This window comes from Centipeda artemidis DSM 19719 (assembly GCF_000426665.1).
Lineage (GTDB): Bacteria > Bacillota > Negativicutes > Selenomonadales > Selenomonadaceae > Centipeda > Centipeda artemidis.
This window is the reverse complement of the sequence record NZ_AUFU01000001.1, coordinates 461373-576715: the sequence shown is the minus strand read 5'-3', so window position 1 is coordinate 576715 and position 115343 is coordinate 461373. Positions and strand designations below refer to the sequence as shown.

Sequence of the window (115343 nt, the reverse complement as noted above, 5' to 3'; positions counted from 1 at the left end):
GGAGCACAAAAATCGGCAGCCATCAAGAATACAGGAAAAAAACTCAATATTACAGCAGATGCGCTTCGATTGTTCACGAACAAACATGAAGTGAGTGATGCTATATTTTCTTGGGGTATTCTGAATGAGAGCGGAACAACCAATATTTCAGGGCTGACAGAAATAGACACAACCGGATATAATTCGAGCCGTGCTGTGGAAGCAACTGAAGGAACGGTAACACTCGAGGGTCTGAAAGCAAAGGTGGCAGCCTACGATGATGCGGCGGCACTTTTCACCGGCTCAACGGGACAGATCCATGTCAACGCAAAAGATGGCAGCGCAGGCAACAAGACGGTGAAGATTGACGGCAACGTGGGTGCTATGGGTGAAGCGAGCCGCATTGATGTCGCTATGGTAAACAAAGATTCTGGAGTGAATGGTCTTGCCTTTGGTAAGGGGAAGATTAACTTCTGGCTGCAAAACGGTGCTGTTTGGAACAATGAGCAATATGGCGGGACAGTGCCTGACAAAGAGGATAACCAGCTTGGGTACGATTATGATTATACCTTCGCCGGCAGCCGACTTTCCTCTTTACGGGGCGGCAACGATGCCAACAATGCGGGCGTGATCTTCCAGAAAAACAACAAGGATATCACGATCGATAATTACAGTGGCCATACACGTGTATTCTATGAGCATGATTCCGCAACGCCAACGACAATCAAGGGCGGCGACTTCCGTATCAAGAACGCAGCAGTGGGCAGTGGCATTACACTGACGACAGACAGCAGCGGTCTCAATACGGAGTCAACGAAAGCCACAGACAAGAATCTCGTGAGCGCAACGCTCAATGCCCTTGCAAACAAACTCTGGTACACAGCATACACAACGAATGAGCGCAACCTCACAGGAAAGGTTGAGATCGCGGAAGGTCTGACCTCTTCGTCTGCGAGTAAGCGGCTCGAAAACATCACATTTGATGCGGCGAGCGGGCAAGGCCGCTATGTCTATACGCCGCAGTCGGAGGCGACGACCGACCCGATTAAGGAATCGGAGACTCTGTCCTATGATCGTCAGGCACTTGCGACAGCGCCAAATACCAAGGGCGGTCGTATTGTCTCCGGCCTCTATACGGATAACACGGCGTACGATAAGCAGCACCCGATGGTCGTCGATATGAACGGGCATAGTCTGCACATTGAGGCAAACAGTAAGAACCAAATTGCCAGTGCGATTCACGGCGGCAACAACAAGTACATTCGAATTGTGAACAGCGGTGAGAAGAAGTCACTGACCATCAAGGCATCGAATACGGATACACGTGCAGCGAACGGCATCCAGACGGAGGCGAATGGCCATATCCATATCCAGGGGCCTGTCGTCATTGAGGACGTTCATACCAAAGGATACAATGCGGCGGCGATCCAGACGAATGGAACCATCGGCTCCCCGAGTGATGTCACGATCGACGGCGATCTCACCGTGCAGTCCGTGCGGGCCGATCGTGTGGATACGAAAAACAAGGGCGCAGACGATGGGCGCAATCTGGCTGCGCTCAAAACGACAGCGGATGAGTCCAAGATCACGGTCAAGGGCAATGTCGATATTCAGAATATCAAGGGAAGCGTACTCCAGACGATTGGTGCGGACAGCGTGATAGATGTTGGCGGCGGTACGATTTCGGCTGCCGAGGATGCCGATCACACGAAGCAGTACCGTGCCGTCCGTGCCGAAAAGGGCACGGTCAATATCAACACGCCCGAAGGTGTCAGCGGGAGCAGAAAGACGAACATCACGGGCGATATGTATATCACGCGTGAGTACGGAAAGAAGGTCGCCGAATACAGCGGCGGTCAGCTTGTGGATTTTGACAGGAAGGGCGTGCTGAACGTCTCGTTGACGACGGCAGATTCCTCATGGACGGGTGCGGCGACGTATGATGTCAATCGGGCAGACTTCGGGACGGGCGGCTTCACAGCGCACGATGTGGGGCAGTTCAACTTGACTCTGCAGAATGGCGCACACTGGACAAATGAACAGAGATCCGGTGTTACGGACAAATGGCTGGGCAGCCGACTTTCCTCTTTACGGGGCGGCAACGATGCCAACAATGCGGGCGTGATCTTCCAGAAAAACAACAAGGACATCACGATTGATAATTACAGCGGCCATACACATGTATTCTACGAGCATGATGCCGCAACGCCAACGACGATCAAGGGCGGCGACTTCCGCATCAAGAATGCAGCGGCGGGCAGTGCCATCACGCTGACGACGGACAGCACGGGACTCAATACGGAGTCGACAGAGGCGGCGGACAAGAACCTTGTCAGTGCAACGCTCAACGCTCTTGCGAATAAGCTCTGGTACACGGCATATACAACGAACGAGCGGAATCTCACGGGCAAGGCGGAGATCGCCGAGGGTCTGACGACCTCGTCCGCGAGCAAGCGCGTTGAGAATATCACGTTCAACGAGTCGACGGGGCAGGGCAGCTATGTCTATACGCCGCAGGCGGAAGGACAGACGAAGACGGAGTTCACCAAGCGGCTCTTTGGCACGACTTCGGATCAGGAATATATTGACGCCCATGTCCGTCAGGCAGACGGCACATACCGCTTCACGAAAGATTCGACCATCACATATCAAAACGGATCGAATATGAATCGCGGCGCGATCAAGCCGAACGCAGATGTGCAGATTGATGCTGCAGATCGCGTGCTGACGGTCAAGAGCGGCGGCAAATCCGCGAGTGTCAAGGAATCCGCCGCCATCTCAAACGATGGGAAGGATCTTGACATCGCGGCCAAAACGCTGAAACTGCTGGTGAACGACACGACCTCGGCGGCACCGCTGCAATCCGCTTGGGGCATCCGTACAACGGGCGGTACGACCGAGGTGACCGGCACGACGGAGATTGATGTCGCCGGCACAAAGGAGAGCAAGGCGGTACACGCATCCGGCGGCACGGTGACACTGGGCAGCCTCCATGCGACGACGAATGCTGCCGCAGAGGAAGCGGCGGCGCTGTATGCACAGAACAACGGCCGCATCAATGTCAACATGAATCACAACAACGGCGGCACGGGTACGGTAACGCTCGACGGTCATATCGTGGCAAAAGATGCGGCAAGCCGCGTGGATGCGGCAATCTATGGAACGTCGTCCCATCTGAAGGGCTTCGTCTATGGCGAAGGCAAGACCAATCTGTGGCTGCAGAACGGCGGCGTTTGGGAGAATGAAAAACGTGGGGCGAATGTACCGACCGGGTTTACCGGCAGTCATGTCAGCCAGCTGACCGGCGGCGGCAATGCGTCGAGGGCAGGGTTGATCTTCCAGCGGGATGAGAGAAAGATCACCATCGACAAATATTTGGGTCATACGAAGGTGTTCTTTGCCCATGATGCCGCGACACCGACAAACATCAAGGGCGGCGACATCGACATCAAGAGTGCCGTCGGCGGCAGCAGTATCACGCTGGTCACGGATCAGAGCGGTCTCAATACGAGCACGACGGCGGGGATCACAGAGAAAAATCTCGTCAGCGCGACGCTCAACGCGCTTGCCAACAAGCTCTGGTACACAGGCTATGCAACAAACGAGCGCAATCTCCTGGGAAAAGTGCAGATTGCCGAGGGTCTGACTGCCTCGTCCGCAAGCAAGCGGCTTGAGAATATCACGTTCGATACGGCGACGGGACAGGGCAGCTATGTGTATACGCCGCTGATTAATCCGCCGGCATCACAGACGCAGAGCGACTTCACGACCGCCATCACGGGCGATGAGGTGCATGATACTCCGTACACGAATGCCGGTGTCCGCAAGCCGGACGGGCAGTACATTTTCACGAAGGATTCCACCATTACCACCGGCAAGGATTTGATTGCGGCGGGCGCGTGGATGAGCAATATCAGTGCAGCTGTATCGAACGCCAGTACAGGAAAAACCCTCGACATCAATCTAAATGGCAAAAACCTCGCGATCAAGACTGTGACGGATGTCAGCACGACGGGAATCACGGCAATCGGCAAGGATTCCAAAGTCAACATCAAGAATGCCGGTGCCATCTCCATCGATGCGGAGAGCACAGGCGGCGGGCAGACGGCAACGCTCTTCGTGAACGGCGGCGGCGCGATCCACATCCAGAACGGCGGCGGCAATCTTGAGGACAAGGTGCTGAAGGTACGCGCAAACGGAAACCATAAGACGAACGTCGCCGTGATCAAGTCGATGAACGGGGTGACGGGGGTCGAGTCAAACATCACGATCGACGGGCTTGTCGATGTGTTGGCAGACGGAAATGATGCGGCAAACGGCAAGGGGGCAAACGAGGGTGTCAGTGCGGTCGCCTCGACGATTGATATTGGCGGCGGCACGATCCGTGCAATCAATGGTGCATGGGCGGCGATCCGCGCCTACGGCGAATTTGTCTCGGACAACTATGGCACGGTCAACTTTAACGTCACGAAGGGGGCGGACGGTCTTGCCAACGGTGCCGATACAAATCGCGCTGTCATCGAGGGCGATATCGTCACAAACGGCGGCATGGGCACGAAAGGGCGCGTCTCCGTCGGTCTCTCCACAGCAAACTCACACTGGATCGGCAACTATGCCGATACGCGCGGCTACGGCGTGACGCCAGGGGCACTCGGTGCAGTCAACCTCTTTATGAAGAACGGCTCCTACTGGAAGGGCTTCTCCAACGGCACGATGAAGGTGGAGATGAGCGGTGCGGACACGAGCTGGACGGGCTTCAATCTTGGCGACAATATGCAACTCAAGCTTTCCGACGGCGCGATCTGGCACAATGCCATCACACAGGAGCAGAAGAATCAGGACGGCAAAGCCGCAATCAGCAAAGTCAAGTATTTCACGGGCGAGGGCGGCTTTATCGACATGACGGGAACGAACCGCTTCCTCGCGTCGAGCAACAGCCTCAGCGGCGCTCCCGTACAGACAGGTTCTTCCTCCATTGAGGAAAAGGGGCTTGGTGAAACGGGCGATCTCACGATTGATGAGTTCAGCGGTTCGACGACGATGCTCTACCGCCATGACGTGACAACACCGACAACGATCTACGGCGGTAAGTTGACAATCGGCAAAGCAGCGGCGGGAAGTCTCGTCAGGATGCTAACAGACAACACGGGACTCAATACAGAGTCGGCAAAGTCAGCGGACAAGAACCTTGTCAGTGCGACGCTCAACGCCCTTGCAAACAAGCTCTGGTACACCGCCTATACGACGGGAGAGCGGAATCTCACGGGCAAGGCGGAGATCGCCGAGGGTCTGACGACATCGTCTGCAAGCAAGCGCGTTGAGAATATCACGTTCAACGAATCGACCGGACAGGGCGGCTATGCCTATACGCCTGCGGTTGATCCGCCGAAACCGCCGCAGCCGGGACAGGATGAGCAGACGACAACGGAGTTCACGAAACCGCTCATCGGTACGGATTCGGATCAGGAGTATATTGACGCACATGTTCGTCAGGCAGATGGCACGTATCGTTTCACGAAGGACTCGACCATCACATATCAAAATAACGTGAGTGGGGCTCGTGGGGCAATCATGCCGAGTGCGGATGTCCACATCAATGCCGCAGATCGCGTCCTGACGATCAAGAGCGGAAGCGGGATCGCGAGCGTCACACAAGGTGCTGCCATCGCCAATTATGGAAAGGGGCTTGATATCAAGGCAAAGACGCTGAAGCTCCTCGTGAACGGCACGACCTCAGCCGCTCCGCTGCAGACCGCCTGGGGCATTTTGTCTACGGGCGGTACGACGAATATCTCCGGTATGACGGAAATCGATGTCGCCGGCACGGAGCGCAGCAAGGCGGTGCAGGCTTATGACGGCACGGTGACACTGGAAGGCCTCCGTGCCAAGGCGAATGCTGCTTCCAAGGATGCGGTGACGCTTGATGTACAGGGCACGGGACGCATCAACGTCAATGTCAAGGATGGCACGGTTGGCAGCAGCGAAGTCATGCTCGACGGCAATATTACCGCCAGGGAGTCCGGCAGCCGTGTGGATGCAGCGCTTACAACCGGAACGTCATACCTCAAAGGGCTTGTCTCCGGTGTTGGGACGCTCAATCTCTGGCTTCAGAATGGTGCTGTTTGGCATAATGAGGAGTACACGACGCAGCCGACAGGATTTAGCAGCCGTCTGTCGAACTTCACGGGCGGCAGCGACGCTTCCCGTGCAGGCGTGATCTTCCAGAAGAACAACAATGACATCTCAATCGACAACTACAGCGGCTATGCGCGTGTATTCTACAAGCATGATGCCGGAACACCGACAACGATAATCGGCGGCGACCTGCGCATCAAGAACGCGGCGGCAGGCAGCAACATTACGCTGGCAACGGATAATGCAGGGCTCAATACGGAGTCGACGAAAGCAGCAGACAAAAACCTTGTCAGTGCGACGCTCAACGCCCTTGCAAACAAGCTCTGGTACACCGCCTATACGACGGGAGAGCGGAATCTCACGGGCAAGGCGGAGATCGCCGAGGGGCTGACGACATCGTCTGCAAGCAAGCGCGTTGAGAATATCACATTCAACGAATCGACCGGACAGGGCGGCTATGCCTATACGCCCGCCGTTGATCCGCCGAAGCCGCCGCAGCCGGGACAGGATGAGCAGACGACGACGGAGTTCACAACCCCCATCACCGGTGACGCAGCTTCCGATGCGGACTATGTTGCGGGTCATGTGCTCAAGAATGATACGTACACATTCACCAAGAACTCGAAAATTACGGCGGCCACGGGCATTCAGGCGGTACAGAACAAGCCAATCAAGGTGCAGGCCGCAGGTGCGGAACTCAAGATTCAGGCAGCGGATTATGGTGTGGATGCCGGCGCAAACAGCAAGGTTGCGATTACAGGAAAGCAGCTCACGATTGATGCGGGCAGCCGCAGCATTCGCGCAGCAGCAGGTTCTGATGTTTCCGTTGCCGCAGGGTTTGACCTCAAAGGGGCAATCGAGAATAACGGCGGGCGCATCTCTCTCAAAGATATGGGACGAAAGAGCTCGTTGGTCGGTGATATCACACAGACAGCAGGCAGCTTTAACCTCAGAATGCAGGGTGTGGACTCGAATCTCAAAGGAAATATCATCGCGAGCGGCGGAGTTCTGGATCTCTCCATGGAAGGTGCGGGCGCGACCTTTACGGGCAGTATCCGCGGTGCGGGAAGTGCACGGGAAGCGGGCACAGGTGACCGCAGACTGACGCTTGAGAACCGCACGGTCTGGAATGTTACGTCACCGTCCAACCTTACCCGGCTGAACGCAAAGCAGGGCAGTGTCATCAACTACCTCTTCAGCCATAATGAGGGTGTCAATGTCGAAAATTTCAAGGGCTCGGCGACGGTTCATTACAATGGCACGGCAACGTCCGACGGAACGCTGACCCTCGCCAATACCGGCAAGTTCCGCATTCGGAATGTTGACGGTACCGGCAATGCACTCACGATCGCGACGGATGCACACGGCGGCAGCGATACGGCAGATGAGCGAGTTGCAAAGACGCTGGCAAGGCAGTTTGAATATGTCAGCAGCAGCAGCAACATTCAGAATCAAAGGATCCGGGGGCTTTCTCTGAGTGCGCTCATTGCAGATGGCCTTGTTTCCTCCTCAAAGAGATATAATATCCTCATGGAGGCGGACGGAACATCTGGCGATGTAAAGCCTTTTGTGTCGAACATCGAGTACGGCGACTACGAGACGAAGCTCATGAAAGGTGTCAAGTCGGCGATGACCGCCTCCACGATGGCATGGCGCGCCGAGGCGAACGACCTCATGAAGCGTATGGGCGACCTGCGTCTATCGCCCAACGATACCGGGATCTGGGCGCGTGTCTATCGCGGCAAATCGACGAGCAACAAGGACAATACCGATTTCCGTATGAACTACTCCACCATTCAGGTCGGCTGCGACAAGAAGGTAGGCAGGGATTGGCGCGTCGGCGTTGCAGGCAGCTACATGAGCGGCTCATCGGCCTATGCTGCAGGCAACGGCAAGAACAAAGAGGGCAACCTCGGTGTTTACGGCACGTGGACGGGCAAATCGGGACAATACGTCGATCTCATTGCGAAGATCGGCAGACTCCAGAACGAGTACACCGTCTACAATGACTTTGGACACTATGTCAAGGGCGACTACAGCATGTGGGGCGGCTCCCTCTCGGCAGAGTACGGCAAGCGCATTTCCATGAAGGACGGCAGCTTCGTTGAGCCGCAAATTGAGCTCATCTACAGCCACATGCAGGGTACGAACTACGTCGGCAGCACAGACTATAGTGGCATGAGCATGTATGTGCACCAGAAGCCGTTCGACAGCTTCATCGGACGCATCGGCTTCGGATTCGGCAAGGAGACGGAGCGCAGCACATACTATGCGAGGGCATCGCTCTATCATGAGTTTGCAGGCGATATGCACACGGATTACTCCGACGGCTTCACGCCGAAGAGCACCATGCAGCGCGGCAAGGATACGTGGGTCGGCGTTCAGCTCGGCGGAACGCTCAAGCTCAGTGACAAGACGAATCTTTACGGCAACTTCGAGAAAACCTTCGGCGGTGACGTCAAAACCGACTGGCGCATGGACGCCGGCGTCCGTTGGAGCTTCTAACCGAATACTGCAGCGGCATGGAACATGCCGTATAAAAGAGACGGGACTGCCGCACAGAGCGTGCGGCAGTCCCGTTTTGTCTGTATGAAACGGCTTGGCAAGGTTGCGCGGAATTTGCTTTCAATGGTATAATAAATAGAGAAATTTTTGAATGTATGGGAGTGGCATTGGATGGATGAGTTTGCTTGGCGGGTGCGTTTGGCACGGCGGCGCAAGCAGAGCCGGCAAAAGTTCCGCTTTGCGGCGGGATTGATCGTGCTGACCGTCGCGGCGCTGGGGTGGTATCTCGGCTACTACATCCAGCGTCCCGCCTATGCGCTTGCACAGACGGCGGCGGCGCTCGAAGCGCATGATGCGGACGCGTTCCTCCGCCGCGTGAATGTACAGGCGCTTGCGGACGCGGGCTATGACGATCTCACCTATGTGCTGTTTTCCCGCGATACGAACCTCAAGGAAAAGGAGCGCACCGCCTCGGGCAAGTTCTACGAGAATGTGAAGGAATCCGTCGCGGCGGGGCTTGCGCGCTCCATTGAGGGGGGCGTGCGCACGGGAACGTGGGAGGATCCGACGGGCGTCGATGCGCTCAAGGGGCGCTCGCTTGGTATCGACTACGAGTATCTCATGGAGTGCAGTCACCTGCGCGATACGACGCTGCTGAATATCGGCGAGATCACGCGTGACGGGAGCGCGGCGACGGCGCACATTACGGTGCGCGACGAGGGCACGGGACTGGAGTTCCCGCTCGAGCTGCGCATGGAGCACGGGAGCGGCGGCTGGCAGATCGTGCGCGTGACGAATTACCGCGCGTATCTCGAGGCGGTGCAGAGCGCGGCGAGCGTGGATCTCTCGCGCTATATCGAGGCAACGCGCCCCATCGTCGACCGCTACAACGGTGTGTTCCGCTCGATGCAGGGCGAGTTCCGGCACCTGACGGAGAATGCGCACGGCACCTATACGACCGAGCATCGCAAGGCGCTGATGCGGCTTTTGCAGGAGGATATGATCCCACTGCTGAAAAAATATCGCCGGGAGCTCGACGCCGTGGATGTGCCGCGCGGTGCCGCGTATCTCGCCGCACAGCGGCAGGCGGCGACGGATGCGTCCATCGCGGCGTACGAGAGCTTTGTGAAAGGTCTTGATACGGGACTGCCGGAGGACTTCGCTCGCGCGGAGAGTCTGCACAAGACGGCACTCACCTATGACCTGCGCGTCGGGGATATGATTCGCCGCGGCGCAGTGAGCAAGGAGACGCCCGCGACGCCGTAACGATGCGTTTTCCTATCGATGAAAGCATGATAAAACCGCCCCATACGCAGGAAACATGCGTGCGGGGCGGTTGTTGTGTGACTAGCTTTTCATCGGAACAAAGTAAAGATCACTTTACACCGCTTCCATCCTTCGCATCCTGCGCTTCCATCCCCAATAGAGGAGGGCGATCATGACGAGGAAGCTGGTATTGTAGGCGTTGTAGACGACGAGCATGGAGTGGATGCCGGCGAGATCCCACGCGCAGCACCATGCGACGCGAAAGAGGCTGTACGCGGCGAGCGAGGTGAGCATCGGATAGAAGGTGTCGCCCAGCCCGCGGATCGCGCCGATGTAGACCTGATTGATTCCGTAGAGCCAGTAGAACGGCATTGTCCAGTAGACGGCCTCAAGACTGTTGCAGACCGTTGCGGGATCGTCGGTAAAGAGGGCGATGAGCTCAGGGGCAAAAAAGGAAGCGAACGCCGCCATGACGAGCGATCCGCCGACCGTGAGCCGCAGGCTTGCCCGCACGCCCGCGCGGACGCGATCCGGCTGCTTTGCCCCCACATTTTGCCCGATGAAGCTCGTCAGCGCAATGCCGAATGCGAACAGCGGATAGTAGAGAAAGCCCTCGACGCGGGCGTAGACCGTCATGCCTGCCATTGCGGCGTAGCCGAACGAGTTGATATACCCCTGGATGACGAGCGAGGAGATGCTCATAAAGACTGCCTGCATCCCCGCGGGGATACTCGTGTGAACGATCGGTGCGAGATAACCCGCGTGAAAGAGCGGACGGCGCAGGCGGAACTGCCATACGCCATGCAGGTGGAAAAATTTTTGCACGACGAGCGCGGCGGCGACGTACTGCGAGACGACAGTCGCGATCGCCGCACCCATGATGCCGAGCGGGAAAACGATGAGGAGGAGCACGTCGAGCGCGATGTTGAGGATCACCGCGACGAAGAGGTAGCGGAGCGCACTCGTCGTGTTGCCGAGCGCGCGCAGGACGGCGGTCGCCGTGTTGTAGACAAGCTGCGCGAGCATCCCGAGGAAGGAGACCTCGAGGTACGCGGCGGCGAGCGGTATGATGTCCTCCGGCGTGTTGAGCCCTGCGAGCATCGCCGGGATGAGCGCGAGCCCGCCGAGCGTAAAGACAACGGAGAAGAGCAGCACGACGACGAAAATCGTCTGCACGAGCGTGCCCAGCTTTTCATAGGACTGCTCGCCGTAGAGGTGTGAGACGAGCACACTCAGCCCCGCCGAACCGCCGATGAAAAAATTGACGATGACCGAGAGAATGAGGCTTGCCGTCCCAACCGCGGCAAGTGCCTCTGCGCCGAGGGTTTGACCGACGATGGCGGTGTCGGCGATGGTGTAGAACTGCTGGAGGAGCTGAGAGAGCAAAATCGGCAGCATGAATACGAGCAGCTGCCGTACGATCGGCCCGCGCGTGAAGTCTTGCTGATCCGCACTGTGAAAGAGCAGGACGTGCAGGTGGTGCAGATTGTGATGCAGAAAGTCATAGGTGAGCGGATTGTGGATGCCGTAGATGCGTTCTTGACATTTGATCGCACAGAGACGACACTTGATGCTGCTGATGTTCATAATGAGATATTTTATCACAGGATCGAGGAGGCTGCACGAACATTATGGGGGATAGGCATTTTTCTCGCCAAACAAAAAGACTGCCGTATCTATGTGCGGCAGTCTTTCTGACTGTGGGGCGCTTCCTCAGAATGCGGGAAGGATGGCGCCTTTGTACTTGTCGTTAATGAAGTTCTTGACGGTGTCGGAGTGAAGCGCCTTGAGCAGCGCCTTGATCTCGGGACGCTCCTCGTCACCCTGACGGATGGCGATGATGTTGACGTACGGCGAGGTCTTATCCTCCATGAAGAGGGCGTCGCGCGTCGGCACGAGATCCGCCTGCATTGCCCAGTTCGTATTGATGACGGCGATGTCCACGTCGTCGAGCGTGCGCGGGAGCTGTGGTGCTTCGATTTCCTTGAAGATCAGCTTCTTCGGGTTCTCTGCAATGTCGCTGAGGGTTGCCGTCTCGCCGGCGCCGTCCTTCAGTTTGATGAGGCCTGCGCGCTGGAGCAGGAGGAGCGAACGTCCGCCGTTGGTGGGATCGCTCGGGATAGAGACCTGAGCGCCTTCCTTGAGCTCGTCGAGCTTTTTGATCTTGTGCGAGTAGATCCCCATCGGTTCGATGTGGACGCCGAGGACGTTCACGAGCTTGACCTCGGGATGCTCCTGCATGAAGTTCTTCAGATACGGCTCATGCTGGAAGAAGTTCGCGTCGATTTCCTTGTCGTTCGTCGCGAGGTTTGGCTGCACATAGTCGTTGAACTCGACGATCTCGAGCTTCACACCGTCCTTTTCGAGCTCGGGCTTGATCGCCTCGAGGATCTCGGCATGGGGGACGGGGGAGGCGCCGACCTTGACGACCTTCTCCGATTTGGCGTTATTGTCTCCGCCGCAGCCAACCATAGCGAGTGCTGCAATTGCGAGGACGAGGGTGAGCAGTTTTTTCATAGAGTACCTCCTTGTGGATAGAGATTACCTTTTATTCAGACGTGCGGCGAGGGCATTGCCCGCAAGCTGCACGAGCTGGACGAGGATGATGAGGATGACGACGGTCGCGATCATGATATCGGGACGGAACCGCTGATAACCGTAGCGGATCGCGAGGTCGCCAAGCCCGCCGCCGCCGATCGCGCCCGCCATGGCGGACTCGCCGACGAGAGCGATGACGACGGTCGTGAGCTGACTGACGATGCCCGGCATGGACTCGGGGAGCAGCACACGCGTGACGATCTGCATCGGAGTGGCGCCCATGGCGAGCGCGGCTTCGATGAGACCGTGCGGCACCTCGCGCAGAGACGTCTCGACCTGCCGTCCGATGAAGGGGACGGAGGCGATGACGAGCGGCACCATGGCTGCGGTTGTGCCGATGGCGGAGCCGACGATGAGACGTGTGAGCGGGATGATGGCGACCATGAGGATGATAAAGGGGACGGAACGCACAGCGTTGACGACGGCGCCGACGGTGCGGTTCACGCCCGGGGCGTCGAGGATCTCTCCCTTTGCCGTGACGTGCAGGAGCACGCCGAGCGGGATGCCGACGGCGCTCGCGATGATCATGCTGACGAGCACCATGTAGACGGTTTCGCCCAGCGCCTTAGTCAGCAGGGGCATCATTTCGGCGGACATAGCCGATCACCTCCTGTTTCAAATGCTGTGCGGACAGATACGAGATCGCCGCGTCGATCTCCGCGGTTTCGCCGCGCAGACCGATGATCATGCGTCCAAATGGCTGATCCTTCATCTGGTCGAGCGTGCCGAAGAGCATCGTGACCTCGATGTCGGGGAACAGGCGGATCATATCGGCGAGTACGGGATCATCCGCGTTCTCGCCGAGGAAGGTGAGCCGCAGGAGCATGTAGCTGCCCGGCGTCGGCGCCGCCTCGATCGGGTTGCCGCGGAACGCCGTCGGCAGGTCGTTCGAGAGCAGAACGCTGATAAATTCCTTCGTAATCGCTTGCTGCGGTTCGGTAAAGACATCTACAACGTCGCCCTCCTCTGCGATGACACCACCGTCGAGCACGGCGACGCGGTCGCAGATGTCCTTGATGACCTGCATCTCGTGCGTGATGACGACGACCGTCAGACCGAGCCGCCGGTTGATGTCGCGGATGAGCGCGAGGATGGACTTCGTTGTCTGTGGGTCGAGCGCGGAGGTCGCCTCGTCGCACAGCAGCACCTTTGGATCGCCCGCGAGCGCGCGCGCGATGCCGACGCGCTGTTTCTGCCCGCCCGAGAGATGGCTCGGATACGCGTCCGCCTTGTCCGCGAGACCGACGAGCGCGAGGAGCTCCGTGACCTTTGGGCGGATCTCCTCGGCGGAGCGCCCTGCGAGCCGCAGCGGAAAGGCAACATTGTCGTAGACGGTCGCCGACGAGAGCAGGTTAAAATGCTGGAAGATCATGCCGATGTGGCGACGCTCTTCGCGCAGTTCGCTCTCGCTCATCGCAGTCAGATCGTGTCCGTCAATGATTACCTCACCGCTTGTCGGGCGCTCGAGCAGATTGATGCATCGGATGAGCGTGGATTTGCCCGCACCCGAGAGTCCGACGATGCCGTAGATCGTGCCGCGCTCGATGCGCAAATTGATGCCGCGTAGGGCGTGGACGTCGTCCGCGTATGTTTTAATGATATTTTTGAGTTCAATCATATACAGCCCTCCTTTGGGCAAGGTTAGAAACAAACGTAGCACAGACGAGAACTTTTGTCAATGTTTTCGGACGAATGCGAGAGGCTTTGAGGGACTTTTTTCGGCATCCTCATGACCTCCCACTTCCCCGATCACGCACTCTATCTCGGCGCCGAGACACTCGTCATGAAGGATAAAAAGCTCTGGAAGCACGGCGCTGCCGCAGATGTCATCGACGAAGAAAGCATGACGGCACTCTACGGACTCCCCGTCTACATCGGCAGCATTGGCACACGCAGCGTCTGCGTCGGCGGAGAAATCGGGGCGCGATAAAAGTATTTCTATTTGATGGAAGATCGTGTACAATAGCAGTATCGAAAGCATGTTATGGATCGTGGAGGAAGCAAATGCCGGATAAAAAGAGCAATGAAATACCTGTGGAGGAAATACCGGACATATATGATCGCCGCACGTTGAATCAAATGTATCGGGAGATCCCACTGAAGGATACGACCTCCCGCCTTTTGCGGAAATATTTCGCTGCGATGGCAAATCTCTACGGCATTATCCCTCTGCCCGAGGCGTATAAGATCGCAAAACATTTCAGCCCGCGCAGCTTTTCCGAGGAGGAGTTCTTTTCCTTCGCCGAAATAGCCCGGCATGAGGACGGCAATTATGGAGTCCTTGGAGCAGAGAATCTTTATACCGACGGTCGACCGAGTGCACCGCATGATCGCGAGATCGTCAATCTCGATTTGATGGAGCCGGTTCGGACGGATAAAATCGCCTATTACGACACCAAAGAATTTCAGTATGGGAAGACATATTATATTCCGTCTACGAAAGAAGACTTACTTGCTTATGTGGATGAGTACTATGTTGAGGTGACGCCGGAATATACCGCGTTTGACCGGTTTTTACGCGCACATTACGTCCCAAAAAAGAAAATCATCGGTGTAGATCTCGCCGTCAAGGCACTATTTATTGCGATTCGTATCGATGTGGACATGAATACGCTGATGGATGACTTTGCGTTGTATGGGTTTATACTGCGTGACGATGACGACTTCGCTAGATTCGCGGAACTCTATCAAAATCATGTCAATCATGCGCGGCTTTTTAGCAATTGCGGCTATACACCGAATGAGATCCGAGCGATGCAGCCGACGGAATACGATAAAAACGCGACGATCAGCATCGGGAAAAATATGCGGGCAATGCTCGAAAACGGCGAACTTGATATCTATGACCTGCGCCGCAGTATTATGGAGCAGGAGTTCCCGAACGAATGGATGCGGGACAGCCTCTTGGAGCAGATTGACGAAATCCTGGCAGGAAGATCACCGTCTGCTAAGAGCAAAAAGATCGGCCGCAACGAGCCGTGTCCCTGCGGCAGTGGGAAAAAGTACAAGAAATGCTGTGGACACTAGAGTATACATCCAATTTTGAAAAACGAAAAAACTTCGCCGTAACCCTTGACATGAAAATTAGTATGTAGTAAGATATGATGACCTATTGACGTAAGTATGGGGTTCGTGCGCCTTTTTTGGCTTTTTAGAAAGGATTTGGGGACTGCCCTTCGGGCATTTCCACGGGAGCAAGGTATTCGAACGGTTGCCTTGTTCTTTTTGTGTCTTTTTGCATAAGCCGCGGCGCGCGTTCTCATCAATATAATCCAGCGAAAGGGTGACAGCGTTCATGTTCAATCCTGTGTCGGTCGGTCGTCGCACCCGGTATAGCTATGCGCGCATCAAGGAAGTTATGGAGATGCCGCATCTGCTCGATATTCAGCGGACGAGCTATCGGTGGTTCTTGGATGTGGGACTCGGAGAGATTTTCCGCGATATTTCCCCCATTCAGGATTTCTCGGGGAATCTCATCCTTTCCTTTGAATCGTTTGCGCTCGGCGCACCGAAATACGATCTCGACGAGTGCAAGGAACGCGACGTGACCTACGCCGCGCCGCTTCGCGTGAATGTACGTCTCGTCAACCGCGAGACGGGCGAGATCAAGGAGCAGGAAGTGTTTATGGGCGATTTCCCGCTCATGACGGACACGGGGACGTTCATCATCAACGGTGCGGAGCGCGTCATCGTCAGTCAGCTCGTGCGCTCTCCCGGCGCGTATTATGGCGTGGAGATCGACACAACGGGCAAGGAGCTCTACAACACAACGGTCATTCCGAACCGCGGCGCGTGGATCGAGCTCGAAACGGACGCAAACGATGTCGTGTCCGTGCGCATCGACCGCACGCGCAAAATGCCTGTGACCTACCTTATCCGTGCGCTCGGCTACGAGACGGACAGCGATATTCGTGCGCTCTTCGGCGACGATCCGCGCATCCTCGCGACGATTGAACGCGATACGGATGAGGTCAAGACGCGCGGCAAGGCGGTCATTGAGATCTACCGCCGCCTGCGCCCGGGCGAGCCGGCGAATGAGGACAATGCGCGCCAGCTCCTGGAGGTGCTGTTCTTTGATCCGCGTCGTTATGATCTGGCGACAGTCGGTCGCTATAAACTAACGAAAAAACTCGGCTGGCGGCGCCGTCTGCTCGGGAAGGTACTTGCCGAGCCGGTCATCGATAAGGAAACGGACGAAGTCGTATTCCCCAAGGGCGAGGCGATTACGCAGGACATGGTGGACGCCGTGAGTGAAGAGCGTGAGAAAATGCTCTTCGGCGATGGCGAGCTCGTCGCGCTCAGCGTACAGAAGGCGGACGGCGAGGTCTACCGGATGCTCTGCGCGCCGACGCGCGACTATCAGTACCGTACGATCACACGCGAGGATGTCATGGCGTCGATCAGCTATCTGCTCGGTCTTATGGACGGCTTCGGCAATACGGATGACATCGATCACCTCGGCAATCGCCGCGTGCGCGCGGTCGGAGAACTCCTGCAGAACCAGTTTCGCATCGGTCTGTCTCGTATGGAGCGTGTCGTGCGCGAGCGCATGACGATCCAGGAGACGGACAGTATCACGCCGCAGGGGCTCATCAATATCCGCCCCGTAGTGGCGGCGGTGAAGGAGTTCTTCGGCTCCTCGCAGCTCTCACAGTTCATGGATCAGCACAATCCGCTCTCGGAGCTGACGCATAAGCGCCGTCTCTCGGCGCTCGGCCCGGGCGGCCTCTCGCGTGAACGCGCAGGATTCGAGGTGCGTGACGTCCATAACTCGCATTATGGGCGTATGTGCCCGGTCGAGTCGCCGGAAGGTCCGAACATTGGACTCATCGGCTCACTCGCGAATTATGCGCGCGTCAACCGGTTCGGATTCATGGAGACCCCGTACCGCCGCGTGGACAAGGAGCATCACCGCGTTACGGACGATGTGCGCTACCTTACGGCGGACGAGGAGGACGAGCTCATCATCGCGCAGGCGAACGAGCCGCTCGATGAGAACGAGTACTTTATAAATGAGCGTGTCACGGCGCGGTTCCATGAGGAAACGGGGCTGCATCACCGCGACCGCGTGGACTATATGGACGTGTCGCCGCGTCAGGTCTTTTCAATCGCGACGGCGATGATCCCGTTCCTCGAGAACGACGATGCGAACCGCGCGCTCATGGGTGCGAATATGCAGCGCCAGGCCGTACCACTCCTGAAGACACAGGCGCCGCTTGTCGGCACCGGCATGGAGTACAAGGCTGCCTGTGACTCAGGCGTCATGGTACTTGCACGCCGCGGCGGCGTCGTTACGGATGTCGCTGCGAATGCTGTTACCATCAAGACGGATGAGGGTACGTTCGATAACTATAAACTCCAAAAATTTGTCCGGTCGAACCAAGCGACCTGCATCAATCAGCGTCCGCTCGTCTATGAAGGGGAGCGCGTTGTGGAAGGTCAGCCCATCGCGGACGGACCTTCGACGGACAACGGCGAGCTCGCGCTCGGCTACAATATCATCGTGGCGTATATGCCATGGGAAGGCTACAATTACGAGGACGCGATTCTCCTCAGCGAGAACCTCGTGAAGCGCGACCTCTATACCTCGATTCACATTGAGGAGTATGAGTGCGACGCGCGCGATACGAAGCTCGGCCCCGAGGAGATCACGCGCGACATCCCGAATGTTGCGGAGGAGGCACTCAAGGATCTTGACGAGGAGGGCATTGTCTCCATCGGCGCCGATGTGCGCCCCGGCGACATCCTCGTCGGCAAGGTTACGCCCAAAGGCGAGACGGAGCTGACGGCGGAGGAACGCCTCCTGCGCGCAATCTTCGGCGAGAAGGCGCGCGAGGTGCGCGATACGTCGCTGCGCGTGCCGCACGGCGAGGGCGGAAAGATCATCGACGTGAAGATCTTTACGCGTGAAAACAACGATGAACTGCCGCCCGGCGTCAACCGTCTCGTGCGCGTCTACATCGCGCAGAAGCGCAAGATCTCGGTCGGCGACAAGATGTCCGGGCGTCACGGGAACAAGGGCGTCGTCTCGCGCATCATGCGCCAGGAGGATATGCCGTTCCTGCCGGACGGTACCCCCGTCGACATCGTACTGAACCCGCTCGGCGTGCCGTCGCGCATGAACATCGGGCAGGTGCTCGAGACGCATCTCGGCATGGCGTGCCGTGTGCTCGGACAGCGCATCAAGGATGGCGATCCAACGGTGGAGGGCGACCTCCGCGCGGCTGGATACAATTTTGACGTGAACGGAATGCCGAAACCGGATGAGGCGGGCATTCATATCGCAACGCCGGTTTTTGACGGCGCGGGCGACGACGATGTGTTCGGCACGATCCGCGCGGCAGGACTGCCTGCCGACGGCAAGACGGTGCTCTATGACGGGCGCACGGGCGAGCCGTTCGAGAACCGCGTTACGGTCGGCTGCGTTTACATGCTGAAACTGCATCATCTGGTCGACGATAAGATTCATGCGCGTTCCACGGGACCGTACTCCCTCGTCACGCAGCAGCCGCTGGGCGGAAAGGCACAGTTCGGCGGACAGCGGTTCGGCGAGATGGAGGTCTGGGCGCTCGAAGCATATGGCGCCGCATACACGCTCCAAGAGATCCTGACGGTGAAGTCCGACGATGTGGTCGGGCGCGTGAAAGCATACGAATCGATCGTTAAGGGAGATAATATCCCCGAACCGGGCGTCCCCGAGTCCTTTAAGGTGCTCATCAAGGAGCTGCAGGCGATCGGACTTGATATCAAGGTGCTCAACGAGGATGCGAAGGAAATCGCGATCCGCGACGAAGAGGACGAGGATATCGGCGAGAAGGCGCGTTCTCTCGATCTCGATGTGGAAGGCGTTGACGAAAACGGCGCACCGCCGCCGCCCCCCGTATATGACGAGGGGGATGATGCGGAGCAGGGCGAGGATATTCCCGATGAGGACATCATCGCGCATATCGGCGGCGCGGACGAAGAACTGTCAGATGATATGGATACGATCCTGCACGGCGGGCTTGACGATATCGACGTGCCGAATGAGGACGATTCGGAGTTCTGATTTTAGGAAGGGAGTGACATCTGTTGCTGGATGTAAACAATTTTGACTCAATGCGGATTGGACTCGCTTCCCCCGATAAAATTCGTGAGTGGTCGCACGGCGAGGTCAAAAAGCCGGAGACCATCAATTACCGTACGCTCAAACCCGAGCGTGACGGCCTCTTCTGCGAGCGCATCTTCGGCCCGACACGCGACTGGGAATGCCACTGCGGCAAGTATAAGCGCATCCGCTACAAGGGCGTCGTCTGCGACCGCTGCGGCGTCGAGGTCACGCGTGCTAAGGTGCGCCGCGAGCGCATGGGGCATATCGAGCTCGCCGCGCCCGTCTCGCATATTTGGTATTTCAAGGGGATCCCGAGCCGCATGGGGCTGATCCTCGACGTATCGCCCCGTTCGCTCGAAAAAGTTCTCTATTTCGCCTATTACATCGTCGTCGATCCGGGCGAAACGGATCTCAAGAAGAAAGACCTTCTTTCCGAGCGCGAGTATCACGAAGCGCTGGAGAAATACGGCAATACCTTCCGCGTCGGTATGGGCGCGGAGGCAGTGAAGGAGCTGCTCGAAGAACTCGATCTCGAGGCGATGAGCGAGCAGCTTAGGAACGATGTGCGCACAACTTCCGGTCAGAAGAAAGTGCGTGCGATCCGCCGCCTTGAGGTGGTCGAGGCGTTCCGCAAATCCGGCAACCGTCCGTCGTGGATGATCATGGACGTCGTTCCGGTCATTCCGCCCGACCTGCGCCCGATGGTGCAGCTTGACGGCGGCCGCTTTGCGACGTCTGATCTCAACGACCTCTACCGCCGCGTCATCAACCGCAACAACCGCCTGCGCCGTCTGCTCGACCTCGGCGCGCCCGACATTATCGTGCGCAACGAGAAGCGGATGCTCCAGGAAGCGGTCGACGCACTCATCGACAACGGCCGCCGCGGGCGCCCTGTCACAGGACCCGGCAATCGTGCGCTCAAATCCCTCTCGGATATGCTCAAGGGAAAGCAGGGGCGGTTCCGTCAGAACCTCCTCGGCAAGCGCGTGGACTACTCCGGGCGTTCCGTTATCGTCGTCGGCCCCGAGCTGAAACTTCATCAGTGCGGTCTGCCGAAGGAGATGGCACTCGAGCTCTTCAAACCCTTTGTCATGAAAAAACTTCAGGCGGACGGTGCGGCGCACAATATCAAATCTGCGAAGCGCATGGTTGAGCGCGCGCGTCCCGAGGTTTGGGACGTACTCGAGGGTGTCATCAAGGAGCATCCCGTGCTCCTCAATCGTGCTCCGACGCTCCACCGTCTCGGCATTCAGGCATTTGAACCGGTGCTCACCGAGGGACGTGCGCTGAAGCTCCATCCGCTTGCATGTACGGCGTACAACGCCGACTTTGACGGCGACCAGATGGCGATTCATCTGCCGCTTTCGGCAGAGGCGCAGACCGAGGCGCGTGTCCTCATGCTGGCAGCGAATCACATTCTCGCCCCCAAAGACGGCAAGCCCATCATCGTTCCTTCGCAGGACATGGTGCTCGGCTCCTATTACTTGACCAAGCTCAAGCCGGGAGCGAAGGGGGAGGGCAAGGTCTTTACGGGGACGTCGGAAGCTCTGCTCGCTTATCAGCAGAAGAGCCTTGATTTGCAGGCGGAGATCCGTGTGCGTGTCGAGGGCTACGGGCTTGTCCGCAGCTCGCTCGGACGCCTTATTTTCAGCGAGATTCTGCCCGAGGAACTGCGCCACTATCGTCAAGATCCCGAGACGGGCGAGTGGAGCCTCGGCGTTCTGATGAACAAGAAAGAGCTCGGCAAACTCGTCGCAAACTGTTATGACCACTTCGGTGCAACCAAGACAGCCGAGGTCATTGATCATGTGAAAAATCTCGGCTACCACTATGCCTGCATTGCGGGCATGACGGTCGCCGTGTCCGACGTCATTGTACCGCCGAAGAAAAAGGAAATCATCGCCGATACACAGGCGCGCGTCAACAAGGTGGAGCGCCAGTTCGGGCGCGGCCTCATCACCGAGGACGAGCGCTATAAGAAGGTCGTTCAGCTGTGGACGCAGGCGACGGACGACGTGGCGGACGCCATGATGGAAAACATGGATCCGTTCAATCCTATCTTCATGATGGCGGACTCCGGCGCGCGCGGCAATAAGCAGCAGATGCGTCAGCTAGCGGGAATGCGCGGTCTGATGGCCGATCCTTCCGGTAAAATCATCGACCTGCCGATTACGGCGAACTTCCGCGAGGGACTTTCCGTTTCCGATTACTTCATCTCCTCGCACGGCGCGCGCAAAGGTCTTGCCGACACGGCGCTGCGCACGGCGGACTCGGGCTATCTCACCCGTCGTCTCGTCGATGTCGCGCAGGATGTCATCGTCCGTGAAGAGGACTGCGACGTCTCCGCGATCAACCTCATGCAGGTGCGTGCGCGGCTCGCAGAGTCCACATTTGACGCGCTTGAGCTCCTCGTAGAGAGCCTCATGGGACGTCTTCTTGCCGCAGCGGTTTACGATCCCAAGACCAAGGAAGTCCTTTACTCGCGTGATACCGTTCTCACCGACGAGGTACTCGAGGCGATCGGCGAACACAATATCCGTGAAATCATGGTGCGCGGCTCCTCCGTCAATGTCGAGGGCGCAGTCAGCAACGCCATGATCACCGAGAACATCGCGCTTGGCGAACCTGATGCGAAAAAGCGCAAAAAGGATCGCGCGGCGGTCATTCGTGAACTCCGCGGTAAGGAAGTCGTGCGCGACGCTGCCGATGGTGACGGCACTGTGCTCGCAGCAGAGGGGACAGCACTTACGGATAAACTCGTCGAGGCAATCCTCGACTCCGAGGTGCATGAACTCCATATCCGCAACAATAACGTCCGCGGCATCGAGGTCGAGGCGATCACGGAAGGCTCCGGCGTCATCGAATCGCTTGCCGACCGCATCGTCGGGCGCGTGCTCGCCGAGGATATCATCGACGAAGCGACAGGAGAGAAGATCGCCTCCATCAACGACCCCGTCGACGAGGCACTTGCAAAACGTATCGAAGGTGTCCGGAAGCGTGTCTCCATCCGCAGCGTGCTGACCTGCAAATCGCAGTTCGGCGTCTGCATGAAGTGCTACGGACGCGACCTTGCCAATCAGGCGGAGGTCGAGATCGGCGAGGCGGTCGGCATCATTGCCGCACAGTCCATCGGCGAACCCGGCACACAGCTCACGATGCGTACGTTCCACTCGGGCGGCGTCGCGGGCGACGATATCACGCAAGGTCTGCCGCGCGTTGAGGAGCTTTTCGAGGCGCGTAAGCCCAAGCACAACGCGATCATCGCGGAGAACGAGGGCGTCGTCGCCATTGAGGATACCGGCAAGGGAATGCGCACGGTCACGATCACCTCGCACGAGGGCGTGCCGCGCGAATACAGCGTACCGTTTGGCGCGCGCATGGCGGTGCGCGACGGTGCGGAGCTGAAACCCGGCGACAAGATCACCGAGGGTTCTATCAATCCCCACGACATCCTGCGCGTCTGCGGACTGCAGGCGACCCAGCGCTACCTCGTCTACGAGGTGCAGAAGGTCTACAAGTCGCAGGGCGTTGAGATCAACGACAAGCACATCGAGGTCATGGTGCGGCAGATGCTGCACAAGGTCAAAATCGAAGAGGCGGGAACAACCGACTTCCTGCCCGGCGAATACATCGAGATCAACGCGTTCGAGGCGGCGAATACCAAGGCGATCGAGGAGGACGGCGAGCCTGCCGTTGCAAAACCCATCCTGCTCGGCATCACAAAGGCATCGCTCGCAACGGATTCCTTCCTCTCGGCGGCATCGTTCCAGGAGACGACCCGCGTCCTCACGGATGCGGCAATCAAGGGGAAGATCGATCCGCTCGTCGGTCTCAAGGAGAACGTCATCATCGGCAAGCTCATCCCTGCGGGGACGGGCATGACCCGTTACCGCAATCTCGACATCATCGACCACGCGCCGCAGCCTGTGGCAGAGGAGATCGAAGAAGAGGAAGAGGTATACGAGGAAGTCGATTTGTCGCGCCTTGAGCATCTCAATAATTAAAAAGGTGACGCGGGATTTTTGCGCCTAGTGTCGTCATTTTCGACGAACGCTTCGTCGACGTAGGCTTCATCATCTACGCCTTCCTTGCGTTCGTCTTAATTCCTAGCTATGCATCGAAACTTCCGCGTCATTGAAGTTACGGCGATGTGCGCGGGATTTTGGCGCATAGCTGTGTCACCGTGAAAAACCTACGGGTTCAGAATACAAAGAGGCCGTCAACACGGATATAAAAACCGGTTGACGTCCTCTTTTTTTGTGTGTAAAATAGCGAAAGAATTTATAGATAGGAAGTGTAATTTTTATGTCACAATACGACGACAAATTCTTTTCGATTCGCAATACCACACGGATGGCGCTGTGCATCGCGCTCATCTGCGTCAGCGCCTACATCGCGATCCCCGTACCGTTCATGGCGCCGCTCACGATGCAGACCTTTGCACTGTGTCTTACGGCTCTCGTATTAACACCCGCGCAGACTGCCGTCGTTCTCGTCGGCTATACGCTGCTCGGTGCGGTTGGACTGCCGGTCTTTGCGGGCGGCGTCGGCGGGCTTGCAATTATTTTTAGTCCGCGCGGCGGTTTCTTCCTCGGGTTCCTCATCGCTTACACACTGATGAGCTTCCTCAAGGGGGATCGCCCGTCGTTTGCGCGCTATGCAGTCGTCGCCGTCCTCGTCAGCGTCCCCGTGACCTATATTTTTGCGACGCTGTGGCTCGTCGTTCTCTTCGGGGACAAATTCGCCGGCATCGCCGCCGCGTTCGGTGCGCTTGTCCAGTATGTGCCGGGTGATATGATCAAGGCGGCGGCTGCGGCAGGGTTGGGGGTGTCGCTGAATCGCCGCCTTAAATATCTGTGACGCGCGATCTTGGCGCCTAGCGTCGTTATTCGTCGAATCCTGCGCTCGACGTAGGTCTTAACTACGCCTTCGCTTGGATTCTCCTCATGCCTAGCTATGCATCCAAGCTTGCGCGTCACTTGGGTTACAGTAGTGTGACGCGGGATTTTGGCGCATAACTGTGTCACTGCAAAAAACTCAGTTGCTGCCCGGAAGACCGGACTGCCGATACGGCATCAAAAATCCCGGTATACGCTGCCGTCGTATGCCGGGATTTTTCTATGCCAATTTTTATTTACAAATACGGTCGATCCATGCAAACAATTCGTCCAGATCGTAATCGCCGGCATGGCCGTACCCCCATGGAACGGCAAAGTCCACATCAATTCCTGCGTTCATAAGGCGCAGGGCGAGAACAGCAGGTATGGGGAGCGCTGTATCACGATCTTTGGCACCGTGCCGAATGCGGAAGTGTGGTGCGGTTCGTACGCCGTTTGTGCCGATATAGTTCAGCGGGTTCAACATACGGATGTTCGCAGCGGGAGCGAGTGCGCCGTGCGTCGTATCATATTTCCGGGAAAACTTGGTGAAGTGGCGGGGAACGTTTGTCTCCGTGCCGAACTCATCATTTTCGCCGGAACTAAGATCGAATTTATCAAAGGCGGGGGTCGCTTTCAGACGTGTCGCCCAGCGCGCATATGCGGCAAGATCGACGTCTGTAACGCGGCCGTTTTGTACGGTAAACCAATCGGCGTCGTCCAGGGCTGCGTTATTGTCAACTGCATACTGTGCAGAAGTGCGGTAGAGCCCTTTGATGTATTCCGCAAAGGTGCCCGTGCCGCCGGAGCGGAGCTGCAGCACGCTGCCCGCAGCGTCTTTCAGTCTGAGACTGTTGAGGTAGCGGGGGAAGTCCTTTTTTAAGCGTGCAGAGGCTGTGATTTGCTCTGCGGTCATCGGGACTGCAGATGAGGTTTCCGTGGGGGCATTTGCAGGGCGGTTCGTTACCGTGGCGCCCTCTTGATTTTCCGTGTGCAGAGCAGGGGCGGGAGCTCCCTGATGATAATCGTTGATGCCCGAAAAGATCCATTCGTATGCCATGTCGGCATGCTCGAGATTGGTAATAGGGCAGTAGCAGCTGGCGGCAAAAATATCGTCGCGCGCACCCGCTGCACCGATCTCGGCAAGAGCTGCCGTATAGTCCGGGCTGTTGCCGGTTGCGCCAAGAAGCGCCGACAAGGCGCCGCCTGCGCTTGTTCCGTTTGAAATGATCCGCTCCGTATTTCCCGCGGGCAGACGTGCGGCGTTGTAGCGCAGATAGCGGACAGCGGCTTTATAGTCCACGATGAGCGCGGGCGCTTTGCCGACATACACCCCCTGTGCGTCGGTGTTCGTACGCCCCCGTATCGCCGGAGCGGCGACAACCAGTCCGCGGGAGAGTGCGGTAAGCGCTGCGTTTGGGGCGCCCGACATACGTGATTTTTCCTGAGGCTCTTCGATCTCTCCGGGCATATAGCCGCCGACTCCGTTCGGCATGAAGATAGGAGCGGTCGCTGCCGTATAGCCGTTTACCGTGCCGCCTGTCAGATACGCGGCAGGGATAAAGATGTTCATACTTTGATGTGCGGCATCTTTGGGGCTCGACACATAGGGAATGTTGCGGTACGCACGGAATGCAACGGACGTGCCGTTGAGCGACAGTACTTCGTCTGTATAATTTGTGCGGTCAAAGATAAGTGACGTCACGCTCGGCTCGGCGGCCGCTGCGGCGCCTGTCCCTGCGGTGCCGCTCATCGGAGCCGCCGACGTATTTCCCATGCAGGTGCAGCTCAATAAAGCGCTGAGGATACCGACACGGATGAGCTGTAGATTGTTCACGGCAATCACCTTTCTATACAGGGGAGAAAGTAATAAGGGGGGATACGGTGCTGCCCGTATCCCCCTTATTATACCATATGATTTAGTTTTTTGGCGTCATATCCTCCGCCGTCAGTGTGCCCGCCTTAGCGCGGTCGGCAAATTCCGCCGTTGCGGTGAAGAGGACGTCGGTGGAGCTGTTGAGCGCGGTTTCGCACGAATCCTGAAGGACGCCGATGATGAAGCCGACGCCGACGACCTGCATGGCGATGTCGTTGCTGATGCCGAACGAGGAGCAGGCGACGGGGATGAGGAGGAGCGAGCCGCCCGCAACGCCCGATGCGCCGCACGCGCCGACGGTGGCGATGAGGCAGAGGAGGAGCGCGGTCGGCAGATCCACATGGATGCCGAGCGTATAGGCCGCGGCGAGCGAGAGGATCGCGATCGTGATCGCCGCGCCGCTCATGTTGATGGTCGCGCCGAGCGGGATGGAGATGGAGTAGATTTCTTCGTTGAGGCCAAGGCGTTTGCATAGCTCCATGTTGACGGGGATATTTGCCGCCGAGCTGCGCGTGAAGAATGCGTAGATGCCGCTCTCGCGCAGCGTCGTGAGGACGAGCGGGAACGGGTTGCGGCGGATATGCAGCCAGACGATGATCGGGTTCATGATGAGCGCGACGGAGAAAAACGCGCCGAGCAGGACGGCGAGAAGCTGCAGATAGCTGATGAGGGCGTCCACGCCGCTCGTTCCAACTGCATCCGCAACGAGACCCATGATGCCGAAGGGGGCGAACCGTATGACCCACAGGACGATCTGCGTCATGACGACGGCGAAATCGTGCACAGTGTTCTTTGTGGTCGGATTCGCTTTTTGCAGTGCCAGACCTGCGAGAATGCTCCACGCGAGGATGCCGATGTAGTTGGCATTTGCAATCGCGTGCAGAGGATTGTCCACGACATTGAGGATGAGGTTGTGCACGACCTCGACGATGCCGCTCGGCGGTGCGACTGCAGTGTCGGCGACGACGAGATGCAGCTGCGTCGGGAAGAGGAAGGAGAACGCGACGGCGACTACGGACGCGAGGAATGTCGCGATGAGGTAGAGCCGTACGATCGGTTTGAGCGCGGCGCCCGCGCCGACCGTGCGCTGCGCCATGGCGTTCATGACGAGGACAAAGACGAGGATCGGCGCGACGCCCTTGAGCGCGCGGACGAAGATGTCGCCGAGCACGGAGACGGCGGGAATCATCGCGGGCGCGTAGAGCGCGATGAGAATGCCGATGATGAGACCGATAGCGATCAGCTTGATGAGTGCCGTCTCGCGGTACTTGCGGCTGATGTTCCTAAACAAAGAAACTCCCCCTTTATGATTGAGAAAAATATTCCTCATTATAGCAGACTTTGAAATCCTTGTCACTACAACGCGGCTGTATACCTGATTTCACGGCAAAGAAGGGAAATGGGGGGGCGCGTATTTTCTTAGTTTGTAAAATTTTCTTGACAGAACGGGCGCTTTCTTGTTAGAATGATATCCGTTGATTGACCGATGTTTTCGTTGCATTCTGCGGAAGTAGCTCAGTGGTAGAGCACCACCTTGCCAAGGTGGGGGTCGCGAGTTCGAGCCTCGTTTTCCGCTCCATTGTTTACCTGACCTGCGCAATGCGCAGGTTTTTTTGAAAAGCGGAGAACGTGCTGTTCCTCGCTGCATAGGGGCCTATAGCTCAGTTGGTTAGAGCAACCGGCTCATAACCGGTCGGTCCTTGGTTCAAGTCCAAGTGGGCCCACCATAGAGTGGAAGAGCATCGCGCAGGTGATGCTTTTTTTTATTTTCTTGAAAGGAGGGGAGGATATGACGGAATCTCTGTTTGTGGAGGCGGTGCGGTCTGCGGGCGCACGCGTTTTTCGCGTGGGCGGCTGCGTGCGGGATGCCTTTCGCGGGGCGGCGGCACACGATATGGACTATGTGCTGACGGGGATGAAGGAGACGCGCTTTTGCGCGCTTTTTCCGCGTGCGGAGAAGATCGGAAAGGCGTTCCCGGTCTACCATGTCTATATTGACGGGCGGCGCACGGAGGTGTCCTTTGCGCGCAAAGAGGTTAAGACGGGCGCGGGCTATCGCGGGTTTGACGTCACGTTCGACCCTGCGGTGACGATTGAGGAGGATCTTTACCGGCGCGACACGACGATGAACGCGATGGCGCAGGAGCTGCCGGAGGAGCGGCTCGTCGATCCCTACGGGGGGCGCTCAGATATTGCGGCGGGCATCATTCGCGCTGTGTCGGCGCATTTTACCGAGGATCCCGTGCGGGCGCTGCGCGCGGCGCGGCAGGCGGCGGCGTTCGGCTTTATGGTCGAGGCGGGGACACTTGCCTATATGCGTTCCTGCGTGGAGGAACTGCAAAAAGAGCCGAGTGAGCGTACGATGGGAGAGCTGCGCCGTGCGCTCGAGGTGTCGCGTCCCTCCATGTTTTTCCGCGTACTTGATGCGGCCGGCTTGCTTGACGTGACCTTCCCTGAGATCGCGGCGCTCAGAGGAAAGACGCAGCCGACGGAGTTTCATCCCGAGGGAGATGCGTTTGAACATACGATGTCCATTGTCGATGCGGTAGCGGCGGCGACAGACGACGTGATAACGCGGTTCACAGGGCTTGTGCACGACATCGGCAAGGGGGAGACGCCCGCGGAGATGCTGCCGCACCACTACGGGCATGAGAAGGTCGGTCTCGATGTGCTCGCCGCGTGGAACAGGCGCATGACGCTGCCGCACACATGGATGAAGGCGGCGTCGTTCGTGATCCGTGAGCATATGCGCGCGCCGCGCCTCACGCATGTCGGCAAGATTGCCGATCTCCTGCTCGGCGTCGGGCGGTCGGGGCTCTCCATGGAGCAGTTCACCGCCGTCATCCGCGCGGATCACGGGACGCTGCCGGATTACCTGACGCACGGGGCGGAGTACCTTGCCGCCATGCTGCGCGTAACGGGCAGGGATGCGCCCGCGCATCTCGTCGGTGCACAGATCGGTGCATGGCTGCGCGAGGAGAGAATCCGCACGCTGCGGAAAATTTTGGCGGAGCGCCGCGCGGATCCTTTTTATTCGGCAGAAAATATGGCGGTGCTCTCCCGCAGAATCGCCGATATAAAAGCAGGGAGAAACGTTTCCGAACATGATCCGGTCGAGGTGAAGAGCGGGGCGGACGTCCCTCAAAACGAGAAATAAAATATGATGAAAATATGCCTCCGTCATGCTATAATAGGAACGTCAGAGGAACATGATGAGGAGGCGCGTATTGATGGACAAGGTCATTCTGCCCTACAGGGGAAAGAGCCCTGCGATCGACCCGACGGCGTTTATCGCACCGTCCGCGGCGGTGATCGGCGACGTGACGATCGGCGCACATTCGAGCGTTTGGTTCGGCGCTGTCGTGCGCGGCGACTTTCAGCCGATTCGGATCGGCAGCAACACGAACATCCAGGAGAACGCGACAATTCACGTCATGCGTGACGTGCCGGTAGAGATCGGGGATCATGTGCTCATCGGGCACAACGCGGTCGTGCACTGCAGCAAGATCGGCAGCAATACGCTCATCGGCATGGGCTCGATCGTGATGGGGTACTCCGAGATCGGCGAGAACGTGGTCATCGGGGCGGGGACGTTCCTGCCGCAGCACAAGAAGATCCCTTCGAACTCGCTCGTGTTCGGTTCCCCTGCACAGATCGTGCGCGCGCTGCGCGACGACGAAATCGAGGCGCTGCAAAATGCAGCGGAAAACTACGCCGACCTCGCGGCAGAGTATCAAAAGATCATTGAGGAGTTGAAGTAATGGAACAGACACTGGTTCTCATTAAGCCGGACGCCGTTAAGGCACATCACATCGGCGACATCACGAAGGCATACGAGGATGCGGGGCTCACAATCCGCGCGATGAAGATGATGCAGATGACGGATCGCATCGCGCGCATTCATTACGAAGAGCATCTGACGAAGCCGTTCTACGGCGAGCTCTCCGCGTTCATGACCTCCGCGCCGCTCGTTGCGATAGTGCTCGCCGGGGAGAACGCGATTGCGCGCGTGCGCGAGCTGCACGGCGCGACGAACCCTGCGAACGCGGCTGAGGGAACCATTCGCAAGCGTTTTGCAAAGGATGGAAGCGAGAACGCGGTGCATGCCTCCGACAGTCCCGAGAGCGCAGCGCGCGAGATTCACATCTTCTTCAGCGAGACGGAGATTTTCTAAAAAATATAGCGGAAGCGATCGCCCGACCGTGCCTTTGCGCGGCCGGGCACATGCATCTATATAAGGAGGAAACTGTAATGGGCGTCACAACGAAAACAGGCGATAAAGGGCAGACGAGCCTCTTCACCGGCGAGCGCGTGGATAAGGATCACCGCCGCGTCGAGGTCTACGGCAACGTGGACATGCTCGCGTCCGCGCTCGGCATGGCGCGGGCGTTCGTTGAGAACGAGAGCGTCAGGGAGCGCGTTCTGAATCTCCAAAAGAAGCTCGGTATGCTCATGGCGGATTTTGCAAGTATCGGAAAAGAGCCAATGATTACTGCCGAGATGCTGGCGGAGCTCGAGGCGGATGAAGAAGCCATCGAAAAGAGCCTGCCGCCTCTGCGCGTGTTCCTCATCCCGGGCGAGACGAAGGGCGGCGCGATGCTCGATTTTGCGCGCACGACGGCGCGCACGGCGGAGCGGCGCGCGTGGTCGCTGCGCCGCGAAGAGGATGTTCATGAGATCGACATCCGCTTCCTCAACCGCATGTCGGATTATATTTTCCTCCTCATGCGCCTCGAAGAACAGGATGTGCGGGACAAGTGACGGAAAAATTTGCAGTCATCGACGGGAGCAGTCTCTTTTTCCGTGCGTTCTACGCGCTGCAGCTCCCGCCGAACGCCCACGGCGTCCATACGAACGCGATTCACGGCTTTGCGATGATGCTCGTGAAACTCCTGAAGGAGCACGCGCCCTCGCAGATCGTCATCGCGTTCGACAAGAGCCGCACGACGTTCCGCACGGCGCTGTACCCCGACTACAAGGGCACGCGGGACAAGACGCCCGAGGAGCTGATCGCGCAGATTCCCCTGCTGAAGGAGCTCGCGGCGTGCCTCGGCATTCCCTTCGTCGAGCTCGACGACTACGAGGCGGACGACATCATCGGCACGCTCGGGACGCAGGCGGCGGCAGCGGGGGCGGCGGCGATCGTCGTGACGGGCGACCGCGACGCGCTCCAGCTCATCCGCCCGGGACTCGACGTGCTGCTGACGAAAAAGGGCATCAGCGACACACGCCGCTACGATACGGCGGCGTTCGAGGAGGAGTACGGCTTCGCGCCGCTCCGCCTGATCGACCTGAAGGGGCTCATGGGGGACAGCTCGGACAATATTCCGGGCGTTCCGGGCATCGGGCCAAAGACCGCGACGAAGCTCCTGCTCTCCTACGGGACGATCGAATCTGTGCTCGACCATGCGGGAGAGGTCGCGGGGAAGAAACTGAGCGCGTCACTCATAGAGTATCGCGATCAGGCGCTCCTCTCGAAGGAGCTTGCGACGATCAAATGCGATGTGCCGGAACTCCGCTATACGGCGGAGGGCTTTCGTATGCAGCCCGACCGCGCGGCGCTCGAGACGTTTTGCAGGACGTACGAGCTGCGCTCCGTGTGGCGCAGTCTCTCGGAGTTCCTTGCGCCCGCGGCGCAGGAGATGCATGTGGAGCAGTCGCTCTTTGTGGCGGCAGAGGACGAAGAGACGGAGATTGACCTCACGCCGCTCGAGCTTGACGCGTCGCTCGATCCGGCGTCGCTGCGCTCTGCGGAGCGGATCACTGTGGCGGGCGTGTTTGAGGGAACGGCGCCGTTCCTGAATCTCGCGGCGCTGGTGCTTTCCTATGGGGATGTGCGCGGCGTGCTGCACGCATCGTCCGCGCATTTTGCGGAGGTGCTGTCGATTCTTTCGGAGCGTCCCGTCGTGCTTTGGGATGCGAAGCGTTATGTGCAGGCGGGGATGACGTTCGGAGCGGAGGTTTTTGACCTCGCACTCGTAGACTATTTGCTGTGTCCCGAGGAGCGGCAGAGGTCACTTGATCGTGCGGCGTCCGCCTATTTGGACGAGCTTTCCGCGCCGCAGACGGCGGAGGATCGCACGCTCTCTGCGGCGTATTCGCACCTCGCAAACGGCGCGCCGCTGCATAACGAGCAGATTTCCGTCTATGAGGTGATTCTTGCGGCGCGGCTCTATGCGCCGATGTCGGCGGCGCTCGCCGATGCGAAGCTGACCAAGCTATATGAAGAAATAGAGCTTCCTCTCGTCCCCATCCTCGCGGCGATGGAGCGGACGGGCGTCGCGGTGAACCGTGCGGCGCTCGGGCGCGCGCTTGCGGCGGCGAACGCGCGCATCGCGGAGATCGAGCAGGACATCTATGCGCTCGCAGGGACGGAGTTCAACATCAGCTCACCCAAGCAGCTCGGCGAAGTCCTCTTTGACCGGCTCGGGCTGACATCTCCGAAGATGAAAAAGACCAAGACGGGCTACTCGACGAACGCCGAGGTGCTAGAGGAGATGCGCGCGGCGCATCCCGTTGTGGATCGGGTGCTGACGTACCGCATGTGGAGCAAGATTCGCTCGACCTACCTTGAGGGCATCGGTGCGCTCATTCGTCCCGATACGGGGCGTGTGCACACGAGTTTCAACCAGACGGTGACGGCGACGGGGCGGCTCTCAAGCTCCGATCCGAACCTCCAGAACATCCCCGTGCGGACAGAGGAGGGGCGCGCCGTGCGTGCGCTCTTCGAACCGGGCGAGGGCTATGATGCACTGCTCTCGGCGGACTACTCGCAGATCGAGCTGCGCATTCTCGCGCATATGTCGGGGGACGAGACGCTCATCGACGCGTTTCTGCAGGGGCAGGACATTCACGCGCGCACGGCGTCGGAGGTGTTCGGCATGCCGCTCGCCGAGGTGACGAGCGCACAGCGGCGCAGCGCAAAGGCGGTCAATTTCGGCATCGTCTACGGGCTCAGCGACTACGGGCTCTCGCAGGATCTCGGCATCCCGCGCAAGGAGGCGGCAGGCTACATTGAACGCTACTTCGAGCGCTATCACGGCGTGCGCGCGTTCCTCGACCGCGTCGTCGCGGACGCGCACACGAACGGATTTGTCACGACGCTCTACGGGCGGCGGCGCGCGCTCCCGGCGATCAACAGCCGCAACTTCATGCAGCGGTCGAACGCGGAGCGCATGGCGATGAACACGCCGATTCAGGGGACGGCGGCAGATTTGATTAAAATCGCGATGATTCGTGCGGACGCGGCGCTCCGTGCTGCGGGGGTAAAGAGTCATATCCTCCTGCAGGTGCACGACGAGCTCGTGCTCGAGGTCGTAAATGACGAAATCGCACAGGTGACGGAGCTGCTGACGGCGGCGATGAGCGGGGCGGCACAGCTCGCCGTGCCGCTCGCCGTCGATGTGCATACGGGGAAGAATTGGGCGGAGGCAAAGTAATGTATGTCATTGGGCTGACGGGCGGCATCGCCTGCGGCAAATCCACCGTGAGCGAAGCGCTGCGCAGGGAAGGGGCGGCGATCGTGGACGCGGACGCCATCGCGCACGAACTCTCGCGCCCGGGCGGGGCGGTCTACGACTTCTATGTGCGGGAGTTTGGCGGAGATATTCTCGCTGCGGACGGCACGCTCGACCGCGGCGAGATTGCGCGGCGCGTCTTTGCCGATCCGCATGTGCGGGATCGGGTGAACGCGCGCGTGCATCCCTTGATTCGCACTGCGGCGACGGATAAAATCGCGGATCTGAGAGCGGAGGGGCACGCGGCGGTCGTGCTCGACGTGCCGCTCCTCTTTGAGGCGGGCTGGCATCGGATGACCGACGAGTCGTGGGTCGTCTCCGTGCCGGAGGACGTGCAGCTCGCGCGCTTGATGGCGCGCGATACGGCGATGAGCGAGGCGGAAGCGCGCGCGCGGATCGCCGCGCAGATGCCGCTCGCGGAAAAATGTGCGCTGGCAGACGTCGTGATCGACAACGGCGGCGCGCGCATGGATACCGAGCGGCGCGCCGCAGAGCTTTGGAGGCAGCGTCTTGCGTCCCTTTCGTAATACGCGCCGGGGTCTGTGGCTGCTCCTGCGCGCGGCGGTCGTCGTGGCAGTCGCCTTTGCCCTCGTGGGCGGCTGGTCCTTTGTCGAGCGCAGCTATATCTACCCCTACGACTACCGCAGCTACATCGAGACGAGCGCGGCGCAGCAGCGGCTCGACCCCTTCCTCGTTGCCGCGGTGATTAAAAACGAGAGCAAATTCCGCAGCGATGCCGCCTCCGACGGCGGCGCGGTCGGGCTGATGCAGCTCATGCCGCAGACCGCCGCGTGGATTGCGGGACGGCTGGGCGAGCCGTTTACCGAGGACTACCTTTACGACCCTGCGTTGAACATTCGCTATGGCGCGTGGTATCTGGCGGAGCTCCTGCAGGAGTTCCGCGGCAACGAAATTCTTGCGCTCGCGGCATACAATGCGGGGCGCGGCAACGTGCGCGACTGGATGGAGCGCTATCGGTGGACGGATGCGTTCGATGAGATCGACGCAATCCCCTACCCGGAGACGCGGCTCTATGTGCGGGCGGTGCTCGAGGACAGAGCGCAGTATAAGAGGCTGTACGAAGAATGAACAAGACCTACCGGATTCTCCCCAGCGCCGAGGATATGCTCCTCCGGCTCATACGCGGACTCTCCCTCTCCGATGCGGAGCGGGAGCTTTTGTGTGCAAGCACACTGCGCCACGTCGAGGTTTCCGCAGAATCGAACGAGTGGGAGCTGGTTGTCGGCACATCCGCCGTCCTTTCGGAGGAGCTGATTGCGCGCATCTGCGTGCAGATCGCGGAGAACTACGGTCTTGCCGAGGTCTTTTTGCAGCAGAACGTCGTCGCACTCGAGCGCGCCGTTGCGCCCGTCTGGGAGCGCGCCGTCAATCAGGCGGCGGCGGGCGATGCCGTCCTCTTTCACACGCTGCGCCAGTCGCGCTATGCCGTCGACGGCAACGTTCTTCGGCTCGAAGCGCCGGGGCGGTTCGGCGCGGAGCTGCTCGGCACGCGTACGGTGACGCGGCGGCTCGAAGAAGCGATCCGTAGGAATGTAGGATGTGCGTGCCGCGTTGTGTGCGCGGAATGCGCCATCGCCGAGGACGCGGCGCAGCCGGCATGGACGCCGCCTCCCATGCCCGCGCTCGCGAAAAAAAACTCATCCGCCGCACAGCCCGCCTCGTCCCGTGCATCACGCGGCGCAAAAAAAGGCGCGCCGCGCCCCGAAAACGTCATCATCGGGCGTGCCGTGCAGGGCGAAGCGCGCGAACTCGGCGTCGTGGAGGACGAAATCAAAAACATCGTCCTTGAGGGCGAAATCTTCGCGCCGCAGGCGAATAAGCTCAAATCCGGCGCGTACATCCTCCTGCTCAAATTTGCCGACAAGACGAACGGCATCGCCTGCAAGAAATTTTTCGGCATCCGCGGGAAAGCTACGCAGGAGGAGATCGACGCCGAGGTCGAGCGCATCCTCAAGGCAATTGGCAAGGGCTGCGCCGTTCGCATTCAAGGGAAGATCGAATACGACAAATTCGTCAGCGATTATGTCCTTTTCATCGACAGCATCGAGAAGCGGAAAGTGCCGCAGCGTGAGGATAACGCCGCGGAAAAGCGTGTCGAACTGCACGCGCACACGAAGATGAGCGCGCTCGACGCCGTTGTGCCGCCGAAGACGCTCGTCGAGACGGCGGCGCGCTGGGGATGGCCCGCGGTCGCCATCACCGACCATGGCGTCGTGCAGGCGTTCCCCGAGGCGATGAACACCGCGCGCGCGCTGAAGAAAAAGGGCGTCGATATCAAGATCATCTACGGCATGGAGGGCTACCTCATCGACGACCCCGCACAGCAGCGGTCGAACCACATCATCTTTTTGGCGAAGAATAAAACGGGGCTCTACAACCTCTACAAGCTCGTCTCCATCTCGCACATCCGCTTTTTCCGCGGGTCGAAAAAGCGCGGCCGCCCCTGCGTGCCGCGCGCCATCCTCGAAGAATACCGCGATGGGCTGATCGTCGGCTCCGCGTGCGAAGCGGGCGAGCTGATCCGCGCCATCGTGCGCGGGGAGAGCGACGAGGAGCTTGAGCGCATCGCCGCGTTCTATGACTTCCTCGAAATACAGCCGATCCACAACAACGACTTCCTCAAGATCGACGACCGTTTCCCGATTCGCGACGACGAGGACTTGCGCAATATCAACCGCAAGGTCTCGGAACTCGCGGATAAACTCGAAAAGCCGCTCATTGCGACCTGCGACGTCCATTTTCTCAATCCCGAGGACGCCGTCTACCGCGCCATGCTGCAAAAGGCAAACGGCTATCGCGACGCCGACCGCCAGCCGCCGCTCTATCTGCGCACGACGGACGAAATGCTCGCCGAGTTCGACTACCTCGGCGCCGAACGCGCCTACGAGTGCGTCGTCACGAATCCGCGCCGCATCGCGGACGAGGTCGAAGAGTTCCTGCCTATCCCCGACGAGCTCTACGCGCCGATGGTACCGGGCGCGGATCGCGAGATCGAAGAGATGTCGTATCGGAAGGCGCGGCGGCTCTACGGCGAAAATTTGCCGAAGATCGTCTCCGACCGCCTCGATCTTGAGCTCAAACCCATCCTAAAGCACGGTTTTTCCGCGCTCTACATCATCGCGCAGCGTCTCGTCAAGAAATCCAACGACGACGGCTACCTCGTCGGTTCGCGCGGATCGGTCGGCTCGTCCTTCGTCGCGACCATGATCGGCGTCACCGAGGTCAACCCGCTGCCGCCGCATTACCGCTGCAAACACTGTCAATACAATAAATTCATCACGGACGGCTCCGTCGGGAGCGGATTTGATCTGCCCTCCATGGACTGCCCCGTCTGCGGCACGCCGCTCATCAAGGACGGACACAACATCCCGTTCGCGGTGTTCCTCGGATTTGACGGCGACAAAGTCCCCGATATCGATCTCAACTTCTCGGGCGACTATCAGCCCGTCGCGCATAAATACACCGAAGTCCTCTTCGGCAAGATGAACGTGTTCCGTGCAGGCACGATCGCGGGACTGCAGGACAAGAACGCCTACGGCTACGCCATGCACTACTACGAGGACATGGGCGTGCAGAAGGGACGCCCTTACATTGAGCACATGATGCGCGGCTGCATGGGCGTCAAGGCGACCACGGGACAGCACGCGGGCGGCATCATGGTCGTGCCGCGCGACATGGACGTGCACTATTTCACGCCGATCCAGCGCCCAGCGAACAATATGGAATCCGACACACTCACGACGCATTTTGATTACCATTCCATCAGCGAACGTCTCGTCAAGCTCGACATTCTCGGACACGATGATCCGACCGTCATCAAGATGCTCGAAGAGCTGACCCACCGCGACCCGGAGACCATCCCGTTCGACGATCCCGCCACCATGTCCATCTTCACCTCGACCGACGCCCTCGGCATCACGCCCGAGGAGCTTGGCGCGAACATGGGCACATACGGCATCCCCGAGTTCCGCACGTCTTTTACACAGAAGATGATCGACGACTCGAACCCCGACTGTTTCGCCGACCTCGTGCGCATCTCCGGATTTTCCCACGGCACGAACGTCTGGCTCGGCAACGCGCAGGATCTCATCAAGGCGGGGACGAGCACGCTGAAGGACGCCATCTCCGCGCGCGACGACATCATGAACTATCTTATGCAGAACGGCATCGATCCGCTCCTCTCGTTCAAGACCATGGAGAACGTGCGCAAGGGCAAGGGAATCGCGCCCGATGTCGTAGAGAAGCTATATGCGGGCGGCATTCCCGAATGGTACGTCGAGTCCTGCCAAAAGATCAAGTACCTCTTCCCGCGCGCGCACGCGACCGCCTACGTTATGATGGGCTACCGCATCGCGTTCTGCAAAGTGCATTACCCGCTCGCGTACTACGCCGCGTACTTCTCCATCCGCGCCGACGAATTCGACGCGAACATCATCGCAAAGGGGCGGGACGCGATCAAGGCGGCGATCGACGCACTGAACGCCGAGGCGCGCGAGCACAGAGGGAAGCTCGACAACAAGAAGCAGGACACACTCATCGTGCTCCAGCTTGCATGGGAAATGTATCTGCGCGGATTCGCCTGCGAACCCGTCGATATCTACACCTCCAACGCGGAGACCTTCATCCTGCACGAAAAATCCCTCCTGCCCCCGCTCACAGCGCTCCCCGGCATGGGGCAAAAGGCGGCGCAGGCAATCGTCGAGGCGCGCAAAGACGGCGTATTCATCTCCATCGAGGACCTCGCCACGCGCGCCCACGTCCCCGCCCCCTCCATCGAAGTCCTCCGTGCACACGGATGTCTCGCAGGTATGACCGAGAGCAACCAGGTGGAGCTGTTTGCATAGAAAAATAAAAACCACATCCGAGTTAATCAATGATTCGGATGTGGTTTTACATTTTGGAATCCAATTCTGATATACGCGGAGGAAAATTCTTGATGAACAACGTATTCTGAGGGACAATATGATGAATGCGGTATTTCTGAAAAATATGCAAAGGATTATATTTCGATCGCAGTATAACCTTTCCGAATATACCGCCCCCAAACGAATATGGAAAGCGTCAGCAAGATTGCGCCCGCCGTCGGGAATAGGAAGTGCATGCCAAGATAGGTAGCGACGATGCCGCCGAGGAGCGGTCCCGTAAAGCCGCCGACCTGCTGCGCGGCGAAGAGCATACCGAACACGCTGCCCTTGAGGTGTGCGGGGGTGTGCTGCGCGATGACGGCATTGAGCGAGGGCTGCACGCCTGCGCCGCATAGTCCGATGACGAACTGCATGGCGGCAAAGGGGATAAGGGCCTCGGGGATCCCCTGCAGGGTTAGGACGATGCCCGCGAGCGTCATCGCCAGACACATGGAGACGAAATAGCTGCGCCGCGCGCCGAAGATGCCCCAGAGCGGCGCGGCGATCGCACCCGCGATGCCGCTGAGCGAGAAGACGACACCCGCGGCGAAGACGATGTTTTCGATCGTATCGCCCGCGAGATATTTGACATAGGTTGTGAGGACGGGCTGGAGGATAAAGACGACCATCTGTGCGAGCGTGCTGACAACCATCATCGTGCGCAGGATAGGAATGCGCCACAGATGCCACGGATTCGCGTCTTCCTCCGTCTGAGGCGTTTCATCCGCAGGGGAGGGCGGCTCCTTGATGAGGAATGTGAATGCGAGGAAGTTGACAAAGAGTGCCGCGGCGCCGATGTAAAAGCTCGTGCGCATACCGAATGTTTCCGCGAGCACGCCGCCGAGGAGGGGACCGATGACGCCGCCCGCAGTCAGTGTGCCCTGCATGATGCCGAGGCATAACCCGAGACGTTCGCGCGGCGCGTAGAGGGTCATGATGGCAAGATCCATCGGCCAGAGCCCCGCGGCAAATCCCTGAAAGATCCGCACGAGGACGAGCTGTTCGGGCGTCTGCACGATGCCGCCGAGGAAATAGCTGACAGCGATGAGGAAACTTGCGCGCATCGCCATGAGCCTCTTGCCCTTGCGGTCGGCAATGCGCCCCCAAATCGGCGCCATCACTGCCGAGACGAGGAAGGTAACTGAGAACGTAATGCCTGCCCACATGTTGACCGACGCCTCGTCCACGCCGAGCTCAAGCGTCAGGTACATGGGGAGAAACGGAATGAGCATCGTATAGCTGGCGGACATAAAGAGGACGTTGCAGGTCAGCAGTGCGAGCGCGGCTTTCCAATTCATGATGCGGTACACCCTTTCAGAAAATATATCTGCTTCTATTCTAACACTTTTTTCGGAAAAAGAAATAAGTGAGGCAGGACGTTTTTCCTATTTCTTGATTTTCAGCGCCCATTGTGCTATGATAACGAAAACGTAACAATTCCGTCCTAAAAAGTTAAAATACATTAACTTTTTGGGTTTATGAAAAGCGCTCCCGGTAAAGCGCCAAAGAACACTGCAACATTGTCTGCCGCGCGTCATTTACGGCAGATTTTTTCGAAGGTAAGGAATGCGTATGAAACACATTGTCGTCGATTTGGAGATGAATCCTATTGGCAAGGAATACAAAGAAATACGACGGAAATTAAACGGCGAGATTATTGAGATTGGCGCAGTGCGTCTCAGCGACAAATTTGTGCAGGAGGATAAATTTCAGTGTTATGTCTGCCCTGAGTACGGGCTGGTGAAGAAGCATATTACGGAGCTCACGGGCATCACGCAGGAGCAGGTCAGCGGGCAGCGCGTTTTTGCCGAGAGCTTCAAAAATTTTGTGGACTGGATTGGTGCTTCGGAGACGAAAATCTACTCGTGGAGCATGTCGGACATCAAACAACTCCGTAAGGAGTGCCGCCTCAAGGTGCCGGACTTTGATGTGAACTGGCTCGATATGCGCTGGGTGGATCTCCAGCAGGCGTTTGACGATCGGCTCGGGCTGCACAACAGTCTCGCACTCAAACACGCGCTCGGTGCGATGGGGCGGCGGTTCGAGGGGACGCAGCACTCTGCGCTCGCCGACGCGATCAATACGAGCGCTGTGCTTACGCTCATGCAGGATGATGAGAAGTTCCGCGAGACGATGCGTCCCGTGCTTGAGATCCTCGAGCCGAGCGAGGGGCTTTCGGACGCGATCGGGGATCTCTTTCCGGATCTTGAGAAACTAAAGAATAATTTGTAGTCAAATCCCGCCAATATGCAGCAGAGCTGTTGCACAAGTATATGCAACAGCTCTGTTTTTACATGTGTTTGATTTTTCTATGTGGTAGTGCCTGATGCAAAAATCGCGTCGACACACGCTCAATCGTACCGCATCAGCGACTCGATGGTGATCGTGCCGGGCGATGCAGAGGGGGGATCTGCAGGGGATGTTGCCGGGGCGTCAAATGATTCTGCGGGCGCTGCTTCACCGGGTACCGTTTCCTCCGCTGCAGGCAGTTCTTCCGCCGGCTCCTGCATCTCTTCTTTTGTATGCGGGCGTACCGTGGGGAGGGGGACTGCCGGTGCGTCGGGGAGTCCCGCGTGTGCGGCAATGGTGCCGAGGATCATGCTTGCGGCAGGGGCATCCGTATCGACGGACGATGCGGATGTGCCCGGTGAAACGATTGGCGTTAGGATGACCTCGAGTGTGTCGCCGTTCCGGATGGGGCTTGTAAAGTCCGCCTTGACCCCGTTGACGAGAATGGCAAAAGTCACGCGGGTGGTCGCAGGCGGGGGAGTGAATCCTACGGCGAGCAGCGCTTCGCTGACATTGGCGCTGCCCGTGCCCTTTTGATATGAAATCACCGCGCCGTCCGTGAGGACGGTCTCGGGGGCGGCATCCGCACCGTTGACTGTCAGGCTGAAGCCGGAGGCGGGGACATCGTGTTCTTTCCCCTCATAGGTAATCGTTGCATACGAGGCAGAGGAGAGATCAATGACGGACGCGATGGTTGGAATGCTTGTCTCTTCGTATTCGATGACGTCTCCCGCGCGCAGAACGGTCGAGAGTGCGGCGGGCGCGTCGTTCAGTGTGATCTTTGGCTGCGCGGTAAAGCGGCGGGGCTCTCCGTTCAGCGTATAGGCGATGTGTCGTCCTGCCGGCGGCAGATCCTCGGCGCGCAGCAGCTCGCCGAGCGTACGCTCCCGCCGTGAGGTAATGACGTCGCCGTCGCATAGGAGCGGGTCGCCCTCAGGGGCTGCTTCGTTGACGAGGACATTTGCAGCGACGCGCACTTCCGCGCCGTTCAGCAGCACCGTATAGTCGTTTGCCGCCCCTGTGACATCGCTGAGATGCACCTCGGGCTGCGTGCCGTTCTCTCCTGCCACGAGCTTGATGCGGCAGTCGTCGTGAATGGGGGAGTCGAGCCCCGCGCTTTTGCCGTCGATGGTGATCTGTGCAAGCGTTCCCATCGTACCGGGGAAACTGCGCCGCTCGCCGTTCACCGTGACCATGAGTCCCATGCCGGGACGCCCGTTGTATTTGCGCAGGCTGATGCCTGCGGCGAGCAGCGCGTCGGAGACGTTCAGCTCACGGAAATTGAACAGGCTGTACTCGATATCGTTGATCCACACGGCAAGGAAGTGCAGTGTGTTGATCGAGGCGATCTTGAGGATGCCGAGCGGCGTTACCGCATCCGGCGTGTGCAGCTCGGGCGGCAGATCCTCGACGCCGTCGACGACGTCAGGCTGGCGGACGGCAACACGTCCCGCGGGGATGCCGAGCGCATCCGCGACCAGTTCCGGCATCATCGGGGTGAGTGAACCGCCGCCGACGAGCATGACCGCCTGCGGCGGCTCGCTGTTGAGGTCTAAAATCTGCTTTGCGATCGCACTCGCGAGATTTTCGACGCTCGGACGAATGGCGGCGACGACCTGATCTGCGGTGAGGGAGAGCCGCATCCCGAGAATATCGGTGAAGGAGACGTCCTCGCCGGCAGAAGCTTTGCGCTTGATATCCTCCGCGATATTAAAGTCGAGTAGGTATTCGCGCGAGATCGCCTCCGTGATCTCATCGCCTGCCATCGGCACCATGCCGTACGCGATGACCGATCCGCCGCGTGTGATGGCGACGTCGGACGTGCCCGCACCGATGTCCACGAGAACGAGGTTCAGGTGGCGCATCGTGGGGGGGATCAGGACGTTGATGCCCGCGATCGGCTCGAGTGTGAGCGCGCGCATTTCCAGATGCGTCTCGCGCAGAGCGGACTGCATGGAGTCGACGACCTGGCGCGGGAGGAAAGTCGCGATGACCGTTGCCTGCGCGCGCCGACCGCGCTGTCCGACGAGCGTCTTGAGGTCGTTGCCGTCGAGTGTGTAGCGGATCGTGCTGTAGCCGACGCAGTAGTAGCGCGTCGGATCGTCTACGGTATGCGACTGGGCGAGCTTCTTCTGTGCTGCCTGTACACCGGCAAAGTCGAGGTCGCGTTGCTGTGCGGGCGTGATCGTCCCCGTGACATCCTGCGACGCCTCGGCGGTCATCGTGTAGAGCGCGCGCCCCGCTGCGGCGACGGCGGCACTGTGGAGCGCACCCGTGCGCTCGGTGAGCCGCCGCTTGACCTCGCGGATGATCGACGCAACCTGCGGCACATCGTGAATCTGTCCGTCGAGCATGGCGCGCGTCTTGTGCTCCATGCGCTCCGTCGCAAGGATGTGGAGGGCGCCCTCACGCTGCTCGGCAACGATGCCGATGACACTGCGCGTGCCGATGTCGAGTGCAAAGACAAGCTCTGTCTGCCGCTCGCGGCGCGGTGTGCCGAGCGCAGGTGCGCTTTCGTCCTTTTTCGGGCGGCCGCGGCGCTTTGCCGGCTGCTCTTCCGGCTCCTCTTGTATGCGCTTTTTGGGGCGGCCGCGCCGTTTTGCGGACTGCTCCGGGGCGGGAACTTCTTCGTTGATATTCTCCAAATCCGGCATTTCTGTCTCCCCTGACCAATCAATGTAAACTAAAGTATACTATTTGATTTAATTCGTGTTCTTTTGCAAAAATCCTGCTGTGTACTCCGTATCTCCGCACACAAAAAGGTCAGAACGCAGCTGCCGCGCGGGCAGATCCGTCCTGACCGGAAGAGAGGGGTCTGAAATGCCGTATGCCTTATATGTCTAGACCTGCGTAAAGCAGGTGGGTACCCTAAGTCCGGCTTCCGCCTGTGCGGAGCACTTCGCGTTCACCGAAATCAAGTCGGGTTCCCTAAAAGATCTGTAGGTTAGACATTGCTAAGACATACGCACATCGAAGGCGTCCGCTCTTTTATATTATGATAGCATAAAAAAAAATGACCCGCAAGACTTGACAAATAAAGAATCAAAATTTGTAACAACAATATGAAACCCGACTTTGCACAAAAACTCGCCGGAAATTGCGAGCCCCCCTTTTCCTGTGCGGGTTCCCGTGCTATAATATGAGCGGTAATATGGAAAATTCTCAATTTCATGAGAAAGATGGTGTGACGGAGATGGCAAATGTTCGTGATGCGGTAAATGCGGTCGTCGCTGCGGTTATGGCGCAGAAGGACTACCTCACGGCGGTGGATGCGAAAACCGGGGACGGTGATCACGGGCTGAACATGGCGCGCGGTTTTACAGAGGCACAGGATCGGCTGGCGGAGCTGCCGCCGGATGCGCCGCTCGGAGACGTCCTCCGGCAGATCGGGCGCGCGTTCATCGAGAATGTCGGCGGTGCGGCGGGGCCTCTGTACGGCATCGCGTTCGTACGTGCAGGCGAGGCGGTGAACGCCGAGACACGGCTTGACGTGCGGAGTTTCGAAAAGTTGTTTACCTGCGGCATTGAGGCGATTGAGCGGCGCGGGCGTGCACAGCGCGGCGATAAGACCATGCTCGATACGCTGATCCCGATCCGCGATGCCTTCCTGCCCGCGCAGGCAGAGGGCAAGAGCTTGCGCGAGTGCCTCGAGGAGGCTCTTGACGCGGGGCGCGCGGGTGCAGAGTATACGAAGACGATTGTCGCGCGGCGCGGGCGTGCCGCGCTCATCGGCGAGCGCAGCATCGGCATTGAGGATCCGGGCGCGATGAGCTCGCTCATAATGTTCCGTGCACTGTGCAGCTATCTGCGCGGCTGAACACGAGAGATTGTATTTTGGGAGGAAATATTTGATGAACACTGCGATTCGCACCCGTTTTGCACCGAGCCCCACAGGCTACATGCACATCGGAAATCTGCGCACGGCGCTCTATGCGTACCTATTTGCGCGCGCGAACGACGGGACGTTCATCCTGCGCATCGAGGACACCGACCGCAGCCGCTACGTCGCAGACGCCGTCGACTTCATCCGCCGCACGCTCGACGCTGCGGGCATCGTTCCCGACGAGGGGCCTGACGATATTGGCGGCGACTACGGTCCCTATGTTCAGAGCGAGCGGACGGAGATCTACAAAAAATACGCCGAGCAGCTCGTCGAAACGGGACATGCCTATCGCTGTTTCTGCAATCATGCCGAGGAACAGCCCGCCGCAGAGGGAGAAAAGACCTTCGGCGGCTATCCGCGCACCTGCCGTGATCTCCCGCCTGAAGAGATAGAGGCGCGTCTCGCACGGGGCGAGGCGTACGTCATCCGGCAAAAGATGCCGCTCACGGGCGAGACGACATTTTATGATGTGCTGCACGGCAACGTTACGATCCCAAACACGGAGCTCGAGGATCAGGTGCTCTTAAAGAGCGACGGTATGCCGACCTATAACTTTGCCAATGTCATCGACGACCGTCTCATGAAGGTCTCGCACATCATCCGCGGCACGGAGTTCATCACCTCGACGCCGAAACATGTCCTGCTTTACGAAGCGTTCGGCTGGGAGCCGCCCGTGTTCGTTCATCTCGCACCCGTCATGGGGCGCGATGAGGAGACGGGCAAGACGAGCAAACTCTCGAAACGCCACGGCGCGACGAGCTTCAACGACCTCGTAGAGGCAGGGTACCCCGCCGCCGCTATCGTCAATTATGTGGCGCTGCTCGGCTGGAGCCCGAAGACGACGAATCAGGAAGTCTTTTCGATGGACGAGCTGATCGAATGCTTCTCGCTCGAGGGGCTCTCGAAATCGCCCGCCGTCTTTGACTATGAGAAGCTCGGCTGGATGAGCGGCGAATATTTCAAGGCGATGACGGACGAGGAGTTCGCGGAAGCCGCGCGCCCCTTTGCAGGAGAGCTGCCCGCCGGTCTTGAGGAGCGGTGGGGGCAGATCGCAAAGCTGCTCAAAACCCGCGTTGCAAAACTCGGCGACGTGCGCCCCGCGATTGCCTTCCTTATCGAAGCGCCTGCCTTTGACCCTAGCCTTTATGAGAATAAGCGAAACAAGGTCACACCCGCGGCGGCGGCGGAGCTGCTGCCCATGCTCATCGAGATCCTCGCGGCACTCCCCGCGGAGCACTGGGAGAACGACCTCCTCTATGCCCTCCTCGAAGAGTGTATTGAGCGTGAGGGATGGCGCAAGGGGACGGTCATGTGGGTGCTGCGCATTGCGGCGGCGGGACAGGCGGTCACACCGGGCGGCGCAACGGAGATTCTGTCGATTCTTGGACGCGAGACAGGGCTTGCACGACTGCACGCGGCACTTGATCGTCTGAACGAATTGCACTGAGCTCCTGCGGGGGAGGAACGAAGAAAAAACGCTTGATTTTTGCCAATCTCTATGCTATAGTATCTCCTGTTGACATATGTGGCGCCTTCGTCAAGTGGTTAAGACACCGCCCTCTCACGGCGGGTTCATGGGTTCGAATCCCATAGGCGTCACCAAAAATCGGCGCCTTCGTCAAGTGGTTAAGACACCGCCCTCTCACGGCGGGTTCATGGGTTCGAATCCCATAGGCGTCACCATTCGTCTATTCGGGAGCTGCTCTGCAGCTCCTTTTGTGTATGTAGGGGGATATGTATGCTTTTCCTGTCCATGCTCGTTCTTGGCGGCATCATCGGTTTTGTCGGTGCGGGCGGGGGCGGCGTTGTCATCACCCTGCTCGTTGTGGGATTTGGCGTGCCGATCCATCAGGCGCTCGCCGTTGCCCTCGGTTCGATGGCGTTCACGACGCTTTCGGGTGCGGTCAGCCACTACCGTGAGGGCGAAGTCGTTCCGCGCACGGGATTTGTGATCGGTGCAGGCGGACTCGTCGGCGCACTCATCGGCGCAGTGATTTCAAATCATATCGAATCAGGAAACCTCAGCCTCTTCACGGGGCTGATGCTCGAGTCGAGTGCATTTTTGCTCTACCTGCGCATCTATCAATCCTCGTGGCTCGAACAGCACATCCATGTGCGTGCCGAACTCCTCACCGGACGCCCGCTTTATATCTACGGCAGTCTCACCGGACTCGTCTGCGGCATCCTTGCGGGCGCGTTCGGCATCGGCTCGGCGGCGTACATTCAGATCGCGCTCATGGTTGTGTTCGGCGTGCCGCTCCTGCAGGCGATCGGGACGACCATGATGATCATCGTCCCGATCTCCATCAGCGGAGGCATCGGTTACCTCCTCTATGGACAGTTCGAGCCTGTGATCTTTTTGCAGACGCTCGTCGCGCTCTCCGTCGGCTCATATTTTGGGGCAAAGCTGACACACCTTGCTCCGCGTGCCGTCCTGAGGTTCTTTATCGTTGCGCTCCCCGCGGTGGGCGGCTTGATTATGGTTTTGTTTCGGTAGACTGCGGCAGGTTGTGCCGCGTAATTTATACAAAGGAGAATTTACATGAAAAAATTTGTTGCGGCAGTTCTGCTCGCAGCGGCGGCGGTCACAGCATTTGGGTGCGGACAAAGCTCCGCCGCCACAGGCAGCGACGGCGGGCAGACTGCATTTCGCCGCGTCACGGGGGACGAGGCACAGAAAATGATGGAGAGCGAGACGGGCTATCTGATCGTGGATGTAAGAACCCCGCAGGAATACGCCGAAGGGCATATCCCGCACGCGATCAATGTTCCCCTCGATACCATCGGGACGAATCCCCCCGCCGAGCTCCCCGACAAAGCGCAGATGATTTTCGTCTACTGCCGCAGCGGCGCGCGCAGCATGACCGCGTCGAATAAGCTCGCGCAGATGGGGTATACGAATATCGTTGAGATGGGGGGGATTAAGGACTGGCATGGAGAGGTCGTAAAGTAAGACGTGACGCGGGATTTTGGCGCATAACTGTGTCACTGCGAAAAATACTGCGCTCGACGTAGCTCTTTAACTACGCCTTCGCTTGTATTTTTCTTGTTCCTTGTTCTGCATCCAAACTTCCGCGTCACTTAGTGTTGCCTATAGAAGGGGCGTGACGCGGGATTTTGACGCACGGTATTCTAATTGTAAAATCAAACACGGAGATGTTGTCATGTACAACATCTCCGTGTTTGATTTAGGCTTGCAATACAGGAATATGTTCCTGCCGTGAGGCGGTTAGTGTGTTGTTTCTGCGTCGAGTTTGGGCTTCCACAGGAAGAGGATCAGGACGATAATGCCGGCACCCAGCAGCATATCCAGCACATACCAAAGCTTTCCGTCCACGACACCCGTAATGGCGACAATACCTCCGAATGCGACGATGGACGTTATGCCGTGCATCATGCCGACGGCGCCGGCAATGGAGGTTCCGACTGCACAGGCGATCCATGTCCGTCGAAAATCCTTTCCGGCGAAGGGGATCGCTCCTTCCGTAATGCCGGCAGAGGAAAGAAAGAGCGCGGATATGCCGAGCTGCCTGTCGGCGGCATCGAAGCGGCTGCGCAGTAGGAACGAAGCGAGTCCCATACCGAGCGGGGGAATCGCGCAGCACATACGGAAGACACCGTTCGGCCCGAGGATTCCTTCCGCCATGAGCGCCAGTGTAAAGGCTGTGGCTGCCTTGCTGCACGCACCGCCAAAGTCGGCCGCTGCGAGCAGACCGATGCCAAGCCCTAGTGCCATCGCACTCGTTCCGTTCAGCTGATACATGCACTGAATCATGAACTGGACGAATGCATTCAGCGGAATGGTTAGGATATAGATGTAAAACAGACCGAGGATCAGCGTCGTAAAGAGCGGCACGAGGAATGTCGGCATCATCGGCTGCAGAAGTGCCGGTACGGGCAGCTTTTTCGTCCATCGGACGAGATAACCGACAAGGAACCCCAGGATCAGGGCGCCGAGAAAGCCGGTCGCAATGTGAGACTCACCCATTGGCGTATTGGCAGCATGGCCGAGAATAAAGCCCGGGGCAATGGCTGCTTTGCTGCCAATGGCATAGGCGATATATGCGCACAGCACGGGAACCATCATGGAAAAGCCGGCCATCCCAAGGTCATATACGTTTTGCCAGAACGGGCTGCTGGGAACAATGCGCCCGTCTTCGACATGTCCCGTAATCAGTGTGAAGGAGAACAGCATACCGCCCGCAATAATGACGGGGAGGAAATAGGAAATACCCGTGTTGAAATAGCGAAAGAGTTCCGCACCAAGGTTCGTGTGCTGCTTTTCTGCCGTCGCTATATTTTCGGCGCGATCGATGAGCCCCGCCGTATTTTTGATCGCTTCCGAAGGGCTGACGTCCAGAATCTTCCCCGCATCGCGCTTCGCGTCGAAGCGCTCGCTCATCTCGACGCTGACTGCCACGGCAAGGATGACGACGTCCGCCGCGTCGATTTCTGCCTGTGTGAGTTCGTTGCCGATGCCCATGCCGCCCTGCGTTTCGACCTTGCAGTCGATCCCGCGCTTTTTGCATTCCTGTTCGATGGCCTCCTGTGCCATATAGGTATGGGCAATGCCGGCCGTGCAGGCGGATACCGCTACGATTTTCATTTTAGTTCCTCCTCAATTTCCTGCAGAATTTGATAGAGTTCTTTCGTCGAAGATGCTTCTTCCAGCCGATGCCGAAATGATGCGTGCATCAGCTTTTTGCTGAGTGCCGCCAGGATCTTCAAATGAAGATTGGTGTCGGTGCCTCCGGCAGCCTCCGGAACACCGATGAGGAAGACCATCCGAGCGTCTTCGCCGGGTTCCGTCCCCCAAGGGATAGGAGCTTTCAAGCGCGCAAAGGAAACAAACGGCGTCTCTACGGCGCTTGATTTGGCGTGCGGTATGGCTACGCCGTCGATCGTGTAGGTGGTAAACGACACCTCTCTGTTGCTGACAGCCTGCTCGTAGAGATCCGCATCCAGCACGCAGTCGTTCTCCATGTGCGTTAAATGTCGGATGACCTCCTCTTTTGTCGCAAGCGGCTCTGTGAGCAAAATAATTCGTTTCTCGTCAAACAAAGCATATCACTCCTTTCCTGACTACATTCCGGTATCCTGCCGCCGGATCTTATAGAAATCAGTATACCATTGAATGCGGAAACATCCAGTCTCTAAACTGCGGCATATTATGCCGCAGACGAGATCGCTGCGTATGTGGCGGAGGAATGGCGGAAGGGTCTACGGGTTTACAGCGGCGGATTTTCGGCTATAATGAGGTGGGGGAGGGACGCGTCTGCGCGGCGCGGCAGCTATGACAAGACAGGAGGATACGCTTATGGATCGATGGCTGCAGCTCATCCTTCTCATGCCCGAGAATGAGCGCATCACTTACAAGGAACTCGCCGAGGCTCTTGGTGTCTCCACGCGGACGATCTACGATGACATTCTGCAGCTGAACCGGATGATGCTCCCGCATGGCGCACAGCTTGAGGCGAGACCTTATCACGGGGTGAAACTGGCGGTGACGGATCGCACCCGGTTCCTCAGTTTTTTGGATGCGCTGGAAGCGGATGGCACACTTCGAGGTGAGACCGCAGAGTCCCGTATCAACAAGATCATCCGGGTACTTCTTCAGAACGATGCGGGTGTCAAAAGTGATGATCTTTGCGATATGCTGCACGTCAGCCGCTCGACACTCAAGAAAGATCTCCGTATGATCCGCCCGATCCTGAGCCATTATGATCTGCAGCTCTTGCATCAACCGTATGCGGGGCTGCATATCGCCGGAACGGAAAAGAATATCCGCCGGTGTATGGCGAAGCTTGGTCGGAATATGATTGCAAACGACGGGGAATTTTTGAGCGAGAATATTCAAAAGCTGGCGATATTGCTGCAGGATATTTTCCGCCGGCATGCATATCGCATGGCGGCGTATTCGTTCCAGAGCTTTGTTCTGCATATGTACGTTTCAATTTGCAGGATCCGACTCGGACGGGAGGTCGCGCGGGAACTCCTGCGCCATGAACCTGCCGACCCACAGGTATGCGGACTTGCAAAGGATGTGAGCTCCGTATTGGCGGAGGCATACGGTATACGGTTTACCCGGAGCGAATATCAGTACATCCTGCTGCATTTGGAATGCAAGAAGATCATTTCATGGAAGCAGGTCTCGCTCGCTGCGTCCGAAAGCTACGAGCTGGTCAGGCAGATGCTGCAGTCCGTGGAAAATGTATTCTGCTATAATTTTTCTCATGACTTTGAGCTGATCGCCGGTCTCTACACGCATTTGATCCCTATGCGTACGCGTCTTCTCTACGATATGCCGCTCGACAACCCTATGATGCAGGAGATCCGTGAAACCGAACCGCTCGCATACGAGATGGCAAACGTCGCCTGCGGCGTACTGCAAAGAAAGTACGAGAAGGAGATACCGGCTGACGAGACGGGGTACATTGCGCTCTATTTCCATGTGGCGTTGGAACGCAGCAGGGCGCAGCGCAGAAAAAATGTCCTGATCGTCTGCGGAACAGGAAAAAGTGCGGCGGCATTGTTGGCCTATAAAATCAAAGATGCCTACGGAAAACACCTCAATGTGGTCGGCATGTACGAGTCGGCAGATTTCATCGATAGAGATCTGGAGACTGCCGATTATATTCTCTCTACAACCCCCATCAAAAAAGAGCTTCCCATCCCTGTCATTGAGCTGGGGCACGGCTTCCCGTGGAATAAGGATCAGGATATCCGGGAACACCTGAAGCGGGAGCAGCAAAAAACGCTTCTGGGCTATTTTTCTCAAGCGCTGTTTCTGCCCCACATGTCAGCCGGTGGAAAAGAGGATGCGCTGCGGCAGATGTGCCGAAAGGCTGCCGCACACGAAACCATTCCCGAAGACTTCTATGAGCATGTGCTGCAAAGAGAGCGCATCGGTGGAACTGCACTCGGCAACGGCGTGGCAACCCCGCATCCGGATCGGCCGCTTGGAGAGCGGAGCCTGGTGGTTATCGGCATATTGGATACACCTATTCCATGGGATCAAGAGGATGTGCAGATCATTTTCCTGCTCTCTATGAAGGTCGGAGGTGATCGTAATCTGCCGCTTTTTTATAAGATGATCAGCCGGTTTTTGACCAACAAGACAATCGTGCGTCGTCTGATCAAACAGCAGACGTTTGAGAATATGATTGCCATTTTCTCCGCACTCTCGGATGACGCATGTGTGCTGGACTGAACGTCTTATGTATTTCTGCACAAGAAAAGAGCCCCCACGGCGATGCATTTGCATCGCCGTGGGGGCTCTGTCGTATGACGATCAGAACGACGCGACGGGATCGAGCGCCTTCACTTCGCCTGAGGCTTCCATGGTGATGGACTGTCCTTCGCCGAGTCCCGTGAAGATGACGAGACACGCGTCGGATTTGGCGTTCTCTTTGATGTAATCGATGTCGAACGTCATGAGCTTATCTCCCTTTTTCACCTGCTGTCCGGATTCGACAAAGACTTCGAATCCCTTGCCGCCGAGCGCGACGGTATCGACGCCGATGTGGAGCAGGTATTCCGTGCCGTCCGCGCTCTTCATACCGATGGCGTGCTTCGTGTCAAAGACAAAGACGACTTCGCCGTCCGCAGGGGCGACGACCTCGCCGACGCTCGGATAGATGAAGTAGCCGTCGCCCATCATCTTGCCCGCGAAGGCTTCGTCGGGGGCTTCGGTGATGGGATGCACCGTCCCCGTGACGGGCGCGCAGAGCGTATGCCTGCCCGCATTTGCCGCGGGGGCGGCGGTTTTTTCTGCTGCGGGCGTCGCGCTCTCTACAGGCGCGGGCGCGGCATCCGGTTCCGGCTCGACCTCCGGGGCGGTCATCAGATAGGTCTCGAGGTTCGACTTGATGACGGCGACCTGCGGCCCGTAGATGACCTGTACGCCCGTGCCCTTGACGATGACGCCGACGGCGCCCGTCGCCTTGAGCAGTTTTTCATTGACGAGTGAGGCGTCGGCGACTGAGCAGCGCAGGCGCGTCGCACAGCAGTCGACGGAGGTGATGTTGTGCTTGCTGCCGAGCCCGCGCGCAATCGCCGCACTCTTTTCGTCCGCCGTGGGCGCGTCGCCCGATGCCGCACTGCCGCCCTCGCGTGCCTTGTAGTCCGCCTTCGTGAAGAGCCTTGTCTCCTCGTCGTCGTCCTCACGTCCGGGGGTCTTGAAGTTGAAATGCGTGATCATCCAACGGAAGATGAAATAGTAGAGGAAGAAGTAGACGATGCCGACGGGGATGACGTACATCCAGCTCGTTTTGTCCTCGCCCTGCAATATGCCGAAGATGAAAAAGTCGAGCAGCCCGCCGGAGAATGTGAGTCCGACCGCGATGTTCAGCATGTGCGCGATCATGTACGCAGCGCCTGCGAGCGCGACCTGCACGGCAAAGAGGGCGGGTGCGACGAAGAGGAAGGAGAACTCGATCGGCTCGGTGATGCCCGTGAGCATACAGGTGAGTGCTGCCGAGAGCAGGAGACCGCCCGCGACTTTTTTCTTTTCGGGGCGCGCCGTATGGTACATGGCGAGCGCCGCGCCCGGCAGACCGAAGATCATGAAGATGAACTCGCCCGAGAAGTAGCGCGTCGCATCGGCGCTGAAATGAACGACATTCGGGGAGGCGAGCTGCGCGAAGAAGATGTTCTGACCACCCTGGATGAGTTGTCCGTCGATCATCATGGAGCCGCCGACACCCGTCTGCCAGAAGGGGAGGTAGAAGACGTGGTGAAGACCGAACGGAATGAGCGCGCGCTTGATGATGCCGAAGATGAGCGTACCGATGTAGCCCGTCCCCGTAACGAGACCGCCGAGGGCGAAGATGCCCTGCTGGGCGAGCGGCCAGATGAAGTACATGGCGATACCGACAAAGAGAAAGACCACCGTCGAGATGATCGGGACGAAGCGCGATCCGCCGAAGAAGGAGAGCGCATTCGGCAGGACGATCTTGTGGTACTTATTGTGCAGCCACGCGACGCCGATACCGACGATGATGCCGCCGAAGACGCCCATCTGGAACGACATGATGCCGCAGGACGCCGCGATCGTGCCTTCGAGCACATGCGGCGCGATGCTCCCGTCCGGCAGAATCTGCCCGCCAAGCTTCAGCATAGCGTTGCACGCGGAGTGCATGACGAAGAACGCGATCATCGCGGAGAGCGCGGCGACCTCCTTTTCCGCCTTTGCCATGCCGATGGCGACGCCGACGGCGAAGATGATCGGCAGATTGCCGAAGATGGTGCTGCCCGCGCTCGCCATGATGGTGAGCAGGGAGTGCAGCGCCGTACCGCTTCCGAGGATGCCGCCGAGACCGTACGTCTCTATCGTCGTGGGGTTGGTGAACGACGCGCCGATGCCGAGCAGGATGCCTGCGATCGGCAGAATAGCGACGGGCAGCATGAAGCTGCGGCCAACCCGCTGGAGCACACTGAAAATCTCATCTTTCATATTTGTGACCCCTTTCCACCGCGCCGCAGTCTGCACGTTCCCCCAAAGACACTGTGAAAAAAGGCAGCCGCAAAGAGTACCGATACGATGCTCTCCTCTCTGCGCTGCCTTTTCATCTGCGGACACGGAAAATCCTATTGAACTGTTGCGTCTTGATTATAGCCGAGAGAGGACGGATGTGTAAAGGAGAAAATCACATTCGCCCCGCAATCCTATGCCTGTGCGTCTTGTTTTAGTTCCGCGAGGAAACGTGCAACGGCATCCTGCCACGGCGGGAGGCGCCGGAACTCTGCGGCGTCGAGACTCTTTTTCGAGAGCCGCGAGTTCTTCGGGCGCGCCGCCTTGGTCGGGTAGGCGCGGCTCGGCACGGAGGTGACGGCGACGTCTTTGCCGGCGGCGCGGAAGATCTCGCGCGCAAACTCCGCCCACGAGCAAAATCCTTCGTTCGTCGCATGGTAGACGCCGTACCGGTCGGAGACAATCATGTCGGCGAGCAGCGGCGCGAGATCACGCGTGTAGGTCGGCGAACCAATTTGATCGCTGACGATGGAGAGGATTTTGTGCGTATCCGCGAGGGAGAGCATTGTTTTGACAAAATTCTTGCCATGCGTGCCGAACACCCACGAGATGCGGACGATAAAATAGTCCGTGAGATGTGCGGCGACCGCCTCCTCACCCGCGAGTTTCGACGCGCCGTAGACATTTTTTGGCCCCTTCGGATCGTCCGTCTCATAGGGCGTATCCCCCGTGCCGGGAAACACATAGTCCGTGCTGATGTAGAGCAGCCTGCATCCGTATTCCGCCGCAAGTTTCGCGACGATCTCTGTTCCCGCCGCATTGACGAGGCGGCAGAGATCAGGTTCGTCCTCCGCCGCGTCGACCGCCGTGTATGCTGCCGCGTGGAGGATGGAGTCCGGCTCGAACTCCTCGAGGACGGCGCGCATCGCCCGCTCGTCCGAGAGTGGGAACATGTGCGAGGAGACACCGTAGACTTCGTGACCACGCGCCTTGAACTCTGTTGCGCAGTCGCTTCCGAGCTGTCCCGTTGCTCCGGTGATGAGGATTTTCATAGCGTACCGCCTTTCTTGTCATTGCTTTGATTTCCCTCTGCGCAAAGATGCACGTCGTTAGCTTGCAGACGAAATACTATTGATAGAACAAATACGTAAAAAGTTGTCGACGCGTTCAAATGTAATGTTCAAATCCTGCGGAAAATGCGCGATGAGCGTTTGATCGCTCCATTCATATTCCGTATTGTTCCATGTCAGAAATCCCTCTGTAAAAATCTTATGGTCGATGTGGAATTGTTGAATACATCGCGTTGTGATGGATACGAAATTTTGAACGTCGACGGGAGCGAATATGCGATCGGAAACTCCTGAAAATGCGACGAAAATTGCTCCGCCGTCATGTGATCCCCTGTAATAACAATAGTTGCCGGCGATGCCGCAAGTGACGATCGATAGGTTATGTCCGCTGAACGTATCGTTCAATCTAAATTCTGCGGTTGTCAGAGGCTCTAATCTCCAGCGTTCGCCGACTTCTTTTGTGTGATCGGCAAGCCGGAGAATTTCTTCGGAAAAGCCGTTGATATTCTCCCAGCCCCATAGCCATGTGTTGCTTTTCGTGGACTCACTTCCAATAAATTGAAGTGGATATTTTTGGGTGCCGAAGCGGATGCTGCCCTCCTCAAAATCGACGTTCCAGTCTTGTTCCTTGACCACCTGATCGCGGCAGGCTGTCTGCACCGCCATCATTTTGCCTAAGCAGGCCGAGAAAACATGAAACCAATTTCCCGTATCGACGGCGAGGTGTTCGATCCAAAGGTTCCGGCTGCCGGCATCGCTTAAAAATCCCATTGGTATGTCCTCCACGTCTGTGCAATTAAAAAATACATTCGGCTATAGTTGGTATTTCATCTTCCAATCGGAAGCGAGGTGCAGCTTTAAGTCCTCCTCGTAATTTAAATCCCTGTTCAGCCCGAAGGCCTCGAACACGGCTTTTTTATCGGTATGGTGTCGGGGATCGTTGAGATCATGTGCTCTTCCCTCGTAGAAAGGCAAATTACTCCCCGTTGCTATACAGGCTTCGAATTGATAGAGATCCGGTGAAAAGCTGACCTCTTCCGCTCTATATTGATCCAATGCGCCCGACCACGGTTGATCAAAAAGTGCTTGATATTTCGCTAACGGCATTTCCCGATAGATCCATCCGTATTGCAGGTAGGCGATATCAGGATCGTCAGCGCTGATGCTTGGGGATGTTGAAATCATTGCATCCACAAAATCCGAACCAATCGTCTTCAATCGGGTTGAGCCCCAAATGCGTCCGATCTTCATTTGTTAATATGAACGCTCTGCTGTCGTGCACGATTTTCTCCTTTTACAGGCGTGCTGATTTGATAATATCTGTTATTTTATATTATACCATTTTTGAACCGGTTTTCATATGGAAACAATCGTTGGAATGTACGCGCAAAAAACGGACAGCAGCCTTTTCGGCGACTGTCCGCTGTTGTTATTGCGCTTCGGGTGTGATGGTCGGAATCCGAAGGATGATCGTCGTGCCTTGATCGACTACACTTTTCAGCGCAATTGCGATGCCGTGCTGATCGGCGATCCAGCGCGCGATCGAAAGTCCCAGCCCCGAGCCGCCCGTCTCCTTCGTACGCGAGGAATCGACGCGATAGAACCGATCGAAGATGTGCGGCTGATGTTCGGGGGCGATGCCGATACCGTCGTCGGAGAGCTGCACGGTGACGCTTTTGCCGTCCTCCGAGCGTATCGATTCCGCGCTGATGTGACCGCCGGGAGGGGTATATTTGACGCTGTTCTCGAGGAAGATGCGCAGGAGCTGACGCAGGAGAACGGGGTCTGCCCGGACGATTGCAGGATCGTTCCTGCCAAGCGAGACCTCGTGCGTGGTCGTGACCGTGTGCATCTTCTCCATGGTGTCCGCGAGCAGCTCTTCCAGATCCACGTCCTCCATATTGACGGCAAGACGCCGTTGATCGGCGCGCGCGAGGAAGAGCAGTTTCTCGATGAGCTGCTGCATATTATCCGCCTCGGAGCGGATGGAGGTCAGGCTCTCCTCGAGGATCGCCTTGTCCTCACGCCCCCAACGGGAGAGGATGTCCGAGTAGCCGAGGATGACCGTCAGCGGCGTGCGCAGTTCGTGCGAGGCGTCCGAGACGAAACGCTGCTGCTGCGTGAATCCTTCCTGCAGGCGGTCGAGCATGCGGTTGAACGTGCGCGCGAGTTCGGAGAGCTCGTCGCGTGCGCGCGGTTCGTCGAGACGCCTGCCGAGACGTTCCACCTCAATGCTGCGCGCCGTCCATGTAATCTCTCGTATGGGTTTTAGGATACGATTGCTGAGGAAGTGCCCTGCGATCAGTGCCAGCACAAAACAGATAGCGACCGTGTAGAAAATCAGCCGCTGCAGGGAGTAAAAAAAGTCCTTTTCCGTCGTGATGGTGCGGAAAAAGTGAATCCGATAGGGAACCCCCGCATAGGTCACGTCGCGCATCGCGTGGTAGACCGTACCGTTGCGAAACGAGGAGACCTCCATCTCAGGATTTGCCCAAAACGGCGCTGCGATGCGCCCCGCCTCAATCGTCTCAATCGAGGGGAAATGTGCGTCCGTATCGAGCACAACGCGGCCGTCTGCGTCTGTGATGCGGACAATGACACCGGGGATGACGGGGCCCTCGAACCAGAATTTCACATCGGAGGCATGACCGTTCTCAATGTTGTCCATCACATGGCGGATACTGCGGTCAAGATCCACCTCTGCCTGCCGGTAAAAATAGACGTACGCGCCAACCCCCAATATCGCCGTTGAGAGAATGAGGACGAAAAAGAGGATTGCCGCGTACAGCAGAGTGATCTTCGTTGAGATGCGTATGTAGAAGTAGCGGTCGATCCAGCGGGCAAGTTTTGCCTTAGTCGCGTACCACATAGCCGACGCCCCGCACCGTGTAGATATACTTCTGGTGGAAGCGGTCGTCCAGCTTTGCACGGAGATAGCGAATGTAGACGTCGACCACATTCGTCTCACCCGTGTAATCGAATCCCCAGACCTCCTGCAGGATCTGATCGCGCGTCAGCACTGTGCGCTTGTTGCGCAGGAGATACTCGAGAAGATCGTATTCGCGTTTTGTGAGGGCGACAATCTCGCCGTCCACCTGCACCTCGTAGCGCGAGAGGAACATGACGAGGTTCTTCACCGTCAGGCGGTCGCTCGGATCGCCCTCGGCAAGATCGCGGCGGCGCAGCGCGTTGTTCAAACGTGCGATGAGCTCGGGCACCGCGAACGGCTTCGTCATGTAATCGTCCGCACCGATGTCGAGGCCCTCGACGCGATCCTCCACGGCATCGCGCGCCGTCAGCATGATGATAGGAACGTTCGAGATTTCACGCACGCGGCGGCAGATCTCGATGCCGTCCATGCCGGGCAGCATCACATCGAGCAGAACGATGTCGAATTTTTCCTGAATGATGCGCTCGTAGGCACGAGTGCCGTTGCTCTCCGTCTCTGCTTCGAAGCCTTCATGCTCCAGCTCCATCTGCAGGAAACGTGCAATGCGAGCCTCGTCCTCAACGATGAGGACACGGGTCTTTTCATCCATTGGTGCACCACCTAATCTGTTTTTTTATGATTTGATGCCCCTACTATAAGGGAAGAAAGTAAAAATTAAAAGATGAAAACGGGGGATTTAATTGAAAAATAATATCCATTTCTATATCTTACCTAGGTCTAAGAGGTTTTGACGCCTCTTTTGTAGAGGTTAAAGAAAACAGATAATATTGATAAAATTAGCAGAGAAAAATTTACGTGGTATCGAATGATTATGAATAAGTTTAATTTTTACTTAGTTAGAACGTCGGGCACAGAACTCAGGCTGAAGTAAATAGATTCGGAACCCCTTTTGCAGATGTCCGCTCTCGCTGGAAGCTGCCTTTTATTTGGCGCTTGCACGGCGCCGGCAGGCGCATAACAACTGCCGGGAGCCGTAGTTTCCGCTTGACAAGGGGCGGCGCGTCAGCTATAACACAGAGGAGACTATAGAGAATCGAGGGATCTATGTGGCAGAAACGGGAACGCTCTACCTTTGCGCGACGCCCATCGGCAACCTCGGCGATATGACGTACCGTGCGGTGGAGACGCTGCGCGCGGCAGATCTCGTCGCGGCAGAGGACACACGGCATACGCGCACGCTGCTCGCGCACTACGACATTCATGTGAGGGTGACGAGTTATCACGAGCACAACAAGGCGGAAAAAGGGACGCTCCTCATCGAGGCGCTGAAGGCGGGCAAAAACATCGTTTGCGTCAGCGATGCGGGACTGCCCGGCATCGCCGACCCCGGTGCCGATCTCGCGCGGCGTGCCATCGCGGAGGGGATCGCGGTGACCCCGCTGCCGGGGGCGAACGCCGCGCTCTCGGCGCTCATCTGCGCGGGACTTCCGCTCGAGGGCTTCACCTTTGTCGGATTCCTCCCGCGCAGGGCAAAGCATCGCAAGGAACTCCTTGCGCGCGTACGCACCTATCCGGAGACGCTCGTCTTTTACGAGGCGCCGCACCGCCTGCGCGAGACACTCGCACTGCTCGCAGCGGAGCTCGGGGCGGCGCGCAGGGTATGCGCCGCGCGCGAACTCACGAAGAAGTTTGAGGAGTTCCGCCGCATGACGCTTGGAGAACTTGAGCTATATTATAAGGAAAACGAACCGCGCGGGGAATTCGTCATCGTCGTCGCGGGAGCGGATGCGAGGGCGGCGGAAGAAAACGGCACGGACATACCCGATCTGCACGCACGCTATGCGGCGCATTTGGCGGCGGGGCTTGATAAAAAGGAAGCGATGCGCCGCACGGCGCAGGAGCTAGGCATTGCGCGGCGTGACGTTTACAAGACGCTCTTAGAGAAAAAAATAGGGACGCATACGACGGATCAGATCGGTGCGGTTGGTTCGTTTGGAGAGAAAGAGGAGGATGGTTGATGATGAACACAGGGGCATTACGAATTGCTGCGCTCTTTGTCGCACTCGTATTTACGCCGACGGCGGCATTCGCCAATGGTTCCGCTGCAGAGGCGGTCGCGCCCGGTATTGAAGAAGCGAGCGCGGCTCCCGCGGCGGACAAGAATGCCGAGAAGTCTTTCCGTGTGGTGGAGGATCACCGCGTTCTTAGTCTGCGGTCAGCGATTCCTTTTCCGCCGCTTCGGAAACACACGATATCCGACGGGAAAGATATGCCGAAAACGATCGGCTATACGACGGAGATCCCCGGAAGCGTCGAGTTCGGCGTGTTCCATATCTCATTTGGTGAGAAATTCTATGCGCAGCATGTACGCGGCAATGAGATGCGCTTCATCCGAGCGTACTACGTCTTCCGTATGCGCTCCATAGAGGACGATCCAAAATCGGGGGCGACGCTGCGCGCGTTCAGCCCAGTCCCGGTCGGCCAGGCACAGGTCGGCGACGGGGCGCTCCTCTTTGAATATGATGTGACGGATCATAAAAAGAAAGTCGACGATCATAACTATATTTTCTTTATCGCACAAGATCCTGTCCTGTGGGTTGTCGAGGCGTCCTGCCCCGTCGGCACATCGGCGGAGGATCTTGCGCGCGTGCGCGATATATTTACGACGGTGCGTGTTGGAGACGCCTCGGACGGCAAACTCTAACGAAGGGGAAGACAATGTACGACATACGACATATTTTATCCGCCGCGGCGGCGTTTTATCTTGTGTGCGCGCCTCCCACGGCGAACGCGGCGCGCCCGCCGTGGCTGGAAAACGTCCCTCATCTTGACGCTTACGTTGCGGCACAGGCGACGGAAAGGGATGTGCCGTCCCCTGCGGCGGCAGGGGAGGGACATGGCGCCTCCTCAGCGCCGGTCGGCGCCGGCGAGCAACTTCCCGTCGAACCTGCGGGGACGTCTCTGCGCATCGTATCGGAGCGGCACGTGCTGCGATTCGTGCCGAAGATTGCGCTCACGAAGCCTTACCGGCTCGATCTCTCCTCAAAGGAGTTCGCTGCGCGGGGGAATGGGGAAAAACTCGACGTTTATATATCGTTCAATCAAGATGCTCCTCTCGTTTTCTGCGTCGCCTGTATGCATATGGATGAGGATTTCTACGCGGCGCATATACGCGGAAACGAGGAATCTATCGTCCAATCAGCGTACGGGTTCGCCATGATGCTTGCCGACGCGGCGCGTCAGAAACGGGAGGGCGTCGGCGGCGGGTTTAGCATGGAGACGAAGAACCGCACGGATCTTGGCAATTTTGCACGGGAATTTGACAGCACCGTCCGGACGAAGGACGGCGATGTGCGCGAGATTGCCCTTGTCGTGATGCGGGAGCCCGTCATGTGGATGGTGACCGCCTATTATCCGGCATCGGCGGAGAACATGGACGCACTCATAGAGGAGACTCTCAGCAGTGTGACGGTGGAAAACCTGACGGGGGCGGGTGCAAAACAGATATGAACATGGCGGTCGGGGCTCACTTGCGGGACAATGTCTGCTGTGGTACTATTATAAAGAAAACAGAGCGAAACGAGGAATTATAATGAGTGAAAAGACGCCGTTTTATATCACCACCCCCATTTACTACCCGAGCGCAAAGCTCCACATCGGTCACGCGTACTGCACGACCGTCGCGGATACGATCGCGCGGTTCAAGCGGCTCGCGGGCTATGATGTGTTCTTCCTGACCGGCTCTGATGAGCACGGGCAGAAGATTCAGCAGGCGGCGGAGAAGGAGGGCGTCACGCCGCAGGCGTATGTCGACCGCATCGTCGCAGGCTTTCAAGAACTGTGGCAGCTGCTCGGCATCTCTTACGACGATTTCATCCGCACGTCGGAGGAGCGCCATCATGAGCTTGTGCAGAATATTTTCCAACAGATATACGATCAGGGAGATATTTACAAGGGGGAGTACAAGGGGCTCTACTGCACGCCATGCGAGAGCTACTGGACGGAGCTGCAGCTCGACGAGAACGGCAACTGCCCCGACTGCCACCGCCCCGTGCAGGAAGTCTCCGAGGAGGCGTACTTCTTCCGCATGAGCAAGTACGCGGATCGCGTGCTTGCGTATATCAAGGAGCACCCCGATTTTATCCAACCCGTCTCGCGGCGCAACGAGATGATCAGCTTCATCGAGCAGGGACTCGAGGATCTGTGCGTCTCGCGCACGTCGTTCGACTGGGGGATTCCCGTGCCGTTTGATCCGAAGCACGTTGTCTATGTGTGGTTTGACGCGCTTACGAACTATCTGACACCGATCGGCTATATGCACGATAAAGAAACATTCCGGAAATACTGGCCGTGCGACGTGCATCTCGTCGGCAAGGAGATCGTACGATTCCATACGATCATCTGGGGATGTATGCTCATGGCGCTCGGGCTGGATTTGCCGAAAAAGGTCTACGGGCACGGATGGCTCATCGTCGACGGTGCGAAGATGTCAAAATCCGTCGGCAACGTCGTCGACCCGATCGCACTCATCGAGGAATTCGGCGCGGATGCGATCCGGTACTTCCTCCTGCGTGAAATCACACTCGGGCAGGACGGCAATATCTCGCGCGACGCGCTCATCAACCGTATCAACTCCGATCTGGCGAACGACCTGGGCAATTTGCTCCATCGAACGCTCTCCATGGCGAAAAAATATCGCGGCGGCGTGATTGTGAAAGGTACGGGAGAGACGGCGTTCGACGCGTCGCTGGAGGAGATGGCGGCGGAGACGGTCAAAATGTATACCGCGCAGATGGAAGCGATGGAGCTGTCCCCGGCGATTCGCACCGTGTGGGCGTTTATCGCACGTACGAACAAATACATCGACGAGACCGCGCCGTGGACGCTCGCCAAGGACGAAGCGAAGGCGGGGCAGCTCGACTCCGTGCTTTATCATCTCGTCGAAGCGCTGCACATCACGAGTATCCTCATTGCACCGTTCATGCCCGTGACCGCGCGGCGCATCCATGCGCAGCTCGGCTTTGCCGATGATTTTGACGCGGTGCAGCTCGCGGACATCGCGCATTGGGGGCGCGTTGCGGACGGTCACACGGTCGGCACGGCGGAGCAGCTCTTCCCGCGGATCGAAATCGTATGAGCGCCGCATTCATCGACACGCATGCGCATCTCTATGATGAGAAGTTCGCGGATGATCTGTCGGAGACAATCGTCCGCGCGGCGGCGGCGGGCGTGACGCGCATCGTCAGCATGGGGGACTCCATGGAAGCGTCCGCGCAGGTCGTGGCGGATGCCGAGACACATCCCGCACTCTACGCCGCTGTCGGCATTCACCCCGAGAACGCCGCTCCGCTGACGGATGAGATGCGCGACCGTCTCCTCGCGTGGGCGCGGCGCCCGAAGGTCGTCGCCATCGGCGAGATCGGTCTCGACTACTATTGGGAAAAGGACGCCGACCGGCGTCTCACCCAGCGCGAACTCTTCGCCGCGCAGCTGCATCTCGCGCGTGAGGCGCAGCTCCCCGTCTGCATCCATGACCGCGAGGCACACGGTGATACGCTGCGGATTCTAGAGGAGGAGGGGCAAGGGCTGACGGGCGTCCTGCACTGTTACTCCGGCAGTCTCGAGATGGCGCGGGAACTCTGGAAGATGGGCTTTTACATCGGCATTGACGGCCCGCTCACCTATAAGAACGCGGCAAAGCTGCCCGACATCGTGCGCGAAGCACCGCGCGACCGCCTCCTCATCGAGACGGACAGCCCTTACCTCGCACCCGTTCCACTGCGCGGCAAGCGCAACGAGCCCGCCTACGTCGTTCATGTGGCGGCAAAGATCGCAGAAGTGCGCGGCGAGAGTATCGAGGAGGTCGCGCGTTACACGACGGAAAACGCCCTGCGGCTTTATCCGAAACTGAACAACTAAATATTGTTTTATCCGATTTATAAGTCCTGCGTCGCTGCAAAAACGGTGGTGTGGGGCTTTTGTATTGGGAAGAAAATCCTAGATTGTGGAGAGTAAGAACAGAAAATTGCTATCAATTCGCATCCGCATCCCATTCTTCATGAAAAATTCAGCTTAAAGTGGGAAAATGCTTTCAAACAAAGGGGGCATTCTATGCGTTTGAAATCAGTAGGGAATTTCATTCAAACTAAGAAAAACACGATGCTCTGTGCCATGCTCGGCGGCATGATGCTGCTCTCGAGTGGATTCACGATGAACGGCTTTCCGAAGAACATGCACCGCGTCAGCGTGCATGTTGACGGGCAGACCCTCACCGATATGACGGTACAGACGAAACCCAAGGATATTTTTGCCAAACTCGGCGTAAAACTCGGTGAGAAGGACACCTACGAGGTGTTTCGAAGCGAGGACCGGCGCCGCACCGAAATCGAAGTGCGCCGTGCGGTGCCTGTGACAATTTCGTTTTGGGGTGATACGCAGGAGGTCATGACGAGCAGCCGCACGGTCGGCGACGTCATGGCGGAGTACGGCTATAATATGAACGAGATCGACGCGGCACCGGGTGTGGATGCCCCTGTCACGGAACATCTTGCGATTATGCTGACGGAAAAGCCGGAGGCAGCCGAAGCCCGCCGCGCACGTGAACGCGAGGCAGAGCGTGTCAGCCGCGGCATCCCGCGCTACCGTGCGGCATATACCATGCATGCCTCGGCATACCTGCCGAGCGACGGCGGCGGCAGCGGCATCACGGCCAGCGGCATCCCGGCGCGGCGCGGTGTCGTCGCGGTCGATCCGAACGTGATCCCGCTCGGATCGCGCCTCTACATCCCGGGCTACGGCGAGGCGATCGCCGCGGATACGGGCGGCGCCATCGTCGGACAAAAAATTGATCTCTGCATGGAGAGCTACGACGAAGCAATCCAATTTGGACGGCGCAACGTCGAGGTCTACGTACTCGAATAATAAAATTTTCGCGCGACACAAAAATCGCGCGATTTTTTATTGACAAGAGCGTTCATCAGTGCTACTATACTATCGTACGATAAAAACTTCATATGGATTGGATCAGGTGTAGGGAGATGCGTCGCATATATGCGGACATCAACCGAACTTAATAGGGAATCCGGTATAAGCCGGAGCGGTCACGCCACTGTAACAGCGAGTGAACCTGCAAGGTAGATGGGACACATCTACAGTCACTGGGGATAACATCCTTGGGAAGGCGCAGGCGAGCGATGAACTGAAGCCAGGAGAACTGCCTGATTGACAATCACCGTTTGACCTACGAGTGATGGGGATGGGGATTACGAATCGTTCGCTTCAAAACGAAAATCCGGCGCAGCCAAGAGATCGGATTAGATGAGAACTGAGTGACGATATCGGAAGCCCGTCCTGCACAACGTGTGGGGCGGGCTTTTCGCTTGCCATACGGTGCGTGAGCATGTCCCGAGGAGATCGGTGTGCATGGGAAGATGAGCTTCCGTGCATAGCGATTTCCCCGGGATGAAGGGGCGGTATACACCCCTTGGGGAAACATTGCTCATCTTTTCAGTTCTCATTTATCTCCGTTATGGAGGTCACTCCGAGGGTGGAAGCTCGGGGTGTTTTTTTTATAAAAAACTGCCTCACCGCAGTTTTTAAGAGAAGTTTGAGTTCATCAGCTTCCCTTATCATACAAAGGAGGACGTACTATGCCGGAAGAAAAAGAGCGCTCAAGCGACGAAGAACTTCAGCAGCTTCTGAAGAAATCGGCTGAGGTCGAGGATTTCCCCGACGTTCCGCTCGATGAATTCACTCCGCCGACCGACGAGGAGTGGAAAGCTGCGTGCGAAGCTCTGCTCAAGGGAGCTCCGTTCGAAAAGGTGATGTTCACGAAAACCTACGAGGGCATCACATTCGAGCCTATGTACACGAAGAAGCACACGGAGGAAATCCTGCCCAAGAGCGTTATGCCGGGGATGGGCGATTTCCTGCGCGGTGTGGACGCAGCGGGGTACATCGGAAAGCCTTGGGGAATCGCGCAGGGTTGCGATGAGACGCTGCCCAAGGAGAACAACGAGCTGCTCCGCCATGAGAATGACAAGGGCTCGACCATCTACCACATCGTCCTCGACAGTGCGTCACGCAAAGGCGTCGACGCGCGCGAGGCGGAACATGTCGGTGACCTCGGCACGAGCGTGACGACAGTCGACGATATGCACACGCTGCTCGAGGGGCTCGATCTCGGGAAGTTTCCGCTCTATGTCTATGCAGGCGCGGCGGTGCTCCCGATCCTCTCGCTCATCGCGGCGGCACGCCGTGCGGCAGGGGAGGATATGTCGGGCGTGCGCGGCGTCATCGGCGCCGACCCCATCGGCGAGCTCGCCGCACGCGGCAAGATCGGCGCGTCGCTCAGCGCACAGTATGATGCAATGGCGGCGGCGGCAAAATGGGCGGTGGAGAACGCGCCGCATGTCAAAACCGTATTTGTACGCAGCGATGTTTACAGCAACGGCGGTGCGAACGACGTGCAGGAGATTGCCTCCTCGCTCGCAACGGCGACGGCGTATCTGCGTGCGCTCTGTGAGCGCGGGCTCACGGTTGACGACGCGGCGTCGCAGATCATGTTCGGGTTCTCCATGGGCGCGAACTTCTTCCTCCAGATTGCGAAACTGCGCGCGGTGCGTCCGATTTGGGCGCAGATCGTCAAGGCGTTCGGCGGGAACGCGGAATCGCAGAAGATGCGCATTCACGCGCGCCCCGCGCTCTTCTTCAAGACCGTTTACGACCCGTACGTCAACATGCTCCGCAATACGACGGAGATCTTCTCGGGCGTTGTCGGCGGCATCGATTCCTTCGAGAGCGCACCGTTTGACGAACCGATCCGTAAGGGTGACGAATTCTCCCGGCGCATTGCGCGCAACATCCAGATCATGCTCCAGGAGGAGTTCGGGATGCTCCAGCCGATCGATCCCGCAGGCGGATCGTGGGCGGTCGAATCGCTGACGCGCCAGATGAAAGAACGCATCTGGGCGGAGTTCCAGACCATCGAGGGCAAAGGCGGGATCGTCGAGGCCTTAAAGAGCGGCTATGTGCAGGAAGAGATCGCGAAGATCCTTGCCGACCGCTTCAAGAAGGCGGATGTGCGCAAGGATCGCATCGTCGGCAACAACATGTATCCGAACATGACGGAGACCCTGCTCGACCGCCGCGAAGAGGATACGGTGGCGCTGAAACAGCAGCGTGCCGCCGATATCGACGCATATCTCGCCGACATTGATGTGAAGCACTGCAAAGACGCGCTGACAGCGCTCAGGAGCGCGCCTACCGTCGAGAACGGCGTCGAGGCGGCATTTGCCGGCGCGACCATCGCGGAACTCATGGCTGCGGTCATCGAGGGCAAACCGGCGTCCGAAGAGGTCGACGCTATCGCGCCGCACCGCTGGAGCGAGCGCTTCGAGGCGCTGCGCCGCCGCACTGAGGACTACAAGGCGGAGAAGAACGACAACGTCAAGATCTTCCTCGCGAACATGGGACCCATCCCGCAGCACAAGGCGCGTGCAGACTTCACCACGGGCTTCCTGCAGGTCGGCGCATTCGAAGTGCTCGGCAACGACGGCTTTAAGACGGTCGAAGAGGCGGCGGAAGCTGCAGGCAAGAGCGGCGCGGACGCGGTCGTCATCTGCTCGACGGATGCGACCTATCCCGAGATCGTTCCCGCACTCGCACCGAAGCTCCACGAAGTACTCCCGAACGCGCGCGTGTTCCTTGCGGGCGCTGCGCCGAAGGATCTCCTCGAGACCTACAACAACGCGGGCATCGACGAGTACATCTCCGTGAAGGCAAACTGCTATGAGACGCTTGAGCGCCTCCAGAAGAAGAAAGGGATGATTGCCTAATGGCCGGATTTACGAATCCCGATTTTACAGGCATGAGCCTCGGCGAAAGCCCCTCCGCAGATTCCAAGGAGTGGCGCGCCCTCTTTGAGGGATCGACCGGACGCAGCTTCGACGCGCTCACGCACAAGACGATGGAGCGCGTGCCTGTAAAACCGTATTACGATCACGATGAATACGCGCATATGAGTCACCTCGACTTCGCGAGCGGCATTCCGCCGTGCCTGCGCGGACCTTACTCCACGATGTATGTGTTCCGTCCGTGGACGGTGCGTCAGTACGCAGGTTTCTCCACGGCGGAGGAATCCAATGCATTCTATCGCCGCAACCTCGCCGCAGGTCAGAAAGGTCTTTCCATCGCGTTTGACCTCCCGACCCACCGCGGCTATGACGCGGACAACCCGCGCGTTGTCGGCGACGTCGGCAAGGCGGGCGTTTCGGTCTGCTCCATGCTGGATATGAACATCCTGTTCTCGGGCATCCCGCTCGACCAGATGTCCGTCTCCATGACGATGAACGGCGCGGTTCTGCCCGTTCTCGCATTCTTCATCGTCTCGGGTGAAGAGCAGGGCGTTGACAAGAAGATCATGGCGGGAACGATTCAGAACGACATTCTGAAAGAGTTCATGGTTCGCAACACCTACATCTACCCGCCGGATATGTCGATGCGCATCATCGGCGACATCTTCGAGTACACGACGAAGTACATGCCGAAGTTCAACAGCATCTCCATCTCCGGCTACCATATGCAGGAAGCCGGCGCGCCTGCGGACATCGAGCTCGGCTACACGCTCGCCGACGGTCTCGAGTACATCCGTACGGGCATCAAGGCAGGGCTTGCCGTTGACGACTTTGCAAAACGTCTCTCGTTCTTCTGGGCGATCGGCAAGAACTACTTCATGGAGATTGCAAAGATGCGCGCGGCGCGCGTGCTCTGGGCGAAGATCGTCAAGTCCTTCGACGCCAAGAACGACAAGTCCATGGCGCTGCGTACACACAGCCAGACATCCGGCTGGTCGCTCACAGCGCAGGATCCGTTCAACAACATCGCCCGCACGGCGATGGAGGCGATGGGCGCGGCGCTCGGACATACCCAGTCACTGCACACGAACGCACTCGACGAGGCGATCGCGCTGCCGACCGACTTCTCCGCGCGTATTGCACGCAACACGCAGCTCTACATCCAGGACGAGACGAGCGTCTGCAAGATCATCGACCCGTGGGGCGGTTCCTACTACGTTGAGGCTCTTACAAACGAGATCATCCGCCGTGCATGGGCGCATATCCAGGAAGTCGAAGCACTCGGCGGCATGGCAAAGGCGATCTCGACAGGGCTGCCGAAGATGCGTATCGAAGAGGCATCCGCACGCCGCCAGGCGCAGATCGACTCCGGTATCGAGAGCATCGTCGGCGTGAACAAGTACCGTCTCGAGAAGGAAGACCCGCTGCAGATCCTCGCGATCGACAACACGGCGGTGCGTCAGGCACAGATCGAGCGTCTCGAAAAACTGCGCCGCGAGCGCAACGAGGACGATGTGCGCCGCACTCTCGAGGGTATCACAAAGGCGGCGGAATCCCGCGACAACGGCAACCTGCTTGAAGCGGCTGTCGACGCGGCACGCGTCCGCGCATCGCTCGGTGAGATCTCCGATGCTGTCGAGAAGGTCTCCGGGCGATTCCAGGCGGTCATTCACACCATCTCGGGTGTCTATTCCTCCGAGTTCACCGACAAGAGCGAGCTCGAGCGCGCCCGCGAGATGGCGGACGAGTTCGAAGAGCTCACCGGTCGCCGTCCGCGTATCTTCGTCGCGAAGATGGGACAGGACGGACACGACCGCGGACAGAAGGTCATCGCCTCGTCCTTCGCCGACATGGGCTGGGACGTCGACGTGGGGCCGCTCTTCCAGACGCCGGAGGAGACTGCACAGGACGCGGTCGACAACGACGTTCACATGGTCGGGTTCAGCTCGCTCGCTGCAGGCCACAACACACTCCTGCCGCAGCTGGTTGACGAACTCCACAAACTTGGACGCGACGATATCATGGTCTGCATCGGCGGCGTTATTCCGGTGCAGGATTATGACAACCTTTACGAACACGGCGCCGTCGCGATCTTCGCGCCGGGCACTAATATTCCGGAAGCAGGGATTAAACTTCTGACGCTCCTCATCGATCGGGCGAAGGAAGAAGCTGCGGGCTGACCGCAGCGGAAGGGGGCTGTTGCACGAGGTGATATCGTGCAATAGCCTTTTTCGCATTCGACCGGGGCGGGATCTTTGCGCCTCGCTTTGTCATTTCGTCAAACGCTTCGTCGACGTAGGCTTTTGACTACGCCTTCCTCGCGTTTTCCTCATTTCGCGCGATGCATCAAAGATTCCGCCCCGGATCAAGCGACGGCGGCAGGGGTGCGAAGGGGGATCATACCAAAAGAATCATGAGAAGCACATACCATATATCTCGTATAGAGATATGAAGGCGGGGCGAAAGATCGCGTCCCGCCCAAAGAAAGGAGGAATTATGAGCGACGAACATCACGGCTATACTACCGAACGTCCCGACTGGGTACCCGAGGGCGCCGATGAGAAGTTCACGACCACGGTCATGGGCGGCATCGAGGGCATCAAGGATCTCACGGTCGGCAATATCAACCCGAAGCTCATGAGCGGAGAGGCGCGACCGCGCCGCCGTCTCGTCATGACCGAGGACGACTATGTTGCAGGCGTCGAGAAGGGCGACCGCATGACGCTCTCGCGCGCCATCACCCTCATCGAAAGCAACAGCAGCAAGCATTTTAAGCTCGCTCAGCGCGTGCTCCAGCGGCTTCTGCCGCGCACAGGAAAGGCACTGCGCGTCGGCTTCACCGGTGTGCCGGGCGCGGGCAAATCGACCATGATCGAGGCATTCGGCAACATGCTCTGCGACGCGGGGCATCGTGTTGCCGTCCTCACGGTCGACCCGACCAGCTCCGTGACCAAAGGCTCTATCCTCGGCGACAAGACGCGCATGGGAACGCTCTCACGGCGTCCCGAGGCGTTCATTCGCCCCTCGCCTGCGGGCGGCACCCTCGGCGGTGTCGCGCGCAAGAGCCGCGAGACCATGCTGCTCTGCGAGGCGGCGGGCTACGACGTCATCATCATCGAGACGGTCGGCGTCGGACAGTCCGAGACAACCGTGCGCTCCATGGTTGACTTCTTCCTGCTCGTCGTGCTGACGGGCGCGGGCGACGAGCTCCAAGGCATCAAAAAGGGCATCATGGAGCTTGCGGATGCCATCGTCATCAACAAGGCGGACGGCGACAACCTCCTCAAGGCGCGTGTTGCGCGCGGGCAGTATGAGCGCATGATCGAGTTCATCCGTCCCGCGACCCCGGGCTGGGAGACGCACGCCTACCTCGCCTCGGCGATCGAAAAGACGGGGCTCGCCGAACTCTGGACGGTCATTCGTGCCTTCCGCGAGCGCACCGAAAAGAGCGGCGTATGGAAAAAACGACGCGAGGGGCAGCTCCTCGACTGGATGAACAGCATGATCGACGAGCATCTGCACAATCTCTTCTTCGAGGATGCCGTGGTGCGCGGCCGTATGCCCGAAATCAAGGATGCTGTCATCTCCGGGGAGATTTCGCCGACACAGGCGGTCGCCGAACTCCTCGGCGTCTTTGACGTTCACCGCGCGGCATCGCGGCAGGTCGATCTGTTTACGAACTAAAAGGAGGTGAACACCGTGACCAAACGCATCTGTCTTTCCGGCGCGGATATGTACGAGCTGGAGGAAGTATTCGCCGGGCGGCGCGGCATCATCTCCGTCCGCACGGGCTATATCAATGCGGCGGAGAATGCGCGTCACGAGGACGTCGCGACCGGCGCGGCAGGGGGGCGCATGGGCATCGAGATCGCGTTCGATCCAAAGAAGATCGACATCTCGCAGATCCTCGACCTCCTCTTTGCCGTCGTCACCCCGTACAGCATTGACGGACAGGGCTATGTGCGCGGCGCCGCGTACCGTGCCGGCGTGTTCTACGAGAGCGCCGAGGATGAACCGCTGGTCGCGCTCCATATGACTTTTCTCGCGGGGCGCGGACGCTGCCCCGACACGGGCGAAGCGCTTGTGCTCAACGATCCGAACCACAACGCCGACGCGCGGCGCGTCATGCACGCGACAATGGAGCGCCTGACCTCCTTTCAGCCGGCGGACGACTCTCACCAAGGGTATTTGAAGAAGCATCCGGAGACGGAGACCTACATCGATTTCGGACGTTTGCGGGAACTCGTTTCACTCTAAATTATAATGTAATACGACGGTCATAGAAGATATGCGCTTCTATGACCGTTTTTCTATATGATATGCGCGCAATTATTATAAAATAGCATCACAATACATACTTTTTATGCTATAATGCAGTTCATAGAGAAAGTCATTGAATCAGAATGATTTTGGGGGAAGTAAAATATGATGATACGAAGTAAGCTTCGGGCGACGCTTGTTATCTTATTTGCACTCATTGTAGGACTCGTGGGGCTTAATTTTTTCGTATTAGAGCAGTTAAAATCGGATTCGCCCTCGGTGAATAACGCGGGCGTCCTCCGTATGCGCGTCTATCGGCTTGCGTGGCTCTCATCGCGTCTTGTTCATGCCGACGTTATAGAGGCGGCGGGGATTCGGGGCGAGATGCTTCGGTATATTGGCGAGTGTGACCGTACACTTGAGGGGCTGGAGCATGGCGATGAGGAGCTGCGCCTCCGTCCCGCCGCCGATGCCGATGTACAGAGGGAGCTCGCGCATGTCAAGTCGATTTGGACATCCTACCGCGCCGATGTGCTCGCCGTGGCGGATGCCGCAGCACCCGAAGCGCGCGCGGCGGCGGAGATGAAGGTTGCCGTTGAGGTCAACGGATATGCAGAACAGGTGAACGAGCTGGTGCGCGCCTATGATGAGGCAAACCGCACGAAGATCGTACTGGCGGAGAATATTGGACTCGGTATACTCGTCGCGGCACTTATCATCTTTGCCGGAGCTTCTTATCTCATTATCACGCAGATGCTCCGCCCGCTCGCGGCGCTTACGCTTTCCTTTGCGAGGGTTGCGGGACGCGAGGGCGATCTGCGGCAGAAGCTCCACGCGGATCGGGAGGATGAAATTGGACGTATCGTCAGCTGCTTTAACAATTTCGTTGCCGATTTGCGCCGCATCGTGAAGGAGGCGCAGGAATGCTCTGCGGAGGTCTCTGCGCTTGCTGAAAATCTCTGGAAGGCAAGCATCGAAAACAGCAGCGCCGTGGAATATGCGGCTGCAGCGGTCACGGATATGGCGGACAGCACGCAGAAACAGAACGACGACATTCGAACGCTCGCATCGAGCGTATCGGGGATTGCCGCGCAGGTCAAACTGATGCAGGAGCAGATCGGCGGTATCGAAGCAGCCGCACGGAGCGGCGCTCTTATCACCGCCGCCGAGCTGACGCGTGCGTGCGCAGACAGCGCGTCGGCCGCAACGAACGATATCGCTGAGGCGGCACAGCATATTGCCTCCTGCACCGAAGAGGGGGCGGCAGCCATTGAAGAGCAGAGCGCTTCACTGCAGGCGTTTGCCGCCGCTGCAGAGCATCTATCGGGACTTTCTGCAAAGCTTGACGGGCTGGTTGGGAAATTTAAGGTATAGCAATAAAAATATCGGCAGGAACAATGTTCCTGCCGATATTTTTCATCTGTGCCCGCCGGCGAATGCCGGCGTTTCACACACGAGAGCTATCCTCAGCGCTGTGCGTTCAGCACATCCTCATAATGCTGTATCTTTTTATTGAGCCGTTCAATCGTCGCATCCAGCTCATCCCGTTGGGTATGGAGCCGGGTGCGCTGCTCTTTTAGAATGTTGAGCCGCTCGAGCTCCGTTCCCTCGACAAAAGACAGCGCCACATACTGCGTGAGCGATGCGATCTGCACGCCGCAGTCACGCATGCACTTGATGAACGCAATCCATTCGCACGCCTCTTCATCAAAATTGCGGATGCCGCTTTCCGTTCGTTTGATGCGCGGCAAAAGTCCAATGCGTTCATAGTATCGCAGCGTATCCGTTGAGATGCCGTACTTCTTACTGACTTCTTTTATTGTCATGAAACCAATCCTTTCCGCGCAAAAAATTCCTTTATTATGGGGATTATAAGCGATGGAGCAAACTATAAGTCAAGTACCTAAAAGGCAGTTTCGGCATAATGAGTTGAAAATAATTCGGTTCGGACTGACATAGAAAGGTTTTTTCTGTGAAAGCCTTTACTTTTTGTGCCTCCTTTCGTAGAATAGGAGCAGGAATCATCGGCTCTGCGTGCGCAGGGCAGTTTGGATATGGGACGGGGGATGTTTTATGCTGAAAAAGGCCATTGCGGTCGTCACCTCAGGCGGCGACAGCCCGGGGATGAATGCGGCGGCGCGTGCTGTGGTGCGCACTGCCGTCTATGAGGGTGTCGAGGTCTACGGAGTGCACAACGGCTACAGCGGCATGGTGCACGACGATATTGAGCAGCTCACGACGCGCAGCGTCAGTGATCTCATCCAGCGCGGCGGGACGTTTCTCGGAACGGCACGCAGCAAGTCATTTATGACGCCCGAGGGGCGCAAAACAGCGTTTGAAAATCTGCGCAAACGCGGCATCGAGGGGCTCGTTATCATTGGCGGCGACGGCTCGCTCACGGGCGGCTCGATGATGAGCCGTGAAACAGGGATGCCCATCGTGGGGCTCCCGGGAACAATCGACAACGATGTCTGGGGCATGGATTATACCATCGGCTGCGATACGGCGTGCAACACCATCGTGGATGCCATCAACAAGTTGCGCGATACAGCATCCGCGCATCGCCGCATCATTCTCGTCGAGGTTATGGGGCGGCATTCGGGCTGGCTTGCCATGATGTCCGGCATCGCGGGCGGGGCAGAGTTCATCCTCGTACCGGAGGTCGCCTACGATCTCGAGGAGATCAGCATCGAACTGCAGGAGATGTATGACCGCGGCAAACGCTACAGCATCATTGTTGTCGCGGAGGGCGCGGGTTCCGCCATAGAGATCGGCAAGATCATCAGCGAGAAAACTGAAATCGACACGCGCGTCTCCGTTCTCGGACACATCCAACGCGGCGGATCGCCGACCGTCGAGGATCGCATCAAGGCGTCCATGCTCGGCGAAAAGGCGGCACTCGCCGTCATTTCGGGCATCAACGACGTCGTGTTCAGCTTCAACGAGGGACAAGTCGTCAGCGTGAACCTATTTGAGGCGGTGAATAATAAGAAGACGCTGGATCCGGAACTTGTACGTCTTTCCCGCGTCTTAGCGTGAGACGTGACGCGGGATTTTCGCGCCTAACTTTGTCATGTCGTCGGACACTGCGGTCGACGTAGCTTTTTACTACGCCTTCCCTTGTGTCCTCCTCATTCCTCGTTATGCATCGAAACTTCCGCGCCACTTACTCATCGACGCAAAGTGGGCTTTTGGCACATAACTGTGTCATATTGTTACGCCGCCATAACTTGTTACAGGGCGCAGCAGCGCGGCGCCACTACGGGGGCGCATAGGTGGATAGGATTTCGTAAAGCCGGTAGCTTCCTTGCGGTGGTCACCGGAGGGGGCTAGCTATGCATCCAAACTTTCGCGTTACGATGTACGCCTAAAATCCCGCGTCACGTCTAATTTACTCTTGACAACACTTCCCCTCCCATGCTAGACTATGCAATGTTGCAGAAGTGAATAGCTTTTGAGAGCACGTGGAGAGTTGTCCGAGTGGTTGAAGGAGCACGCCTGGAAAGCGTGTGTGCGGTGATACCGTACCGAGAGTTCGAATCTCTCACTCTCCGCCATTTTTATTGATTTTTCTCAGGGCGGGCTGCAGTGCCTTGGTCTCGCGCAATGGAGCCCTGTGAACCCCGTCAGGTCCGGAAGGAAGCAGCGGTAAGCGGTCAGCCTCATGTGCCGCGAGGACACCTGGGAACTGCGGTCTGCCGTGGGAGAAATCGTGCGTTACAGCAGCCGAGAGGCTGCTTTTTTGTTTTTGTGGTTTTTCCTAAAGGGAAGGAGGATGCCCCATGTCCTATGTTGCGCTCTATCGCCGCTGGCGCCCGACGAGCTTTGCCGATCTCGTCGGGCAGGAACATATCAGCAGGACGCTTTCGCGTGCCGTGACATCGGGACAGACGAGTCACGCCTATCTCTTTACGGGACCGCGCGGCACGGGCAAGACGAGCACGGCAAAAATCCTTGCGCGTTCTCTGAACTGTGCCCAAGGGCCGACGCTCACGCCCTGCGGGCAGTGCGAGTCCTGCCGCGCGATTGCGGAAGGGTCGTCCATGGACGTCTTTGAGATCGACGCGGCGTCGAACCGCGGCATCGACGAGATCCGCGATCTGCGCGAGACGGTAAAATTCGCGCCGACCGAGGGACGCTGCAAAATCTATATCATCGACGAAGTGCATATGCTGACGACGGAGGCGTTCAACGCGCTGCTCAAAACGCTCGAAGAGCCGCCGCCGAGCGTACTCTTCATTCTCGCAACGACTGAGCCGCACAAAGTCCCCGCAACGATACAGTCACGGTGCCAACGCTATGACTTTCACCGCATCACTGTCGCGGAGATTCGGGAGCGGCTGAGCTATGTCTGCAGGGAATCAGGGATCGCAGCGAATGATGACGCGCTCGCCATCATCGCAGCGCAGGCGGACGGCGGGATGCGGGACGCGCTCTCCATCCTCGACCAGTGCAGCGCACTCGCGGAGGGGACGCTGACCGCAGAGCAGGTGCAGGAATCGCTCGGACTCGTCGGCAAGGAGCGCATTGCGCAGCTCGCTGTGCAGATCGCTGATAAGGATGGCTCGGGACTTCTCGCGGGGCTGAGTGAGCTGCTGCAAAGCGGGCGGGAGCTGAACCGCATCTTTGTAGAACTCGCCCTGCATTTCCGGGCGCTGATGATTGCGGGCGTTGGCGGCGCGTCCTTTGCGGCAGAGTTTTCCGGGACGGAGGCGGCGGAGCAGCTGCGTGCAGACGCCGCGCGTTTCTCGCAGCCGGAGATTATGAACATCCTGCGCCGCATCAGCGAAACGCTTCAAGAGATGCGCACGGCGCCGCAGCCGCGGATCACGGCGGAGACACTGCTGCTCTCGCTTTGCCGCGAATCCCTCACGCCGGCGGACAGCGGAACGCATACTGCGCCTGCAGCGCAGCAGCCGTCTGTCGATACGGGGCGCATCGCGCGTCTCGAGGCGCAGGTGCAGCAGCTCACGGCGGCACTCGCCGCAGTGCGGAGCGGTACTGTATCCGCTCCTGCCGCTCTTGCATCCGCCGCCTCCCCGAAGGCGGTCAAGCTGCCCGCCGCACGTGCGCCGCAAAGCCGGGGAAAAGCCGCCGCGGCAAAGCCCCCCGACGCTGCAGAAAAGGTGCAGCGCACACTCGATATGGAGCTTTGGCAGCGCTTTTCCGCACAGCTTGGGGTGCGGGATAAACTCGCGGCGTCACTCCTTTCAGGGGCTGCCTATGAGGGCATGACGGAGCGGCAGTTTTTCATCCGCCCTGCGCGTGATATCGCGCGGAAGTTTATCCGCGAACGGCACCGCGGCGTCTTTGAAGAGGTCATGACAAAGCTTGTCGGGCGTGCCATGGAGGTTGTCTGCACGGGAGACGAGGAGGAACAGGAGAGCGTGCCGATCCCGGCGGCGCCGCAGCAACCGGAATATCCCGCGCAGGTGAAGGATTTGCTCTCGATTGCAGGGGCGGGAGCGCGCGTCGAGGAGATCGAAAAACCGGCGCGTCAGGATCGTCCTGCCCCCCCCGCTGCTCCGACCCGTGCAGTACCCGAGGAGAGCAGCGTGCCGTACGACACCTACGAACCGACGCCGGATGAGGAGGCGGAAATGTTTGACGAGCTGCCGGACGACGAAGAGACTTGACGCATCCCGCGCTTTTTGTTAGGCTATACCATATTGGTAGAAAAAAGGAGAATGCATATGTTTGGTGGCGGCGGCAATATGGCCGGTATGATGAAAAAAGTTCAAAAAATGCAGAATGAGATGAAGAAGATGCAGGATGATCTCAAGCGGCGTACGGTGGAGGTTTCCTCCGGCGGCGGCGCGGTGAAGATCGTCATGGACGGGGAGAAACAGGTGCAGAGTCTTATTATCGCACCTGCAGCGGTTGATCCTGAGGACATCGAGATGCTCCAGGATCTTCTCTCGGCGGCATTCAACGAGGCGACGAAGAAGGTAGACGATATGATGGCGGCGGAGATGGGCAAGCTCACGAGCGGGCTGGGGCTGCCGCCGGGACTCCTCTAAATGCAGCACATCGCACCGCTCACGCAGCTCATGGAGCAGTTCCGTGCACTCCCGGGCATCGGGGCAAAGACGGCGGCGCGCCTTGCCTATCATGTCCTTGACATGGATATGGAGCGCGCACAAAGGCTCGCGTCCGCCATTGTCGAGGCAAAGCGGAAGATCGGATTTTGCTCGACCTGCTTTAATCTCACGGACACCGATCCCTGCGCCATCTGCACAGCGGAAAAACGTGATCACAGCGTCGTCTGCGTCGTGGAGCAGCCGCCTGACGTCGCGGCGATGGAGCGCATGAACGACTACGACGGCGTGTACCACGTCCTGCACGGTGCGCTCTCGCCGCTCGAAGGCGTCGGACCGAACGACCTGCGCATCAAGGAACTGGTGACGCGCGTTGGAACTACGGATGTGCAGGAGGTCATCATGGCGACGAACCCGAATGTCGAGGGGGAGGCGACCGCGATGTATATTGCAAAACTTTTGAAACCGATGGGCGTACGCGTTACGCGCATCGCGCACGGACTGCCGGTCGGCGGCGACCTTGAGTATGCCGACGAGGTGACGCTTTCGCGCGCGATGGAGAACAGGAGGGAGATTTAGATGGATATTATCGCAGGCGTTGCCGTTGCCATCGTTTTGTTCTGCATTCTGGGCAAACTGATTGCGCTGCCGTTTCATATTTTATGGAAACTTATCACGAACAGCATCATTGGCGCCATCATCCTATGGGGGATTAACCTCTTTGGCGTCGGCATCAAGATCACCTTCCTCAAGGCGCTTGTTGCGGGCATATTCGGCATCCCGGGCGTTGTGCTCATCCTGATCGCGCACGCGCTGGGATATTAATAAAAAAGAACGTAAAAACAGGCTGCTGCACGAATGTGTTCCGTTCCGTGCGGCAGCCTGTTTGTGCGCTTTTATGTAATTTGACAGCCGATATTAGTCCTTGCCCCGCCGGATCGTGAGCACGAGCAGCCCTGCGCCGCACATGAACGCGCCCATGAGGTAGTAGCCGAGATCGAACGAGCCTGTGTTGGTCTTGATCCAGCCCATCATATAGGGACCGACCCAGCCGCCGAGATTGCCGCAGGAGTTGATGAGCGCGATCGAGCCCGCGGCAGCGGGACCCGATAGGAATGTTGTCGGGATCGTCCACCACACGCCCATCGACGCATAGATGCCGACGGCGGAGAGACAGATGAGGAAGAGCGCGGCGGCGGGGCTTTCGGCGAAGGGGCTGAAACCAAGCCCGATTGCCCCGACAAAGAGCACGCCCGCCACATGCCAAATCTTTTCGCCCGTGCGCGTCGAGGACATGCCGACGAGCACCTGAACGAGCAGCGCCGCAGCCATCGGAATGGCGATCGCCCAACCGAGGAATGCCGTCGACCAGCCCGAGAGGCTTTTGAGCACCGTCGGCATCCAGAAGTTAAAGCCCCAGAACCCGATGACCCACAGGAAATAGATGAGACAGAGCCGCAGTACCTTCGGATCGGACATCGCCTGCCACACCGTGTATTTGCGGGCGGATTGTACCGTGTGCAGTTCTCCTGCAATGGTATTTGTAAGATAGGTCTTTTCCTCATCGGTGAGCCAGGACACCTGCGTCGGGTGATCCTTGACCCAAAAGAAAAAGATAAAGGCGAAGAGCACCGCCGGTACTGCTTCAAGCACGAAGAGCACCTGCCAGCCGTGCAGTCCGAAGAGCGGAATCTCCAGCAGCGTCCCCGCGAGCGGCGCTCCGATGATCGTCGAGATGATGAGCGATGTGAGCATGAGCGAAGTCGCCCGTGCGCGTTCGCGCTCCGTAAACCATGCGGGGAAGAGAACGGAGTAGATCACAGGATAGAGACTTGCCTCCGCCGCGCCGAGCAGGAAGCGGCAGACGAAGAAGCCGGTCTCGGACTCGATGAAGGCGAGCGATGCCGAGACCATGCCCCATGTGAGCATGATGCGCGCGATCCACTTTGCGGCGGAGAACCGCGCCGCGACGAGCGCGCCCGGTACCTCGAAGATGAGGTAGCCAACGAAGAAGATGCTCGCGCCCATGCCGAAGATTTCGGGCGTCAGCCACGGCAGATCCTGCTCCATCGTCAGTTTTGCATAGGCGATGTTCACGCGGTCGATACACGCGATGACCGAGACGAGAAAGACGGGGAGCACCATGTGCAGATCGCGTTTTCGCTTGAGCTGTGCAAGCTGTGCATCCGTCATGCGACGTACCTCTGATACAGCTCGACGAAGAAGAGCGCAGCGGCAAGCCCGATCGTCACGAAGCTTCCGCGCGTGACGAGCATACGCTGCGTCTCGCTGAGCTTATGCCCGTGGTAGCGGTTCGTGTAGGTAAGTCCGAGTGAAATCGTCAGCAGGACATACATCGCACGGCTTGTCATATCAAACATCTCCCAGCCAGCAATCGTCAGCGTCAGCGTGAAGAGCACAATGCCGAGGATGAGATAACCCTTGCCCGTCGGCGGCGCAGGCGTCGTATCCTTTTGCGGCGCGTTCTTTTGTTTTAACTTTTTTAACATTCTTGCCATAGCTGTCAGTCCCTTTGTTTATTTATTGTAGAAACGTTGCAAGTATATCACAAAAAAAACTTCGCCGCCATATTGTTTTTTGCGGTACAGGATACTATAATGAGAAAAACTTAACCTTTGTCTCAGAGTGAGGGATGATGAGATAGGTTAGTTCTAAAGAAAAATTAGGGGAGGAACTGAAAATGTCAGTAGCAAAGAAAATCGTCCTAAGTATGGGCTTTTTAGTCATAATGTTTGGACTCTACGGATTTTATGCAAATCATGCGAGCAGCGTGCTGAATGGGAACACCATCAGCGTCTTCAGCTGGGCGCATGTCATTAATGTGGGCAGCCAGCTCCAGTCGCTGTCAGCGGATGGGCGCGAGTATGAGCTCATGCGCATCACAGCGCCGAACGAGGAGGAGCGGTCACGCGCGGCGGGGCTGATCTCGCAGCTCACACCGCAGCTCAACAAGGTATACGAGGAGTACGAAAAGGCGATTAATGAAGCGCCGTTCCAGAACGAAGCCGATCGCGCGCAGAAACTCGCTCGCATTGAAAAACTCAAGCAGGAGCGTAAGAATTATGCGTCTGTGCGGCAGCACGCAACGGATCTATTGAATGCGGGGGATACCGAGGCGGCTGTGAACTATGCATTCAACGAGCAGTCCGAAGTCTACAAACGCATGACCGATCTCCTCGAGGAGGACAAGGCGGACAGCGTCCGGCTTGCGCGTGCGGAGATGGCGCACAGCGAGGAGGTATTCTCCGGCGTCTGGATGACAACCATCATCGCGCTGACCCTCGTCGTTATCATTTCGGTTGCGATCCTCGTCCTGCTCCTGCGCAGTATCAAATCCTCTGTGGATACGATTCTTGAGGGGGCACGGCAGATTGCGGCAGGTGATCTGCGATCGAAGATTGAACTCACGGGCGACGACGAGTTTGCCCACATTGCGCATCAATTCAACACCATGGTTGAGAGTATGCAGACGATGATCTGCAAGATTAAGACGACGGCAAGTAATGTTGCAGGTTCCTCGGAGGAGCTGACTGCGAACGCAAACGAGTCTGCGCAGGTCACGCAGAATGTCGCGCAGTCGATCACAGAGGTTGCGGAAGCGGCGGAAAAACAGATGAAGATCGTCGGCGAGAGCCGCGTCATCGTCGAGGCGTTCCAGCGCGGACTTGAGGATGCGATTACAAATCAGCGCCGTGCGCGTGAGCAGACGCAGGCGACAGCGGAGAAAGCGGCAGAAGGCAACGCCTTTGTTCAGTCGACTGTCGAGCAGATGAACTCCATCGCAATGACCGTACAGCAGACGGGTGAGATTATCAGTAAGCTCGGCGAGCGGTCAAAGGAAATCGGCAATATTGTCGAGATCATCTCAAGCATCTCGGGACAGACCAACCTGCTCGCACTGAATGCCGCCATCGAAGCGGCGCGCGCCGGGGAGCACGGGCGCGGCTTTGCCGTTGTCGCCGAAGAGGTTCGAAAACTCGCCGAGGAGTCACAGAACGCCTCGCAGCAGATTGGCGAACTCATCCGCGGCATTCAGAGTGAGACGGAACATGCCGTCGCTTCCATGGAGGAAGGGCGCCGCGAAGCTGAAAAGGGCAAAGAAAATGTATCCGCTACGGGCGAGAACTTCTCCGAGATCCTTCATATGGTTGAGGAGGTAAAGACCGCATCGCTCGCCGTCAGCAAGCGGGTTCTTGAGCTCCGCGAAAACATGGGACAGATTATCGAAGGTATGGGTACTATCGATACCTCTGCCAAGGGCATCGGCAGCGAGTCGCAGAACGTTTCCGCCGCTACCGAAGAGCAGGCGGCAGGCATGGAGGAGATTGCCTCCTCGAGCCGCAGCCTTTCGGATATGGCGATGGATCTGCAGACGGAAACGGATAAATTCAAAGTATAAGATTTCCTGAGCAACCGCCGCATCCTGCATTTTGTATGGGGCGGCGGTTTTCTCATAGGTGCGGACGCGGTGTATTTTTATATTTCCTCTTGTCTGTTGCAGACGAGTATGTTATAATATTTTTCAAATATACAATCAATTTTGAGGAGTGTGTGCGCGTGAGAGGTGCGGAAGCAGTTTTGGCATGTCTGCGCGAGCAGGGCGTGGATACGGTGTTCGGCTATCCGGGCGGTATGATTCTGCCGCTCTACGATGCGCTCTATGGACAGGACAGCGTGCGTCAGGTGCTCGTGACGCATGAGCAGAACGCGGCGCACGCGGCGGACGGCTATGCACGCGCAACAGGGCGTGTCGGCGTCTGCATCGCCACCTCGGGACCGGGCGCAACGAATCTCGTGACGGGGCTTGCAACGGCATATATGGACTCGATTCCTGTGGTCGCCATCACGGGACAGGTGGATATGGCGATGCTCGGTCGTGATGCGTTCCAAGAGACGGATATCCTCGACGTGACGATGCCCATCACGAAGCACAACTATAAAATTAAGCGCGTGGACGATCTCGTCCCCGCGATGCGCAAGGCTTTTGAACTCGCACGGAGCGGGCGCCCGGGACCGGTGCTTCTCGATGTGCCGCGCAATCTCTTTTTCGAAGAGATCGTCTATGCGCCCGAGGAAGTAGCCCGCCGCACGCCCGGGACGCCGGATGCGGACTTTATGATCTGTGCGGCGGAGGCGGCGGAGGAGATCGTACGCGCAGAGCGTCCGCTCGTCATCGTGGGCGGCGGCGTGATCTCTGCCGGGACGTCCGCCGAGGTCACGGCGTTCATTGAGAAATATAATTTACCTGTCGTGCATACTCTTATGGGTATGGGCGCCGTCAGGAGTTCGCACCCGCAGATGCTCGGTTTTGCCGGGATGCACGGGGAGAAAGCTGCGAACTATGCCATCGGTGCGGCGGATCTCGTCATTGCGATCGGCAGCCGCTTTGCCGATCGGCAGACGGGAAATCTCAGCAAGTATACGGCGAACCGCAAGTTTATCCACATCGATATCGATCCTGCCGAAATTGACAAGAACATTGCGGGCAGTCTGGGGCTTGCAGGCGATATGCGAACCATTCTGGAGCTCCTTATGCGGCAGCCGCCAAAAGGGCGGCTTTCCGCATGGTGGGAGCAGATTCGCGCGTGGCAGGATACGTATGACTATGACTACCATGTCGGGCGTCTGACTGTGCCGTGGGCGCTGCATCGGATTGCAGAGAGCACAATGGGCAAACCCTATGCCTATGCGACGGACGTGGGGCAGCATCAGATGTGGGCGGCACTGCATCTGCGCGTGGAGGAGCCGCGCACGTGGCTCACTTCGGGCGGGCTTGGGACGATGGGGTATGGACTCCCCGCAGCAATGGGGGCGCAGGCGGCGTGGGGCAGCAGCCGTCGTGTCATCCATATTGCGGGTGACGGCGGCATTAAAATGACAGGCAGCGAATACTATACGATTGCCCGGCTGAATCTCCCCATTCTTTCCATCATTGTCAACAACCGCAGCCTCGGTATGATCCGTCAGCTGCAAAAGGTGCTCTATGATGAGCGCTACATTGCGTGTGCGCTCGATCATGAGATGGACTACGTGAAATATGCGGAGAGCTTTGGCATCAAGGCGGTGTCGGTCAGAACGCAGGAGGAGTTTGCTGCGGAGCTTCATGAAGCATTGGCAGATGCGGCGCATCCGCGTGTGATCGTGATGGAGACGGAGCGCAGCTTTGTGGAGCCGATGGCGAAGGGCGGTGCGCGCATTGATGAATTCGTCGATTTCAAATAAGGACGCAGGTTCGTTGCGGCGTTGGGGCGAAGCGGGGTTCTCTCTGCTCTCGACGATGCTTGCCGTGATGATCCTCGGTATCGTGCTTGCGATCGCGGTGCCGCGCTTTTCCGCGGCGATCGCCGCGGCGAATACGGTGAAGGTGCAGGCAGATCTGACCGCGCTTGATACGGCGATCACACTCTACCGAACGACGCACGGAAAGAACCCCGAGAGCATCGATAAACTGTCCGATTATATGACGGATCTTGCACATCTAAAGCCGCCCTCGGGTAAAGCGCAGGCGGAGGGCAAAGAGGTCGATCTGACAGGGAAGTCCTATGCGCTTGCGACGGTGGACAACGTGTGCCGTGCCGTATGCGACGGCAAGACGGCAGAGCAGTATGCGCGGAAGGAATGAGAACGGAGGTCGCTGTGATGCGTGAGCCGGCAGGTCGTCTCGTTCCGTCGCGCCGCTCGGCTCCGGTTCTTGCCCTCTTGTGGACGCTTGCCTGCGCCGGGATCTTCGCGATGCATGGGATCGGCGTGCGGCTCTTCGTGGGCACTCTGTTTTCGGCGGTACTCCTTTGGCTTGCGTTTTTGGATGTGCGTGACGGGTTCTTGTATGACTGCATTACGCTGCCGTTTGCCTTTGCGGGCGTGGCTTTTTCGGCGGGTGGGTTGACGATGCCTCTCATTGATGCGATTCTTGGCGGGACGCTTTGCGGCGTCTTATTTTATTGCCTGTATATTGCCGCGCGGGGCGGTATGGGCGGCGGCGATGTGAAATTCGCCCTCGGCATAGGGCTGTGGCTCGGTTGGGAATCGGCAATTATCGCCGTGTGGACGGCATTTCTCATCGGCGGCATGATGGCGGCATTCCTGCTTTTGACGAGGCGCAAAGGGCGGCGCGATGCGCTCCCCTTTGGCCCCTGCCTCGCGGCAGGCGGGTATCTCGCATTTCTTTGCGGCGATGTGATTTGGCGGCTCTATTGGGGGCTTGCCTGATGTGTGCGCAGATGCGCGGCATGGCGCTTGTCGAGATGCTCATAGGGCTGTCCATACTGACAGTGCTGCTCAGTGCGGCGCTGCCGCTGGGACACCGCGTCTATACGCGGGCGGCAGTGACGTACGAAGCAATGCGGCTTGCTGCAGAACTGCGCCGGATACAGGCGATCAGCCGTACGACCGCGACTGTACTCTACGTACTCGATCGGGATCGGGCGGGCTTTCGCGAGCCGACCCTCTTCATCCGGGCAGACGGTTATGATATTCGCCATCACCTCGAAGGGCGTGTCCAATCGCACAGCACACTGCCGCTCGTACGCCTGGAGCGTGACAGCCGCAGCGACCGTCCTGCTGTATTTGACGGGAACGGGGGCATCTCGCGGGAGGGCGGGAATATGACGATTCGCGTCTATGCTCTTGGGCATAAGGAGGATTTTGTGGACGTCGTTATCGATCGTGCGGCGCGGATTCGTCTTGCGCGGGGGACACCGTGAGACGGCGAGCGGCGAAGAATGATGCTGCGGGCTACCTTCTCTTCGAGACCGCTGCGCTTGGGTTGATTGTTCTCGCTATGGCAGCGGTGCTTGGTATCTTTGCGCGGACGGCACTGCTCGAAGCGGAGGGGCGTACGCGCATGGATGCGGCGCTCATCGCACGGGAAGAATTTTCTCTGCTGGAAGCGCGGCTCGATGCGGGAGAGCATATAGAGAGCAATACCATAACCGTATTACGAAATGACGTTGACTATACGATGACAATGCAAATTAATGTCGACAATATGTTTTATGACGTGACGCAGCGCATCTCATGGACGGTATGGGGGCGGGAGCGAACTGCGGAGTTTGTACGGAGGCTGCGGGCACATGGGACGTAGAGCGGGACATAAAGAGCGCGCAGAAGAGACGGGCATGATTCTCGCCGAGCTTGCGGCAGGGCTTCCGATCATTGTGCTTTTCCTGACTTTTCTCATGGTTGCTGTTCTATGGAGCCGACAAAACTATGCACGGCAGATTGCGGATGCGGAGCTGCGGCAGGAGATGCAGAGCGCCTTTGCCCGTATCGTTGAGTCAGCGCTCCTCTCTGACCGCATTGAACCGCATTTTCAAGGTGGATACGAAATGCAGAGGAATATTGAGACGGGGCGGATGCAGACGCGGTATTGGGTGGATGCGGGGCGTCTGGTCGTCAACTATGCGTCGTTTCCCATGACGGGCTCATTTGCAGGTGCGGGCGTACATATTTCGGAACTTTCTATTGAGCAGGAGGATGCGGTGCCGCTTTATCACATCCGCATGACGGGGGAGAGTGTCGTCACAGGACATACGTATACGCTCGAGACGCGTGTGTATCTAAAGGGGCAGGGAGATGTGCGCTGATGTCCTGCGCCGTGATGAGCGCGGTGCGGTTTCAGTGCTTGGCCTCGGGATGCTCGCGGCCGTTCTCTTGCTCGCGCTCGGCGCGGTTCATTTTATGCGCACAAGTACGATCATTGCCGCAGAGTATGAGCGCGAGACCCAACTGCGGCTTGCGGCGGAGAGCGGGATCGAGACGGCTGCTGCGGCCTTGGAACAGTCCTCTGAGGCGTATGGGGAAATGCCGAAATCGGGGTGGCGCAAGGAGCTTTCCGTCGGCTCGGTTCCCGTGACGGGCGATATTGAGGTGCGCGTCTTTGTCGAGACACGTGCGGGTGGGCAGATCTATCTGATCGCCGCCGCCGTGGATCATGAAAAGCCGCATATCGACGACGGTGCGGACTGGCTGCGCGGCAAGCTCGTGCGCGCCGCTATGAAAAAGCATGAGAGGGAGGAACGCTATGTTTGGCAGCGTTTTTTCTAAATACCTGCATCCGGTGCGCGAAGCGGTCGGCATCTATCCAAGCGCACACGGTCTCGTCTATGCGCATCTTTGCGCGCCGGACGATACTGCCGGTGTATGGTCGGTGTCTATGCTGCGCAGGACGACGGATGTGTGGCAGGCGGAGGACGATCCCGGGCGGCTCGCGGGGCTCGTTCGGGAAGAACTCGCGCGCAGGGAGGAGACCCATTTGCCGCTTGCACTTGCCCTGCCTGAAGCGGCTGCAAATATTGTGCAGAGGGAACTGCCTGCAGCTCTTACCGGCGAAGAGCTGCGGCGCGCGCTCCTCTGGTTGATTCGCGCAGAGACAGAGGGGGATGCCCATATCGAAGAGAAAATGCTTTGCTGCACACCGCTGACCGATGTGCCGCCGTATCGCTATTGGACGGCGGTAATGCCCGCAGTACAGGTGCGGGCGGTATATGCGGCTTTTGCCGAAGCGGGGCTTTCTCTGCAGCGCCTGACTGTTTGTCCGCCGGGCGGCGGTATGCTTGCCCCACAGATTGAAGCGGCACGTGCCGCCCCGCTGCCGTGGGCACAAACGAATTCCGAATCGGAGACATCCGTGGACGAGGAAGTGCTGCCCGCGATTTACGCGGGGCTGCTCTTTCATCCGGAGACGCCCGCACAGTGCTATTGGGGCAGCACGCAGAAGGCAATAAACCTCTGCCGCTGTGCTGCAGCGGCAGTTGCCGTACTTGCCGCAGTGCTCTTTTGGGGAATCGCGTCTGACATCGGTTCCTATATGACGGCTGTGCAGGCACGGGATGAGATGCGCGCGGAACTTCTTCTGCACAGTGCCGATCAGAACCGGTTGGAAGAAGAGACTGAGCTGCGTGCCGATATGGAAGAACGGGCGCAGCTGCTTGGTGCGTTCCTATCGGAGAGTCGTCCGCTGAGGGCGCTGCTCATTCGGCTTGGCACGGCGGCGGGGGGCGGCGTACGTCTTACAGCGCTCAACGCGGAGGGGCAAATGCTGCGCATTGAAGGAGAGGCAGTGCACTATGCGGCGCTGACTGCGATGATGACACGCCTGCAGGAAGATGCCGGATTCCCCGACGGTATTACGCTCGAGCGCGCGGAGCATGAACGTGGTGCGGCGGGAGAGCCTGCGCATGTGCATTTTGTCCTGCGCGCGGCATGGCGGAGCGAGGTGTGAGGATGGGGCGTTTTTCGATGTGCGGACGATTGCGGATTGCCGCGGGCGGACTGCTGATCCTCGGGGGGCTCTATGTATTTTTCCTTGCGCCGTATATCGCATCGGCGCGTCTGAGTGCACAGAAGGAATGTGCGGCGGCTCATACGCAGCTCGCACGGCTCGCATCATATCGCCGCGCGGACGAGACGGAGACCGCCCGGCTTGACCTGCGCCGCAGTACATACAGTGACGCGCTTCCGGATATACTCGGTCAAGGCGCGTTCCTCACCGATGTGGAGCACACGGCACATGCGGCGGGCGTGACGATCGATGCTGTCGCGCCGCAGCCGCCCCTGAGTGCGGATGCGCTGACCGTCCTGCCAATCGAGCTGTCCTTTCACGGGAATTATTACGCCGTCCTCGATTTCCTGCATGCGCTCACGGAGGGGGCGCGTGCCGTTCGCTTGGGCGATATGGAGATCAAGGCGGACGAAGGAATCCTGCACTGTGTGCTCATCGTCGAAATCGCATCTGCGGTACAGGCACGAGATAAAAATCTGCCGTGATGTTATGGTTACACTCTTGTTTTTGTATCGCAAATAGAATATTATAGATAATGATTATGGATTATAGGCATGGGAAGGGATATCAATGGGCGGACTGCGTTTTATGACGGCGGGTGAGTCGCACGGTGCGGCGCTCACGGCGATACTCGAGGGGGTGCCTGCCGGGCTCAGGATCCCGCGTGCGGCGATCGACGATGCACTCGCACGTAGACAGCGCGGATACGGGCGCGGCGACCGCATGAAGATCGAGACGGATCGCGTCACGGTGCTTTCAGGAATGCGGTTCGGCGAGACCCTTGGTTCGCCGCTCACCTTGCAGGTGGTCAATCGCGATTTTGAAAACTGGACGGATCGCATGGATCCCTTCGGTGCACCCGCAGGTGCAAAGGTCACGGCGGTGCGCCCGGGACATGCCGATCTGACGGGCGTGTTGAAATATGAACGCACGGACGCACGCGACATCCTTGAGCGGTCGAGCGCGCGGGAGACAACCATGCGCGTTGCCGTCGGTGCAGTCTGCGGCGCGCTGCTGCGGGAACTCGGGATCACCGTTGCGTCGCATGTAACGGTGATCGGCGGCGAAGCGGTGAACCGCGCGGCGATCCGCGACGAGGACATCGGCGTCACGAACAGCGCCGACCTGAGCTGCTGCGATCCGGACGCCGCGGTACGCATGAAGGCGCGCATCGACGCGGCAAAGGCGGTGGGCGATACCCTCGGCGGCATCTTTGAGATCGTTGTGCGCGGGCTTCCCGCAGGGCTCGGTTCACATGTGCAGTGGGATCGGCGGCTCGATGGGCGGCTCGCAGGGGCGCTCATGTCCATTCAGGCGATCAAGGGCGTCGAGATCGGCGCGGGATTTGCCTGCGCGCATGTGCCGGGCAGCGAGATTCATGACGAAATCTATATGGACGCGGACGGGCGTCCATATCGCCGCACGAACCGCGCAGGCGGACTCGAGGGCGGTATGACAAACGGAGAACCGCTCGTCGTGCGCGCCGTGATGAAGCCCATCCCGACGCTCATGGCACCGCTTCATACGATCGATATCGCATCGAAGAAAGAAGTGTCTGCCGCAAAGGAACGCAGCGACTGCTGTGCCGTGCCCGCCGCATCCGCCGTCGGCGAGGCGATGCTCTCATTCGTACTCGCGGACGCGGTCTGCACCATGTTCCACGCGGATACGATGACGGATCTCATGGCGTCCCTTGCGGCATATCGCGCGCGTATTGACAGCAGATGGCAGGACGTATGAAAAACATCGTTTTGATCGGTTTTATGGGGACGGGCAAGACGAGCGTCGGGCGTCTTCTAGCAGCGCGGCTCGGCTGCGCTTTTCACGATCTCGATAAAAAGATCGAGGAAGCGCACGGCATGACCATCCCCGAGATGTTTGTCCGCCACGGCGAGCCATACTTCCGCGCTCGCGAAAAGGAAGCGGTCGCCGCAGCGGCGGCGCGCGGGAACCTCGTCGTTGCGACGGGCGGCGGCGTTGTCAAGGACGCGGAGAACATGCGAGCGCTGCGTAAAAACGGCATCATCGTTGCGCTGACCGCAGACATTGATACCATCCTTGCACGTACGGCGGCGCGCGGGCAGCGCCCTGTGCTCGACCGTGCGGATGAGGGGGATCGCCGTGCCGCCGTCGCCGCGCTTATGGAGGAGCGGCGGCTCCTCTACGCAGGCGCGGACGTTACCGTTGACACGACGGGACGCGCGCCGCTCGAGATCGCAGAGCATATTATGCAGACCATACGGATATGGAGAAAATAACAATGCGAACGGTAGAAGTCGCGCTCGGAGAGCGCAGCTATCATATCTATATCGGCGGCGGACTCATGGACGAGCTCGCGGCATTCGTGCGCGCGGCGGACTTCTCTTCGCGCGGACTGCTTGTGACCGACGCGCAGGTTGGCGCGCTCTATGGCGCACAGGTCGCCGAGACACTCACACGCGCGGGGATTGCGGCCGAGATCGTCACGATTCCCGCGGGAGAGCCGTCGAAATCGCTCGACATGGCGAACCTCATCTACACGCGCGCCATCGAGCTCGGGCTTGACCGCAGGTCGCCGATCTTTGCGCTTGGCGGCGGCGTCGTCGGCGACCTCGCAGGATTTATTGCGGCAACGTATATGCGCGGTGTGCCCTTTGTCCAGATACCGACCAGCCTCCTCGCACAGGTGGATTCGAGTGTCGGCGGCAAGGTCGCCGTCAATCATCCGCTCGGAAAGAATCTCATCGGCGCGTTCTATCAGCCTGCGGCGGTCTTTATCGACCTCGATTTCCTGCACGCGCTCCCGCCGCGTGAGATCGCTTCGGGACTCGGGGAGATCATCAAATACGGCATCATCTCGGACGCGGATTTCTTCACATGGCTTGCGGAACACACCGGCGATGTGTGTGCACTCCGGCGGGAAGCCGCGATACATATGATCGCGCGCTCCTGCGAGATCAAGGCGGACGTCGTTGCACGCGACGAGTACGAGGGCGGGCTTCGGCGCATCCTCAATTTCGGACATACGATCGCCCACGCCGTCGAGACGGAGACAGGCTACACGCGGTATCGTCATGGTGAAGCGGTCGCCGTCGGCATGGTCGGTGCGGCGTATATCAGTGAGGAGATGGGACTGCTCGCGCCGGAGGAGCGCGCACGCATCGAAGCCCTTCTTTGCGGTGTCGGGCTGCCGCTGTGCGCGGAGGGCGTCGCACCTGATGCGATGTACGCCGATCTCTTTCACGATAAAAAGACCGTCGGGGGGCGTCTCCACTGGGTGCTTGCGAAGGGCATCGGGAGCACGGAGGTACGCGCCGATGTGCCGGAGGAGACGGTGCGGCGTGCGTTGGCAAAAATAGTCAAAGGTCCCTGAAGTGCACTTAAGAAAAACTTATTTTCAACGAATGAACAATGTGGGGAGGTGAGTGTGTGCGATCGCATCTGTATTCGCTGATCGGGACGCTGATTGCTGCAGTTATACTATGCTTCGGGCATGCGGTATCTGCGGCGGCGACCGATTTGGAATGGGAATACTGGGCAGAAAGCACACCAATGCCGCAGACCCCCGCGAAGCGGCCGCCGAATTTTTCGCCGGAAGAGGGGCAGTGGCGGAAATTCAATCCACAGTACGGCGTTGCCGTCCCGAACGATGAACATTACGTTTGGGTACGCGTGTTTATTCCTCTGAATACGGCGGCGGATGACAGTCTTTTTTTCTCGACGAACGATCAGTCCGTGCAGGTGTTTCTCGACGGACTTCCCATCTATCGCTATGGCGCACTCAAGCACCGCGACTATACATACGGGCGCAAGTGGCACCTCGTCAACCTGCCTGCCTGGGCGTCGGGGCGGCATCTTGTCATGCAGGTGTATGCCGACAACCGGTGGGTTCTTGGACAGTTTGACCGTGTACGGCTGGATAAATCCTCCCATTTGATCGAACACGTCTTTCTCCATGATTTCCCCTATGTCAGCGGTGTGACGGCGCTCGTCATCTTCATCATTCTGCTCGGCGTCTACTTTTTTACCGAGAAAAAACTGCGCGCCACCTATGTGCGTCTGATTACCTTCCTCTTCATATTCTTTGTGTGGATGCTTGGCTCATCGAGTCTCATGCTGCTCTGGCTCGATTATCCTGTGTTTTGGTGGTATGTCGAGATGACGGCGGCATATCTCATCATTCTCGCGGGATATTGGCTCATCTACCATGTGATCGATGAGGATTATAAAAAGCGCGTCCTGCGCGTTTCCTACGCCTACATCGCCATTATTCTCGCCGCGGTTGTGCTTGAGCTCTGCGGCTTATACGGCATGTATCTTATGCGGTTCTTCTTCTATCCCACGCTCGTTATCTGCGGCATTCCAACAGCCTATTGGCTTTGGAGCTGTCACAAAAAGGGGAATATGTACTGCCGTCCGATCCTCATTGCGTTTGCCGCACTGTCGATACTTGCGGTTCTTGATGGGCTGTCGTTCCAGTTCCGTGTCTTTGCGTGGAACACTTACCTCCTGCCGTTCGGCATCTATACAGTGGCATTCTTTATTGTCCGGCTGATCCTTGACCGAGCGGCGAACGAACGCTATCTCTCCGATCTGTCCGCATCGCTCGAAAGTCAGGTGGATGCGGTCACAAAGCGTATGGAGGTTGATCCTCTCACGAGCTGCTACAACCGCAACAAATTTCCGTCGGCAGTGCACGACTTCATGCGGATTGCCCGCGACACAGGCGAGCCGTTCTCACTGATCATGTTTGACATTGACCACTTCAAACGCATCAACGACACTTACGGTCACGATGTCGGCGACGTCGTGCTTGTGAATTTTGCCCGCACGATCAAAGCCTTTCTCGATCGGCGCCATATACTCATCCGCTGGGGCGGCGAGGAGTTCATCCTCCTCTGCCTGCACTACGACGGTGCGCAGGCGCAGGCATTCGCCAACGTGATCCGCGAGGCGGTCTCCGAGGAACGCATTCACCCCTCGGATCAGGTTACGTGCAGCGCCGGTGTCGGTGTTTGGTACGGCAGCGACGAGGATACCGCAGACTGCATCGTAAAGCGTGCGGACACCGCCCTCTACGAGTCGAAACAAAACGGACGCAACCGCGTCACCTGTGAACCGGACTGGGCGCTCTACATGCCAAAACGCGGCGTAAAGCGAAGTCAAGCCATGCCGCCGCCAAACTGCACCGGACGTGATTCCGACCGGAACGGCGAAAATAGGGACTAGAAAAATTTTTCCTTGCACCCGCGCGCATCTTATGTTATAGTCATCAGGTATGTGTATAGATGGTCCGCCGGGCGCAGAGGGCGTCCGTGAACATCTGATCGAAGGAGGAAAACAATGAATATCATCGAGATCCTGGAGAAGGAGCAGCTTCGCTCCGACATTCCGCAGTTTGCACCGGGCGACACCGTCCGCGTCCATGCCCGCATCGTCGAGGGCACGCGCGAGCGCATTCAGGTGTTCGAGGGCGTCGTCATCGGACGTCAGGGCACGGGCGTCCGCGAGACTTTCACCGTGCGCCGCATCGCATCGGGCGTCGGCGTCGAGCGTCTCTTCCCCGTGCATTCCCCGCGTATCGCAAAGATCGAGGTGACGCGCCGCGGCATCGTTCGCCGGGCGAAACTCTACTACCTGCGCGGTCTCACGGGCAAAGCTGCCCGCATTCGGGAAAAGCGCTAATCGTAAGAGCGATGGGGACTGCTTCGGCAGTCCCTATTTTTGCTGTTATGAGAGGAGGATTTTATGGAAAAGGAAAATTCGACCGCTTCAGAAATCAAGGACTGGGTCATCTCCATCGTCGTCGCCGTGGCGCTGGCGATGTTCATTCGCACGTTCATTGTCGAGCTTTACGTTGTGGACGGCCCTTCGATGCGCCCCACGCTCGAATCGGCGGAGCGGCTCGTCGTCAATAAATTCATCTACCGGTTCCGTGCCCCCGAAAAGGGCGAGGTGCTCGTCTTTCAGTATCCGCGCGACCCGAGCCGCGACTTTATCAAGCGCGTGATCGCGACCCCGGGCGATACCATCGAGATCCGAGAGGGACGCGTTCTCGTCAATGATCAAATCCTCGTCGAGGATTACATCCTCGAAAAGACGCGGAGCGAATACCCCAAAATGACCGTCCCGGAGGGGCATATCTTCGTCATGGGCGACAACCGCAACAATTCCGAGGACAGCCGCTTTGCCGACGTCGGATTCGTGCCGTACGACCTTATCAAGGGCAAGGCGGTCATGGTGTTCTGGCCGCTGTCCGCCTATAAAACACTCTAAAAAGGGGGACTTTCATGCGCTTTGTATCATGGAACGTCAACGGACTGCGCGCCGCACTCAAAAAGGGCTTCATGGAGTCGTTCAAAGAACTCGATGCGGACGCCTTCTGCCTGCAGGAAACGAAGATGCAGGAGGGGCAGGCGATCCTCGATCTGCCCGGCTATGAGCAGTATTTTTACAGCGCCGAGAAAAAGGGATATTCCGGCACCGCGATCTTTACGCGCGTAAAGCCCCTGTCCGTTGCCCGCGGCATCGGCATCCCGCAGCACGACAACGAGGGACGCGTCATCACGATGGAGTTTGACGATCTCTATCTCGTCACCGTCTACACACCAAACTCCCAAAATGCGCTCGCACGTCTCGATTACCGCATGGCATGGGAGGACGCGTTCCGCTCGTTCCTGCTCGAACTGCGGTCGAAAAAGCCCGTCGTCGTCTGCGGCGATCTCAACGTCGCACACACGGAAATCGACCTCAAGAACCCCAAGAGCAACCGCCGGAACGCGGGCTTTACCGACGAAGAGCGCGGCAAATTCGGCGAACTCCTCGCGGCGGGCTTCGTCGACACCTTCCGCGCACTTTACCCCGACAAAGTCGGCGCGTATACATGGTGGTCGTATCTGCGCCACGCGCGTGAGACGAATGCCGGATGGCGCATCGACTACTTCCTCGTCTCCGAGGAGCTGCGCGGGCGCATCGCCGCCGCCGAGATTCATGCGGACGTATTCGGGAGCGACCACTGCCCCGTCTCGCTGACATTATCCTAAATCCGAAGGAAGATTCATGGCTACGTTAAAAGAAGAGCTCGCGGCAGAGATTGCCAAACGGCGCACGTTCGCGATCATCTCACATCCGGACGCGGGCAAGACCACGCTCACCGAAAAGCTCCTCCTCTACGGAGGCGCGATCCATCTCGCGGGCTCCATCAAGTCGCGCAAGACGCAGCGGCACGCCGTCTCCGACTGGATGGAGATCGAGAAACAGCGCGGTATCTCCGTCACGTCCTCCGTCCTCCAGTTCGACTACGACGGATACCGCATCAACATCCTCGACACCCCCGGGCATCAGGACTTCAGCGAGGACACCTACCGCACACTCATGGCGGTCGACAGCGCCGTCATGATCCTCGACGCGGCAAAGGGCGTTGAGGCGCAGACACGGAAGCTGTTCCGCGTCTGTCGACAGCGCGGCATCCCCATCTTTACCTTTGTCAATAAACTCGACCGCTTCGGCAAAGCGCCGCTTGACCTTATGGACGAACTCGAAAACGTCCTCGGCATCAGCTCCTATCCCATGAACTGGCCCATCGGCACCGACGGCACCTACCGCGGCGTCTACGACCGCGAGAAAGACCGCATCGAACTCTTCGCCGAGGACAGCACACACGGACAGGAGACGCGCGCATCCGAGATCTTTGCCCCCGACGATCCCGCGTGGAAGGAACGCGTCGGCGCCGAGACCTGCGCCGCGCTCGCGGACGATCTCGAACTCCTGCGCGAAGCGGGGGAGGAGTTCGACGAGGCGGCGGTCGCCGCGGGACAATTAACGCCCATGTTTTTCGGCTCCGCCATGACGAACTTCGGCGTGCAGAACTTTCTCGAAGAGTACATCCGCCTCGCGCCGCCGCCTGCGCCGCGCATGTCCTCGGACGGCGTGATCGAACCGGACGACGAACAGTTCTCCGGATTCGTCTTTAAGATACAGGCGAACATGAACCCCGCGCACCGCGACCGCCTCGCGTTCATCCGCATCTCCTCCGGGAAATTTGACCGGAACATGAGCGTCTGGCACGCGCCGAGCGGCAAACTCATCAAGCTCGCGCAGCCGCAGCAGTTCCTCGCGCAGGACAGGCAGATCATCGACACCGCCTATCCCGGCGACATCGTAGGGCTCTTTGACCCCGGCGTGTTCGGCATCGGCGATACCCTCTGCGACCCCGCGCACAAATTCAAATTCGAGGACTTCCCCGTGTTTCCGCCCGAACGCTTCGCGCGCGTCGCCGCAAAGGACACCATGAAGCGCAAGCAGTTCGTCAAGGGCATCGAGCAGCTCACGCAGGAAGGCGCGATACAGCTCTTCGAACAGGTCGGCGCAGGGCTCGACAGCTACATCGTCGGCACCGTCGGCACACTCCAGTTCGAAGTACTCGAGTACCGCCTGAAGAACGAATACAACGTCGATATCACCATGCAGATGCAGCCCTTTGAGACCGCACGCTGGCTCGCGTTCCCCGACGGACGCCCCATTAAGCCCTCCGACCTCCGCGGTGCAGACCGCGGCATGTTCGTCCGGGATAGGAACGGCAACCCTGTTTTGCTCGTGAATAACGAGTGGGCGCTTGGGTGGATCAGGGAGAATAATCCGGAGTTAGAGCTGGGACAAGTACCCTTCGATAGACGTGAAGCGTGATCTTGGCGCCTAGCGTCGTCATTTCGTCGAATGCTTCGCTAGGAGTAGCTTTTGACTACGCCGTCGCTCGCATTCGCCTCATTCCTAGCTATGCATCCAAACTGACGCTTCACTTACGTTACGGTGTGAAGCGGAGGCGTGACGCGGGATTTTCGCGCCTAGCGTCGTTATTTGTCGAATCCTGCGCTCGACGTAGCTCCTTAACTACGCCTTCGCTTGGATTCTCCTCATGCCTAGCTATGCATCGAAACTTCCGCGTCACTTACGTTTCGGTGTGACGCGGGATTTTAGCGACCGGTGTCGCTGTCGTGAGAAATCCTGCGGTTATGATTCAAAATATAAGAGGCCGCCGTGCACATATAAAATGATGTGTGCGGCGGTTTTTCTATAGAACACCCCTTGTAATGAGAATCTGTATCGTTTATAATATGGCTGTTATTACTTTTTGCTTTACATGGGCAAGATCGCGGCAACCGTCAGCGCGTTCAGTACGAAGCTGCCATCGACGATCAAGAGGACGACGACGCCCGGCCGATATATTGTTGCATTGGACGGCGAAGAGCGGCACCGCGGCATCGAGGTGAACGTCTTCGGTGAACCGAAGAAAGGATTCCGCCTGCTCGGGGGGCTTATGTATCTCGATGCGAAAAAGATTAGTACGGCGGGCGGTACGCTCGACGGTAAGCTGGCAATGGCTGCACCACGGCTGACTGCCGTCCTGAACGCCGAATACGACATCCCCTCTGCTCCGGGACTGACTGTGACAGGACGGCTTACCCATACCGGAGCGGCATATATCAATCCTGCAAACACGGTACGAGTACCGTCTTATATGACGTTTGACCTTGGACTCCGCTACAAGTTCCAATCTGGGAAAACGCCGATGACCCTGCGGCTCAGCGTCAATAATCTCTTTGACCGCAAATACTGGCAGGCGCGCGCTTACGGCGTGACCGTAGGTAATCCGCGCACGTTCCTCCTCTCGCTTTCAGCGGATCTCTAAATCGTATCGTACATAGAAAAGACGGCAGGCTGCCTAAAGCCTGCCGTTTTTGCAGGAGGAGCACGTGAAAAATTTGAACCGCGCATTTTTGCGCGATATATGGCTGCTGTCCAGGGGATTTTGGACGTCCGATTATAAATGGAAGGCGCGGCTGCTGGCTGTCGCCATTATCGCGATGCAGCTCGTTTATGTTTCCATTATGGTGTATTACAACGCCTGGCAGAAAGACTTTTACAATACCATTCAAGAAGTCTCCCCGGAGCATTTCTTTTACTATCTGAAATTTTGGCCGATGTACATGGTGACCTTCATCTTTATTGAGGTGAACCGCGACTATCTCATGCAGTATTTGGAGATACGGTGGCGCGCATGGGTGGTGGACAACTATACCGGCACGTGGCTCGGCGACCGCACCTATTACTTCATGCAGGTGATGCGGGGCGGAGAAGAGGATATCGATAACCCTGATCAGCGAATTTCTGATGATATCCGTTTGTTCGTGAACTATGTTCTGTCTTTGTCGCTCGGTATCTTGAACGCCGTTATGAAAATCTGTTCGTTCAGCGTCGTTCTTTGGAACCTCTCCGGCGTGCTCTATCTGCCGGTGGGTGAGACAGGTGTGCCGGTGCATGGGTATATGGTGTGGCTTGCCGTGGCCTATGCTTTAGCAGGCTGCTTTTTCACCGTTTGGTTTGGAAAACCGCTGATCTCTCTGAACTATAAGCAGCAGGAATACGAGGCAAATTTCCGCTTTGGTCTGGCACGTCTGCGCGAATATGGTGAAAGCATTGCCGCCTACTGCGGCGAGGCAAAGGAGCAAAAGGACGCCGCCGCACGCTTTCGTTCGATATGGGAGAACTTTCGCCGTCTCATGACGAAGCAGCGCCAGCTCTCGTGGGTGACGTCGCTGCATTGGCGTATATCGTTCCTTTTTCCCTATCTTGTGGGGGTGCCGAAGATCTTCAGCGGAGAGATGCAGTTCGGCGGGCTGATGCAGACGGCGGTTGCCTTTCAGCAGGTGGAGAACGCGCTCGCCTATCTCGTTCTGCACTATTATTCCCCGACCGAAGCGTCGTTTGCGCAGCTGCAGGCAGTAGTGCATCGTCTTACGGACTTTCGCCGGCATATGGACGACACGCGGGAGATGCTGCGTCGATCGCATCTGCGCCGCAGCGTGCATTCGGAGCATGTATTGGAGGCACGCGCGCTTACCGTGCAAAAACCGGACGGGGAGATACTGCTGCGCGATCTGAACCTCACGATCTCTGCGGGGGAACGGCTCCTCATCACAGGGCCTTCCGGACGCGGCAAGAGCACGCTGCTCAAAACGCTTGCGGGCATATGGCCTTATGCCGACGGAGAGATCACGGTGCCGTCGGACTTCACCCCGTTCTTTGTGCCGCAGAAACCGTATCTCCCGCTTGGTACGCTGCGGGATGCGATCGTCTACCCGCAGCGGGAGATGCCGTGCAGTGACGACTATCTGCGGGATCTCCTCCACGCTTGTGGACTCTCCTCTCTTGTGCAGCGGTTGGCTGACGAAGAGAATTGGGGACAGTCCCTTTCGCTTGGCGAGCAGCAGCGCATTGCATTCCTGCGTGTCTTTTTGAAAAAGCCCGCGTGGCTCTTCCTGGACGAGGCAACATCGGCTCTTGATCACGCTAATGAGGAAGCGATGTATGGCCTTTTGCGCGTGTACTGTCCCGAGAGTACTATCGTCAGTATTGCACACCGCCTCTCTCTGCGGCGGTTCCATGAGCGGGAACTGGCGATTTAGACAGACGGGTAGCGGCGCCTCTTTACGTGTGCCTGCTCTCCGAAAATATTTCCTTGACAACCTCATCGTATTCGTCTATAATCTCTCATGTTGCTGACATGCAGCGATAGGGGTATCGCCAAGTTGGTAAGGCACGGGATTCTGAATCCCGCATGCGTTGGTTCGAGTCCAGCTACCCCTGCCATTTGTAAATTAAAACCGCAGTCAAACGGCTGCGGTTTTTCTGTGCGCTCATGTTGTATCATGGAGACAGGTCTGCCAATCGTCAAGTGTCCGCGCTCTCGCTGCAAATCTGCGCGAGGAGGGCACGGCACCCTGCGTTGACGTCGCGGTAGGTGGTTTCGAAGTCTCCGGTGTACCACGGGTCGGCGACATCGCGGCGCTCTCCGATGAAGGAGAGGAGTTTGTACGTCTTTCCTGCCGGATCACCGCCCGTCAGGCGGTCGAGGTCGCGCATGTTTTCACGATCCATGCCGACGATGTAGTCATACGTGTCGTAATCGGAGCGCTGCATGAGCGCGGCACTTCGCTTTGTAAAGGGAATACCGTGTGCGCGCAGCACTTCGCGGGTGCCGTAATGCATATCGCTCCCGATTTCATCCGTGTGCATCGCTTTTGATGCAGCGCTGATTTCGTCCGTGCGCCCCGTTTGCTGCACCAATGCTTTCATGATGAATTCCGCCATTGGCGAGCGGCAGATGTTGCCATGGCAGACGAACAGTATTTTCTTCATTACGTACGACCTCCCTGTGAGATGCGGCTTCGGTTCCGGTACTGCCGATTCTACCGTAAATCTCTCTGCACCGCAAGCGCCGCGTGCTTGTCTTTTGCATATGAAGATGCTAGAATACAAATGGAATGATAAACTGGGCGAGATATGATTTGGGAGTGAACCGCAATCGTGAGCAGTGCTGTATATCATCGGAAAAAATACGGAACGATGCGTCTTTGGCTTGCCGCCGTTGTCTGCGCCGCCTGTACGGGAGCGGGGACAAGCGTCTTTGCCGCGCCGTCACTCGCGCGGCCGGGGGAGGATATTGCGGAGATGGCACCGCATCCCGAGATCGGTGTAGAGGATCGGATCCCTTCCTATCAAAAGGATGACTTTGAAGCACATTTTACGGTGGAGAATTTTGTGCTTGAGGCGCCCGATCTGAATCTTGATAAGGACGAGCTCTCACGCATCCTCGAAGAGGGAATGGGGGCGGGCAAGACGATCGCCGATCTGCGCCGCACCGTCGATGCATTGACGACGTATTGCCGCACGCATGGCTATCCTGCCGCTGCGGCGTATCTGCCGCCGCAGGAGAGCATGGACGGGGTCATTGTGCTGCGCGTGATCCCGGGGCGTTACAATGACATCCGCATTGAGAATAAGAGCCGTCTGAAGACGCCCGTTGCTGCGCGTATCATTGCGGGGCTGAAGAAGGACGATATCATTACGTCGGCGAAGCTCGAGACGGCGCTCTACTCGGTGTCGGATGCGACGGGCGCGCGTGCGGTGGGCGTACTGAGCCCCGGTGCGTCGTTCGGGACGAGCGATCTGACGGTGCGGATCGAGGACTCGAAGGAGTCCAATACGGTGTTCTATGTGGAGAACTACGGCAGTACGGGGACAGGACGTTACCGGTACGGCCTGCAGGAAACGCTTTACGATCCGTCGGGGCGCGGGGATAAGGTCAATGCGGGCACGATTATTTCGAACGGGAGCCTGCGGAATTTCTATGTGAACTATGAGACGGTAGTCGGCCGCGGCGGGACAACGGCGGGCATCGGCATTGCGCGGATGAATTACAAGGTCGGCGGCGCGCTTGCGGCGATCGGTGCGGAGGGGAATTCCCTGACGATGACGCTTTTTGCCCGGACGCCGCTCTATCATCTGACAAACCGCAGCCTGCTGGTGCGCTACGGCTATAACTACCGCAGGCTGAACGACGATATTACGGGGTTTGACCTCGAAGGGAAGAAGCATACGCACAGCGTCTATGCGGGGCTGATCGGGATGCAGCGGATGCGCGGGCTGCAGCTGAATTATAATATGAACTTTACGCTCGGACGTTTGTCCTATGATTCGTTGTATTCGAGCATCCTCGGCATGATCAACCGGACGAACGAAGGCGCTTACGAGAAGGTTGAAGCGGATATGACGGCGGTGCAGCGGCTCGGCAATGCGGCGGATCTCATGGTCAAGGTGTCGGGGCAAAAATCGTGGCAGAACCTCGACAGCTCGGAGGATTTTTATCTCGGGGGGCCGAACGGTGTGCGTGCCTACGCGCAGGGAGAGGCATCGGGCGACGAAGGCGTGCTCGGCACGGCGGAACTGCGCTGGCATACGCCGCTGCACGGGCTGACGATGAGTACGTTCTACGATGCGGGGACAGTACGTATTAGCCATAACGCGCCGGCGGGCGCGCCGAACCGCATGACGCTGCGCGGCTGGGGTGTCGGGGCGGCTTATCATAAGCCGGGCGACTGGTTCGCGCGGCTCGACTATGCACGGCGCATTGGTCTCGATGCGCAGGTTGCGCCGAAGAATGCGGCGTCGGGGCGTGTGTGGTTCCTCATGGGAAAGATTTGGTAATTTCGACGATACTGTGGCGAGAAAGAGCGGAGATGAACGGGGCAGGATATGAGACTGCGGCGAAAACCGTGGATTGACACGGCGATACAGGACTATGCGGATTTTGTGACGCCGCTCGGCGGGGACGTCCGGCATTTTGCGGGGCGATGGGCGGATGAATTTCGCCGCACGGCGCCGCTTCATATTGAGATCGGTGTGGGCAAGGGCGATTTTATCACGGAGCTGGCGGCACGGCATCCGGAGGTCAATTATGTGGGGCTGGAGGCACAGCAGGGCGTGCTCTATTTTGCTGCGCGCAAGGCGGCGGAGCGGGAGCTGAAGAATCTGCGCCTGCTTGTCTTTGATGCGGCGCATCTGTCGGAACTGTTCGCGCCGGGGGAGGTCTGGCGTATCTATTTGAATTTTTCAGACCCGTGGCCGAAGAAGCGCCATGCGAAGCGGCGGCTGACGAGCGAGGTGTTCCTTGCACGTTATCGGGAAGTATTGCGTCCGGACGGCGAGATCCGGTTCAAGACGGACAATGAGGGCTTATTTGCGTACTCTCTTGAGACGATGGCGCAGGAGGGGTGGCGTCTCTCGGATGTGACGCATGATCTGCACGCACTCGGTGATCCGTCGAATATCATGACGGAGTACGAGCGCAAGTTCAGCGCGCGCGGGGCGAAGATCGGGCGCCTCACGGCGCGGCTGCCGCAGGAGCACGACTGATGCGTACGCGCTATACGCTCTTTAAGAGCGATTCGGAGCCGATTGTTATCATCATGGGGATTCTTCTCGTGGTGGGATTGGTCAATGTGTTCAGCTCGAGTTATGTGCTTGCGGCGATGGATTTTGAGAATCCGTATTTCTTCTTGGGGCGCCATGCACTGTGGAGCTTTTTCGGCATCATTGCCTGCGTGATCTGTCGTAAAGTAGACTATCGCAAATGGCGCGGGCTGATGTTCGTGGGGCTCGGCGTCACGCTCTTCCTGCTTGTCGCAGTACTCTTCGTCGGGACGACGGTGAACGGTGCGCAGCGGTGGATTTCGCTTGGACCGCTTAGCTTTCAGCCCGCAGAGTTTGCGAAGCTCATGGCAGTACTGATGGGGGCGTTTTCGATTTCGTCGGTGCTCTCGAAGGAGGACTTTTACATTGCGGAGGACTGGCCGCGCGTGGTTGTTCCGTTCGGGGCGATTCTCGTGATGGCGTTTCTCGTCTACCGTGAGCCGGATTTTGGCACAGCGTGCATCGTGTTCGGTGTGCCGCTTCTCATGGCGATTGTGCTGCTTGTTCGTCCACGATTCTGGAGTTTGATTGGTTTAGTAGGCGGGGCTGTCGCCCTTGGAATCGGAGCGCTCCAGCCCTACCGTATGAAGCGCATTCTGGTCTGGATCGACCCGTGGTCGGACGCACGAGACGCAGGGTATCAGATGGTGCAGTCGCTTTCGACGATCGGGTCGGGCGGCATCTTTGGGATGGGCTTCGGCGACGGCGTGAGCAAATATGAGTATCTGCCGGAGGCGCATACAGATTTTGCCTTTGCGATCTTTAGTCAGGAACACGGCTTTCTCGGTGTGCTGCTCATTTTTTTCTTCATCGGGGTGCTTCTCATCTACTGTCTTCGCGTGGCGGCTCGGGCAAAAGATGTGTTCGGGCAGGTGCTCGCGCTCGGCATCGTCTTTCTCGTACTCGGTCAGGCGCTGGCAAATCTTGCGATGGTTGCGGGGGTCCTCCCCGTCGTCGGTGTGCCGCTGCCCTTTATTAGCTACGGCGGCTCCTCACTCGTTGTGACGATGGCGGGGATGGGGATGCTGCTCGGCATCGCCGATCGAAACGACCGTGCGTCGGACGGCGATGCGCCACAGAGGCGCGGCGCAGAGGAGGAAGCGGAAGAACGCCGCCGCCGTATGCATGTGGTGCGATAAAGGGACTGCCGTACGCGGGAGCGCGGGCGGCAGTTTTTCAATATCATTGTAGCTTTGTGAGGAAAATCGATGTTCAGTGATTTTTTTCTTGGTGCGCAGCAGGATCTAAAAATCGCGCTCCTGCCGCCGATGATCTGCGCGGTGTTCCGCCTGATCTTCATCTTGACATACCGCGCGAAAAAATCGCCGCGCGGCGAGTGGCGCAAGTGGTTCGGCTGTTTTAACTATGGATTTTGGTGGGGGATGGACTTCAACGCATATGTCTATCTTGCACTTCTGCTTTTTGTTTCCGTTCCGAGCGCCTTTTTGCCCGCTTATTTCAGCGTCGCCGATACGGTGCGGACGATTTTCGTGCTCCTTTATGCGGCGCTGCTGTATACGGCGTTCATTGGGAAGATGATTTTCTATGCACATTTCCGCGATACGTTCAATCAAACGGTATGGCTTGGAAAAAATGCCGATAAGAGAAATTTTGCCGATATATTTTTCAACCAAAATCATGGGGCGTGGCTGTTGCTCGGCTATTTTCCGTATCTTGCGGTCTGTGCTCTCGCCGCGCGGGGGCTTCTTGCACTGCCGTCCGTCGCGTATCCGTTTGCATTTGAGGGCGGCTCGCAGTATGCGGCGAATGTGGCGGTTTTTATCGCTGCGATTGCGCTCTTTTACTGGCTGCGCTACGGCGGGACGTTCCGTCACCGGAAAAAGCCGGAGTGGGACGAGGTGCCGCCGATCGTGAAGAATGACGTCGTGCTCGGCAAGGCGACCATCGATGATTTTATCGCGCTCGAGATGGTGTGGAAACGCCCGCCGCGCGAGGCGCTCAGACATACGGATGAGGAGTCGCGGCGGATCATAAGAGCGGTACTGCCCGGCGGACGTGACTTTGCCGAATGTCCGCTCGAGCTGTATAAAAGAACCGCGCAGGGGAGCAGAATTGAACCTCCCCGACATATTTTCTTCCTGCTGGGAGAGAGCCATATGCAGGCTCTTTTTGACGCGACATTCGCGCACCTGCATCTGATGGAGGCGAGTGAGCGGTTCCGCGCTGATCCTCATACGGTGAGCATCCATAATTTCCTCCCGGCGGGGATGATCTCGCAGCCGGCGCTCACGAGTCTGCTCCTCGGCATTTATGATGCGGATATGGAGCTGAATGAGAATAAGGATTTTTGGAGCGGGACGCTGCCAACCTCGCTGCCGCGTCAAATGAAGGAGCTTGGGTACCGGACGGATTTTTGGTATGGCGGCGGTTTGAACTGGGGAAGTCTCGCACATTTCCTTCCGGCGGTCGGCTTTGATGCGTCTTACGGCGGCCCCGACATCTGCCCGCCGGATGCGCCGCGCACATGGCTCGGCGTGCATGACCATATCTTTCTCAGAGAGGCTGCACGGCGGATTCGTGCGGCGGAGGAGTACCGCGGGTTTCACTTCCTCTATACAACGTCGAATCACGGACCTTACCTCCTGCCGTTCGAGGACTATGGATTTGATGCGGATCGGGTTCTGCGGGATGCGCCCGCAGAGCTGCGCGAGAAGGGGCTCCGGCGGCGCGGTCTGGCGTGTGCGTGGTATGCGGACAGAGCTCTTTGTGCGTTCATTGACGAAATGCGGGCGGCGTTCTCGGACAGTCTCTTCATCGTGACGGGCGACCACATGGGCGGCGTGCTGCCGGTGGCGGAGGTTCTGGAACGCAAGGAGATCGCCCTGCGCGAGCGTGTCCTAACGTCCTTTGCGATGTATCATCCGCAGCTGATGCCCGCGCACTTTGCAGGCAATACCATCGGCGGACATATGAATATCCTGCCGACGCTCTTTGAACTCATTGCACCGCAGGGATTCGAATACTATGCGATCGAGCGGCCGCTAACGGAGCCGATTGACCGTGTCGTTACGCCCTATGCGTGGGTGACGCGCGCCGAGATTGGCTTTTATGCCGAGCGCGCGGAGCAGACACTCGCCGTGTCGGCGGGCGAGATTCCGCGCCGGAATGATGCGGAGCGCTTTGCAGAGGAGCGTGACGGTTGGTCAGAGATGGCGGCGTATTATGTGCGGCATCCTGCGCTCCTCGATAGCATGAATCACGGCTAGCACTGCGAAGGAATGATGCGATATGGATACGGATAAAAAGCGGATCGAGGAACGGATCGAACATTATTGGGATGCGCGCAGCCGCGATTTTGGCGAGAAGCGGCGCCGGGAGCTTGCGGGCGTTAATGCACAGGCATGGAGAAGTTTGTTTGCGCGATATTTACCCGGAAACAGGCAGCTGCATATTCTCGATATCGGAACGGGGCCCGGATTTTTTTCCATTTTGCTCTCGGCTATGGGGCATCGGTGTCTGGGCATTGATATGTCGGCGGATATGCTGCGGGAAGCGGCAAAGAACAGCGTCGGGCTGATGCCCATGCCGAGATACATGAAAATGAATGCACAAGAACTGCATTTTCCGGATATGTCTTTTGATGTCGTTGTGTCGCGTAATCTGACGTGGACGCTGCCGCATGTAAGCGCTGCTTATCGTGAATGGGTGAGAGTTCTGCGCCCCGGCGGGATACTCCTTAATTTTGACGCGGATTACGGGAAAGTCACATTTGCACACCAGATAAAACCGGCCGGGGTACATGCGATGCTTTCGGCAGCGTGTATAGAAGAGTGTGATTCTATCAAGAGCATGCTTGCGATTAGTTCAAAGGATCGCCCGGCATGGGATGCCGCAACTTTGGAGGAGCTTGGTATGGAGATCGTGGTGGAGCGGGATATTCGCAAGGTGGTGTGCCGCGATGAACGGCTCCCGGCAGACGACGTTCCGTTTTTTGCAATCTATGCAAAAAAGCGAGAGTGAAGCGCGATCTTGGCGCTTGCCTTTTCTTATGCGATGGGCAGAAAAAATTAAAACGTACAATTTTTTTTTTGCAGAAAGATACGCTAGAAAAAGTGTCAATAAAAAACTTTGTAAAATATGCGTTGACAAGGGTTTTAGCGGGTGATATTATGTGACAGTCCCCTTTTTGGAGGTGAGGATATGTCTCTGGAGAAACTGCGCTCAGCGCGCCGGATTGCGGGCGTAAAGCAGGTGGAACGCGCCGTGCTGAACGGTGCCGCGGAGACGGTATTCATCGCATCCGACGCCGATGAACGCGTGACGCACACGCTTCTTGCGGCGTGTGCGGAGAAGGGCGTCGCGGTTGACCGCACGGCGACGAAGGACGAGCTCGGTGAGCGGGCGCGCCTCGATGTAGGCGCCGCTGCGGTCGCAATACTACGGTAAAAACGCAGCCATGCGTTTTCCTACAAAAGAATTGTTACTCGACGACAAAGGAAGGAGGTGCAGTATGCCAACGATCAATCAGCTCATTCGAAAGAGCAGAAAGAGCCTTGAGGAGAAATCGAAAGCACCAGCACTGAAGAACAGCCCGCAGAAGCGAGGGGTCTGCACGCGTGTTTACACATCCACGCCGAAGAAGCCGAACTCTGCTCTTAGAAAGGTTGCTCGTGTTCGCCTGACGAACAGCATCGAGGTGACCGCATATATCCCCGGCATCGGACACAATCTGCAGGAGCACAGCGTCGTCCTCATTCGCGGCGGGCGCGTCAAGGATCTGCCGGGCGTGCGCTATCATATCATCCGCGGCTCGCTCGATACGGCCGGTGTGCAGGATCGCGCACAGGGACGTTCGAAGTACGGCGCAAAGCGTGCGAAGAAGAAGTAAGGAAGTATATCGTTTTAGGTAGGAGGTTGGGCTATGCCACGTAAGGGCCCCGTGCCGAAGCGGGATGTTCTGCCGGATCCGGTATATCATTCCAAGACGGTGACGAAGTTTATCAACAAGGTCATGCTCTCGGGCAAGAAGAGTGTCGCGGAGCGCGTTGTGTACGATGCGTTCAACACAATTCGCGAGAAGACAGGGCAGGATCCGCTCGAGGTGTTCGAGACGGCGCTGCGCAATGTTATGCCCGTGCTCGAGGTGAAAGCGCGCCGCGTCGGCGGTGCGAACTATCAGGTGCCTGTCGAGGTGCGTGCGGATCGCCGTATGACGCTCGGCATTCGCTGGCTCGTCAGCTATGCGCGTCTGCGCGGCGAAAAGACGATGGAAGCGCGCCTGTCGGCGGAGCTGATGGATGCTGCGAACAATACGGGCGCGGCAATTAAAAAGAAGGAAGATACGCACAAGATGGCGGAGGCCAACAAGGCATTCGCACATTATCGCTGGTAATTTTACTAGCAGTGTAAGGAGCGATAGGAAACAGTGGCAAGAGAATATTCCCTTGAAAAAACGCGGAATATCGGCATCATGGCACACATTGATGCCGGCAAGACGACGACCACCGAGCGCATTCTCTTCTACACGGGCGTAACGCACAAGATCGGCGAGGTCCATGAAGGCGCAGCCACAATGGACTGGATGGTTCAGGAACAGGAACGCGGCATTACGATTACGTCGGCGGCGACGACCTGCCACTGGAAAGACCATCGCATCAATATCATTGATACGCCGGGTCACGTTGACTTTACGGTCGAGGTAGAGCGCTCGCTGCGCGTTCTGGACGGCACGGTTGCCGTTCTCACGGCGCGCGGCGGTGTCGAGCCGCAGACGGAGACGGTTTGGCGTCAGGCGGAGCGTTACAACGTCCCGCGCATGGCGTACGTCAACAAGATGGACATTACGGGCGCGGATTTCTTCAACGTCATGAAGATGATGCGCGAGCGTCTCAATGCGAATCCGGTAGCGATTCAGCTCCCGATCGGCGCGGAGGACGAGTTTAAGGGCATCATCGATCTCGTGAAGATGGATGCCATCGTCTATGAGGACGATCTTGGCAAGGTGACCGACGAGGTCGAGATTCCCGCAGAGTACAAAGAGCAGGCGGAAGAGTATCGCGAGAAGCTTCTCGAGGCGTGCGCTGAGGCGGACGATGAACTCATGGAGAAGTACCTCGGTGGCGAAGAGGTCACGGAGGCGGAGATCCGCCATGCCATTCGCAAGGCGACCATCGCCTGCGAGATGACTCCGGTCACCTGCGGCACGTCGTACCGCAACAAGGGTGTACAGCCGCTGCTCGACGCCATCGTCGACTATATGCCGGCACCGACGGATATCCCTCCGATTGCGGGCGTGAATCCCGATACCGGCGAGGCAGACAGCCGTCCCGCGTCGGACAGCGCACCGTTCTCGGCACTGGCGTTCAAGATTATGACCGATCCGTTCGTCGGTAAGCTTGCGTTCTTCCGTGTATATTCCGGTACGCTGAACTCCGGCTCTTACGTCTTCAATGCGACGAAGGACAACAAGGAGCGCATCGGGCGTATCCTCCAGATGCATGCGAACAACCGCAAAGAGATCGATGTGGTCTACAGCGGCGATATTGCTGCTGCCGTCGGACTCAAGAACACGACGACGGGCGATACACTGTGCGACGAAGCGCATCCGATCATTCTCGAATCGATGGAGTTCCCCGATCCCGTGATCTCCGTTGCGGTGGAACCTGCAACGAAGAACGATCAGGAGAAGATGGGCATTGCCCTTCAAAAGCTCGCTGAAGAGGATCCGACGTTCCGCGTTCACACAGACGCAGAGACGGGACAGGTCATCATCTCGGGCATGGGTGAGTTGCATCTGCAGATCATCGTCGACCGTATGCTCCGCGAGTTCAAGGTCGACTGCAAGGTCGGCGAGCCCCAGGTTGCCTACCGTGAGACGATCCGCAAGTCCGTTAAGTCCGAGGGCAAGTTCGTCCGCCAGTCCGGCGGTCACGGTCAGTACGGTCACTGCTGGCTCGAACTCTTCCCGCAGGAAGCGGGCGAGGGCTTTACGTTCGAGAACAAGGTCGTCGGCGGCGTGATTCCGAAGGAATTCATTAACCCGATCGAGGCGGGCGTTCGTCAGGCAATGGAGAGCGGCGTTGTCGCGGGCTATCCGATGGTGGACATCAAGGTTGTCGTTTACGACGGATCGTTCCACGAAGTCGACTCCTCGGAGGCGGCGTTCAAGGTGGCAGGCTCGATGGCGTTCAAAGCCGGTGCCGAGAAGGCAAATCCTGTCCTGCTCGAGCCGTATGTGAAGGTTGAGGTCACGGTGCCCGAAGAATACATGGGTGACGTGATCGGCGACCTGAACTCGCGCCGCGGACGCATCGACGGCATGGAGCCGCGCAACGGCGTGCAGGTCATCAATGCGTACGTTCCGCTCTCGGAGATGTTCGGCTACTCGACGGATCTCCGTTCCAAAACTCAGGGCCGCGGGAACTACTCGATGGAGGTTTCCTTCTACGACGAAGTTCCTAAGAATATAGCTGACGCTGTAGTCGCCAAAAACAAAGGCGAATAAGGAGGCAATTTTTAATGGCAAAGGAAAAGTTTAACCGCAGCAAGCCCCATGTCAACATCGGCACGATCGGCCACGTTGACCACGGCAAGACGACGCTGACGGCTGCAATCACGAAGGTGCTCTCCGAGAAGGGCTACGCGAAGTTCGAGGACTACGCGGACATCGACAAGGCTCCCGAGGAGCGCGAGCGCGGCATCACGATCAACACGGCGCACGTTGAATACGAGACGGACAACCGTCACTATGCACACGTGGACTGCCCGGGTCACGCGGACTATGTGAAGAACATGATCACGGGTGCGGCGCAGATGGACGGCGCGATCCTTGTGGTCTCCGCCGCCGACGGCCCCATGCCCCAGACGCGCGAGCACATCCTGCTTGCCCGCCAGGTCGGTGTTCCGGCACTCGTTGTGTTCCTGAACAAGGTTGACCAGGTTGACGACCCCGAGCTTCTTGAGCTCGTTGAGATGGAAGTCCGCGAACTCCTCTCCCAGTATGAGTTCCCCGGCGACGACATCCCTGTTGTTGCAGGCTCGGCGCTCAAGGCGCTCGAGGGCGACGAGGCAATGAAGGCAAAGATCCTTGAGCTTATGGATGAGGTTGACAAGTATATCCCGACGCCGGTGCGCGATACGGATAAGCCTTTCCTCATGCCGGTCGAGGACGTCTTCACGATCACGGGACGCGGCACGGTCGCTACGGGTCGTGTGGAGCGCGGCGAGCTGAAGCTCAACGACACGGTTGAGATCGTCGGCCTGCAGGACGAGGCACGCAGCACAGTCGTTACGGGCATCGAGATGTTCCGCAAGCTGCTCGACAGCGCGGTTGCGGGCGACAACATCGGCGCACTGCTCCGCGGCGTTGACCGCAAGGACATCGAGCGCGGCCAGGTTCTCGCGAAGCCGGGCTCCATTAAGCCCCACACGAAGTTCAAGGCGCAGGTCTACGTCCTGACGAAGGAAGAGGGTGGCCGTCATACGCCGTTCTTCACAAACTATCGTCCCCAGTTCTACTTCCGCACGACGGACGTGACGGGCGTTGTCCGTCTCCCCGAGGGCACCGAGATGGTCATGCCCGGCGATAACGTCGAGATGGAAGTCGAGCTCATCACCCCGATCGCGATCGAGCAGGGCCTCCGCTTCGCTATCCGCGAGGGCGGCCATACGGTCGGCGCAGGTCGTGTTACGGCAATCGAGGGTTAATCCCATTTGATATTCCCATGAGGAGGAGCGGCGCACCGCGTCGCTCCTTTTCGAGGGAGTATGACAAAACTTCTTACATTCATCTTTTGGAATCATACGAAACGATGTACTCCATGCGATGACATGGCAGATGGCTATGCCCCGGCGGGGCAGAGGGAACTGCCGTGGAGAAATGTTTGGGGCGAGACCCCGGACGAAGGAGGAAAACTATTTTGGCGAAACAGCAGAAAATCAGAATTCGTTTGAAAGCCTATGACCACAAGGCGCTCGATCAGAGTGCGGCGAAGATCGTCGACACGGCAAAGAAGACGGGCGCGATGGTCTCGGGACCCATCCCACTTCCGACGGAGAAGAACGTCTACACGATTCTCCGCTCTCCGCACGTCAACAAGGACTCGCGCGAGCAGTTTGAGATGCGTACGCACAAGCGCCTCATCGACATCCTGCAGCCGACGAACAAGACGGTCGATTCGCTCATGCGGCTCGATCTGCCTGCCGGCGTTGACATCGAGATTAAGCTCTAAAATAGGAGGTGGAAGCCTTGGCTAAGGCTATTTTAGGAAGAAAACTGGGCATGACCCAGATCTTCACAGAGGAAGGCCGCGTCGTTCCCGTGACGGTCGTCGAGTCGGGCAACAATTTGGTGCTCCGCAATAAGACCAACGAGACGGACGGCTATAACGCTGTGCAGATTGGATTTGGCGACGTGAAGGAAAAGAATGTCACGAAGCCGCTCAAAGGACAGTTTGAGAAGGCGGGCGTGAAGGCAGTGCGCTTCATTCGTGAAATGCGCCTTTCGGCTCCTTCCAAATATAATGTAGGCGACACGATCGGCGTCGATATCTTCGCAGAGGGCGACCTCGTTGATGTGGTCGGCACCTCGAAGGGCAAAGGTTTTGCAGGCGGCATCAAGCGCCACAACTTTGCACGCGGCCCCATGGGACACGGCTCGAAGTCGCACCGTGAACCCGGTTCAACAGGTGCGATGATCTCGGGTCCCGGCGGACGCGTCCTCAAGGGCAAGAAGCTCCCCGGCCGCATGGGCGGCGAGCGCGTCACGGTACAGCGCCTGACGGTTGTCCGCGTGGACACCGACCGCAACCTTATCCTCATCAAAGGCGCGATTCCGGGACCCAAGAAGGGATTTGTCGTCATTAAGGATACCGTAAAGCCCGCAAAGGCAGCGAAAGAATAAGGAAGGAGGAACAGCAGTATGGCAAATGTAGCAGTATACGATATGTCGCATAACAAGGTCGGCGAGATCGACCTGAACGACGATTTCTTCAATGTCGAAATGAATGCCGGCCTCCTTCATCAGGCGGTTGTCCTCCAGCTCGCATCGCAGCGTCTCGGCACGCATGCCACAAAGACGCGCGGACTCGTGCGCGGCGGCGGCAAAAAGCCGTGGCGCCAGAAGGGCACGGGGCGTGCCCGCGCAGGTTCGACGCGCAGCCCGCTGTGGGTCGGCGGCGGTACGGTCTTTGGACCGCATCCACGCAAGTACGGCTTTACGATGCCGCGCAAGCAGCGCCGTCTCGCCCTCAAATGCGCGCTGTCGGATAAGGTGCGCACGGGTGACTTTATCGTCCTTGAGAGCCTTGATTTCGACGCGCCGAAGACGAAGCAGGCAGTGAAACTCCTGAACGATTTCGGCGTCGACGCAAAGAGTCTTTTCATCACGGCGGACGAAGCCGTGAATGTCGCACGGTCAACGAGCAATATTCCGGGTGTGAAGGCCGTCACGGCAGCCGGCATCAATGTCTTTGACATTCTCCATCACGATAAGCTCTTCATTACGAAGGATGCCGTCACCCGTATCGAGGAGGTATTCGCATAATGGAAGCACGCGATATTCTCGTTCGCCCGCTCATCACGGAGCGGACGACGCAGCTCATGGCGGAGGGCAAATACGTCTTCGTCGTTGCAAAGGCTGCCAACAAAATTGAGATCGCAAAGGCGGTCGCAGAGATCTTCAAGGTGAAGGTCGCAAAGGTCAATACTGTGAACGTCCTCGGTAAGACGAAGCGCATGGGACGCACGCAGGGTAAGCGCCCGGACTATAAGAAGGCCATCGTAAAACTCGCACCGGGCGAGACCATCGAGTTCTTTGAAGGCTGAGACGAAAGGGAGGTACGAACGTGGCAGTAAAGAGTTTTAAGCCGTATTCTGCCGGCAGACGCTTCATGACGGTCTCTTCCTTCGATGAGATCACAACGGACAAGCCGGAGAAGTCCCTCACGGTTCGCCTGACGAAAACGGGCGGGCGCAACCAGCAGGGAAAACTGACCGTACGCCATCGCGGCGGCGGACACAAGCGGCTCTACCGCATCATTGATTTTAAGCGCACGAAGGACGGTATCCCCGCCCGTGTCGCAACGATTGAATACGATCCGAACCGCAGCGCGCGCATCGCGCTTCTGAACTACGCGGACGGAGAGAAACGCTATATCCTGGCACCGAACGGACTGAAGGTCGGCACGATTGTCGAGTCGGGCCCCGAATCCGACATCAAGCCGGGCAACGCACTTCCGCTGAAGAATATCCCGCTCGGTACGGTCATCCATGCCGTTGAGCTCAAGATCGGCAAGGGTGCCCAGCTCGTCCGCAGCGCCGGAACCTCGGCGCAGCTCATGGCAAAGGAAGGCAGCTATGCGCTTCTCCGTATGCCGTCGGGCGAGATTCGCCGCGTGCACATCAACTGCCGTGCGACGATCGGCGAGGTCGGCAACCTCGAGCATGAGAATATCACCATCGGCAAGGCGGGGCGCAGCCGCTGGCTCGGGCGCCGCCCCGAGGTACGCGGTACCGTTATGAACCCGAACGACCATCCGCACGGCGGCGGCGAGGGTCGTTCGCCGGTCGGACGCAAGAGCCCGATGACGAAGTGGGGCAAGATCGCGATGGGCAAGAAGACGCGCAAGAAGAAGAAAGCGTCGAATCGCCTCATCGTTCACCGCCGTAAATAATCAACCCCGATAGAGCCTCGCCGGACGCGCACCTGCCGCCCGGCGAAAGGAGGAGAAACTTTGTCAAGATCGATTAAAAAAGGGCCTTTCGTC

General features: G+C 58.2%; 93 protein-coding genes, 6 tRNA genes, 1 other RNA gene and 1 riboswitch (2 of these 101 cut by a window edge). Of the genes, 80 read left to right on the top strand and 20 right to left on the bottom strand.

Features of this window, described 5'->3' with window-relative positions:
* Together K341_RS12895 and K341_RS0102650 are read left to right on the top strand one after the other, a co-directional pair.
* Positions 1-8619: the 3' portion of an autotransporter domain-containing protein gene (locus tag K341_RS12895; RefSeq protein WP_026761751.1), read on the top strand. It extends 3147 nt beyond the left edge of the window; 8619 of the gene's 11766 nt are visible here — the last part of the coding sequence; the start codon falls outside the window, past its left edge; its stop codon occupies positions 8617-8619.
* Between the two features lie 171 nt (positions 8620-8790).
* Positions 8791-9885 carry a hypothetical protein gene (locus K341_RS0102650; RefSeq protein ID WP_026761750.1) on the top strand — a complete coding sequence of 365 codons (1095 nt, stop codon included), beginning with the start codon at positions 8791-8793 and terminating at the stop codon, positions 9883-9885.
* A 114-nt stretch (positions 9886-9999) separates the two neighbouring features.
* Here the strand turns inward: K341_RS0102650 and K341_RS0102645 are convergent, their stop codons facing one another.
* From K341_RS0102645 to K341_RS0102630, 4 genes are all read right to left on the bottom strand, one after another.
* Complete coding sequence (locus K341_RS0102645; RefSeq protein WP_026761749.1) at positions 10000-11472, bottom strand: MATE family efflux transporter; 1473 nt, start codon at positions 11470-11472, stop codon at positions 10000-10002.
* A gap of 126 nt (positions 11473-11598) precedes the next feature.
* Positions 11599-12402 carry a MetQ/NlpA family ABC transporter substrate-binding protein gene (locus K341_RS0102640; protein ID WP_026761748.1) on the bottom strand — a complete coding sequence of 268 codons (804 nt, stop codon included), beginning with the start codon at positions 12400-12402 and terminating at the stop codon, positions 11599-11601.
* A 24-nt stretch (positions 12403-12426) separates the two neighbouring features.
* On the bottom strand, positions 12427-13080 hold the full coding sequence (locus K341_RS0102635; protein WP_009658697.1) for a methionine ABC transporter permease: 654 nt from the start codon (positions 13078-13080) through the stop codon (positions 12427-12429).
* Complete coding sequence (locus tag K341_RS0102630) at positions 13049-14101, bottom strand: methionine ABC transporter ATP-binding protein (protein ID WP_026761747.1); 1053 nt, start codon at positions 14099-14101, stop codon at positions 13049-13051. The genes K341_RS0102635 and K341_RS0102630 overlap by 32 nt, the downstream gene beginning before the upstream one ends.
* Positions 14102-14212: 111 nt before the next feature.
* On the opposite strand from K341_RS0102630, the gene K341_RS0102625 reads away from it, so the two are divergent.
* The 5 genes from K341_RS0102625 (at position 14213) to K341_RS0102605 (ending at position 24433) form a co-directional block, all read left to right on the top strand.
* Positions 14213-14413 carry a hypothetical protein gene (locus K341_RS0102625; RefSeq protein ID WP_026761746.1) on the top strand — a complete coding sequence of 67 codons (201 nt, stop codon included), beginning with the start codon at positions 14213-14215 and terminating at the stop codon, positions 14411-14413.
* A 74-nt stretch (positions 14414-14487) separates the two neighbouring features.
* Entirely contained in the window at positions 14488-15510 is a 1023-nt protein-coding gene (locus K341_RS0102620) for a YecA/YgfB family protein (RefSeq protein WP_026761745.1), read from the top strand.
* 268 nt (positions 15511-15778) lie between these two features.
* Positions 15779-19531, top strand: a complete 3753-nt coding sequence (gene rpoB / locus K341_RS0102615) for a DNA-directed RNA polymerase subunit beta (RefSeq protein ID WP_026761744.1) — start codon at positions 15779-15781, stop codon at positions 19529-19531.
* Between the two features lie 50 nt (positions 19532-19581).
* Complete coding sequence (rpoC, locus tag K341_RS0102610) at positions 19582-23577, top strand: DNA-directed RNA polymerase subunit beta' (protein ID WP_211221198.1); 3996 nt, start codon at positions 19582-19584, stop codon at positions 23575-23577.
* A 301-nt stretch (positions 23578-23878) separates the two neighbouring features.
* The gene (locus K341_RS0102605; protein WP_009349530.1) at positions 23879-24433 is read left to right on the top strand and encodes a biotin transporter BioY; all 555 of its coding nucleotides are present in this window, start codon (positions 23879-23881) and stop codon (positions 24431-24433) included.
* Between the two features lie 270 nt (positions 24434-24703).
* Here K341_RS0102605 and K341_RS0102600 read toward each other — a convergent pair whose 3' ends face one another.
* Positions 24704-26227 (bottom strand): subtype B tannase, encoded by a 1524-nt coding sequence (locus K341_RS0102600; RefSeq protein ID WP_428829696.1) that lies wholly within the window; start codon positions 26225-26227, stop codon positions 24704-24706.
* Between the two features lie 142 nt (positions 26228-26369).
* Entirely contained in the window at positions 26370-27617 is a 1248-nt protein-coding gene (sstT, locus tag K341_RS0102595) for a serine/threonine transporter SstT (protein WP_026761741.1), read from the bottom strand.
* Positions 27618-27830: 213 nt separating this feature from the next.
* On the opposite strand from sstT, the gene K341_RS0102590 reads away from it, so the two are divergent.
* The 10 genes from K341_RS0102590 (at position 27831) to K341_RS0102545 (ending at position 38708) form a co-directional block, all read left to right on the top strand.
* Positions 27831-27905: transfer RNA gene (locus tag K341_RS0102590), tRNA-Gly, on the top strand.
* Between the two features lie 71 nt (positions 27906-27976).
* Positions 27977-28053: transfer RNA gene (locus tag K341_RS0102585), tRNA-Ile, on the top strand.
* A 62-nt stretch (positions 28054-28115) separates the two neighbouring features.
* Positions 28116-29483, top strand: coding sequence for a tRNA nucleotidyltransferase/poly(A) polymerase-related protein (locus tag K341_RS0102580; protein ID WP_026761740.1), 1368 nt, complete (start codon positions 28116-28118; stop codon positions 29481-29483).
* 73 nt (positions 29484-29556) lie between these two features.
* On the top strand, positions 29557-30087 hold the full coding sequence (locus tag K341_RS0102575; protein ID WP_026761739.1) for a gamma carbonic anhydrase family protein: 531 nt from the start codon (positions 29557-29559) through the stop codon (positions 30085-30087).
* The gene (ndk, locus tag K341_RS0102570; protein WP_026761738.1) at positions 30087-30500 is read left to right on the top strand and encodes a nucleoside-diphosphate kinase; all 414 of its coding nucleotides are present in this window, start codon (positions 30087-30089) and stop codon (positions 30498-30500) included. The genes K341_RS0102575 and ndk overlap by 1 nt, the downstream gene beginning before the upstream one ends.
* Before the next feature lie 77 nt (positions 30501-30577).
* A complete protein-coding gene (locus tag K341_RS0102565; RefSeq protein WP_026761737.1) occupies positions 30578-31087 on the top strand; it encodes a cob(I)yrinic acid a,c-diamide adenosyltransferase in 510 nt (169 codons plus the stop codon).
* Complete coding sequence (gene polA, locus K341_RS0102560) at positions 31084-33765, top strand: DNA polymerase I (RefSeq protein ID WP_026761736.1); 2682 nt, start codon at positions 31084-31086, stop codon at positions 33763-33765. Before K341_RS0102565 ends, polA begins: the two co-directional genes overlap by 4 nt.
* The gene (gene coaE / locus K341_RS0102555) at positions 33765-34370 is read left to right on the top strand and encodes a dephospho-CoA kinase (protein ID WP_026761735.1); all 606 of its coding nucleotides are present in this window, start codon (positions 33765-33767) and stop codon (positions 34368-34370) included. The genes polA and coaE overlap by 1 nt, the downstream gene beginning before the upstream one ends.
* Positions 34354-34932: a lytic transglycosylase domain-containing protein gene (locus tag K341_RS0102550; RefSeq protein ID WP_026761734.1), complete on the top strand. Its 579-nt coding sequence runs from the start codon at positions 34354-34356 to the stop codon at positions 34930-34932. Before coaE ends, K341_RS0102550 begins: the two co-directional genes overlap by 17 nt.
* Positions 34929-38708: a PolC-type DNA polymerase III gene (locus K341_RS0102545; protein WP_026761733.1), complete on the top strand. Its 3780-nt coding sequence runs from the start codon at positions 34929-34931 to the stop codon at positions 38706-38708. The genes K341_RS0102550 and K341_RS0102545 overlap by 4 nt, the downstream gene beginning before the upstream one ends.
* Before the next feature lie 155 nt (positions 38709-38863).
* On the opposite strand, the gene K341_RS0102540 is transcribed toward K341_RS0102545, so the two are convergent.
* On the bottom strand, positions 38864-40066 hold the full coding sequence (locus K341_RS0102540) for an MFS transporter (protein ID WP_026761732.1): 1203 nt from the start codon (positions 40064-40066) through the stop codon (positions 38864-38866).
* 274 nt (positions 40067-40340) lie between these two features.
* On the opposite strand from K341_RS0102540, the gene K341_RS0102535 reads away from it, so the two are divergent.
* Positions 40341-41000 carry a 3'-5' exonuclease gene (locus K341_RS0102535; RefSeq protein ID WP_026761731.1) on the top strand — a complete coding sequence of 220 codons (660 nt, stop codon included), beginning with the start codon at positions 40341-40343 and terminating at the stop codon, positions 40998-41000.
* A 119-nt stretch (positions 41001-41119) separates the two neighbouring features.
* Here the strand turns inward: K341_RS0102535 and K341_RS0102530 are convergent, their stop codons facing one another.
* Positions 41120-43711, bottom strand: a complete 2592-nt coding sequence (locus K341_RS0102530; RefSeq protein WP_026761730.1) for a cell division FtsA domain-containing protein — start codon at positions 43709-43711, stop codon at positions 41120-41122.
* Between the two features lie 485 nt (positions 43712-44196).
* Between K341_RS0102530 and dhaL the strand changes: the two genes are divergently transcribed.
* The 6 genes from dhaL (at position 44197) to K341_RS0102500 (ending at position 47893) form a co-directional block, all read left to right on the top strand.
* Positions 44197-44874: a dihydroxyacetone kinase subunit DhaL gene (gene dhaL / locus K341_RS0102525; RefSeq protein WP_037349265.1), complete on the top strand. Its 678-nt coding sequence runs from the start codon at positions 44197-44199 to the stop codon at positions 44872-44874.
* A 34-nt stretch (positions 44875-44908) separates the two neighbouring features.
* The gene (gltX, locus tag K341_RS0102520) at positions 44909-46387 is read left to right on the top strand and encodes a glutamate--tRNA ligase (RefSeq protein ID WP_026761728.1); all 1479 of its coding nucleotides are present in this window, start codon (positions 44909-44911) and stop codon (positions 46385-46387) included.
* 80 nt (positions 46388-46467) lie between these two features.
* A tRNA-Glu gene (locus K341_RS0102515) sits at positions 46468-46542 on the top strand.
* Between the two features lie 6 nt (positions 46543-46548).
* Positions 46549-46623: transfer RNA gene (locus K341_RS0102510), tRNA-Glu, on the top strand.
* 55 nt (positions 46624-46678) lie between these two features.
* Complete coding sequence (locus K341_RS0102505) at positions 46679-47437, top strand: sulfite exporter TauE/SafE family protein (protein ID WP_026761727.1); 759 nt, start codon at positions 46679-46681, stop codon at positions 47435-47437.
* A gap of 45 nt (positions 47438-47482) precedes the next feature.
* Complete coding sequence (locus tag K341_RS0102500) at positions 47483-47893, top strand: rhodanese-like domain-containing protein (RefSeq protein WP_009349550.1); 411 nt, start codon at positions 47483-47485, stop codon at positions 47891-47893.
* Between the two features lie 276 nt (positions 47894-48169).
* Here K341_RS0102500 and K341_RS0102495 read toward each other — a convergent pair whose 3' ends face one another.
* Both K341_RS0102495 and K341_RS0102490 read right to left on the bottom strand, forming a co-directional pair.
* Positions 48170-49546 (bottom strand): PTS fructose transporter subunit IIC, encoded by a 1377-nt coding sequence (locus tag K341_RS0102495; protein ID WP_009752668.1) that lies wholly within the window; start codon positions 49544-49546, stop codon positions 48170-48172.
* Positions 49543-50001, bottom strand: a complete 459-nt coding sequence (locus K341_RS0102490; protein ID WP_026761726.1) for a PTS sugar transporter subunit IIA — start codon at positions 49999-50001, stop codon at positions 49543-49545. Before K341_RS0102490 ends, K341_RS0102495 begins: the two co-directional genes overlap by 4 nt.
* Before the next feature lie 256 nt (positions 50002-50257).
* Here K341_RS0102490 and K341_RS0102485 point away from each other — a divergent pair, with 256 nt between their 5' ends.
* Positions 50258-52150 carry a BglG family transcription antiterminator gene (locus K341_RS0102485; RefSeq protein ID WP_026761725.1) on the top strand — a complete coding sequence of 631 codons (1893 nt, stop codon included), beginning with the start codon at positions 50258-50260 and terminating at the stop codon, positions 52148-52150.
* 81 nt (positions 52151-52231) lie between these two features.
* Here K341_RS0102485 and K341_RS0102480 read toward each other — a convergent pair whose 3' ends face one another.
* The 6 genes from K341_RS0102480 to K341_RS0102455 form a co-directional block, all read right to left on the bottom strand.
* Complete coding sequence (locus tag K341_RS0102480) at positions 52232-54394, bottom strand: PTS sugar transporter subunit IIABC (RefSeq protein WP_026761724.1); 2163 nt, start codon at positions 54392-54394, stop codon at positions 52232-52234.
* Between the two features lie 212 nt (positions 54395-54606).
* On the bottom strand, positions 54607-55464 hold the full coding sequence (rfbD, locus tag K341_RS0102475; RefSeq protein ID WP_026761723.1) for a dTDP-4-dehydrorhamnose reductase: 858 nt from the start codon (positions 55462-55464) through the stop codon (positions 54607-54609).
* A 57-nt stretch (positions 55465-55521) separates the two neighbouring features.
* Positions 55522-56253: a DUF6882 domain-containing protein gene (locus K341_RS0102470; RefSeq protein WP_026761722.1), complete on the bottom strand. Its 732-nt coding sequence runs from the start codon at positions 56251-56253 to the stop codon at positions 55522-55524.
* Positions 56254-56295: 42 nt separating this feature from the next.
* On the bottom strand, positions 56296-56733 hold the full coding sequence (locus tag K341_RS0102465) for a hypothetical protein (RefSeq protein WP_248676861.1): 438 nt from the start codon (positions 56731-56733) through the stop codon (positions 56296-56298).
* Positions 56734-56911: 178 nt separating this feature from the next.
* Complete coding sequence (locus K341_RS0102460; RefSeq protein ID WP_026761720.1) at positions 56912-58351, bottom strand: sensor histidine kinase; 1440 nt, start codon at positions 58349-58351, stop codon at positions 56912-56914.
* Positions 58335-59021, bottom strand: coding sequence for a response regulator transcription factor (locus K341_RS0102455; protein ID WP_009349562.1), 687 nt, complete (start codon positions 59019-59021; stop codon positions 58335-58337). Before K341_RS0102455 ends, K341_RS0102460 begins: the two co-directional genes overlap by 17 nt.
* Before the next feature lie 457 nt (positions 59022-59478).
* Between K341_RS0102455 and rsmI the strand changes: the two genes are divergently transcribed.
* From rsmI to K341_RS0102400, 11 genes are all read left to right on the top strand, one after another.
* The gene (gene rsmI, locus K341_RS0102450) at positions 59479-60390 is read left to right on the top strand and encodes a 16S rRNA (cytidine(1402)-2'-O)-methyltransferase (protein ID WP_026761719.1); all 912 of its coding nucleotides are present in this window, start codon (positions 59479-59481) and stop codon (positions 60388-60390) included.
* On the top strand, positions 60390-61076 hold the full coding sequence (locus tag K341_RS0102445; RefSeq protein ID WP_026761718.1) for a hypothetical protein: 687 nt from the start codon (positions 60390-60392) through the stop codon (positions 61074-61076). The genes rsmI and K341_RS0102445 overlap by 1 nt, the downstream gene beginning before the upstream one ends.
* A 14-nt stretch (positions 61077-61090) precedes the next feature.
* Positions 61091-61882: a hypothetical protein gene (locus K341_RS0102440; protein ID WP_026761717.1), complete on the top strand. Its 792-nt coding sequence runs from the start codon at positions 61091-61093 to the stop codon at positions 61880-61882.
* An 82-nt stretch (positions 61883-61964) separates the two neighbouring features.
* On the top strand, positions 61965-63509 hold the full coding sequence (gene metG / locus K341_RS0102435; RefSeq protein WP_026761716.1) for a methionine--tRNA ligase: 1545 nt from the start codon (positions 61965-61967) through the stop codon (positions 63507-63509).
* A complete protein-coding gene (locus K341_RS0102430; protein ID WP_026761715.1) occupies positions 63506-64291 on the top strand; it encodes a TatD family hydrolase in 786 nt (261 codons plus the stop codon). The genes metG and K341_RS0102430 overlap by 4 nt, the downstream gene beginning before the upstream one ends.
* Positions 64292-64483: 192 nt before the next feature.
* Positions 64484-65293 carry a G5 and 3D domain-containing protein gene (locus K341_RS0102425; RefSeq protein ID WP_009349568.1) on the top strand — a complete coding sequence of 270 codons (810 nt, stop codon included), beginning with the start codon at positions 64484-64486 and terminating at the stop codon, positions 65291-65293.
* A gap of 87 nt (positions 65294-65380) precedes the next feature.
* Positions 65381-65607: riboswitch (cobalamin riboswitch) on the top strand.
* A 414-nt stretch (positions 65608-66021) separates the two neighbouring features.
* A complete protein-coding gene (locus K341_RS0102420; protein WP_009349571.1) occupies positions 66022-68208 on the top strand; it encodes a methylmalonyl-CoA mutase family protein in 2187 nt (728 codons plus the stop codon).
* Positions 68208-70406, top strand: coding sequence for a methylmalonyl-CoA mutase (scpA, locus tag K341_RS0102415; RefSeq protein ID WP_009349572.1), 2199 nt, complete (start codon positions 68208-68210; stop codon positions 70404-70406). The genes K341_RS0102420 and scpA overlap by 1 nt, the downstream gene beginning before the upstream one ends.
* Before the next feature lie 316 nt (positions 70407-70722).
* Positions 70723-71910 carry a methylmalonyl Co-A mutase-associated GTPase MeaB gene (gene meaB / locus K341_RS0102410; RefSeq protein ID WP_026761714.1) on the top strand — a complete coding sequence of 396 codons (1188 nt, stop codon included), beginning with the start codon at positions 70723-70725 and terminating at the stop codon, positions 71908-71910.
* A gap of 15 nt (positions 71911-71925) precedes the next feature.
* Positions 71926-72483, top strand: coding sequence for a peptide-methionine (S)-S-oxide reductase (locus K341_RS0102405; protein WP_009752640.1), 558 nt, complete (start codon positions 71926-71928; stop codon positions 72481-72483).
* 168 nt (positions 72484-72651) lie between these two features.
* Positions 72652-73860, top strand: a complete 1209-nt coding sequence (locus tag K341_RS0102400; RefSeq protein WP_009349575.1) for a type IV pili methyl-accepting chemotaxis transducer N-terminal domain-containing protein — start codon at positions 72652-72654, stop codon at positions 73858-73860.
* Between the two features lie 92 nt (positions 73861-73952).
* Here the strand turns inward: K341_RS0102400 and K341_RS0102395 are convergent, their stop codons facing one another.
* Complete coding sequence (locus K341_RS0102395; protein WP_026761713.1) at positions 73953-74312, bottom strand: MerR family transcriptional regulator; 360 nt, start codon at positions 74310-74312, stop codon at positions 73953-73955.
* Between the two features lie 247 nt (positions 74313-74559).
* Between K341_RS0102395 and pfkA the strand changes: the two genes are divergently transcribed.
* The 7 genes from pfkA (at position 74560) to K341_RS0102365 (ending at position 79349) form a co-directional block, all read left to right on the top strand.
* The gene (pfkA, locus tag K341_RS0102390; RefSeq protein ID WP_009349577.1) at positions 74560-75525 is read left to right on the top strand and encodes a 6-phosphofructokinase; all 966 of its coding nucleotides are present in this window, start codon (positions 74560-74562) and stop codon (positions 75523-75525) included.
* Positions 75526-75952: 427 nt separating this feature from the next.
* Positions 75953-76043, top strand: a tRNA-Ser gene (locus tag K341_RS0102385).
* Between the two features lie 33 nt (positions 76044-76076).
* Positions 76077-76176, top strand: an RNA gene (gene ffs / locus K341_RS12215) — signal recognition particle sRNA small type.
* Between the two features lie 92 nt (positions 76177-76268).
* Positions 76269-78122 (top strand): DNA polymerase III subunit gamma/tau, encoded by a 1854-nt coding sequence (dnaX, locus tag K341_RS0102380; RefSeq protein WP_009349578.1) that lies wholly within the window; start codon positions 76269-76271, stop codon positions 78120-78122.
* A 57-nt stretch (positions 78123-78179) separates the two neighbouring features.
* Positions 78180-78506: a YbaB/EbfC family nucleoid-associated protein gene (locus K341_RS0102375; RefSeq protein ID WP_009658469.1), complete on the top strand. Its 327-nt coding sequence runs from the start codon at positions 78180-78182 to the stop codon at positions 78504-78506.
* Entirely contained in the window at positions 78507-79103 is a 597-nt protein-coding gene (gene recR / locus K341_RS0102370; RefSeq protein ID WP_009349580.1) for a recombination mediator RecR, read from the top strand.
* Positions 79104-79349: a pro-sigmaK processing inhibitor BofA family protein gene (locus K341_RS0102365; RefSeq protein ID WP_009349581.1), complete on the top strand. Its 246-nt coding sequence runs from the start codon at positions 79104-79106 to the stop codon at positions 79347-79349.
* 93 nt (positions 79350-79442) lie between these two features.
* On the opposite strand, the gene K341_RS0102360 is transcribed toward K341_RS0102365, so the two are convergent.
* The gene (locus K341_RS0102360) at positions 79443-80717 is read right to left on the bottom strand and encodes an MFS transporter (protein WP_009349582.1); all 1275 of its coding nucleotides are present in this window, start codon (positions 80715-80717) and stop codon (positions 79443-79445) included.
* Positions 80714-81043: a hypothetical protein gene (locus tag K341_RS0102355; protein ID WP_009349583.1), complete on the bottom strand. Its 330-nt coding sequence runs from the start codon at positions 81041-81043 to the stop codon at positions 80714-80716. Before K341_RS0102355 ends, K341_RS0102360 begins: the two co-directional genes overlap by 4 nt.
* 182 nt (positions 81044-81225) lie before the next feature.
* Here K341_RS0102355 and K341_RS0102350 point away from each other — a divergent pair, with 182 nt between their 5' ends.
* The 21 genes from K341_RS0102350 to K341_RS0102250 all read left to right on the top strand — a co-directional run bounded on the left by K341_RS0102350 (position 81226) and on the right by K341_RS0102250 (position 100455).
* Positions 81226-82944 (top strand): methyl-accepting chemotaxis protein, encoded by a 1719-nt coding sequence (locus K341_RS0102350; RefSeq protein ID WP_009349584.1) that lies wholly within the window; start codon positions 81226-81228, stop codon positions 82942-82944.
* Positions 82945-83102: 158 nt separating this feature from the next.
* Positions 83103-84767, top strand: a complete 1665-nt coding sequence (ilvB, locus tag K341_RS0102345; protein WP_026761712.1) for a biosynthetic-type acetolactate synthase large subunit — start codon at positions 83103-83105, stop codon at positions 84765-84767.
* A 67-nt stretch (positions 84768-84834) separates the two neighbouring features.
* Complete coding sequence (locus K341_RS0102340) at positions 84835-85167, top strand: type II secretion system protein (RefSeq protein WP_428829695.1); 333 nt, start codon at positions 84835-84837, stop codon at positions 85165-85167.
* A 17-nt stretch (positions 85168-85184) separates the two neighbouring features.
* Positions 85185-85754 carry a prepilin peptidase gene (locus tag K341_RS0102335; protein WP_026761710.1) on the top strand — a complete coding sequence of 190 codons (570 nt, stop codon included), beginning with the start codon at positions 85185-85187 and terminating at the stop codon, positions 85752-85754.
* Complete coding sequence (locus K341_RS0102330; RefSeq protein ID WP_009349588.1) at positions 85754-86248, top strand: pilus assembly FimT family protein; 495 nt, start codon at positions 85754-85756, stop codon at positions 86246-86248. Before K341_RS0102335 ends, K341_RS0102330 begins: the two co-directional genes overlap by 1 nt.
* Positions 86245-86628, top strand: a complete 384-nt coding sequence (locus K341_RS0102325; protein ID WP_009349589.1) for a hypothetical protein — start codon at positions 86245-86247, stop codon at positions 86626-86628. The genes K341_RS0102330 and K341_RS0102325 overlap by 4 nt, the downstream gene beginning before the upstream one ends.
* On the top strand, positions 86618-87130 hold the full coding sequence (locus tag K341_RS0102320; RefSeq protein WP_009349590.1) for a hypothetical protein: 513 nt from the start codon (positions 86618-86620) through the stop codon (positions 87128-87130). Before K341_RS0102325 ends, K341_RS0102320 begins: the two co-directional genes overlap by 11 nt.
* Positions 87120-87590, top strand: a complete 471-nt coding sequence (locus K341_RS0102315) for a hypothetical protein (protein WP_009349591.1) — start codon at positions 87120-87122, stop codon at positions 87588-87590. Before K341_RS0102320 ends, K341_RS0102315 begins: the two co-directional genes overlap by 11 nt.
* A complete protein-coding gene (locus K341_RS0102310; RefSeq protein ID WP_026761709.1) occupies positions 87568-88767 on the top strand; it encodes a PilN domain-containing protein in 1200 nt (399 codons plus the stop codon). The genes K341_RS0102315 and K341_RS0102310 overlap by 23 nt, the downstream gene beginning before the upstream one ends.
* Entirely contained in the window at positions 88749-89312 is a 564-nt protein-coding gene (gene pilO, locus K341_RS0102305) for a type 4a pilus biogenesis protein PilO (protein WP_009349593.1), read from the top strand. Before K341_RS0102310 ends, pilO begins: the two co-directional genes overlap by 19 nt.
* Positions 89313-89397: 85 nt before the next feature.
* Complete coding sequence (aroC, locus tag K341_RS0102300) at positions 89398-90567, top strand: chorismate synthase (protein WP_009349594.1); 1170 nt, start codon at positions 89398-89400, stop codon at positions 90565-90567.
* A complete protein-coding gene (locus tag K341_RS0102295) occupies positions 90564-91085 on the top strand; it encodes a shikimate kinase (RefSeq protein WP_009349595.1) in 522 nt (173 codons plus the stop codon). The genes aroC and K341_RS0102295 overlap by 4 nt, the downstream gene beginning before the upstream one ends.
* A 2-nt stretch (positions 91086-91087) precedes the next feature.
* Complete coding sequence (aroB, locus tag K341_RS0102290; RefSeq protein WP_026761707.1) at positions 91088-92179, top strand: 3-dehydroquinate synthase; 1092 nt, start codon at positions 91088-91090, stop codon at positions 92177-92179.
* A 56-nt stretch (positions 92180-92235) separates the two neighbouring features.
* Entirely contained in the window at positions 92236-94035 is a 1800-nt protein-coding gene (locus K341_RS0102285) for a GGDEF domain-containing protein (protein ID WP_026761706.1), read from the top strand.
* Between the two features lie 114 nt (positions 94036-94149).
* Entirely contained in the window at positions 94150-94491 is a 342-nt protein-coding gene (rplS, locus tag K341_RS0102280) for a 50S ribosomal protein L19 (protein WP_009349598.1), read from the top strand.
* Between the two features lie 63 nt (positions 94492-94554).
* Complete coding sequence (gene lepB, locus K341_RS0102275; RefSeq protein ID WP_009349600.1) at positions 94555-95082, top strand: signal peptidase I; 528 nt, start codon at positions 94555-94557, stop codon at positions 95080-95082.
* A gap of 14 nt (positions 95083-95096) precedes the next feature.
* Positions 95097-95849 (top strand): exodeoxyribonuclease III, encoded by a 753-nt coding sequence (locus K341_RS0102270; RefSeq protein ID WP_009349601.1) that lies wholly within the window; start codon positions 95097-95099, stop codon positions 95847-95849.
* Between the two features lie 16 nt (positions 95850-95865).
* Positions 95866-97491 carry a peptide chain release factor 3 gene (locus K341_RS0102265; RefSeq protein WP_009349602.1) on the top strand — a complete coding sequence of 542 codons (1626 nt, stop codon included), beginning with the start codon at positions 95866-95868 and terminating at the stop codon, positions 97489-97491.
* Positions 97492-97945: 454 nt separating this feature from the next.
* A complete protein-coding gene (locus K341_RS0102260) occupies positions 97946-98494 on the top strand; it encodes a TonB-dependent receptor domain-containing protein (RefSeq protein WP_009349603.1) in 549 nt (182 codons plus the stop codon).
* A 64-nt stretch (positions 98495-98558) separates the two neighbouring features.
* Positions 98559-100271 carry an ABC transporter ATP-binding protein/permease gene (locus K341_RS0102255; protein WP_026761705.1) on the top strand — a complete coding sequence of 571 codons (1713 nt, stop codon included), beginning with the start codon at positions 98559-98561 and terminating at the stop codon, positions 100269-100271.
* 108 nt (positions 100272-100379) lie between these two features.
* Positions 100380-100455 (top strand) — tRNA-Gln (locus K341_RS0102250).
* An 81-nt stretch (positions 100456-100536) separates the two neighbouring features.
* Here K341_RS0102250 and K341_RS0102245 read toward each other — a convergent pair.
* A complete protein-coding gene (locus K341_RS0102245; protein WP_026761704.1) occupies positions 100537-101004 on the bottom strand; it encodes a low molecular weight protein-tyrosine-phosphatase in 468 nt (155 codons plus the stop codon).
* A 207-nt stretch (positions 101005-101211) separates the two neighbouring features.
* On the opposite strand from K341_RS0102245, the gene K341_RS0102240 reads away from it, so the two are divergent.
* The 16 genes from K341_RS0102240 to rpsS form a co-directional block, all read left to right on the top strand.
* Positions 101212-102852: a ShlB/FhaC/HecB family hemolysin secretion/activation protein gene (locus tag K341_RS0102240; protein ID WP_009349607.1), complete on the top strand. Its 1641-nt coding sequence runs from the start codon at positions 101212-101214 to the stop codon at positions 102850-102852.
* Positions 102853-102900: 48 nt separating this feature from the next.
* Entirely contained in the window at positions 102901-103560 is a 660-nt protein-coding gene (gene trmB, locus K341_RS0102235) for a tRNA (guanosine(46)-N7)-methyltransferase TrmB (protein ID WP_009349608.1), read from the top strand.
* Complete coding sequence (locus K341_RS0102230) at positions 103560-104756, top strand: FtsW/RodA/SpoVE family cell cycle protein (protein WP_009349609.1); 1197 nt, start codon at positions 103560-103562, stop codon at positions 104754-104756. Before trmB ends, K341_RS0102230 begins: the two co-directional genes overlap by 1 nt.
* 69 nt (positions 104757-104825) lie before the next feature.
* A complete protein-coding gene (locus K341_RS0102225) occupies positions 104826-106844 on the top strand; it encodes an LTA synthase family protein (protein WP_026761703.1) in 2019 nt (672 codons plus the stop codon).
* Positions 106845-106866: 22 nt separating this feature from the next.
* Positions 106867-107598 (top strand): class I SAM-dependent methyltransferase, encoded by a 732-nt coding sequence (locus tag K341_RS0102220; RefSeq protein ID WP_009349611.1) that lies wholly within the window; start codon positions 106867-106869, stop codon positions 107596-107598.
* Between the two features lie 180 nt (positions 107599-107778).
* Positions 107779-108024 (top strand): L7Ae/L30e/S12e/Gadd45 family ribosomal protein, encoded by a 246-nt coding sequence (locus K341_RS0102215; protein ID WP_009349612.1) that lies wholly within the window; start codon positions 107779-107781, stop codon positions 108022-108024.
* A 64-nt stretch (positions 108025-108088) separates the two neighbouring features.
* Positions 108089-108466, top strand: coding sequence for a 30S ribosomal protein S12 (gene rpsL, locus K341_RS0102210; RefSeq protein ID WP_006307578.1), 378 nt, complete (start codon positions 108089-108091; stop codon positions 108464-108466).
* Between the two features lie 33 nt (positions 108467-108499).
* Positions 108500-108970, top strand: coding sequence for a 30S ribosomal protein S7 (rpsG, locus tag K341_RS0102205; RefSeq protein ID WP_009349614.1), 471 nt, complete (start codon positions 108500-108502; stop codon positions 108968-108970).
* A gap of 33 nt (positions 108971-109003) precedes the next feature.
* Positions 109004-111082 (top strand): elongation factor G, encoded by a 2079-nt coding sequence (fusA, locus tag K341_RS0102200; protein ID WP_009657363.1) that lies wholly within the window; start codon positions 109004-109006, stop codon positions 111080-111082.
* A 14-nt stretch (positions 111083-111096) separates the two neighbouring features.
* Complete coding sequence (gene tuf / locus K341_RS0102195) at positions 111097-112284, top strand: elongation factor Tu (protein ID WP_009349616.1); 1188 nt, start codon at positions 111097-111099, stop codon at positions 112282-112284.
* 212 nt (positions 112285-112496) lie between these two features.
* The gene (rpsJ, locus tag K341_RS0102190) at positions 112497-112808 is read left to right on the top strand and encodes a 30S ribosomal protein S10 (RefSeq protein ID WP_006695835.1); all 312 of its coding nucleotides are present in this window, start codon (positions 112497-112499) and stop codon (positions 112806-112808) included.
* 17 nt (positions 112809-112825) lie between these two features.
* Positions 112826-113479 (top strand): 50S ribosomal protein L3, encoded by a 654-nt coding sequence (rplC, locus tag K341_RS0102185; protein WP_026761702.1) that lies wholly within the window; start codon positions 112826-112828, stop codon positions 113477-113479.
* An 18-nt stretch (positions 113480-113497) separates the two neighbouring features.
* Positions 113498-114121 (top strand): 50S ribosomal protein L4, encoded by a 624-nt coding sequence (gene rplD / locus K341_RS0102180; RefSeq protein WP_009349618.1) that lies wholly within the window; start codon positions 113498-113500, stop codon positions 114119-114121.
* Positions 114121-114402, top strand: a complete 282-nt coding sequence (gene rplW, locus K341_RS0102175; RefSeq protein WP_009349619.1) for a 50S ribosomal protein L23 — start codon at positions 114121-114123, stop codon at positions 114400-114402. Before rplD ends, rplW begins: the two co-directional genes overlap by 1 nt.
* Before the next feature lie 20 nt (positions 114403-114422).
* Complete coding sequence (gene rplB, locus K341_RS0102170; RefSeq protein WP_009657263.1) at positions 114423-115250, top strand: 50S ribosomal protein L2; 828 nt, start codon at positions 114423-114425, stop codon at positions 115248-115250.
* A 60-nt stretch (positions 115251-115310) separates the two neighbouring features.
* Positions 115311-115343 carry the 5' portion of a 30S ribosomal protein S19 gene (gene rpsS, locus K341_RS0102165; RefSeq protein ID WP_006695832.1) on the top strand. 249 nt of this gene lie beyond the right edge of the window, so 33 of the gene's 282 nt are visible here — the first part of the coding sequence; its start codon is at positions 115311-115313; its stop codon lies beyond the right edge, outside the window.

Coding starts and splice junctions, on each gene's coding strand:
- rpoB (WP_026761744.1), top strand. CDS start 15,779: ATGTTCAATCCTGTGTCGGTCGGTCGTCGCACCCGGTATAGCTATGCG.
- K341_RS0102400 (WP_009349575.1), top strand. CDS start 72,652: ATGATGATACGAAGTAAGCTTCGGGCGACGCTTGTTATCTTATTTGCA.
- K341_RS0102330 (WP_009349588.1), top strand. CDS start 85,754: ATGTGTGCGCAGATGCGCGGCATGGCGCTTGTCGAGATGCTCATAGGG.
- tuf (WP_009349616.1), top strand. CDS start 111,097: ATGGCAAAGGAAAAGTTTAACCGCAGCAAGCCCCATGTCAACATCGGC.
- K341_RS0102540 (WP_026761732.1), bottom strand. CDS start 40,066: ATGAATTGGAAAGCCGCGCTCGCACTGCTGACCTGCAACGTCCTCTTT.
- K341_RS0102465 (WP_248676861.1), bottom strand. CDS start 56,733: ATGAAGATCGGACGCATTTGGGGCTCAACCCGATTGAAGACGATTGGT.
- ndk (WP_026761738.1), top strand. CDS start 30,087: ATGGAACAGACACTGGTTCTCATTAAGCCGGACGCCGTTAAGGCACAT.
- K341_RS0102295 (WP_009349595.1), top strand. CDS start 90,564: ATGAAAAACATCGTTTTGATCGGTTTTATGGGGACGGGCAAGACGAGC.
- K341_RS0102565 (WP_026761737.1), top strand. CDS start 30,578: ATGGGCGTCACAACGAAAACAGGCGATAAAGGGCAGACGAGCCTCTTC.
- K341_RS0102535 (WP_026761731.1), top strand. CDS start 40,341: ATGAAACACATTGTCGTCGATTTGGAGATGAATCCTATTGGCAAGGAA.
- K341_RS0102320 (WP_009349590.1), top strand. CDS start 86,618: ATGGGACGTAGAGCGGGACATAAAGAGCGCGCAGAAGAGACGGGCATG.
- K341_RS0102485 (WP_026761725.1), top strand. CDS start 50,258: ATGGATCGATGGCTGCAGCTCATCCTTCTCATGCCCGAGAATGAGCGC.
- metG (WP_026761716.1), top strand. CDS start 61,965: ATGAGTGAAAAGACGCCGTTTTATATCACCACCCCCATTTACTACCCG.
- pfkA (WP_009349577.1), top strand. CDS start 74,560: ATGCTGAAAAAGGCCATTGCGGTCGTCACCTCAGGCGGCGACAGCCCG.
- meaB (WP_026761714.1), top strand. CDS start 70,723: ATGAGCGACGAACATCACGGCTATACTACCGAACGTCCCGACTGGGTA.
- K341_RS0102230 (WP_009349609.1), top strand. CDS start 103,560: ATGCGTACGCGCTATACGCTCTTTAAGAGCGATTCGGAGCCGATTGTT.
- K341_RS0102635 (WP_009658697.1), bottom strand. CDS start 13,080: ATGTCCGCCGAAATGATGCCCCTGCTGACTAAGGCGCTGGGCGAAACC.
- K341_RS0102375 (WP_009658469.1), top strand. CDS start 78,180: ATGTTTGGTGGCGGCGGCAATATGGCCGGTATGATGAAAAAAGTTCAA.
- K341_RS0102455 (WP_009349562.1), bottom strand. CDS start 59,021: ATGGATGAAAAGACCCGTGTCCTCATCGTTGAGGACGAGGCTCGCATT.
- K341_RS0102620 (WP_026761745.1), top strand. CDS start 14,488: ATGCCGGATAAAAAGAGCAATGAAATACCTGTGGAGGAAATACCGGAC.
- aroC (WP_009349594.1), top strand. CDS start 89,398: ATGGGCGGACTGCGTTTTATGACGGCGGGTGAGTCGCACGGTGCGGCG.
- K341_RS0102225 (WP_026761703.1), top strand. CDS start 104,826: ATGTTCAGTGATTTTTTTCTTGGTGCGCAGCAGGATCTAAAAATCGCG.
- K341_RS0102600 (WP_428829696.1), bottom strand. CDS start 26,227: ATGGGAAATACGTCGGCGGCTCCGATGAGCGGCACCGCAGGGACAGGC.
- rplD (WP_009349618.1), top strand. CDS start 113,498: ATGGCAAATGTAGCAGTATACGATATGTCGCATAACAAGGTCGGCGAG.
- K341_RS0102460 (WP_026761720.1), bottom strand. CDS start 58,351: ATGTGGTACGCGACTAAGGCAAAACTTGCCCGCTGGATCGACCGCTAC.
- K341_RS0102440 (WP_026761717.1), top strand. CDS start 61,091: ATGTACGACATACGACATATTTTATCCGCCGCGGCGGCGTTTTATCTT.
- gltX (WP_026761728.1), top strand. CDS start 44,909: ATGAACACTGCGATTCGCACCCGTTTTGCACCGAGCCCCACAGGCTAC.
- rpsL (WP_006307578.1), top strand. CDS start 108,089: ATGCCAACGATCAATCAGCTCATTCGAAAGAGCAGAAAGAGCCTTGAG.
- pilO (WP_009349593.1), top strand. CDS start 88,749: ATGGCGGAGCGAGGTGTGAGGATGGGGCGTTTTTCGATGTGCGGACGA.
- K341_RS0102625 (WP_026761746.1), top strand. CDS start 14,213: ATGACCTCCCACTTCCCCGATCACGCACTCTATCTCGGCGCCGAGACA.
- K341_RS0102470 (WP_026761722.1), bottom strand. CDS start 56,253: ATGGGATTTTTAAGCGATGCCGGCAGCCGGAACCTTTGGATCGAACAC.
- aroB (WP_026761707.1), top strand. CDS start 91,088: ATGCGAACGGTAGAAGTCGCGCTCGGAGAGCGCAGCTATCATATCTAT.
- rpsG (WP_009349614.1), top strand. CDS start 108,500: ATGCCACGTAAGGGCCCCGTGCCGAAGCGGGATGTTCTGCCGGATCCG.
- K341_RS0102270 (WP_009349601.1), top strand. CDS start 95,097: ATGCGCTTTGTATCATGGAACGTCAACGGACTGCGCGCCGCACTCAAA.
- K341_RS0102420 (WP_009349571.1), top strand. CDS start 66,022: ATGCCGGAAGAAAAAGAGCGCTCAAGCGACGAAGAACTTCAGCAGCTT.
- K341_RS0102360 (WP_009349582.1), bottom strand. CDS start 80,717: ATGACGGATGCACAGCTTGCACAGCTCAAGCGAAAACGCGATCTGCAC.
- K341_RS0102630 (WP_026761747.1), bottom strand. CDS start 14,101: ATGATTGAACTCAAAAATATCATTAAAACATACGCGGACGACGTCCAC.
- K341_RS0102310 (WP_026761709.1), top strand. CDS start 87,568: ATGTTTGGCAGCGTTTTTTCTAAATACCTGCATCCGGTGCGCGAAGCG.
- K341_RS0102395 (WP_026761713.1), bottom strand. CDS start 74,312: ATGACAATAAAAGAAGTCAGTAAGAAGTACGGCATCTCAACGGATACG.
- K341_RS0102245 (WP_026761704.1), bottom strand. CDS start 101,004: ATGAAGAAAATACTGTTCGTCTGCCATGGCAACATCTGCCGCTCGCCA.
- trmB (WP_009349608.1), top strand. CDS start 102,901: ATGAGACTGCGGCGAAAACCGTGGATTGACACGGCGATACAGGACTAT.
- K341_RS0102605 (WP_009349530.1), top strand. CDS start 23,879: ATGTCACAATACGACGACAAATTCTTTTCGATTCGCAATACCACACGG.
- rpoC (WP_211221198.1), top strand. CDS start 19,582: ATGCGGATTGGACTCGCTTCCCCCGATAAAATTCGTGAGTGGTCGCAC.
- K341_RS0102500 (WP_009349550.1), top strand. CDS start 47,483: ATGAAAAAATTTGTTGCGGCAGTTCTGCTCGCAGCGGCGGCGGTCACA.
- K341_RS0102575 (WP_026761739.1), top strand. CDS start 29,557: ATGGACAAGGTCATTCTGCCCTACAGGGGAAAGAGCCCTGCGATCGAC.
- dhaL (WP_037349265.1), top strand. CDS start 44,197: ATGAGCGGTAATATGGAAAATTCTCAATTTCATGAGAAAGATGGTGTG.
- K341_RS0102530 (WP_026761730.1), bottom strand. CDS start 43,711: ATGCCGGATTTGGAGAATATCAACGAAGAAGTTCCCGCCCCGGAGCAG.
- lepB (WP_009349600.1), top strand. CDS start 94,555: ATGGAAAAGGAAAATTCGACCGCTTCAGAAATCAAGGACTGGGTCATC.
- K341_RS0102365 (WP_009349581.1), top strand. CDS start 79,104: ATGGATATTATCGCAGGCGTTGCCGTTGCCATCGTTTTGTTCTGCATT.
- rplS (WP_009349598.1), top strand. CDS start 94,150: ATGAATATCATCGAGATCCTGGAGAAGGAGCAGCTTCGCTCCGACATT.
- K341_RS0102640 (WP_026761748.1), bottom strand. CDS start 12,402: ATGAAAAAACTGCTCACCCTCGTCCTCGCAATTGCAGCACTCGCTATG.
- K341_RS0102355 (WP_009349583.1), bottom strand. CDS start 81,043: ATGGCAAGAATGTTAAAAAAGTTAAAACAAAAGAACGCGCCGCAAAAG.
- rfbD (WP_026761723.1), bottom strand. CDS start 55,464: ATGAAAATCCTCATCACCGGAGCAACGGGACAGCTCGGAAGCGACTGC.
- K341_RS0102220 (WP_009349611.1), top strand. CDS start 106,867: ATGGATACGGATAAAAAGCGGATCGAGGAACGGATCGAACATTATTGG.
- K341_RS0102315 (WP_009349591.1), top strand. CDS start 87,120: ATGTGCGCTGATGTCCTGCGCCGTGATGAGCGCGGTGCGGTTTCAGTG.
- K341_RS0102430 (WP_026761715.1), top strand. CDS start 63,506: ATGAGCGCCGCATTCATCGACACGCATGCGCATCTCTATGATGAGAAG.
- K341_RS0102265 (WP_009349602.1), top strand. CDS start 95,866: ATGGCTACGTTAAAAGAAGAGCTCGCGGCAGAGATTGCCAAACGGCGC.
- K341_RS0102495 (WP_009752668.1), bottom strand. CDS start 49,546: ATGAAAATCGTAGCGGTATCCGCCTGCACGGCCGGCATTGCCCATACC.
- K341_RS0102445 (WP_026761718.1), top strand. CDS start 60,390: ATGATGAACACAGGGGCATTACGAATTGCTGCGCTCTTTGTCGCACTC.
- K341_RS0102215 (WP_009349612.1), top strand. CDS start 107,779: ATGTCTCTGGAGAAACTGCGCTCAGCGCGCCGGATTGCGGGCGTAAAG.
- K341_RS0102350 (WP_009349584.1), top strand. CDS start 81,226: ATGTCAGTAGCAAAGAAAATCGTCCTAAGTATGGGCTTTTTAGTCATA.
- K341_RS0102425 (WP_009349568.1), top strand. CDS start 64,484: ATGCGTTTGAAATCAGTAGGGAATTTCATTCAAACTAAGAAAAACACG.
- K341_RS0102650 (WP_026761750.1), top strand. CDS start 8,791: ATGGATGAGTTTGCTTGGCGGGTGCGTTTGGCACGGCGGCGCAAGCAG.
- recR (WP_009349580.1), top strand. CDS start 78,507: ATGCAGCACATCGCACCGCTCACGCAGCTCATGGAGCAGTTCCGTGCA.
- dnaX (WP_009349578.1), top strand. CDS start 76,269: ATGTCCTATGTTGCGCTCTATCGCCGCTGGCGCCCGACGAGCTTTGCC.
- K341_RS0102335 (WP_026761710.1), top strand. CDS start 85,185: ATGCGTGAGCCGGCAGGTCGTCTCGTTCCGTCGCGCCGCTCGGCTCCG.
- K341_RS0102340 (WP_428829695.1), top strand. CDS start 84,835: ATGATCCTCGGTATCGTGCTTGCGATCGCGGTGCCGCGCTTTTCCGCG.
- scpA (WP_009349572.1), top strand. CDS start 68,208: ATGGCCGGATTTACGAATCCCGATTTTACAGGCATGAGCCTCGGCGAA.
- K341_RS0102580 (WP_026761740.1), top strand. CDS start 28,116: ATGACGGAATCTCTGTTTGTGGAGGCGGTGCGGTCTGCGGGCGCACGC.
- rplW (WP_009349619.1), top strand. CDS start 114,121: ATGGAAGCACGCGATATTCTCGTTCGCCCGCTCATCACGGAGCGGACG.
- K341_RS0102480 (WP_026761724.1), bottom strand. CDS start 54,394: ATGAAAGATGAGATTTTCAGTGTGCTCCAGCGGGTTGGCCGCAGCTTC.
- K341_RS0102545 (WP_026761733.1), top strand. CDS start 34,929: ATGAACAAGACCTACCGGATTCTCCCCAGCGCCGAGGATATGCTCCTC.
- K341_RS0102505 (WP_026761727.1), top strand. CDS start 46,679: ATGCTTTTCCTGTCCATGCTCGTTCTTGGCGGCATCATCGGTTTTGTC.
- K341_RS0102260 (WP_009349603.1), top strand. CDS start 97,946: ATGGGCAAGATCGCGGCAACCGTCAGCGCGTTCAGTACGAAGCTGCCA.
- K341_RS0102645 (WP_026761749.1), bottom strand. CDS start 11,472: ATGAACATCAGCAGCATCAAGTGTCGTCTCTGTGCGATCAAATGTCAA.
- K341_RS0102240 (WP_009349607.1), top strand. CDS start 101,212: ATGCGTCTTTGGCTTGCCGCCGTTGTCTGCGCCGCCTGTACGGGAGCG.
- coaE (WP_026761735.1), top strand. CDS start 33,765: ATGTATGTCATTGGGCTGACGGGCGGCATCGCCTGCGGCAAATCCACC.